The organism is Paraflavitalea sp., assembly GCF_059502485.1.
Map to the genome: position 1 here is coordinate 57,672 of NZ_JCACET010000009.1, position 115,343 is coordinate 173,014.

A 115,343-nucleotide genomic window follows, 5' to 3' on the forward strand; every position below is an offset into this window, starting at 1 on the left:
CAGCAACGCAACGGCCGCTTGTGGACATTCGGCCTGCCCTATGTAGCAGAATACGTGGGAGGGCCACATGCATTACAGGGCTTGCGCAATGAATACAAAGATGAACAAAGCCTCCATTTCGACGTAGCCCACTTCATGTATGAAGACAGGAGCGAAAACCTTTGGCTGTGCACCAGCAATGGCCTCTACCTTTTCAACCCGGACGCCCAGTTCTTTAACGCCTACTCACTCATCCGCCCGGATGGGGAAGGACCAATAGACGGGGAATCCAATGCCGTTCTTGAAGTAGACAGCAACCAGATATGGATAGGCGGGTGGGGCGTTGGTCTCTTCGCCTACGACAGGAACTTCAAACCCCTTCCCTTACCAGCTTCCTTGCAAAAATACAAAGCCCCATATGCCATCTGGTGCATGCAACGACAGCAACAAACCCGCGACATATGGATGGGCGTACAGGACGGCCCCCTCATCATTTACGAACAGGCAACAGGCAAATCAACCCTCGAATGGTTTGATGTATTCGAACACCGGACGATCCGGCAGATGGTACAGGACAAACAAGGCAACCTTTGGTTTGGCACACAGGGAGGCCTTGTTATAAAATGGACCTATAAACCCGGACAAGCCATTAAAGATGGATTTAAGCAGATAACCCGGACCGCACTTGTTAGCAAGTTGTTCGTCGACAAAGACGGATACATATGGGTGGGAAGCTTAGGAAAAGGATTATTGAAAATAGATCCGGCCAAAGACACCGTAATACAACATTATGGCTCCCAAACAGGCAAAGACCGACGGCTTTGGAACGATAGCCCTTCCGATATGGTACAACTCAACGACAGCACTTTGTTGATAGCCAACCAGGGGCTTTCACTCCTGAATGTACGGACCGGAAAGACAAAATTCATCAGCACAGATGAAGGTTTGCCGGCAAACAACGTGTTTTGCATGGCAATAGACAAGCGCAACATTGTCTGGCTGGGCATGGTCAGTGGCATTTGCCGCGTAAACCTGGAGACGATGGCCTTCGCCTACTATGACAGGCGCGATGGCATGCCGATAGATTACTTCGATGTCGACGATGCACACAACCTGTCCGACGGACGCATTTTATTTACCAGTGCACACCATTTCGTAGTGTTCGACCCGGAGAAAATGATCAAGAACCAGCCACCACCTGCGGCAACGATCACAGACATTGCACTCTCCGGCGTTTCCCAGTCCATTGATTCCCTGCTCAACACTTCCATCATACAGTTGCAACACGATAAAAGCGCTATCACCATTGAATTCGGCAGCTTTAACTTCATTCACCAGGATAAGACAGAGTATTACTATCAACTCACAGACGTAGACAAAGATTGGGTCCATGCCACAGACAGCCGGCAGGCCATCTACAATTACCTGCGGCCCGGCAGTTATGTGTTCAAGGTAAAGACTAAAAACGCCGACGGCGTAGAAAGCACTACCGTCACCACTTTACGCATCAATGTAAAGCCTCCTTTCTGGCAATCCTGGTGGTTCTACGGCTTCCTGGTTCTCCTGGTACTTGGTATTCTCTATTGGATCGACAGAGAGCGTATGCGCCGCATCCGGGAACTGCAGGACATGCGCACACAGATCGCCGGCAACCTACACAGCGATATCAACACCACGCTCAACAACATCAACATGTTGAGCGAAATGGCCAAGATCAAGGCCGACAAAGACCTTACCCGTTCCAAAGAATACATAGATCAGATCAGTGAAAAAAGCCACAACATGATCATTGCGATGGACGATATGTTGTGGAGCATCGACCCGCAAAACGATAGCATGGAGAAAACGCTACTGCGGATGCTGGAGTTTGTAGACGCACTCATCAATAGACATGGAGCCAATATCGACATCCTGGTAGATGAACATGTTCGTTCATTACAACTGGACATGAAGTCCCGTCATGAAATGTTCCTGATCTTTAAAGAAGTATTGCGCAGCCTGGTGCAGGAGTCCTCGGAGAACCATATACTGATTAATATCGACCTGATAAAATCAAAGCTGTCAGTAAAACTGCAGGATGATGGCGTGTATACCAGTGAAGGAGAAATATTCACACTACAAACACTCGATATGCTGAGCAAGCGCACCGGCACCATCCGTGCAGAGCTGGATATCCAGGCCGACAAGAATGGCGCCTCAGTGATCTTATTAGTACCGGTACATTAACATTATTTACCCATCCACTTCTTGAAGTCACTCACTTTCTCACGGCTCACGATAGCCTCCTTGTCAACAGCAGGCTTCAGGTGCAGCAACAAGCGGTTGCCAAAGTAATCGTGGATCTGGTCCACACTGTCCACGGCAATATAGAAAGCACGGCTGATACGGAAATAACGATCAGGATCGAGCATGTCTTCCAGTTCATCCATGGTATAATCTACTACAAACTTGCGGTTGTCATAAGTCTTGAAGAAGTTCAGGCGGCCATCACTGAAGAAATAGGCAATCTCTTCCACCTCGATAGAAACCAGCTTCTGCGCATGTTTCACCAGGAAACGCTTGCGGTATTCCTTCGGCTGCAACTTCTGACGCAGCTCTTTTACGAGGCTCTCCACGTTCAGATCGGTATGACTGTTGCCGGCGGCATACAGGTCTTTCATTTGGCGGTATTTGTTGAGCGCCGTTTCCAGGTCTTCCTTCTGAATAGGCTTCAGCAAATAGTCGATACTGTTTACTTTGAATGCCTTTAAAGCATACTCATCATACGAGGTAGTAAATACAACGGCACTCTTGACCGTAGTACGGCTGAATATTTCAAAACTCTGCCCATCACTTAGCTCGATATCCATCAGGATGAGATCAGGAGAAGGATTGTCCTGCAGCCAGTCAACCGTACTTTTGATACTGTCGGTCACACCAACCACCTGGGCCTGGGCGTCAACGCCGGCCAATGTTTTCTGCAGCTTCTTCACTGCCAGTTCTTCGTCTTCTACGATTAGAATTTTCATATATAAACCTTTTAAGAGTTGTTATTATTGAGGGTTGATTTGTTTTTGTACAACACTGATCTTCTTTTCATAACCACTATCCCATATCAGCGGCAGGATCACGGTAAAATTGCGGGTATCAGACAAAACCTGGAAGCCGGGTTGCTCCAGTAGTTCATACTTCAGGCGGATATTGGCAAGCCCTATCTTATTGGAAGGATCTTTCACCGTCTTACACTGCAGGTTGTTATTAACAGCCAGTTGATTCCCAGCCATAGTAAAAATGTCGATCACCAACGGCTGTTGCCGGGACACCACATTGTGCTTCACGGCGTTTTCCACCAGCAGCTGCAGAGAGAGCGACGGCAACAAATAATTATGATAACGCTTGTCCACCTCCATCTGAATCTGGATGGCATCACCATGCCGCGTCTTCAACAACTGATAATAAGACTGAATGAACCGCAATTCATTCTGCAGCGTAGAAAGTCCATCCTCATTATTGCGAAGCAGGTAGCGGTACACCTTACTCAGCTCATCGAGAAAGCTCTCGGCCTGCTTGGGATCTTCAGAGATCAGCGAAGAAAGCGTATTGAAACAATTGAACAGGAAATGCGGATTCACCTGGCTCTTCAGCGTCTCAAACTCATACTGGATAGCCATCTGCTTTACCTCTTCCCGTTCAGCAAGACTGGCCTTCCATTTAGTGATCACATATTCAGCTTCCCAGGAAGTAGTGGCAATCAGCGTCAGAGCAATGGCCAGCAACACAGAAGTTTTAAACTGCTCTACATCCAGTTGATAACCCAGGAAATGGAAATAATCATATCCATAGAACAGGCAGGCAAAAGTAAGGCTGGTCAGGAAAATATGCGTAACAGCCAGCGTCAGCAGGCGGGGCAGCGTCTGCTGCAGTTCAGGCAGCCGGATACGCAACCAATGCATACTCACGATATGCAGGTACCAGGAAAAGAAACCCTGCAAGCAAACGAATGTGAAAGAATACAACCAGATATCCCGCTCATGCCACAGGCGGTCGCCAAACAACAAGTGGTTCAGCAACGTTGCCAGGACCGGCATGAGCGTGAAAAAGGTGACCCATTCCAACCGCGAAGGTTTCATCCATGCTTTCATGAGACAATTGTTTCTTCTTGTTCGATCAACGGTATATGAATGATGCGTTGTTTCTCAGTTTGACGAATAGCTACCGTTTGCCGGCAAAGCAAACGATACTTGTTAATAATGTTATCCAGCCCGGCTGGCTCCGATTCCTGCATACCGATCCTGATCTTGGGCTGCAGGTTGTGCTGGATCTGCAACCATTGCTCACCCAAAGAACTAATAGTGATATTCAGCGGACTGTCCTTACTCATGGTATTGGCCGTAAACGTGTTTTCGACCAGCAGTTGCAGCGTAAGCGGCGGCATCAGCAGGTCGAACTGTTCCTCTTTGATCTGTAGCGACAGGTTAATACCATCGCCATAACGCACCTTGAGCAGGTAATAATAACTATGCAGGAACTGCAATTCAGTACCCAACGTTACCAGCCTGTCGTCACTGCGCAGCAGGTAGCGGTATACCTTACTCATCTCATCAAGAAACTTCTCAGCCGTGGCAGTATCCTCACTGATGAGGCTTGATAAAGAGTTGAGGCTATTGAACAGAAAGTGCGGGTTCATCTGGCTTTTGAGGCCCAGCAACCGGCTCTGCATATATTCCTTTTTCAGCTGCTGCGTTTCCAGCATCGTCTTTTTCCATTTATCGAAACTGTCCACCCCTTCGTGCAGGATGGTCACAAACACATTGAAAATAGCCGCCGACAGGAGCGTCCATTGATAACGCACCTGGTTCAGCTCATAATTCAGAAAGTGGAAGTAGTCGTAGCCCCAGAACAGGATGGTAACGATCAGGGCATTAATGATGATAAACAGGAAAATGGAGATCAGCATCCGCTTCATCAGGTCGCTGTCTTTGGGAAACCGGTTGCGCAGCGTAACGGCGATCCAGGTGAAAATAAACCAGAAACAGCCCAGGATGAGGAAGGTCGAAATACTGGCCCACAAGAATACTTTACCCTCCGTAAAGAAGCGGTTGCCAAAGATTAACGTATTGTATACCAATACGATAATTGGTACTACACCAGCAAAGATCCATAGGTCTTTACGGGTGTATCGTGGCAGTGTTAACCTTTTGAGGGGATTATGGGCGTCTACTGTCATTATTACAACAAATTACCATCTTTTGAGAAGGGCAAGTTAAGGGGTTTCTATAGAATGGGCATAACCCCGGATGAATTGAGGATTCCATTGCGTGAAATGGGGAGGAATTGACGATTTCCTCGCCTGAACGGGGCCAGACTATACCCCTTTAGCCGCTATTACCTGGTATCAACTGTCGAAACTGGGAGTGTACCCGCCAACTTGCTTACCCGCCAATTTTTCCATTTGATGCACAAAATTCAACAGGTCATACACACAAGACTTTTAACCCGCCATGCCGCCCACCATCTTTGCGAAACAATTCAATCACACATTAACTACATAAGTATAGCCATGAAAAAGCAACACACAAAAAAAGGATGGATGGCCGTGCAGGCATTGGTCCTCGCCGGTATAGCAGTATTCGCCTTCGTAGGATTATTATCATTTAAAGCAGTTACCCGCTACGCCGACTTCTGGGAGCAGATCGGTACCAACAAACAAAGCGGCACCTGGAGCATCAAAGAAAGCTTTTTAAATGCCCGCTTCTATTACAGGGGAAAGAACTTCCGCAACATCCTCTCAGGCGACCGCGCAGCCGTTGCCAAAGACCTGTTGACGTATACTAAGGAATATGTCAACACCGAAGAGTTTGCCAAAGAATACGAAACACACCGCCAACGCAACAAACCCACCCAACCCGAAAAAGGCAGAACACCAGAGGCCGTTCGCCAAAGGTTCATCGACGATACAAAGAAAGGCATAGAGAGCACCGAGAAGTTCATCAAAACTTCCAACGATGCCACCATGAAAAAGGCCATGCAGGAAAACCTGGTAATGCTGAAAGGCATGCTGAAAGATTATGAAGACCCCAATAGCGAAACCATCAACATGGCCATCATGGGCGAGAAACAGCAATACGAGCACCGCGTAAAAACCTACGAGGACGACATGAAAGCCTGGGAAGAAACATATCCTGCCACCGTAAAAGAAATGATCGAAGCAAGGTTGCAACAAGTACTGTCTGCTACCAGCAATGTAGACTACAATGCACAAGTCGTTCCCCGCGATGGCCTGAAACGTTTCACCAAACCAGACTACGAACGCAAACCCGCAGAATGGAAAATGGCTTATCGCGCCGGCAAAGAAACCACAGAAGCAGTACGTGCCTTTGCCAAACAATGGCTGCAGGAAATTCAATAGACCAAATTCGCTCGCCTTCCCTCCGCATGGAGGGATGAGCCTATTTGCAAGCCTCCGGCTTGCTTCCAAAAGCTCAACATAAAAACATAAAACGCTGTACATGAAAAACGCCTTAGCATTGATCCTCTTATTAAGCCCGGCCACTGTTTTTTGCCAGGGCTTTATGGACCGCCTGAAGAAAAAGGTGACCAACAAAGCAGAACAAAAAGTTGAACAGAAAGTAGAAAAAAGTGTTGATAAAGGTTTTGATAAAGCTGAACAAACTGCAAAATCCGGCAATAAAAAGACGGATACTGCTACTGCAACTCCGGCGCCAGTTACAACAGCACCGGCAACTACAACGGGGACGCCTGCCCCTGTGGCACTAAAAAGCAACTCCCGGTTCGACTTCGTTCCCGGAGAACAGATTGTATACACTGAGAGTTTCGATCAGGACCCCATCGGAGAGTTACCTACAGGCTGGAATACGACCGGCACAGGAGAGGTGGTTACCCTGAACAATTTTCCCGGCAAGTGGCTGCAGGTACACCAACGCAGCCTGTACCTCACCAACAATGAAAAATCATTCGGAGAGAACTATACCGTAGAGTTTGATGTGATCATGCAGCTGAAGTACAACGGACACTTCTTTCCCTACTTCGAGTTTGCCATCATCGGCACGAATGAAGAACCAACGACCAGCAATGAATTCCTGCGCAACTATCGCAAGAATGCCAGCATAGAAGGAGTTTTCTATCCGGCAGAAGGTGGCCGCTCTAAACTGATTACGGCTACTTATAAAGCTGGCCGGGAATATTACAGAGGCGACCAGCAAGAGGTAAGCATTCTGAGCGATTACTTTGGTAAGCCAATACACATAGCCATTCAGGTACAGAAAGAACGCATGCGTATATGGGCAGGACAAGACAAAATATTCGATGCCCCCAAAGCCATTGCCCCTGGCGTCCTGATGAATCAGCTGATGTTCGAAATACATACCTCCAGCTACAAAGAAGACCAGTACGGCATGTACATATCCAACCTGAAAGTGGCCAAAGGAATTCCCGATACCCGCCACAAGCTGGTAGAAGAAGGCAAATTCTCCACCACAGGCATCCTCTTCGATGTAAACTCAGATGTCATCAAACCGGAGTCGTACGGAGTATTGAAAGATGTAGCCAACGTGTTGAAAGAAAATGCCGACATCAAAGTAAAGATCATTGGCCACACCGACAGCGATGGAGACGATCAGAAGAACATGCAACTGTCACAAAAAAGAGCCGCAGCAGTAGCCAAAGCCCTGCAGGAAACATTCAGCATCGATGCAGCACGTTTCCAGACAGATGGCAAAGGAGAAACAGTACCGGTAGGAGATAATAAAACCAAAGAAGGCAAAGCCCTGAATAGGAGAGTAGAGTTTATCAAACAATAAGTACAACGGGACCGTCAACAGGATAAATCAATAAAACCCGCTCTATGTAGCGGGTTTTATCATTCGATCCATATACCATTACTTCCTGCCTTAAGATTTGATACCTTGCTTTATAAGAAAACGATGTATATAGTCCGCAATCTCGCGGTGATATTCTTCCAATGCAAAATGACCACCATTCAATAAATGCAACTCCGCTTGCGGCAGATCTTTCAGATAAGCCTCGGCACCAGCAGCCGTAAAAAAGAGATCGTTCTTGCCCCAGGTGATCAGCGCAGGCGGCTGGTGAACACGCAGGTATTCCTGCCACGCCGGATACAGAGGAGGATTGGTGCGATAATTATACAACAAAGCCAATTGTATGGCGTCATTACCCGGACGGTCCAGGAAATACTGATCATACGACCAGCCATCCGGTGATATTTTTGACAGATCGCCGGCACCTTCTGTGTATTGCCACTTTGTACCGGCAGGCGTCAAAGCACCCCGCATCACATTTTCAGTTTCTGTATTCCGGTTGGCCCAGAATTGTTTGCCCCCATCGATAGCAGGCCCTAGCCCTTCTTCATACGCATTACCATTTTGGATCAGCAACGCCTGTATCAATTCCGGTCTGCGCACGGCAATACGAAACCCTACAGGTGAACCATAATCCTGGATATACATACTGAACTTTTTCAGCGACAGCGCATCGATAAACTTTTCAATGGTCACCGACAACTGGTCAAATGTATAGCTATACTCATCCTGCGAAGGCATGGAGCTATGGCCAAAAGCAGGATAATCGGGAGCGATCAGATGATAATGATCACTCAAGTCATTGATGAGATCTCGGTACATGTGAGAAGAAGAGGGGAAGCCATGCAACAAAAGAATAACAGGATTTCCTGGCTTGCCCGCCTCGCGGTAAAAGATATCCAGACCATCGATAACTATTGTTTTGTACCGCACAGCAGTAACAGTGCTTTCCATGATTATACTTTTAGGTGAGAGATGAATTAATAAGCTACAGTAAATCTCTTTTGAATAAACTGCTTATTCTCCAGTTCATCCAGCAGAGCAATAGAAAGGTCTTCTACAGAAATAGTACTTACATGTTTATCATTGAATACGGGTTGATCGGTACCAATACGATACTTACCGGTGCGACCAGTCTTTACACCCGGGTGCATCACAATGGCTGGGCTCAGGAAGGTCCAATCGAGTTCTTTCTCCTGCTTCAGGATATTCAGGTATTCACGGGCAGCCAGCGCCCCGGGTTTATATTCAGCAGGGAAGTCAGGCGCATCTACCAATTGAAGACCGGGAGCAATTTCAAGACTACCGGCGCCACCAACTACGATGAGACGCTTTACGCCTGCCTTCTTCACACCACGCTGAATAGCCTGTGCACCTTCCAGAAACTCATCATGGATACGCGGATTGTGCCAACCGGGATTATAAGCACTGATCACAGCATCGTGACCAGCCACCAGCGAAGCAACTACACTATCCTGCATCACATCGCCCTGTACCACGGTCAGTAACGGGTTCTGCACAGTTATCTTTTCAGGATGCCGAACGATGGCGGTTACAGCATGTCCGCGAAGAAGCGCTTCAGTCAGCAAATGCGAACCTACAAATCCTGAGGCCCCAATCAATGCAATTTTCATGGTTTGTGTTTTATTAATTATAGATTTAATTGTAACAATTATTATTACAGTTATAGGTAAAAAAAAATTACTGAAACTGCTTATAGAAACTCGCCAGGGTTTTCTTCCCAAGCTTTTGAAGCAACGCATCCTCTACTTCCACATAAAGCTCTTCAAGTTGCTCATTGATCTGTCCACCTATTACACAATCAGGATTGGGATTGTTGCGCGAACGTCCCAATAAAACTTCCTGCCGCACGGCATTATATACTTCCGACAACAATATTTTAGAAGGGGATTTAGCCAGTGTGGTGCCACCATTTTTGCCTTCACGGCTTTCTACCAGTCCTGCTTCGCGCAGGTTACTGATCTCTTTGCGCACCAATACAGGATTAATGTTGATGCTGCCCGCAATGTATTCCGAAGACAACCATTCACTTTGCTTGTGCGCCAACAAGGTTAGGATGTGCAGAGAAACAGCGAAACGGCCATTATTCATACTGTAACATTTACTATTACAGTACGAAGGTAAGCAAACTTTCCGATCTGCCAACACGCACCTTGCAATTAACAGTACACTAACAGCACATCATGGCACTGATTGCATAGTAAACTTGAATTTATGTAATGTGTATATCGTCTGAAAAAAATTACCCCAACTGGGATAGACATTCCTGTGTGGTGTGACAAAAAATGACTATTTTTCGACATCATTGATTTTATATCAGATAAACTGACCCCCGGTTTTTCTGACACAGTAAGTCCAGTGTCCTCCCTGCTACGACCTTTTGTCCGGCCAAACCTCCGGGCGCTACCTGACCTCCTATGATACGCATTGCTGCCAATCAATTCGGCTAAACGAAACGCAACCAGTTAACACATTACCAATGTGCCTTTCTTTCCTGTTTTCATGACTCAACCAGTATAACCAACTGGCACTAAACCTACATGCACATGAGCAAACCATCTACAGAAAAGGAACTGATGAACCGTTTTCAGCAGGGCGACGCCCTTGCCTTTAACACCATTTACAACCGTTATTATTCTTCCCTGCGTTATTTTTCCCAACGGCTCACCTGCCAGAAGCGCGAAGCAGAAGGCATTGCCGTTGAAACCTTCGTAAAGCTTTACCACCTGTGTGGCAACTTTGAGAATGTAGCCAATATACGCGCCTTTCTGTACGTCACAGCCCGTAATGCCTGCTATGATTATCTTTCGTATACACACCGCAAACCAGCACACGACACCGAAAGCACTATGAACTACGTAGAACAGGAAAATGAACTGCTGAAAGAAGAAACCAGGGGCAATACGCTGTTAAAAGAGGTGGCTGAAGCAATAGAAGCACTGCCCGAAGAATGTGGCAGGGTATTTAAAATGGCCTATGTACAAGGACTCAAAACGATCGACATCTCCAGGCTACTGGCTGTGCCCGAACAAGCCGTACGCAACCATCGCCGCCGTTCCATCAAACTACTCCGTATAGCACTTTTTGAAAAACGTCTTCCCGAAGCTGCCCTGATCTGCCTCAACATGGCAAGAACAGGCGCTCTAACTCCCGTACGGGAAGTATCCGCCATATAATCTGCTAATTGAAAGAGTAGAGGAGGAAAGAAGCAATCCACCGCTACTGCCAGCCCCGCCTGGTAAGGCATTCCAGGGAGTATTATAAAACGGGGCCGGCGAGTTGTAGCTGATGGAATCATTGATTGTTTGGAATACAAACCAATCAGGCTTAACCAGAGATCCTATTCTTTTACCTGTAAAAAGACGTAATTAAACACTGTTATATATTTCAAAGGGTAGATGTACAAACCTGTAGAAGCCGTTACGTCCCGTTCCGTTGGGTCAGGGATAATAGGCTACAAGGAGGCAACGGCTATTCAGCAGGTTACCGATATGATGTTATTGGACAGTACTTCATAGGGATTGGGCGTCCAGCATCCTGAACGCAGCCGTAACCGGAAGAGCGCCGGACGGCATTAAAAAAAAGAAACCGGTTATTGAATCCCCCAAACCGGTTCCAGGTGTGTTACAACGAAGTTGATGACCCGGACTTATTTATCTTCTGCCGGATTCCGAAAGAAACTCCTTCGGAGCAGAAGGGTCAAGCATCAACAACATCCATAAACTACAGTTTACATTCAAACCTGCTTGCAAGATACTTTCACTTATTTGTCATATCTGCACAAAAAGTTTTCTTATCTGCACAAATTTTCTTCATATCTGCAAACGTTCATAACTGTTATAATCATCTTATACTCATTTAACTATAGCGTTTATGGATGATTGTATAAACAAAATAAATTATAAGAATTGAAAAACATAGGTCCCAAAACATTGTACTACTGATGCTTATTACGCCATTGGGAAGGCGATATATTAAATGCTTTTTTAAAGGCCGCACTAAAACTGCTGATCGTATTATATCCTGCAAGCGCGGCAATCTGCTTGATCGGTTTATCCGTATCTTCTAATAGTTTCCTGGCTTTTTCCATCCGCATCTGCACCTGGTAGGTATAGATGCTTACGCCAAATAGCTTTTTAAATCCATACTGGAGCTTAGTGCGGTTCATTCCTGCTTCATAGGCTAAGTGCTGAATCGTAGTGTGAGGCAATTGCTTATGGCTAAGGATATCCTTCACCGCTTTTATGCGTTGAATATCCACGTGCTTCAGCTTGATTTTTTTTGCGGTCATGTCCGTTATTTTAGGCAAAGACTATCCATAGCGTATCGCCGGAAATCCGTTGTTACGATGCATTTCACAGGTCAGAATCAATTTTTTTAAAGGCATGTAAACATTGCACCCTCGCGCAATAGATGTGAATATGCGCAGGTGCTCATTTTGCTGTAGAATACAGACTCAATAACGGTTAAGTCCGATTTGCTGAGGAATCAAAGCCAAAGCAGTAACATGGCCTCTTCCGTAGCATTCCATAATACAGGAACACACAGAAAGGTTGTCTTTGCAAGAAGTGTTCACCTACATGCAAAGCGGTTACACTTAACGATATTGAATACTCGTTGTAACTGTTTGGGGTAACGCAAATATAGCCGCTTTGATGAAAAGATAAAAGGTGTGGCTGCAGTTATAGCGCAGGGCTTAAAGTTTTATGCCAATTTAAAGGTAAACCCTTACGCTTATACTACAGGTTTACCATGTCCCATAATACGGCCGAAAAATGTGTAGTATAAATCCTCGGACCGCAGAACTCCATATTATTCAATGATTAACTTCCATTAACACACATCAGATAATCCCGATCTGGGCCATGAAACGTTCACGGTAAGTTTCACCTACAGGCAGGTATTGCCCATTGATTACCACCTTCCCCCTGTCGAGGAACTCGATTTTATTACGGTTGATAATGTAAGACTTATGAATGCGGATAAATGTGGCTGCCGGCAACACCGCCTCCATCTTCTTCATGCTTTCCAGCGATAGGATCTTACCGGACGGCGTATGGAAGGCAATATAATCACGCAGCGCCTCGATGTAGAAAATACTATCCAGGTCTATCTTCTGAATACGGTATTCAGCCCGCACGAAAATATGGTCCGGAACATCCTTCGCAGGAGCCGCCTGCTTTTGCTCCAGCCTTTCCTTTGCCTTCACCACAGCCATCATAAAGCGGTCGAATGAAAAAGGCTTCAGCAGGTAATCCACCACATCATGCTCATAGCCCTCCAGCGCATATTCCGTGTAGGCCGTTGTCAGGATCACTTTACAACGGTTGCCGATTATCTTCATGAACTGCATCCCACTCAACTCAGGCATATGAATGTCGAGAAACAACAGGTCGGCATTACCTTCTTCGATCACGTGCAGTGCTTCCAGCACATGCGTGGTTTTAAATACCACCGTAAGGCCAGGCACCTTCTCCACGTACTGCACCAGCAAGGTCACGGCCAGCGGCTCATCGTCCACGATCACACAACGTATAGCAGGCGTATTACTCATTGATCAGCTCCAGGTTTATAGTAAAATGATGGTCAGTATTGTCGATCCTCAAAGTATGCTTGCCGGGATACAACAGATCCAGCCTGCGTTGCACATTCTGTAAACCAATCCCCCCGGCGGCATCCTTCAATCCATGACCTTTCTTATTGATACAATGAAAATAGATATTTCTGGGTCCCGCATGAATGGTGATAGCCACCCCTTCAGCCTCCCCGGAAAAATCACCATGCTTAAAAGCATTCTCCACGAAAGGGATCAGCAACAAAGGGGGGAGCTGCAGCGCCGCCGTATCACCTGTAATGTGCATAGGGGCATGGATAGGATGATCGAACCGGATACGTTGCAACGCAATGTAGCGCGTAATATAGTCGATCTCTTTTTGCAAAGGCACTTTCTCGCTGGCATCATACAACATATACCGCAGCAGGTCCGATAAGCCAAGGATCGCATCCTGGGCACCCGCCGCATTCTGGTACATAAGCGAATAAATATTATGGAGACTGTTGAACAGGAAGTGAGGATTGATCTGCGAGCGCAGGAATGACAACTCAGACTGCCTGTTCTGGATCACCATATCCTTTTGCTCCAGCTCTTTGTGCTGCGCATAGCGGATAAAGAAGAACACAATACCATACACCGTGTAGAGGAACGCAAAGAAAATATTATTGAGGAAGTAGTTTTTAAGACGCAGGTCCTTGCCGCGCTTTATTTCTTCTATTATATAACAACAGTAAAAGATGATTGGTAAACACACAATGATCAGCACTACCGCCAGTGCCACCTGGTGCGGATAAAAGCGGTGCAGCAGCAGGTAAGGAACAAGAGCCACCAGGAAGTACATGGCAATATCTATAATAATGGCCGGAACACTATCCGGCAACAACATAAAACGGGCACGTCCATTCACCAGGTCGGGTAGGGAATACGCGATGTGCAGCAGAAAGTACAAAGCCACATAGAACACGAGAAACAAAAACAGCTTTTTTCGCATCGGTCAAAGGTATTATATATTGATCAACAGCGCATTTCAGACCACCGGCGTTTGCAGAGGCGCAGCCCTTGTTTGTCGATATTGATTGCAGAACGGCTGCTTTTTATTGAATATTGAACTTGAAAATAAACTATCGCCCAAATGTCACCCGCTGTCACACTGAGCCTGTCGAAGTGTTGTCGAAGGGTCGTCGAAGGGCTTGCATTTTAACCGGCTGCCGGGCATACTGGTGGGCAGGGTATTTACCAGGCCCAAAGGACGCTTTACTGATTTAAACGTCGCTAATCGGTAAGGTGCGTTACAATAGCAAATGAAGTGGAACGTGCCCGGCGTTCCGGTTATTCCCTAAAAACATGTTGTATGAACAATCCTGTCATCGGGGACCAACGGCCCGTGAGCACCGTTATGGACATACCTGTCCCCTCCAAAGGGCGGACAACCACTACGGCTAACAAACCCAATACTAAACAGCGCTCCGCCTCCCACCGTAAATGGACAAGATGGTGGCCCGCCTTCCTGGTACTCCTGGTTGGTGTTATCCTATACAATGTTCTCCTGATGCCCCGTGCCGGCTTTCGCGATCCGCTGTCAGGCGCCTTCCGCTTATCGGGCAATTTTGGTGAGCTGCGCAGCAACCATTTCCACATGGGGCTGGATGTGCGCACCAATGGAGAGGAAAACCTGCCCGTATATGCAGTGGCCGAAGGATATATCAGCCGCATCATTATTGAAGAAACCGGATTGGGTAAAGCGATATTTATTACACACCCCAGCGGCTATACCACTGTATATGCCCACTTGAACGAATTCTATGATCAATTGGAAGCAACGGTAGAAGCACAACAACGCACTTCCCGAAAACGGGAGCAGGATCTTACTTTTACCGCCGCCCGCTTCCCCGTCAGCAAAGGACAACTGATTGCCCGCAGCGGCAACACCGGTGGTTCCGAAGCACCCCACCTGCATTTTGAAGTGCGCGATACCCGTACTGGCAACAACCTGAATCCTTTGCTGCATGGCTTTGGCATGGACGATGACACACCTCCTGTTTTGGCAGGTCTATATTGGTACAACCGGCAGTACAGTACCTACCGCACCACCGCCAACAGCATTTCAATTACTGGAAAGGAAGGAACTTATACAGCAAGCCGCTCTGTAGTCAAAGTAAGATCACCGTTGATCAGCCTGGGCATCAGGGCAACCGACAAAAGCAATGACAATCGCTTCCGGTTTGGCATTTACCGGGCCGAACTTTACTTCGATGGCGCACTGGTACACGAAGCACTGCTGGACAACTTCTCTTATAAGGACAGCCGCTATATCAATGCCAGCGTAGATTACCCCCGGTGGATAAAGACAGGTATGTTTATACAACATCTGTCGGCCTTGCCCGGCAATCACCTGGCTGCACTGAAAGGCGATGGCATCATGGACCTGTCCGACAAAAAAGTCCACCGCCTAAGCATCCGCATGTATGACGTAAACAACAACGTAAGCAACTTTGAAAGCGAAGTTCAATACAGTGGCGCCACAGAAGACCCGCAACCAACAGAGCCCGGCGCCATAGCCATAACACCGGGGAAAGAAAAAACGATAACCGGTAAACAAAGCATAGTACGCTTCAGCAAAGCGGCATTTTATGATACCGTATTCTTCTCGCTGAAAGAGCAGCCCAATACCAATCCCGGTAAAGCCTCATCATTGGTAAGCCTGCACAATGGTTACACACCAGTGCACGACAGCTATACCGTATCACTCAAAGCCCTGCCTTTTATCAATGAGCGCCTCAAAAAGAAAGTCGTGATGCAATTGAACAACGGCAAAAACAAATACACGGCCAAAGGGACATGGAAAGACAACTGGCTCTCGGCATCGTTCAACACACTCGGTACTGTAGAGCTGTTGATAGACACCCTGCCGCCTGCTATACAAACAGTGAACTGGTCTGCCTTTTCAGAGGACCCGGAAGAATTGAAACTGATATGCAAAGATGCCATTGCTGGCGTAGGCAACTTCCAGGCCGAGCTGGACGGCGAATGGCTGGTATTCGACAGAAAGGGAAATGACTTCACCATACGCATCCCCACTAAATGCAAGAAAGGCAAACATGTATTAGCAGTTACAGCTACAGATATAACCGGCAACACCAAACGGGAAACCTGGTCTTTTGTAAAACGATGATCACTTGGAGAAAGGAAGTTTTTCACTCGCTCGCCTCCGGCGAGCGAGGCTATTTACAAGCCTCTGGCTTGTAATTTAACCGACAAAAACCAAGATGTAGTCTTTTTCGTGGTAGGCATTATTAAATATAGACTTGAGCTCTTTGAAGTCTTCAACAAGATGCCGTTCATTATATGCCAGGTCGGGGGAGTTGTCATTATGCCACACGTCAGGATAAATCCCGTTATCATTTAATTCCTGCGCATCGTACCTCTGCTTGATATCAGCTTCAGAGACATTGTTGAGTATATCATGAATGGCAGCAACTGATGCGGCATCCAAATAAGGCATTAAAGACCCGTCATTTTCCCAAAACTTCATTTGCTCTTCCGGAGACAAACCATCGTACCAGGCGCGTAGCAAAGATCGTTTGGGTTCAAAGATCTCGCTTACAAGCGCTGCTGTTGCAGCATTTTGCCCTTTGGACAATATGAACGCCAGGCCCATAAACGTGCCTGCAAATATTGAATAACCTTTAGCCATTGCGCTAATATCGAACGGTTGCTTATCAACTGAACTCGTTAGCTGCATTAAACTGTCTTGAGAAACTCTATATAGCGTGGCGGACTGACTCATGGTATTATTGTCTAACAGACTACATGCACTATAGCCGAAAGGCAATTTAAAGCATAAATTACTCCGTCCGCAAACTCTTTACAGGATTGGCAGTAGCAGCTTTAAACGCCTGGAAGCTTACGGTGATCAAAGTAATGATCAGCGCACCCAAACCAGCTGCTGCGAAAACCCACCACGAGATCGTTGTCCGGTATTCATATTGATCCAACCAGGCGCGCGTGAAGTAATGAGCGACTGGAACAGCTATTACAAATGCAATCAGCACAAGCAATACGAACTCCCGGGTAAGCAGCCCCCACAGGTTAATAACAGAAGCACCCAATACTTTGCGCACACCAATTTCACGGATGCGCTGCCGCACCACAAAAGAGGCAAGACCGAATATGCCAAGACAGGAAATGAAGATAGCCAGAACAGCAAAGAAACCCGACAGAATGCCGATCCGTTCTTCTGCGGCAAACTTGCGCCCATATTCTTCATCCACAAACTTATACTCAAAAGGCGAAGAAGGATTCATCCTGGTAAAGACAGGAGCTATTCTGCTGATAGCATCACTGACACTTAATGCAGGATTAAGACGTATCGTGATCACAGGGCCTATATTGGGCACCATGAAGAAAATACTTTGTTGCACTGGCTTATAAGGTGACTCCGTAACCATGTCTTTGATGACACCCGCAACAGTAAACGTGTTACCATTCCAAACGATCTTCTTGCCCACAGGGTCTTTTAAGCGCATGTAGTTCACCGCCGTTTCATTGAGAATAATCGCCGTATTATCAGTAGGGAAGTCGCGCGAAAAGTCACGCCCTTGCGTAAACTGCCAGCCTACCGTTTTACCAAAGTCATAAGTAACAGCCATCAGTGCAAAAGACTGTTGCGGCAGGTTGGCATCCTTGCCCTCCCAGCTAAAACGGTCATCAAAGTAATTGTTTTCGGTTGTGGTAGCCGAAGACTGGGCAAAACCTGTTGCGCCACCGGAAGCCAGCAGCTCCTTTTGCAGCACATCGTATTTACCATTCAGGTCGGGCGTATTCATCGCAATACGGATCAGCCCATTCCTGTCATACCCAATCGGCCTGTCCTGTGCAAACTGTATCTGGCGATACACTACAATCGTTCCAATGATCAAAACAATGGAAACGGTAAACTGTACGCCCGACAGCATACGCCTTGGCACAACACCTTTCCAGCTGCCACTGAACGTGCCTTTCAACACTTTTACCGGCCGGAAAGCAGAAAGATAAAGCGCCGGATAACTTCCTGCCAGCAGCGCCGTAATACCAATGAACAGCAACGATAAAGTCCAGAAACCGGGATGGGAAAAAGGAAAGCCGATCTCCTTGCCGGCTATTTTATTAAAGCTATCCAGGCACAACGACACCATAGCAATACTCACCCCGAAAGCAATGACCACAATAAGTAAGGATTCACCCAGGAATTGTTGTATCAGCTGACCCCTCGCAGAGCCAAACGTTTTACGAATACCTACTTCTTTCGCTCTTTTTTCTGATGAGGCAGTACTCAGGCTCATGAAGTTGATACAGGCCAGCAGCAATACAAATCCACCGATCAATCCAAATAGCCAAACAATCTGCAGCTGACCGCCCGCCTGCACACCATTCTTCCATACAGACCGTAAATGCCAGTCCTTCATCGGATGCAGGAATAGGGTAGTGCGCTCTGCTGCCGGCTTCGGCTGGGTAGTGGCAATCTTAGGCCAGTACACATCTTTGATGGTTTGAGTAATATTGGCCATGGAGATACCTGGCGCCGTCTGCACGAAAACATGGAAGGAACTATTACCCCAGTTATTCAAATCTTGTTTTACTGCAGGATTGGTAGCCACCAATAAGCTCCAGGGACATAAAAAGCCTATATCTGCAAAACGGCTATTGGAAGGCAGATTGGCAAAAACACCAGTCACCTTGATATCATATCGATTGTCCAGTTTCACCGTTTTCCCAATTACATCCGTGCTGCCAAACAATGAAACAGCCAGAGATTGGGATAATAAAATTGAACGGGGCGCTTCAAAACCGGCATTGCTGCCCGCTATCATAGGCAGGGTAAAAATGTTGGTAAAATCTGGTTCCACATAAAGACCCTGCCGGGTAAACAACCGGTTATCAACTTTCAGAACATGCTCACTACTTTCCGTAGCCAGCGCTACCTGCTTAAAAAGATTGTTGTAATTCGTTCTCAGTTCTCCCGCTAAAGGAATGGGAAAATGATTGCTGTTATCAGCAATAAACACTTCTCCATTGGTCACCTCCCTTCTCGCAATTTGACCAATGGCATCATAATTTTTATTGGAGCGGTTAAAAGACAACTCGTCCCATATCCACAAACCGATCAGCATGGCCACTGCCATGCCCAAAGCGAGCCCACCAATATTGATGAAAGAAACAGCTTTATTATTGCGGAGGTTCCGCCAGGCGATAAGGCAGTAGTTTTTAAACATGGCTGGTAGTTTATGGTTAAATAATACTACCAGAACCTATGCCGGAAAACAAATAGATTGATTGTCAACAAGTAAGCAAATTTACCAAACTCCTAATCCGTTCGTTTTCGATACAGGGATTGTATCATTTAGGGCTATTTAAGTAGTCGAACGCGACCGGTAAGTGACCCAGGCAATGGGCAGCCCCACACAAAACATCAGTATCAGCATATTGGTGATGACACCGGAGGTAGTGTGCTTCATCACGGGCGTACTGCTCAGGGGCACCACTACCAGGTTCATGGCCAGCCACACCAGCACGCCATATAAAAGCCCGGTAACGATCCAGCGCTGGCTGATCCGCCTGAACAAGGGCCACGCATAGTAAAAGATGGCGGCAAAAATGGTAGCAATTAGAAAGTGGAGCAGTAAACCCAGCACCCGCATGATGAGGGTATTGGTGGGATCGTAAGCTTCTTCCTTACCCACCACGCCGCTGGCAATGAAATTCAGTATAGGGAGAGGATCTTTGCCACTCTTAATGGCATAATTCACGAAAGCAGCAATGATGTCGAGCGTGCCGGCAAATAATCCAGCTTTAAGAATAACAGGCAATCCCTGTTTGCGCGGCAGCAGTCCCTGCGCAGGTGCGCTGAGGATCGTTTCAGTTGGTTTGGCCATGATGGTAAAGGACGGTTAAACATCCTGTTGCAATAAATTTACCCCTATTTGTGGCAGCCGGTCCGGGAGATATACGTACGACCGTCAACGACCTCCTGAAAGTGATTACCGGCTGACAACCAGTAAGTACGCAGATTCGTCGTTATTTTTACTGTGGAAGCCATACAGAACAACGAGTACGTACAGTCAGGCCGCTCAAAGCGGCCAGACTAAACCAATAATGACTAATCAATAATTAATAATCAGCTGATGATTGTTTGCATGAAAAAGATAGGGTGTCTGATCGTTTGCTTTGCCCTTGTTTACTCCCTCAAGGCCCAGACTTCCGATGAACAGTTCCGTATGCCGCTGAAAGAAGTGCTGGCCGATATTGAACACCAGTACGGCATCAAAATGCAGTTCACCGAAGACATGGTGAAAGACAAATGGGTCACCTATGCCAAATGGCGCTACCGCCCCGATGCAGAAGCCACCCTGGCCAGTGTACTGGCGCCGCTGGACATGGCAGTTAATAAAACCGGCGACAAACGTTACAAGCTCAAGTATTTCGAATACCACCGCCTCACGCCCGAAGATGGCAAAGCCCGGCTTGATCATCTTGCCTCTCTCTACAACAATGCCCAACAGTGGGAGCTGCGCAGGGATTCTCTAAAGAAATGTATGTGGGAAGCCTTACAGTTATCACCCTTACCACCAGCCCCCGCCAGCAAGCCCATCATCGTCAACAAAAGAACGATGAACGGGTACAGCATCGAGAACATCGCTTTCGAAGTATTGCCCGGCGTATACATTGCCAGCTCTCTATACCGTCCACTAAAAGCAAAAGGTAAAATTCCGGTGGTACTATGCCCCGATGGCCACTGGGCCAAACACCGTTACCGCGACGATTGTCAGTACCGCTGTGCCACGCTGGCCCGCATGGGCTGCATGGCCATCAGCTATGATCTTTTTGCCTGGGGCGAATCCTTACTACAATTTAAAACAGAAGACCATCGCCGTGCACTGGCCATGACGGTACAAGCGCTGGGCACTATTCGTATACTTGACTACCTGCTTACGCTGAAAGAAGCCGACAGCAGCCGCGTAGCTATTTCAGGCGGCTCGGGCGGCGGCAGCCATACCATGCTGATCACTGCGTTGGACAACCGTATTAAAATAAGCGCGCCCGTTGTCATGCTCTCATCCTATCATAGTGGCGGTTGCCCTTGCGAAAGCGGTATGCCCATTCACCTCTGTGGTGGCGGCACCGCCAACCCGGAGATCGCTGCCATGGCAGCGCCCCGTCCGCAACTGGTGATCTCCGATGGCAAGGACTGGACCGATCATGTGCCCCAGGTAGAATTTCCTTACCTGCAAAAAATGTATGGGTATTATGGCAAGACCAGCTTAGTAGAAAATGTACACCTGCCCGAAGAAGGCCATGACTTTGGTGTCAGCAAGCGGCAGCCGTTGTATCAGTTCATTGCAAAGCATTTTAACCTCGATATAAAAGCACTCCTGGACACTAACGGTAAAGTAGATGAAAGCAAAGTAACCATCGAGCCAGAGCCTGCCATGTATGTATTCGGTCCAAAAGGAGAAAACCTGCCGGCCAATGCGGTCAGGAGCTTTGATGAGTTCCAAAAAATGTTCAACACGCTAAAACGATAGCACAAAAGTGAGTTGTCACAAAATCGCCTGTATGTTTCGAGTCCTATTTATAGCAGCATTCATCTTTAGTTCAATTATCACTTCTGCCCAACCCTACGATCTCCGTTGTGAACATCGTGCAAATCCTATGGGCATCGACAAAGCATTGCCCGTCCTCAGCTGGAAAATAAAAAGCGCAACACCTGGTTGTATGCAGTCTGCCTACCAGGTAATCGTATCTACAGATGCTGCAGGGTTAACAAGCAATAAGAACATAACATGGAACAGCGGCAAGCAGCTTTCCGGCAATTCTATACAAGTCGTTTACAAGGGCAAAGCTTTACAGCCTGCCACCACTTATTATTGGAAAGTACAGGTATGGAACGAGGAGAAAAAAGCATTTGGATGGAGTGAAACAGGCAGCTTCACCACAGGCATGTTTGCGCAGGCTCACTGGCAGCAGGCACAGTGGATAGGGTATGAGGAAATGAACGACACCATGCGGGTGATTCCCGGCGTACATGGCAGCGGGAGCAAACTTGGAGACAAAGCCAAACAACGTCCTGTAACGCCTTTGTTCCGCAAATCATTCAACGTTAGTAAGAAAATACGCAGTGCTGTAGCCTTCATCAGTGGGCTGGGACAATATGAAATGAGCATCAATGGCTCCAAAACCGGAGAGAGCTTTTTAGCACCCGGCTGGACCTATTATGATAAAACCTGCCTGTACAACACATATGATGTAACTGCGCAACTACAATCAGGCAACAATGTCATCGGCGTAGTAGTAGGCAATGGCTTTCACAACATCAACCGCGAGCGGTACCGCAAACTGGTAACCGTCTTTGGCATGCCCAAAATGATCTGCCTGTTGAAGATCACTTATACTGATGGAACGGTGCAAACCATTGTATCCGATAAAAGCTGGAAAACGGCTCCTGCAGCCATTACGTACAACAGTATTTTTGGCGGCGAAGATTATGATGCACAACTGGAGCAGGCCGGCTGGAACAAGCCTGGCTTCAACGATGCCACCTGGAAGAATGTATTGCTGGCCACGCCTCCTAAAGGCAAATTGATAGCCGAGTTGGACTACCCGGTTAAAGTGATGCAATCCTTCACTGCAAAAAAAGTTACACAACCTGTAGCCGGGAGTTATATGTACGACTTCGGGCAAAATGCTTCCGGCATTGTAGAGTTGAAAGTACGTGGTAAAAAAGGGCAAACCGTTAAGCTGACGCCCGCCGAGCTGATCAACGAACAGCTACTATCGAATCAGAAAGCCACTGGCAGCCCATACTATTTCAGTTACACATTGAAAGGTGATGGAGAAGAAACCTGGCGGCCATCCTTTTCCTATTATGGTTTCCGCTATGTGCAGGTAGAAGGTGCAGTGCCAGACACAGCATCGGGCACAACAGACATACCCAAAATAACGGGGCTTACTTTACTACACACCCGCAACTCAGCACCAGCCAATGGGTCATTCGTTTGCTCCAACACCTTATTCAATCGCATCGACACCCTGATTCAATGGGGCATACGGGGCAATTTCCAAAGTGTGGTCACTGATTGTCCGCACCGCGAGAAGTTGAGCTGGCTGGAACAGGATTACCTCATGGGTGCCTCCATGAAATACAATTTCGAAACGTACAACCTCTACAACAAGCTCATCCAGGATATGATGGATGCGCAATTGCCCGACGGCATGGTGCCCGACATTGCACCGGAATATGTGCTCTTTGATGGCGGTTTCCGTGATTCGCCGGAATGGGGTAGTGCAGCTGTCATCCTTCCCTGGCTGCAATACAAATGGTATGGCGACACTTCCATCATCCGCAAAGCCTATCCCATGATGCAGCGCTATGTGACCTATCTCAAAAGCAAATCGAAGAACGATATCCTGTCCCACGGATTGGGCGACTGGTATGACCTTGGCCCCAACCGCCCCGGCTTTGCACAGCTTACACCCATGGGGCTTACTGCTACGGCCATTTACTATTACGACGTATCCCTGCTGAATAAGATGGCGCAGCTCTTAGGCAAGAAGACCGACGCTTCCAACTATGCAACACACGCCAAAGCTATCAAGCAAACATTCAACGACACCTTCTTCAACAAACAAACAAAAATATACGCCACCGGCAGTCAAACTTCCATGGCCATGCCATTGGTGGTTGGACTGGTGGAAGACCAATACAAAACAGCAGTATTCCAAAACATGGTAGACTCAATCACAGCTACCGGTAAAAAGTTAACGGCTGGCGATGTAGGTTTCCACTTCCTGGTACAGGCGCTTCACGAAGGCGGCGCTTCGCAATTGTTGTATGATATGAATTTCCGGGACGATGTGCCGGGTTATGGTTACCAGTTGAAGAAGGGCGCAACTGCCTTAACAGAATCCTGGCAGGCATTGGAAGTCGTGTCCAACAACCACCTGATGCTGGGACATATCATGGAATGGTTTTATGGCGGATTGGCCGGCATCAGGCAGTCGGATAGTTCCATAGCCTGGCGCGATATTGTGATACAGCCCGAAGTGGTAGGCGATATCACCTATGTGAAGGGAAGTTATGAAACATTGTATGGCACCATCACGAGCGAATGGAAAAAAGAAGGGAATACATTCATCCTGAACGTGACCATTCCTGCTAATACGAAAGCTACTATTTACGTTCCCGGTGCAGAAGGCAAAACGCTTACTGAGAACAACCTGCCCGTGCCCATAACAGGTTACCACAAAGGAGCGGCAATAACAGGCGTAGGTGCAGGGAGCTATCAATTTGTGGTGAAGTAAAATAACAGTAATATTGTCTTTCAGCTTGCTTGGTGCTATATGGTCTGCTTTTACATTCATTAAGACCTAATATATAGCGATGATGAAATTTGCCTATTGGATATGCTTGCCGGCAACGATTGTTTGCCTGTCATTACCCGCTCGTGCACAGCAACAGCCGCTCAAACTCTGGCATCAACAACCCGCTTCCAAATGGACAGACGCCCTTCCCATCGGCAATGGCCGCTTAGGCGCTATGATCTTTGGCGATGCATTGAACGAACACATTCAGTTCAACGAAGAAACCTTATGGTCGGGCGGACCACACGATTACCAGCGCAATGGCGCCTGGAAGTATTTACAACCCATCCGTCAACTACTGCAGGAAAGTAAACAAGCCGAAGCGGAAGCACTGGCAGAAAAGGAATTCATGGGCGTTAAATATCCCCAGCAAACAGATTACGATGCACGAAAAGCTACGTGGCTCAGCAAAGTAAAAAGTGATACACGCTATGCAGCAGCAGACTTCAACGATGCCAGCTGGAAAACCATGCAGGTGCCCAACAACAATGGATGGGAAGCCATGGGGCTGGGACTCGATGGGCTGGACGGCGCAGTGTGGCTGCGCACTGCATTTGAAATACCCGAAGAGTGGGCTGGCAAAAATATTTATATCGACCTCGGACGTGTTCGTGATGCAGACATTACATACGTAAATGGACAACGCATCGGTTCCACCGATACCATGACCATCAACAGGCATTACCTGATCCCTGCAGCGGTATTGAAGAAGGGACAGAACATCGTGGCCATGCAGGCACTAAACTTTTTTGATAAAGGAGGCTTCTCCGGCCCACGCGGCAATCAGAAAGCTTTTGTCATTTACCCCGAAGGCAGCACGCAAGAGCAAAGCAAGCCCATCTCTACCACCTGGAAGTATTGGGTGCAGGATGACAACCCACCGCTCTTTCCGCGTTACCAGGCCGACTATCAGCCTTTCGGTGATCTGTGGTTGCGCGCAATCAATCAAACCGCGCAACAGGAAGTAGCTGATTACCGCCGTGAGCTTGACATCACTACTGCTATTTCTACCGTATCATATAAACAGCAGGGCGTTATTTTTACCCGCGAGTATTTCGCCAGTGCTCCTCAACAGGCAATTGTTGTACGCTTAACAGCCAGCAAGCCCGGCAGTATCAATCTCGAAGCGCTCCTGAAAACATCTCATAAGATCTCCTCCACTAAGAAGATTGACAACCACACGCTGGCACTTAACCTGCAAGTGAAGAATGGCGTATTGAAAGGCGCCAGCTACCTGCATGTTGCCACCGTGAAAGGACGCGTGGAAGTAACAGATAGTTCTATTGTATTGAAGGATGCCGATGAAGTCACTTTTTATCTCGTAGCCGGCACCAGCTTTAAGAATTATCAGGATGTAAGTGGAGACCCAGATGCAGTCTGTAAACAGTCATTGCAAAAGCTGGCTGGCAAATCGTATGCAACCATTAAAGCAGCACACATCGGTGATTATAAAAAGTACTTTAATACTTTCTCTGTTGATCTTGGCACGAGTACCGCTGCTGCATTGCCCACCGATCAGCGTATCGATCAGTTCAGCGCCACGAAAGATCCGGCGTTGCTATCGCTGTACATGCAGTATGGCCGTTACCTGTTGATCTCTTCTTCACGCCCAGGCACGCAAGCGGCCAACCTGCAAGGCATCTGGAATGATCTGCTGACACCTCCCTGGGGCAGCAAGTATACTTCCAACATCAACCTCCAAATGAATTACTGGCCGGCCGAGTTGCTGAACCTAAGCACCTGTACAGACCCATTATTCCGTTTAATAAAAGAAGCCGCCACAACAGGCCAGCGTACCGCCAAAGAACATTACAATGCTCCGGGCTGGGTGCTGCACCACAATACCGACCTGTGGCGCGGCACAGCACCGATCAATGCTTCTAATCACGGTATTTGGGTCACAGGAGCTGCCTGGCTCTGCCTCCATTTGTGGGAGCATTACCAGTTTACGCAAGACAAAACATTCCTCCGCGAAGCTTATCCCCTGATGAGATCTGCTGCCAGCTTCTTTGTTGAGTTTCTCGTTAAAGACCCCAAAACAGGCTGGCTGATCAGCACACCTTCCAACTCGCCCGAACAAGGTGGTTTGGTAGCAGGCCCCACGATGGATCACCAGATCATCCGTGAGCTGTTTAAGAATACGATCCAGGCTGCGAAGCTGTTGCAAACCGATCTTCCGCAGCAACAGGTATGGAAAGAGAAATACCAGCAGATTGCCCCCAATCAGATCGGCAAGTATGGACAGCTGCAGGAATGGTTGCAGGACAAAGACGACACGGCCAACAAACACCGCCACGTATCGCACTTATGGGGTGTATATCCCGGTACGGATATTACCTGGGATAGCTCGGCCATTATGATGAAAGCAGCACAACAGTCATTGCTCTATCGGGGAGATGGCGGTACAGGTTGGAGCCTTGCCTGGAAAGTCAACCTCTGGGCGCGGTTCAAAGATGGAGATCACACTTTACGCATGGCCGAGCGCCTGCTGGCGCCGGCCGACAACAATACCGGCGAGGGTGGGGGCGTATACCGCAACCTGTTTGATGCACACCCTCCCTTCCAGATCGATGGCAACTTCGGTGGCGCAGCAGGCATTGCAGAGATGCTGGTGCAAAGCCATGCCGGGTATATCGAGCTCTTACCAGCTTTACCGGCAGCCTTGCCTAATGGTGCCGTAAAAGGCTTATGCGCCCGCGGCGGCTTTGAGATCGACCTGCAATGGAAAGACGGCAGCTTGCAACAAGCCACCATCTTATCCAAAGCCGGCGGCATTTGCCGGTTACAATACAAAGGGAAAACAATTACGATCAACACGCAAAAAGGCAAATCTTATCCAATAAGTCCAACCTCGATGCGGCCCTAATATCACCTCGTTGGCGCCTCATTGCTTCCCCGGATTCCGGGGAGGCAAAGAGGAAGCAAAGAGGAGAAATCGGGGAGAACCAGTCAATCATCACAGGTTTTACCTCTAATCGTCACAGCTTTTTGAGGAACTCGTGGCAGGTTTCCGGGAAGACGGTCACATTTTTGAACAAACAGCAAGGAAGGAACTATACTTTTGCTTTATCATCAACAAGCTCGTTAAGTATGGACACTTCCGGCAATAAACTTTCCCGCTTCTTTCAAAGCACCAACTACTTCTCAGCACAACAGGTGCAGGAGATCGTGCAGCTGTTTGAAGAAAAGGAAATCGAGAAGAATGAATTGTTGTTGCGCGAAGGCCAGGTGTCCAATGACTACTATTTCCTCGAAGAAGGATTTATGCGGGCGTTTGTGTATGACCTCGATGGCAAGGATGTGACCACCAGTTTTTATCCGCCTGGCACTGTCGTAGTAGAAGTATCCTCTTTCTTCAACCGCGTCCCTTCACGGGAAAGCCTGCAGGCGTTAGCTGATTGCAAAGGCTGGTTCATCACCTATGAACAACTCAATCATTTATTCCATGCCTATCCGGAGTTTCGCGAGTTTGGCAGGTCGATACTGGTAAGAATACTGACAGCACTAAAGAACAGAACATTATCGATGATCACGGAAACAGCCGAACAACGCTACGAGCATTTATTAAAGACCAACCCCGATATCTTTCAAAACGTTCCGCTCAAACACATCGCCTCCTTCCTCGGCATCACCGACACCTCCCTGAGTCGCATCCGGAAAGAATACGCCAAGAGGTAAGTTGAGCCTGTCGAAGCCATCAACGCCAGACTACTGTATTTACCCCTATCAACTTCTCAACTTATTAACCTGTCAACCCTTTCTTGCCATTTGGCAAGATATATCTCCACATTCTGTTCTTCCTTTGTGCTATCAATATTTTATAGCCATGGAACAATTACCCCTGTACATCCCGGTGGTATTCATTGCCACGTCCTTACTTACCTGGTTCTTCCTGTACAAAAGCAGCCGGTTATCCCAACGCTTTATGATCATCATTGCAATATGGTTGGCGTTGCAGGCCATGATCAGCTTATTGGATTTTTATAAGAACACCCATACCACGCCGCCGCGTTTTATCCTTGCCATCGGTATTCCTGTCCTGACCATCATTGGATTGTTTGCTACACGACAAGGCAGGACATGGATAGATAGCTGGGACGTGAAATGGCTTACCTGGCTACATGTAGTGCGGGTGCCAGTGGAGCTGACGTTATACTGGCTATTCCTCTATAAAAAGATACCGCAACTGATGACTTTTGAAGGCGTCAATTATGATATACTTTCCGGCATCACTGCTCCTGTTATATTTCTGTTGTGTTTGGCTACACCTCGAATTCGCCGGATGCCTTTACTCATCTGGAACTTCATTTGCCTGGCGTTGTTGTTCAATATCGTTATCCGCGCCATTTTAGCGGCACCCACGCCTTTTCAGCAACTGGCTTTTGACCAACCCAATGTGGCAGTATTGTATTTCCCCTATGTGTGGCTGCCGGCTTTCGTTGTACCGGCAGTACTGTTATCGCACCTCATCGCCATCAGGAGACTAATACGTAAAAACGGACAACGCCTGTAACAAAAGCGGACAGTATACCCTTTTCAGAAAGCCGCTAATCAGCTGATTCTCAGGCACACTATAAGATGGCATCCTTTTGGGTCTGTTAGTGCATCTTATATTATTATCATGAGCGGTAACTTTTTCACAACCACCCTGCGCAGTCTCTGGAGAAACAAAGCATACAGTTCATTGAATATTTTCGGCCTGGCTATCGGCGTTGCCTGCGCGGGCCTCATCTTCTTGTGGATGGAAGATGAAGTGAAGTATGACAGTGTGCATGTAAAGAAAGACGAATTATACCGTGTACTGGAACACCAGACCTATGAAGGTAAAATACGTACGTTCTGGTCAACACCCGTACCGCTGGCAGGAGCTGTCAAAGCAGAAATACCGGGTGTGGCCAATGTATGCCGGGTAAGTGGCAGCAAGCCTGTGCTCTTCACATTGGGCGATAAAGGCATTTATGAGCGGGGCGGTTATGCCGATCCTTCCATATTCAATATGTTTTCCTGGCAATTTGTACAGGGCAACCCAGCCAATGCCTTCAAAGAATTATATTCCATCGTGATCTCTGAAAAAATGGCGGGACAGTTCTTTGGGTCTTCCGCCAATGCGATGGGCAAATCCATTAAGCTGGATACCAAACAGGATTATGTGGTCTCGGGTGTGATAAAAGACCTGCCAACTAATTCCACATTACAAACGGAGTGGCTGGCCCCATTTGATGTTTACAGTAAACAGTTTCCAGATCGCCTTAATAACTGGGGCAGCAACAGCATCGCCACTTACATTGAATTAGCCCCCAATGCCAACAAGCCCAACGTGAACCAGCAATTGGGCGGCATGATCAAAAAAAGGAATCCGGAAACAACTACCACGCCTTTCCTGTTCAGCATGAACGATTGGCGCCTCCGCGACGAATTTGAGGACGGAAAGCAAGCTGGCGGACGGATCACCTATGTGCGTATGTTCACTGTTATTGCCTGGATCATTTTGCTGATCGCCTGTATCAACTTCATGAACCTCGCCACGGCACGCAGTGAAAAGCGGGCGCGGGAAGTGGGCGTACGTAAAGTACTGGGTGCCGGCAAGCAGCGATTGATCATCCGGTTTATTGGTGAATCCATCCTGATGGCTATCATCGCAGTGGCCATAGGTTTATTTATCATCGCGCTGGCCCTCCCGGCTTTCAATGTGCTCGTTGAAAAACAACTTACTCCCGGACTCAACAATCCGCTTCATATAACAGCTTTATTGGTCATCGCGTTACTTTGCGGATTGGTGGCCGGCAGCTACCCCGCGCTGTACCTGTCTTCCTTCAACCCTGTATATGTATTCAAAGGCATCAAGTTAAAGAGCGGCAGCGCTGCTTTTATCAGGAAAGGATTGGTAGTGGTACAGTTCACGGTTTCGATCATCCTCATCATTAGCACCATCATCATTTACCAGCAGATCCAGCATGTAAAGAACAGGGATATCGGTTACGACCGAAATAATCTCGTGGCAATGGATGTACGTGGTAACATGGCGAAAAACTTCGCTGTCATCAAAGACGACCTGCAAAAAACAGGAGCTGTTGAAAACGTAGCACTGAATAGTTACAACGTGATCGACATCGGCAACAACAGTTCTAATTTTACCTGGCCCGGCAAAGACCCTAATAAATCAATACTCATTTCTGCCAGAGGCGTTAGCCCTGAATTCATTGCCACGGCAGGTATGAAGGTGATGGAGGGAAGGGATTTTCAAAAGAATGCAATCGCCGATAGCTCCAATGTACTGATCACGGAAACATTTGCCGCCATGCTGGGAGAGGGTAGTGCTGTTGGCAAAACCATTTCATTTGAATCTGGCGATGGCACGTTTCATGTAGTTGGCGTGGTGAAGAACTTCATTTATGGTGATATGTATGCGCCGAGCGATCCGGTTATGTTCTTCCTCAATAATGACATAGCCCGGACAATGTACATACGCCTCAGCGATAGGGTGTCTGTAGAAGAAGCACTGGCCAAAATAGGTACAGTAATGCGTAAGAGCAACCCGGCTTATCCGTTCGAATACCATTTTGTCGATGACCAGTTCAACGACCGCTTCGCCAGCGAAGCGCTGATCGGAAAGCTATCCCGCGTATTTGCCTTGCTGGCTATTTTCATTTCCTGCCTGGGCCTGTTTGGACTGGCGGCTTATACGGCCGAGCGCCGCACACGCGAGATCGGCATCCGCAAAGTATTGGGTGCCAGTGTAACGAGCATTACCAATTTGTTATCAAAAGAGTTTTTACAATTGGTGTTGCTGTCTGCCCTCATTTCGTTCCCGCTTGCCTGGTGGGCCATGGATCAATGGCTGCAAAGCTATTCTTACCGCATTTCCATACAATGGTGGGTCTTTATCGTGGCAGGTGGTCTCGCCGTGCTGATCGCGTTGTTCACCATCAGCATTCAATCGGTGAAAGCTGCCCTCATGAACCCTATAAAAAGTTTGAGAAACGAATAAGTGAGACTGTTCGACTGCAAGTCCGCCCCCGCCTCAAGCGGGGGCTTTTTCTTTTATAGGCAGCTTTTAGTAAATTGAGTGCAACTTCTAACCCCAGCTCAATAGCAACCGAACGATGCGAAGCTATATTACGTACATAATATGCATGATCACAGCCAGCCTGATATCTTCATTGATCAATGCACAAAACATTCCTGTAACTAAGGGCATCGGCGTACCACTTGATACATTACGCGCTCTCGTTGAAACTTCCCCCGGCAGCAGGCTTACCTGGTATGGAGAGTACAATAAGCGAAGGTTAAGAAAAGACAAAGATGTAATCACCTTTTTTGGAACTGTATTCAATAACAACAAGCAATTACCCGAACTGTATGGAGAATTGCGCAAGTTAAAGGGAGTCCGTATACATACAGCGTTTGAACAAAACGGCTTGATAAGGAGTGATAAAATTACTTTCAATACTAAAAATGTTCACACAGAGTTGTTCCTGGAAAGCATAGACAGCCTCGTTTACCGGAAAAAACTGTTGCTGACCACCACTGTACATGCACAAAGCAATATCCTTCAACGCGTACAAGACTACCGATGGGTGAAGGATGCATGGGCACCTGTTATCCAGGCTCCTTTTTACAGTGACTACTATTACCTTGTTGCAGAGGTCAGGGCTCACAACAATATTACGCTGACTGCTGACCGGCACCCTGATTACGTATTAAAAACAGCTACCCCCGGTGATGCAGCCTGGATCGACTCTTTATATGCAGGTCAGTTCCGGCATGAAAATTCCTGTTGCTATACCTTTAACAAGGTAGGCAGCGTCCTGAAAAAACTGGTCAAAAACGAAAAATGGGACGTACTGAAGGACCTGCTGTATTCTCCCAATTACTTTTATGCTGTCAATGCCATGGAGGCGTTGCTATACGGTCAAAACCAGCAAAAAGTAACGTTGAACAACAACGACAATCAAAAGATACTGGCCCTCAAAAACGCCACCTGGCAGATCATATCCCAACCTTTTGATGTTGTCTATACTTATGAAGGTTATGGCAAACTGAAGCTGACCGACGAAAAAGTGATCAGCAAATACAAGGTAGCTATGGAATGGTAGCTTTTTTAGTATCTTGCTACCTCCTAAACCCCAAAACTGTGCGTAGACGCTCCATCCGTGTTATAGCCCTCGTTTTATCGTTATATATTACCCAGTCATTATCTGCTCAAAAAACACCTGCACCGGCTCCTACACCTGTACGTTGTGGCTCCGCCGAACAACTGGAAGCACTGCTAAAAGCCGACCCATCACTCAAAGCACGTATGCAGGCCGATGAAGAAAGACTTAACCAGGAAACGGTCAGAAGAATACAGGCACGCAACAGCAACAACGCAAAGCTCGATGCCATTGTAACCATCCCGGTGGTAGTACATATCTTGTTGTCCGATCCTTCCATTATCACAGATGCGGATGTCAACTGGCAGATCAATAAGCTCAATGAAGATTTCGGGGGCACCAATGCCGACAAGGTAAATGCCGGTGTGTTTGCCTCTTCGTTCGGTCAGTCGCAAATTCGTTTCTGCCTGGCCCAGCAGGATCAAAATGGCAACCCTACTAACGGTATCGAACGCATCAGCACAGCCGTTACCTGGAATCAAAATACATCAGACTTCCTGAAGAAGAAATCAAACTGTGGGGCCGACTCCTGGGACCCTAATCGTTATTTCAATATCTGGGTAGCAAGGGCCACCGATGGCACACTCGGTATAGCTACCTTTCCCAATACCAACCTGCCCGAAAACCAGGGCATCGTTCTTGCGTTGAGTGGGTTTGGAAATAACCCCGCCTACGTAAGCGCTTCTTTCAACCTCGGCAGAACGGCTGTTCACGAAGCTGGTCACTATTTTTACCTGCGCCATATCTGGGGTGACGGTGGTGGTTGTCAGTCTGATTTTCCTTCAGTGGCAGGGTTGACTGATTTTATAGATGATACCCCAGCACAAAGCAACTTTACATCCGGCTGTCCTACAGGAACACAAGCTACCGGCTGCACAGGTTTTCCCAATCCGCCCGGTAAAATGTACCAGAACTACATGGACTATACAGCAGATGCCTGTTATTGCATGTTCACCCTCAACCAGGTAGCACGCATGGAAGCGGCGCTCACCACCTTCAGGGCAAGCCTGCTGAACTCCAACGCCTGCACACCTCCTGCAGCTGTCGCAAACGATGCAGCATTGGCAGCCATCCTGTCGCCGGCCACAGGTACCTGTGGTGGCGGTTCCAGCTCTTTTTGCTCTCCGGTAGTAACGCCCGGCGTAATGATCAAAAATTATGGTTCAGCCAATCTTACCAGTTTACAGATCAAAGCACAGGTAGATAATGGTGCTGCAGTAACCTATAATTGGACTGGCAACCTGGCGCCACTGGCTACAGCTACCGTTAATATAACAGCTATCACGGCGGCAAGCGGTAATCATGATCTGAAGATCTATGTGTCCAGCCCCAATGGCGCTGCTGATGGCAGAAATACCAACGACACATTAACTACCAGCTTTGCCATTCTTTCTCCGGTTACAGGCCCTATTGTCGAAGGCTTTGAATCTACTGCCTTCCCTCCAACAGGCTGGACCTTACAAAATCTGAATACAAGCTCCATCACCTGGGAACGGACAACCACAGCCCGGAAATCGGGCAACGCAGCCGCACGCATACGCTTTTTTGATTACAGCGGTAGCAACGGACACCAGGACCTCCTGTTATCACCCGTACTGAATATAGCAGGTGCAGATTCCGTCATCTTCTCGTTCGAACGCGCCTATAGAGTATATGGCATTACACCTACCTATGCCGATTCACTGGCTGTTGTCATTTCGTTCAATTGCGGCGAAACTTTTACAGAGGTGTGGAAGCGGGGAGGGGTGGACCTGGCCACGACTGCCGGCACAATTACGTCAGCTTATATTCCTGTTGCTGCCGATTGGTTATCCACGCGCATCAACCTGAAACCATTCCTGGGCAATGCTACCAGCGCCATCGTTGGCTTCAGGACCGTTAACAGGTATGGCAACAACTTGTACATAGACGATGTCAACATCAATGTATATGCTTCTACCCGCGACCTCATGGTAAGCAGCATTGCCGAGCCCGGCAAAGTACTGTGTACACGCAATACGCTGCCGGTAGTACAAATCACTTCTGGTGGTACAGAAACCATCACCAGTGCAAAAGTGCTGTTCCGGGTGGATAATAATCAACTCGATTCGGTACAGTGGACAGGCTCACTTACCAAAGGGCAGTCGGCATCGGTGACGCTTAAGAACATCGCACTGACTACCACCGGCACACACGTTCTTACTGTGTACACCAAACAACCAAACGGCCTTGAGGATGCTGCCACCAGCAATGACACCAGCCGCATATCCTTTACAGTGAGCGATCAGCAGGACGCGCCGCTCAAAGAAGGATTCGAAGCCGCTGCTTTCCCACCAGCCAACTGGGCATTGAATAGCTCCGCAAGTGCTTACACCTGGGAGTCTACCAACCGCAGCGCCAGTGAAAAAACAAGGGCTGCCTGGATCAGGAACTTCCGCTTCGCCGGCAATGGCAAAACGGATGACCTGTTTACGGCCCCCGTACAGGTAAGTACCTTCGACTCGTTAGTAGTTCGGTTCGATGTGTCGTACAACCTGTCGCGCCCCGTTGGCAGTTCAGTAACGCCAACCGATACGCTGGAAGTGCTGCTGACCAAAGACTGCGGTAAAACGTTCCAATCTGTATACAGAAAAGGGGGAGCAACGCTGCAGTCTACCGGAACGCCGGGTCAGGCAGTTACCTATGCCGCATTCGATACGCTGGGACACGTACCCACTGCGCCGCCTCAATGGCGTTCTGAATACATCGACCTCAGCAAGCTCGTATCATCTGGCGCTCCCTTCCAGGTAGTATTCCGGAACATGGGCAAAGGAGGCAATAATATCTTACTGGATAATATCAGTATCAACCCCGTGATCCTGCCTGCCTTGCTGAAAGAAAAAGGCTACTTGTTATCGCCCAATCCTTTCGAGGGCACCTTTACCATCAGGCACCTCGAAGTGCCGGTGAAGCTGCAAAATATCCGCATCACCAATCAAATGGGCAAAGTGGTGTATACGCGCAACTTCAATGGCAATGCTGCTGCCAACATGAGCATTTTCATTGGCGGCGGCACCGGGGTTTATTATGTGACCATGCAATACAGCGACAAGAAGATCACGGAACGATTGATTAAGATCAGATAGTTGTAAATTGAGAGAAAAATAAATGGAACAAAAGCTTTTTGGGGCTGTAGACGATTATATCAGTCTCCTCTTCAACGGCCACGACGAAGTGCTTGCTGCTACAGAACAATCCATCATCGATTCAGGCATTCCCTCCATCAGCGTGTCGCCCAACCAGGGCAAACTGCTGAACCTGCTGGCGCAATTGAGCAAAGCAGAGAAGATACTGGAACTGGGCACACTGGCTGGCTACAGTACCATCTGGATGGCAAGAGCTTTACCCGCCACCGGCAAATTGATCTCGCTGGAGTATGATCCCAAACACGCCGCTGTTGCGCAAAAGAATATAGAGTTGGCAGGCCTCGACAAAGTAGTGGATATCCGCATTGGCAAAGGGCTCGATCTGTTGCCAAAGCTTGTAGCGGAAGGAGCTGGCCCTTTCGATATGATCTTCATTGATGCCGATAAACCGCCTTATGCAGAATACTTCGAATGGGCGCTCAAGCTTTCCCGCCCCGGCACGCTCATCATAGCCGATAACGTGATACGCTCAGGTAAGGTGCTCGATGAAAACCATACAGATGAAATGGTAACCGGTGTACAACGATTCAACAAAGCACTGGCTGCCAGCAAAGCTGTAACGGCTACTATCATTCAAACGATAGGCGCCAAAGAGCATGATGGCATTGCACTCGCGATCGTGAAATAGCATTGTTATTTCGCAGGCAGCGCCTCTAATATCTTACCGATCATATCGCCCATATTTCTGTTCTCTATCCAGCGCACAACAGCTACAAGATCGTGCTCGGGATCAACATAAATGAAGTTGGTGCCGTTACCGATGTGTATGAAGGAACTGACGGGAGCTTTAGCCGCCATCTTATGATCGGTATTCAGGAACCAGTTCATATAACCATACGTTGTATTGGCAGTAGTGGGGGTGAGCGCCTGTTTCACCCATTGTTCAGACAGCAGTTGTGTTCCATTCCAGTTGCCCTTGTGGAGTGTCAGCAACCCAAAACGCCCCATGTCGTATGCATTGATATACATGCCGCCTCCCCAATGGCCGCCACCGCTTACAGATTGCACAATGGCGCCATCCAGTATGATCCAGGAATTATCATAACCCATCCAGCGCCAGGTATTCGAAGCGCCTATCGGGTCCATGATCAGGTTTTTGAGCACCTGTGGCAATGGCTGTCGCCACACACTGGTGGTCGCAAGTGCCAGGGCATTTACACGTACGTCGTTATACTTATACACCGTACCGGGTTGGTGGCGCTTGCGCGTTTGCCAGGTCCTGAAGTTGCTGTCTGGTCTGTCGGCCCAATCAGGCTTACCCCACAAGGTTCCTTCCCAATCACTGGTTTGCCGCAGCATAACGTCCCAGGTCAGTGTACGGTTATGTGCAGAAGCAAAAGGAGTGATCACTTCCGTAGCCGCGCCAGCATGATATACTTCAACCGGTGGCACATACTGCGCCACGGTATCGTTCACACTTTTTATCATGCCACGATCTACCGCCAGGCCCACTACCGATGAAAGGAAGCTCTTCGTTACACTGTTGGTAATATCCACGCGGGTAGTGGGTCCCCACTCAGCCACCACATAACCTTTATATATAATAAGACCGCTGGGGCCTTCACGGTCTACCAAGGTGCCCACCGGATTGCTGTAAGGCTCTCTGCCAAAGGATTGCTGCTGTGCAGTAACCATGTCACGGGATTGCCTGGACTCATAGCGCTGAGCATAAGCAATAGCAGAGTCGATCTTTGCAGGGATCAGTCCCAGCGAAGCAGGCGTCTTGTGTTCCCAAACGCCTTTGGCGGGAAAATAGGGCTTGGTGTTTTTGGCGGTTTGTGCAAAGCCTGCATACGCTACCAGCAGCAGGCCGGCAAAAAGGAGTTGTCTCATGGTATTCCAAATATATTGCAAATAATCGCTGATAACCATATCTTTAATAAGGTTAAAAAACATACCCCATGCCATCACCCGACCGGGAAGATATTCACATCATTAGCCGCAACAGCAACTGGTCTGCGCCCGGCGTACACAAAGCGCTGAAAGAACAGGTATACAACAACCAGTCTGCCTGGCAGCGATTCCTGAAATTATTGTTCATCAGCCTCGGCATTGGCTTCACCACAGCCGGCATTGTTTTCTTCTTTGCCTATAATTGGGACAACCTCCACAAGTTTGTGAAAATAGGATTGATCGAAGGACTTGTCATCGTGAGCACGCTGCTCATTGTTTTCTCGCGGCTGAGTACACTTCTCAAAAACATATTACTCACCGGTGCGGCCGTATTGGTGGGCGTGTTAATGGCAGTCTTCGGACAAGTATACCAAACCGGCGCCAATGCCTACGACCTGTTCCTGAGCTGGACGCTGGCCATCACCATCTGGGTAGTCGTTGCCAATTTCCCGCCCCTGTGGCTGGTGTATGCGCTGCTGATCAACACCACACTCAACCTGTATGCAGAACAGGTGGCTAACCACTGGCCGGATGAACTGGTTTATTTCCTGCAGTTCCTGGTCAATACCGCTTTGCTCTTAGGCGTTTTATTCATGGCGAAGAAGAACACAGCTGCATCTCCGTCCTGGTTCCGGATCATACTGGCGCTTGCAGCCGCTACTACAGGCACCATTGCTATGATGGCTGGCATATATGGACATAAGGGGGTAACATTCCTCGTAATGTTCCCAACCGTAGCTATTTTGTATACGTTAGGTTTCTTTTACGGATTACGGCAGAAAAGCCTGTTCTATATTTCCGTGATCTCTTTTAGTGCTATCGTGATCATAGCCGCCTGGTTTATTGACCTGTCACATGATGCAGGCATGTACCTATTTGCTTCCTTATTTATAATTGCCAGCATCACCTTCCTCATCAAAAAATTAATTGACCTTCAAAAGCAATGGGCCCATGAAAAAGGAGCATGAAATAAACGCTTTACTGGAACAACTGCAGGCCCAGGAAGGCGCTGAGCTTGCTATAGACAACGAGGCCGTGTTGGCTGAATACCAAAAGATAGAAGCCGGCAGAAGTGGCATTGCCATCAAAGTGCTTACTATATTTGGCGGACTGTTGGCCACGCTGGCATTCCTCGCTTTTTTAATGATTGCGGGCCTGTACAATTCCAACGCCGGCATGACCATCATTGGGATCATCTTCATTGCGGGGGCTATTTTTATTAGTAAGCAGTTTGATATCCTGATCTTTGATTCGATAGCCGTCACGGCTTTTGCTTCCGGATTATTCCTGTTGGCGATGGGCATAGAAGGAGGGATCAACAATGAAGACCTCGTATGCTTTCTTTTTATTGGTATTGGCATTGCCACCTTAGCCATCGTCCAAAACTATATCCTTGCCTTCCTGGCTGTGCTTACTATCAATGGCGCATTGATCTGCTGGATATTGTTGAATAATAATTATAACCTGTTGCACATCTATATTGCCATCGCAACGATCGGGCTCACCACATTCATGCTGCAGGAGGCCAATATCATCACTGCCGGTAAAAAGCTGTCCCGGTTGTACAACCCTATCCAGTTAGGATTATTATTTTCTGTGTTGGCAGCTTATGCATTCGTAAGCACCGCGGGAATATTGAAGTTTTCTCTTCATTTCAATCTTGTATCCTCCATTGTAGCCATCGGCGCTATTCTGTACCTGCTGCCACGCCTGTTGCAAATGTTCAATATACAGCGACCCGACACCAAAGTGCTCATATACCTCGCCGTTACGCTGGTGTTGATGCCTACACTATATGCACCTGCCATTGCAGGCGCTTTACTGATCACACTATTGTGTTTTTGGGTCAACTATAAAACGGGGCTTGTCATTGGCATTGTAGCATTGGTGTATTTCATCTGCCGGTATTATTACGACCTGCAGCTTACCTTACTGGTGAAATCCATCCTGCTGTTTGCCTCCGGCGTGCTCTTTCTGCTTTTTTACCTGTTAACCCATAAGAAACTCGAATCCCATGAAAAAATATAAAGTCGTCATCATTGCAGTGAACCTGGTGTTGGTGCTGGCCTTCTTTCATTACTCCATCAACAGGAAAGAAACCATAGTAAAGGAAGGAAAACTCATCCTGCTGGAGTTGGCACCGTATGATCCACGCTCTTACCTGCAAGGCGATTACATGGACCTGCGTTACGCAATCGCCAATCAGAACGGCTCAGAAGATATTCCCAAACGTGGCTATTGTGTAGTGCAGCTTGATTCGGGGTTAATTGCCCAAAGGGTAAGGCTGCAATCCAACAGAACACCGTTGAACCCCGGCGAATACCTCATTGAATATACAGCTCCCCGCTATTGGCAACTCAACATTGGCGCCGAATCCTTCTTTTTCCAGGAAGGACAGGCCGGCAAATATGCCCGCGCAAAATATGGCGGTATTAAAGTCGACGCCAAAGGCAACAGCGTGCTGATAGGCTTATATGATGAACAGAAAAAGCTGATCCGGTAAACACCTGAGCTTTCCAACAAACCATTTTGAGCTTTCCAACAAAACAGCCCGGCTGTTAAGTGACCGACCTTTGTCTAAACAAATTCAAATAACAATGACAAAAGTTTGGTTTATAACAGGCAGCTCCCGCGGATTGGGCAGAAGCCTCACAGAATCAGTACTGGCCAAAGGCCATCAGGTAGCCGCCACAGCGCGCAGGCCGGAACAGTTAAATGATCTCGCCGCAAAATATCCCGGTCAGTTATTACCCTTGCAGCTCGATGTTACCAACAACGAACAGATCAGGTCAGCAGTAGCAAAGACCATTGAACATTTCGGCCGCATCGATGTACTGGTAAACAATGCAGGTTTTGGCATTACGGGCGCTGCTGAAGCGTTTACCGATGAACAGGTACGCAGCCAGCTCGACACCAATTTATATGGCCCCATTGAGATCACCCGCGCTGTCATTCCTCATATGCGCCAGCAACACTCCGGCCGCATTTTACAGATCAGCTCTATCGGTGGAAGAGTTGGCTCTATGGGGCTTACCATGTACCAGGCTGCCAAGTTTGGCCTGAGCGGTTTTGCGGAATCACTGTCCCGCGAATTGACGCCATTGGGTATTTATGTCACTTCAGTGGAACCGGGCGGTTTCCGCACGGATTGGGCTGGCGACTCCATGAGCTATGCACCCAGGGTAGAAGGGTATGAGAATACGATAGATGTGGTCAGCAAAGTACTCAGCTCCGGCACTTTTGTACCAATGGGCGATCCTGCCAAAGCAGCCAACGTAATGATCGACCTCGTGGAGCACCCTGCGCCGCCCACTCACCTCGTATTGGGCAGCGAGGCCGTTGCCATCCTGCAAAAGGCCGACGCCAGCCGCAAAGCCGATCTCGAGAAATGGTTGCCCGTAAGCATATCCACCGACCATGATGATGCCCTTAACTTCTTTGAAACAGAAGCCGGAAAACAACTATCTAAGCTGAAAGGTGTTTAATATAAAGACAGCGTATTACCTGAACAAAAAACCGCTCAACGCCACCAGTCAGGCCGCTCAAAGCGGCCAGACTACAGCGCCACAGAACACAATTCACTTCAAACAGGTGACTGCTTCACCAAAAGCTGTAACCTGTTTGAAGGTGTTTATACTCTAAATTTGAACCATGTCCATTAAAGACGATAAGCAACCCTCCATAGTCTATTCCTGCTATGCCAACCGCAGCAGGGAAGGAGAGCAGTTTGTACTGGACCATGCCTTCAGCTACCAGGAAGCGGGCACACTCATCCTCGATGACGGCACTAAGAAACACACCTTCAAAGAAGGCGATTTCAAACTCGTAAGAAGGAACCACCTGGTAAAATTCAATAAGCTGCCGCCTGCCCACGGCGAGTTCAAATCACTCTCGGTATACCTCGACCAGGAAACCCTGCGCAACTTCAGCATGGAATATGGCTATAAAAACGAAAAACATGAAGAAGGGAAAGCCATTATAGCGCTAAAGAACAATCCACTGTACAAAGGCTATATCGATTCGCTCATTCCTTACCTGCAAATGGACATAACGGGCAATAGCAAGCTCACTGACCTGAAATTGAAAGAAGCGATCTTGCTGCTGTTGCAGATAAACCCGGAATTGAAAAACGTCCTGTTCGACTTCAGCGAGCCCGGCAAGATAGACCTCGAAGCATTTATGAACAAGAACTATCATTTCAATGTCGAGATGAAAAGGTTTGCCTACCTCACCGGCCGAAGCCTGGCCACCTTCAAGCGCGACTTTGAAAAGATATTCAACGCGTCGCCCAGCCGCTGGCTGCTGCAGAAAAGATTGCAGGAAGCCTATCACCTTATCCGCAACAAAGGCGCCGCTGCATCAGACATCTACCTCGAACTGGGCTTCGAAGACCTCTCACACTTCTCGTTTGCCTTTAAGAAAATGTATGGAGTGTCGCCATCGAAAGTATAAAACATAACACATCAAACGCCACCACGTCCGCAAACTGAAAAAATAAATCAGTGCTGTATTAAAAGCATCCCTTTCAACCCATCAACCTTTCAACTTATCAACTTCCTGAAGTACCTTCAGGAAGTATGATCATCGTTATTCAATGCATCGATCGGGTAGGATTGGTGGCCGCTATCACAGGCGTGCTGGCAGCGCAGCAGTTGAACATCATTTCGCTGCGGGAACATGTGGACAAGGCAGAGAACCGCTTCTTCCTGCGTGTACAGGTAGAGCAGGACGTTATACCGGAACCTGTTGCCAGTCAGCTCCGCGCTGTGCTGCCATCCGATGCTGTTATCGTGGTAAATCCTTTACCTGAAAAAAGGGTAGTGGTGATGGTCACCAAAGAATACCATTGCCTGGCCGATATGCTCATCAGGCATTATTTCAAAACACTGCAGGCTTCTATACAGGCTGTTATAGGTAATTACAATACGTTGCAGGATATCTGCAACCGCTTCGAAGTTCCTTTCTTTCACATTTCGCATGAAGGCATTTCCAAAGAAGCATTCGAGCAACAGATCAGTGAACGGGTTGGTCAATTCGCACCCGATTATATAGTGCTGGCCAAGTTCATGCGCATCTTATCACCTGCATTCGTAGCTAAGTTCCCGGGCCGCATCATCAATATACACCATTCTTTCCTGCCTGCCTTTGCGGGTGCCAACCCGTATAGGCAGGCTTTTGAACGCGGCGTGAAGCTCATAGGCGCCACCGCGCATTTTGTGACCAACGACCTCGATGAAGGGCCTATTATCGCCCAGCAGATCATTCCGGTAAGCCACTCGCTTACGGCAGCAGACATGATGCGGGCTGGTAAGGAAATAGAAACGGCAGTACTGGCCAAAGCACTTCGCCTGGTGGTCGATGACCGGGTGTTTGTATACAACAATAAGACAGTTGTATTCGAATAGGGACTGTAAACTTCGATTAGAATTTATGTACAAACCCAATACCTACTGCGCCATCCTGGTAGGTGGGCATAAACACGGTGTTGGGATTCTTTTTCTTGAATATGCCACGTTGTATCATGGGATACAACCAATAGGTCAGTCTGGTTGAAGCAATACCGATACCTGCTCCGGTCACCACATCACTAAACCAATGCTTGTTGTTGTACATGCGCAGATAGCCGGTAGTAGCAGCCACGGCATAACCCGCCACACCATACCAGGGAGAAACATCTTTGTACTCCTGCCGCATAAACTCAGCCGCCACAAACGCATTGGCAGTATGACCGGAAGGAAACGACATGGCATCCGATCCGTCAGGACGTCTTTCTTTACTCAGATTCTTGAGCGTAAATACGGTGCTATTGGAAATCAACATGGACATGGTATACAGAATAGTCCTGTCTTTAAAATTATGCTTACCCTTAATGCCCGCGGCATTCAAACCATATACAGCTATTGCCGGCGCATATTGCAGGTAATTATCGATGTGGATAGCATGATGCGGATGCTCGATGGCCACTTCATTACGGATATTCTTGTTGACACCCCTTAACCCATCGCTGCCCAATGAGGTGAACCCATAGGAGATCATCGCCGCGGGAATGATAAACGACTTTAAAGGGAATGCATTGGATTGTACCGGGACACTCCAGTTCACAGCCCTTCGTATCGTATCCGTAGCCGGAATGGCCACGCCCGTCGAATCAGTGTATTGCGCAGTAACAGGGGTCAGGGCGGTGCAGGTGATGGCTGCAAACGCCAGTGATTTTAACCAGTAATGCATTTATTTAATCAGGGGGATTTTATTATTGCAAACTAAACGTAAATTTTAAAGAAAAATTGAAGAGCTATACCCTCCCGGAGCTGGGTAACCGGAGGAAATAAGCGTTTTTACGTATGCATGAATCACAACAAATCAGTCTTTTATCACTTTAAATTTCCATGTATCCCTATGACAGTCAGGAGGTTGCTTACATTCTCGTAACACAACCCATGCATAACAAGCAGCTACGCCAGCAGGCTGAAAGTATCCAGTTAAAAAAATCCTAATGTTATTTTGGGCATGTCGTAAATTACCCGATACAGCTATTAGTCGTGCCCGATTTGTTTTTTTTCCTTACTTTTAACGCAATACTTCTTTCGTAAAGTGGAAAGGTAAAAAAAAACGGGTTTTACTCGCACAGCAACGGAAAAAGTTGAAGGCAAGGCTTCCGATACACCTGGTTAAGGCCTCCGGTGGTAGTCGGCTGTCTGTATCATCTTTTTTTCACTGGTAACGTAATAACCTGTTCATGAAATCGGCGGGAGAGCTCTTAATTCATTCATTTCAACAAGGCGGGGAAAGTGCTTTTGCAGAGATCTATAACCTGCATTACAATAGCATTTACTACTATGCACGGCACTTTGTAACCGATGCCCAGGAAGCAAGGGACATTACCGCCGAGACTTTCGTGAAGCTGTGGAAGCTGCGCGCCAACTTCGACAACATCCACAAGATCAAAACCTTCTTACACATCACTACCCGTAACGCTTGCATCGATGCATTACGCCACCAAAAGTGGAAAGCTGGCAAGCTACAGCAATTGGTACAACTGCTGACGGAAGATAACGAGTCCATGGTCACGCGCAACAATTCACCCATGGCGGCCGCTACCAAATTTGTGAATGGCCTGGTGGAAGGAGAGTTACTGCGTCGGATATACGAGGAGATCGAAAACCTGCCTCCACAACGCAGGACCATCTTCAAACTGGCTTACCTCGAAGGCATGAAAAACCCTGCCATCGCAGCCCAGCTCAGCATCAGCGTACAAACGGTACAAAACCAAAAAACCATCGCGCTCAAATTCCTTCGTCTTAATGTCCTCAGCCAAAAGCCTGTACACTAATGGGCCATTTCGCTTTTTTTATTAGCCTGATGGTACATACCTTCTTTTCGTTCGTTATATACTACGATCCCCCAAGAACTGTATAAAGTGCAGTTTATCAGTCCAAGGTGATTTAAGCATTCATTTGTTATACTGCTCCGGTACAGCAATGTGCCGGCAGTACCTTATCAGATCTTTCCAGGTCTGACCCCCGCTTCCCGGCCTCCCCCGTTTAGGCCGGGATTTTTTATGGGGTAGCCGGCACGGGCGGTATTAGTATCTGACTTTTTCGTTATAAGTAATAGCACACTTGATTCTCTAAACCTGTTCCCATGAACGATATCGTAAAACGGATGACCCACCTCATCACCGGGTACCTGAGAGGTTCATTGGATCCCTCGGAGCAGCGGGAGTTGGAACAATGGATCAGGGAGTCGGAAGACAACCGCCAGTTGTTCGAATCCCTGACAGACCCCGCCAACCTGCGTGCGGCGCTGAACCGGTTTGGCGAAAAAAGACAGCTAATGCTGGACAGGATCAGGGACTCAATAGCGATCAACAGGATACACCGGTCAGCATGGTGGCATATATGGGGGCGCTGCATAGCAGTGGCCGCAGTGGTATCGCTGCTCTTCATAGTGGCCTGGTATCTCATGAATAAAAACACCCTCCGGTATACAACCAGCAATATGCCCGATCCCTACGGGGACGATGTACAGTTTGGCAGCGATCAGTCGAGGCTCACACTGTCCGATGGCTCAGTCATTATACTCATCGATTCTATCAATGGCGTATTGGCCACCGATGCCAGCAGCAAAGCACAGGTCATTAAAGAGCATGGCTGGCTTTCATATCGCAACAGCGCTCCCGGCGACAGCTTATACTTTAATATGCTACAGGTGCCCCGCAAAGGCCAGCGCCGCGTACTGCTGCCCGATGGGAGCCGCGCATGGCTCAATACAGGATCAAGCCTCCGGTATCCAATTGCATTCAGCACCCGCGAGCGCCGGGTAGAACTGCAGGGAGAAGCTTATTTTGAAGTAACGAGCATGCCATCCCAGCCTACTGCCGATAACACTCCTTTTATCGTTGACCTGCCTGGTGCTACCAGCTCTACGCAACTGGTCATGTCAGGCGCCCGCTTTAATGCGAAGGCCTACCCCGACGAACCTATCACGTACATTACCCTGGTGGAAGGCGATCTCAAATTGAACAGGGGACACCAGATCCTGACTTTGCAACCCCGCCAGCAGGCGCGGCTCGAACACAATGGGCAGATAGCCATATTCAACCAGGCAAACCCCGAAGAGGCCATTGCCTGGAAAGAAGTTAATCAATAACGCAGTTATGCTGAACGAAACGATTGAAAGAAAAGCCGAACTCATCCTCAAATACCTACGAGGCGAGCTTTCCTGGGAAGAACAGCAGGAACTTGATCGATGGCTGGCTGTAGATACTGAGAACAAAGCTTTACTGGAAAGCATCACAGGGTTCGGCGACCTTACCCAGGCCCTCGCAGATTACGCCATTAACAAATCGAAGATCTGGGATCAGATAGGAGCCTCCATTCCTTTAAAACAATGAGATCGTACTATTACAAAACCAGATCATACTATCAGGCATACACAACAGCATCTCGTTATTTTTTTGATCTAACGCAAATAAACACCTTCAATAGGCCCTGATTGCATATATTGTAAGTACTTACACTTATAGCCGTTTAATCATTTGTGACTACAATGGTAAAAAACAATAAAATACCGTAGGAATACTTTTTTGTAAGAACGATTATACTGTTAGATTTGATGACTCTCCAATTATAACGGTGATGGTCGCTGGACCAGCCAAGCAGCAACTCTCCTCAACCTGTTGACCGACCCTTTGGATAGCACACCTGGCTAATGCCTGGTAATGGTGCTTGATATACTGTAGATACACAGTCCAATTTTGCTACCATGGATAACACCAGATTACTGATGCTTACACATGACGGCTTACACCGGCTTGTTGAGTTATACTTACACCGTACGGTGAACCTTATTGCTATGCGTCCATTTACTGAGAAACAATTATGTAGTCCGCTTGACCCTGGTATCCGTTACACCCCTTTCTTTTATGGATTGTTACCGGGTGACCGCCGGGTATTTTCTTTACGGCCTTTTTGTATTCCGCTCGACCTGCCTATTATTTATAATTGGTTGCAGGAATATTGCAGCGTACCAGGCAAAAATCCTTTTGCGCCTGTACAACAATTACTGGAAGCCTACCATGATCTGTTGACTTCCGATTATAGCCAATCGTTAGTAGCCGAGATCGATGGCATGCCCATCCTGCAAATAGATATTATTCGTGCCGACCAGGATGAGATCAGTTTGAAAGAGAACATTCAGGCAGGCGATTATTGCATCCACTTCCTGTTCTCGCCACACTTCGACGAACCCATGGAATATTTTGCAAGTGCATTAAATAGTTGCTTGTATAGTTTCTTTTCTTTCCCGGGCATCAGGCGTGTGTTCTGCAAAGCAGCTGTCTCCGATAAACGGTCCAACAGGCTTTTGCAGGGAGCAGGGTTTGTATTGAATAAAACAGTGAAAGATTATCCCGGTACCTCGGTGAATATTTACCGGCACGACTATGTGCCTACTGTAACCGGCTAAAATATTTGATATAAGTTTCCATTGAGCCTTATCCTATCCTTTCAGCGTCCCTTCCCGTTTATGCGGGAAGGGCTTTTTTTATGCCGTAATGGTTAGCTTATAACCCTTGCCATGCACATTGATGATACTGATGCCGGGATCTTGCTGCAATTTCTTGCGCAGCTTCGACACAAACATATCAAGACTGCGGCCAACAATAACCCCTTCATCTTCCCACACTTCTTTCAGCAACCTGTTGCGGTCGATCATCTCATTGGGTGCCGTGGTAAACACCTGCAACAGCTTTGACTCTTTAGCAGTAAGCGGCACGGCCAGCTCACCCAAAACAAGTAATTGCTTGACCGGGTAAAACCTGTATTGTCCTATGGAGATTGCCTCAGTAGTTTCTTCTACGGTTGGCACTGGTGCAGACGCTGCCGTTTCGCTTATCCCTTCTTCGGGAAGGTTTTCCTTGCGACGCCTGTTGTACAGTATGCGTGTCAGCAACGATAACCCAATAGCCACCAGACTTCCCCCCAACAGATACCAGGAAGCAGTGCCTTCTTCTTTAACAGGAGTGGGAAACATCAATTTGATCTTATAGCAGGCTTTTTCCTGGACCCTGCCCCTACACGGAACGATATTTTGCGTACTGTCCCGGTTGATGGCATAACCAAAGATCACCTCATTGTCCCTGCAGGTGATCACCTCTACCACGTATTCAGTGGGCAGGAGGCGTGCCTTCACTACCTGGTTGATGACCTTTACCAGCGAATCAGGCACAAAAGTGAAAGGACTTTCAAATTGCAACAGGTATTCGTGTTCGGCTACCTTCTTGACCGGCAACACGCGCGAGGAAAAATCCCCGGACTGCAGCAACACCTGGTGACCGATATCCCGCATCATGATCATTTCTTTCTCCTGGTCATAAACCGGGATAATGACAGTCTCCTTCCTGGTGGCAGTCCAGGACACGATGAGGATGAGCGCAACGGCGGCAGGCAATAACAACTTCCACTTCATACATGTAAAAATAGCACTTTAACACCCGCAGCAGCAGCCGTTTGCACAGTTTTTACAATCGTTTACATAGATTTTACTACCCATTTACCACTACCGGGAGCACCCACTGTAGGTTTGTGCAACAACCCAGACACTATGTGTAAACAACTATTGCTGACAACTATCTTGATCATCACAGTTGCTTATTTCACTGCCTGCCGGGACACGCCAGCGCCGCCAGAAGCGACAACCACAGCCCCCATCGCCGACCAGGATACTACCGGCCACGCTATCGGATATCAGCTCCTGTTGCCTCAAAGCATCATCAAATGGAAAACCAGCCATGTGGTAGGTGGTGGGCACGAAGGCACCCTGAGCCTTGAATCGGGCAACCTTGCCGCAGACGCTACAGGCAAGTGGGTGGGCGGATATTTCACGATCGACATGAACACCATCCGCGTTACCGACCTTAAAGAAGAGGAGAGAGAGGGCGTAGAAAAACACCTGAAAGATGACGATTTCTTTGCCGTACAAAAACACCCCAGAGCTCACTTTTTGTTTACCCAGGCCATCCCATCAGGCAACAACACCTTTGCCATCACCGGCAACTTATCGATCAAAGGCGTAACCCAGACCATTACCTTTTCCGCAACCCTTGAGCCAGAAGGCGATCTGGTGAAGAGCCGCGCTTCGTTTCAGATCGACCGCACCAAATGGGGCGTCAACCACCAGTCAGGCAGCGTTTTCTCCGGCCTTAAAGATGACATCATAGAAGATATGATACCCATCACGCTGGAATTGGTATTCAAAAAGAAGTAAACCATTCATCGGTCAATTCCCGGCAAGTACAACTTCCGGGAAGTTGATTGACCAGATGGCAGGGAAGCCCCTTTAAATACCGAGCAACTTCGTGATGATTGGATAATTGCCGGCAATGTAAACGAAGAAAAGAACAATGAAAAAAATCCCCAACAGCCATTCGAAAATAATGAGACGTACAAATCCCCTTGAAAAAGAAAAGTAAGAAGAAGGAAACTTAGGCGAAAAGAATACAATGAAACTAAAATAAAAAGATTTGAACAGGTCGAGACTAACAACCTTTGAAAATACCCGCACGAATCGGCTCCTTTTAGGCTTCTCATTACTGGTAAAGTAATTATCCGCCTGCTCCGTTTTCCTTGGCTTACTGAGGTGATCATTGATCTCGCGCTGATAAAACACCCTGAAAAGGATACAAAAAATACCAATCAGTAGCAGACAGGTACCGAAAAAATTCATTTCACCCTCATACCCAAAATTGACCACGGTTTCCAGAAAACAAAGCCAGAAATACTTCACCCGGGAATGCCTTTTATAATACTCCTGCTCATATTGTTTCGCCTGGTAGAAAAACCAGTTGCTGACCTTTTGCTGATTAGAACCTAACAGATCGTCGCTTTTATAATTCGACTTCAGGTATTCATTAAGCTGCTGGTATTTCAACCTTACTGTTTCAAGATCCTGCTCTGAAAAATCATCGAACGGATTGATTACACTATCTTCAGTATCAAAAAAAGGAGCAAACACCCTTGTTTTAAAAGCCCCCTGTTCATTGTCCCAGTATACATACAGATCGCTATTAGACCACCCCCAATCGACAATAAAAAAGATCTTTTCAAATGAAGGGAAGTCCAGCGACAGCTTATTGATTGCATCATCTTTGGAAAGCAGCACATTGCAATACTTTTTAAAAAAACTACCCTTTAAGGAAGTGCCTCTTTCGAAAGAAACATTTCTTAGATCGATTAATCGTTGAAACTTACAACCTTGAAACTGACAGGTGTCAAGGATTTTATCCTTCAGGAAGAAAGGACCATTGAATTCGCAGTTTTTAAAAATTATCCCTTTAAAAGATTTAGTCTGAAAGATGGCGTCAGCATTAAAAATGATATCCGTAAAAGCCATGTTCGTAAATGAATAAGGCACCCTTGCTTCAGAAGAAATTCTTTTTACATCGGAGGTATCATATTCCGGCCAATAGGCGCTATACGGATTGAAATCATCAATGAAACTATCATCATGATCCACCACAAAGCTGGAATCAAAAACAAGGTTTTCAAACCTGATTTTAGGGAAAACCAGGTTCCGCCGAGAAAGACTGAAATAGGTTGTATTATCATTAAAGCTGAGGGATACCGAATCCTTAAAAACGGCATTACACAAGGAAAACCATAGATAATTATTTCTAATAAGCGAGAAGGAACAATGAAAGATCAATTTATTGACCTTCAAGCCATACATCTTTTTCCCCTTCTCAACGGGAAGCAATCTGTTAACATTATCATGCCCAATATTCAAATGAACCATACTGTTGAACACAGAAATCGGCGCCGTCACATTCACATCGGCGTAGTACTCGTTGTAAGTATTAAGCAATCTGTCGGCTTGCTCATCCTCCGATAACTCTCTTCGTATTGGCTTAAGCACTACGTTCCCCCCTTGATTGTTTACACACGAATGCAGAATACTCTTAAAAAGATCGCCGGCAAAAACAGAATCTAAATTAAATCCATCATTGATAAACGGTAGAGGCTTCTGACCTGGTAGATATTTCAAATAGTAATTATCAGACCTTTCCTTTTCCTTGTTAGCACCATACAACCGTACAATAGAATCCTTGGGCATCCTGTAAGGTTGCCTGAGTATATTTGAATCGGCTATATACAAATAGTGATACTCATCGCTGATACTGTCTACAAGCTTGCTTTGAGCAAAGCCAACGACATGAAACAATAATCCAAGGATAAAGAAGTAATAACGAGTCATACATGAAATTGCTCGTTTTTATATTACTAAAAACAGGTGTTTTTCACGTATCTGCATTGACCTTATAAGTAAAATCCGCCAGTAAACAGTAAATTTTATTGAACACCAATAACGGTTCCACAACACCCAGACGTCCTTACTACAAGCTGGTGATCACCCCGCTTTTCTTCCTCCTTGCCCTTTACCTACCTGCGAAAACAATTTATTACTAACTAAATAATCAACGATGCGCAAGCCATTATTAACCATATCCAGGTTATTCGCTATTGCTATGCCCATAGCGATCACGGCAACCATGTCCGGCTGTCATAAACCAAACTTCAAAGAAGATAAGCCGGCAACACCTTCCGATAATGAAACACAATTGCTGGCAGTAATTGCCAATCCCTTAGGTGATCAATCTTTTGCAGCTTTGAACAACGCCTTCCTCGTCACCTCCGGTTCAACCCAATATTATAAAGAAGCACTCAACAACAACCAGGACGATTACTTCTGGCGGCAGGCCCTTTCCATCCAGATGGTAGAAGATGTATACCTGCGCACCAAGAACCCCGCTCACAGAACATTGATCACCAACCTGCTCAATACCTTCCTGCAAAATGAACAAGGCTCCGGCGGCTTGTACGACTGGAACTGGAATGAATACAATGACGATCTGTTGTGGGCAGGCATAGCCTTTGCACGTGGCTACCAGATCACAGGCAATACCGTTTTCCTCAACCAGGCAAAGTATGCTTTCAACCGTGTGTATGACCGTGGGTGGGACAATGCGCTCGGTGGCGGCATCTGGTGGGATATCCGCAAAAATGAGAAGTCGGGCCTGAGCAACAACCCCGCCATCATCCTTGCTTTATACATCTATGAATCCACACAAGAATCGATCTACCTCACCAAAGCCAGCGCTATTTACGATTGGGTATGGGCCACACTTTATAACACCAGCACCGGTGCTGTATATGAGCACATCAAAGCCAATGGTACCAAAGCCACAGACGCCAATGCTTACAACGTAGGTGCTTTCGTAAGCGCTGCCAGTGCCCTGCACAGGATCACGGGTCGCGAATCAGTGTTTGACGATGCAAAAAGATCAGTCGACTACATCGTACTGATCCAAACCAGTAATGGCATCATGACGAGCGGCCAGCGAGACGGTACCTGGCAATCTGAATTTGCTCGTGGCATCGGAGAGTTTGTACGCGACAACAACCTCTGGAGCACTTACTGGACATGGATGCGCAACAATGCCAATGCCGCCTGGAACAGGCGCCGCACCGACCTGAATATTTCCTGGAACAACTGGACTACCAACATGCCGGTCGACAATGTGGCCCGCAGCCTCGAATGCATCGGCACGGTGGTGATGCTGAATGTAACGCCCGTGGCCCAACCTGGGTTTACCAGCGGCGCCACCTTCCGCATCACGCCTAAGATCAATGAAGCCAATGCCCTCGATGTTATTGCCGCAGGTACTGCCAACCTCACCAAGACAGACATTTGGTCTTATTATGGTGGCGCCCATCAAAGGTGGACATTGACCTCACAAGGCCGCGGGTATTACAGGATAACGCCCACACATGCTACCAGCATAGCGCTCGATGTGAACGGCGGTAGCAGCGCCAACAATGCCGACGCACAGCTCTATACCTGGAACAATGGCGGACCCTCGCAAATATGGAAACTGGTATACGACTACGACGGCTACTATAAACTAAAACCTAAATGCGCACCGCTCAATTGTCTGAACGTAGCAGGCAATAACCCCGCCAATGGCACACGCTGCCTGATGTGGAAAGAAAGCTATGGAGATAATGAACGTTGGTTGTTGCAAAACTAAAAATCCTATCGCCCCCGTGCCAGTATTGACAATTCAGTCCGCAGTTATCTGCGGACTTTTTCAAAAAATAGGAGTGTGGTTGATATGGTAAGAAGTAAGCCCCTAACTTTACACACTTACCACATTCATGTCAACATCACTACAATTACATCACCTCGAAAGACCAGGCTACGCCATAGACCTCTTTGTCCCCGACGCGCAGGAAGTGCAGGAAAGCTATTTCCGCCAAAAGCAGCAACAGGAAGAAACACCTTTCCCGCACTGGACCAAACTATGGCCCGCAGCACTCGCCATGAGCGACTTTATACACCAGCATCCGGAGTTGGTACAAAACAAGAACGTGCTGGAATTGGCTGCCGGATTGGGATTACCTTCTTTCATGGCCGCCCGCTATGCCACAACGGTTTGCTGCAGCGATTACCTCGAAGAAGCCATTGCCACAATGGCAAGATCTGCACAACACCTACAACTGTCAAACGTCACCAGCCGTTTGTTGGACTGGCACCACCTGCCCGGCGATCTTTCAGCCGATGTGTTGCTGCTCAGCGACATCAATTACGACCCGGATCAGTTTACACAACTCTACCAGGTGCTGCAACAATTTCTTCAGCAAGGCACCCTGATTTCGCTCACCACGCCACAACGCCTGATGGCCAAGCCATTTATTGAAAAGCTGTTACCCTTCTGCAAACAGCAACACGAAATAGTTGTTGAGTATCAACAGCAACATACCCCCATTAGTTTACTGCTGTTACAGGGATAGACCGCACTCCCTACAACATTTCAACGATCTGGATATTATTCCCGCAAGTATCATTGAATACAGCAATCTTCACCGTTCCCATGGCTGTGGGCTTTACACTGAAGATGACGCCCAACTTCAAAAGCCGGTCATATTCCTTTTGAACATCATCCACATTGAATTGCGTATAGGGGATCCCCGCATCGAACAGCGCCTTTTGATACGTTTTGGCGGGCTCGAAGTTATCAGGTGATGGCTCCAACAATATTTCTGTCCCTTCCTGCTCTTCTTTGTCTACCACCGTCAGCCACCGGTTCTTTTCACTCAAAGGCACATCGTGCTTTTTTACAAAACCCAGTTTATTGGTATAGAAATCCAATGCCTTGTCCTGATCCAGAACAGGAATACTGACAATTTTAACTTTCATGGTAAAAGAGTTGATTTAATGCAGGCAAGTTCTCCAATGGGCGCCTGATTCACTTTGCGAAAGTTGCTCTTTTTTGAAACTCGATAGGAGATACCCCAATCTTGCTCTTGAAAAGCGTACTAAATGAGCTCGGCGTATCGAATCCGGCACGATAACAGGCATCGGAGATCGGCATCCCTTCCCGCAAACATTTCTTGGCTTCCTCCAGCCGTTTAATGGTCAGGTATTGCTTGGGAGTGAGGCCATAATACTTTTTGAAGAGCCGGAGCAAATGAAACTTGGAAGTAAAACGCATATGAGACAGCAGGTCCAGATTCAGCTCCCCATCGAAGTTCTGATCAATAAAGTTCCGTATGGCAATAACAGTTGCAAGCTGCTGGTCATTTGAATAACAAATGCCCTTGATCCTGTTTATTTCTGTCTGGTAAAAGTTCATGACGTTTTCCATACCCGGCAACGTTGGCTGCCGGCCTGCGCTAATATACAAATTCCTTACAAAACAAAGAGGCTGCCTCACAGGAGACAGCCTCATATTGAACCTAACTGCTAACAGACTTACTTAATAAACACCATCATACGGATTCTGGTCCGCAGGAGTCATGGCGGTGTTGCTGGTGAACTCTGCAGTCGGCAACTGGAATATCATCCTCCATGAACGCGCAGGGAGATTGATGATACGTGGATGGTCGCCGGTGCGGGTCAGGCCCTGAACAGTACGCAAAATGTCAAACCAGGCAAAACCTTCACCATACAATTCCTTTCTGCGTTCCACAAGAATATCATTGATAAGAGCAGCGCCAGTTGAAGCGCTTCTTGTAGCACCCCGCTTGTCCTGAAGCTCCCACAACACAGCCTGCGCTGCCGCATCCTGTCCACCTTGTCTGGCAATCGCCTCAGCCTCTATCAGCAACATTTCAGAAGCACGCATCATGATCACATCACCGGTACCGGTAGACTTATCACGGAACTTATCTGAAGTCCAGAGGTTATAATCTACCCTTTTCCAAAACTGGTTACGTGCATCAGTAGCAGAGAACAGGTCTTTGAACTGGTCATTCACACAATAAGTGTCAAAGCTCCAGCGTGTACCCCTTGTCTTATTAGCCCACAAAGTGAAAGAAGTGATGTCACCAAACATCGCATCGGTGGTTTGGCGTTGTCCCCACATCCACTCGGTATTGTCCCATTCGTTGAAGCCGGTCTTGTATTGGTCACCGGTCATGATGGGGAAGCCAGTGCGCGCCAGTTTGGCCGTAGCAGCAGCATTAGGCCAGTCTTCCATAGTCAGGTACACCTCAGCAAGGATACCTTGAGCCACCTGCTGGTTGATCATATTTTTGTACCTGCGGCTAAAACCTGCCAAACCAGGAATAGCAGCCTTCAGGTCATCCACGATATACTTATAGATGGTAGCCACAGTTTCACGGGGCTTACCGATTGTACCCGGCTTGTCGTAGAAAGGCACACAAGGCTTATCCTTTCCGATAGAGTAAGTAGGTGCAAACAGTCTGGCCAGGTAAAAATAAGACCAGGCCCTGAGCGCTAAAGCCTGCGCTTTGATCTGCGTTCTACGCGTAGCGTCACCTTCTATCCCGTCGATGTTAGCCAATATGTTGTTGGCATTGCCCGACAGCGTATAAAAATATTGCCACATGTTGATAGGCAACGTTTGATCCGCCCGGGTAGAAGCGAGGATGAAGTGGTTGTAATAAGCCTGCATATAACCTTGCGCCTCGAAAACGATGATATCCTTGGAAGCAGCATCCAGGCCATTCTGCCAGCTGATGATACCACTGGATTCCACAACAGTGCTTTTTGAACGCTGATAACGATAAGTACCATTCAGTACCGTTTGAGCACCATCCAGCGAGGTGAAAAGATTCTGATCAGAAACCTGAGTAGTAGGATTGGTCTCCAGGAAATTCTTTTCACAACTGGTCGAAAGCGTAGCCACTGCTAACGCTATATAGAGAAACTTTTTGTTGTTTGTCATGATTGTACGTTTTACAGTGGTTTACTAAAGGCTTAACTGTAAGCCAAGGGAATAACTTTTGTAAGTAGGAGCAGCACCTGAACCGCCCGCGCCATCACCCACAGCACCATTGATCGTTGTTTCAGGATCAGTGCCTCTTTTCTTCGCAGCACCCCACGTAAGCAGGTTAGTACCTTGTGCAATCACACGGAAAGTACCAATATGTAAACGCTTCATTACGCTCGCAGGGATCGTATAGCCCAACGTCACGTTACGCAAACGCACAAAAGAGTTATTGAACAAATACTGGTTGGAGTATACTGAAACGGTTGTCTGCGTAAACTCTGATATCCGTGGGATGTTGGTATTCTTGTTCTCAGGAGTCCAGCGGTCAAGGATCTGTGCGCTCAGGTTGAAACCTCTTCTCCACCTTACACCCTCGATATAGTCGGCATCATACATTTTGCCACCAATGCTGTAGTAGAACATGAAACTAAGGTCGATGCCTTTGTAGTTGAAAGAGTTGGTAATACCGCCAAACCAGTCGGGGATAGAACTTCCCAGGTAATACTGTTGGTCAAGCCCACCCACTTCTGTAGATACTTCAGTTCTCACCAGCTTGCCATCAGCTCCTTTTTTCCACCAGCCGTTGTTACCTGTTTCAGGATTCACACCAGCCCACAGCGGACCAAAGAACTCGTAACGGGATACACCCTCAGTCCATTTGTAACGGCCACTGTAAATTTCTTTCTGAGGCAGACGAACGATCTTGTTCTTGTAAGTAGAAGCGTTCATGTCGAAGTTCCACCTGAAATTCTTATTACTGATGATATTGGCATTGATATTAAACTCCCAGCCATAGTTCTTAACGTCGCCGATATTTTCATCGATACCGCTATTGCCGGTAGAAGGAGGCAGCGGCCTGTTGAAGATCAGGTCTTTCGACAAACGGTTGAACCAGTCTACGTTGATGTTGACTTTATTGAACAGAGTGAAGTCGAGACCGATATCAGTCTGAGCATTGCTTTCCCATTGCAGATCGGGTGTTGGGAGCCTGGAGAGGATAGCACCTGCCAGGTCCATGAAGTTGTAACCGGTAGCATACAAGCCTTGGTAAGCATAGTAACCTACGTTGTCATTACCCGTTGTACCATAGCTGGCGCGGAGTTTGGCATTTTGGAGCCAGTTGATACCCTTCATGAATTCTTCATCACTGAATTTCCAGGAAGCGCTCGCCGACCAGAATTTACCCCACCTGTTATCAGGGTGAAAACGGGAAGAACCATCCGTCCGGAAACTACCCGTTACGAAATAACGGTTCATGAAACTATACTCTACTTTAGACAGATAACTGTTCAAACGATAGTTGTCTTCACCAGAGCCGGAGCTCACCTGCGTAGAAGCAGCACTCATTTCATAAATACCAGGCAAAGGGAAACCTCTTCTGCTGGCGTTAGCAGAAATAACGCGCAGCTTGTAGCTTTCCTGACCAGCCAGCACATTCAGGTGATGCTCGCCAAAAGATTTATCGTAAGTCAACAAGTTATTAATGGTGTAAGAGAAACGCCTGTTGAAGCTACGGTTGGCACTACCGCCGTTACCCACTGCGCCACCAATAGTGGAAGAGGAGTAACCTTGGCCGGCTGTATTACCAAGATCAGTACTGATAGAAGTACGGAAAACCAGTTCCGGTAAGAACTTGATCTCTGCAAAGCTGCGGGTAGTCAGCAGGTCATATTGGCTGCCGGAGAAATCCCAGTTGTCTTCATTTTTGAAATCACCGATGAAGCGCGTATTCCAGCCTCTCCACTCAGTACGTGTAGTATCACCAAAATCAGGGATCAGTTTACCATTAGGATCTTTTTTGTATTCACCCTTTGCATAATCCCACACGTATACAGGATAAACCTCAGGCATTACACGGATAAAACGAGTACCAACAAAAGGATTTTGCGTAAAGGAACTGGTATAAGCGATACTGGTTCCTACTTTCAGCCAGCTTTTTACATCAGAAGTCACATTCGCGCGGGCAGAGATACGGTTGAATTTCTGTACCAGCATGTTACCATTATCCTTCAGGTAAGAAGCAGACAGGAAATATTGCGTCTTTTGGCCCTGACCAGTGCTGCCACTGAAGTCGAGGCTGTATTCCTGGCGCAGCGATTGGCGGAACATTTCACCAAACCAGTCGCCGGAAAATATTTGTGTTAACCCTGGTTTCATTTTACCATCCAAGCCAACAGGCTTGGGATCAACGAACGGGTTCTGACGTGCTTGCTGGAAAAAACGCGACGCGAGGTTATCAGTAGCGAATTGAGCAGCAGCAGCGGCAGACATGCCCTCATCCAGCTTACCGTTCCGCAGCGCTTCCCAACCCAGTTCGAACAATTGAGTAGAAGTTACTTTATCAGGGAAGTTTACCGCAAAATCGGAGTAGCCCCAGTTTGAACGGAAATTGACCTGCGCTACGTTGCCACCCTTTTTGGTAGTGATAACAACCACGCCATTAGCAGCCCGTGAACCATACAGTGAAGTGGCCGCCGCATCCTTCAATACAGTAAAAGTTGCGATATCTGAAGGGTTGATCGCACTGAGGGCGCCCGAATAAGGCATACCGTCCAGGATGAACAACGGATCAGTATTGTTTTGCATAGAGCTCAAACCACGAATCAGGATAGTACCATCCGAACCGGGCTGACCATTTGTATTTAATACCTGTACACCTGGGCTCATACCCTGCAGTGCCTGGCCTACGTTAGAAGCTTGGATCTTTTGGATTTTTTCACCGGATATGACCGTTGCAGCACCGGAATAAGCACTCTTCTTGGCAGTACCATAAGCAGCCACGATCACTTCATCCAGCTCACTGCTGCTCTTTTTCATCGTCACGGTAATAGAAGTTTGATTGGAAATGGCAATCTCTGAATTGCCATAACCCACCGCACTCACGATGAGCGTTGCATTGCTGCCGCTGTAAGTTAAAGTAAAGTTACCGTCATCAGTGGTCCTCGTACCTTGTGTAGAACCTTTGATCATAACAGAAGCGCCGGCTACAGGCTCGCCACTTTCGTTAACGACACGTCCCTTGATCTCGGCCCGGAGATAAGGCAATTCATTGTTGGGAGATGGAGTGAAAGCATACGCATTCACTTGATAGGAAGCTATAAGCAAAAATACACCGGTTATTTTCATCAGCAGTTGCGCAGACAAAAACCCTTTACCTGTCTTGCAGGGGATGTTTTGGTTCATACAGTTGTAATGTTTAAGCGTTTACACAGCAGTTTGTCAGTTCATTTTGCTGCTATTACCAGGCTGCACATCGATCATTTTACAAGTGGCAGTGAAGCGTCTGACCCGCTTGACTCTTCTGGTTGACAGCTTTTGTTTTGTATTACATCATGAGTTTTGTTTTAGTGAATAAAAAGAGTTGCGGTGATAGATGGATATGTTGGAGGTGAAAGAAATTTGCGTGACTGTTGCTATGTATTTTCAATAATGGCGGCAACACTTGAGCAAGGAGGATAGGTTCATTGCACGCAAAAGCGTAGTTATCGTCCGATGTTATTTGGCAAAGGACGATCTGTTCTGTATGTGAAGCAGAATAGAACAATAGTAATCGTTGAATAACCAAATTTATCCAATGATACCACGCAAGCATACTTGTATATTAACCCATGATTTATCAAAAATGATTTCTTTGTTAATGATGGAAGCACAGATCATTAATTGATAATTCAGTGTTAAGAGCGGTAAAGAAAATTGTCAATAAGGATCAAGATAAATTCACGCCACTAATAAAAAATGCCTCCGGAACTCCGGAGGCATCAATTATTGTACTGCATTGCTCTACGAGGCTTGCAGCTTGCTCTACGAGGCTTGTAGCCTCGCAGTTCTATTCCCGGGCCTTCGGCCCGCACCAAAACATGTCATTCATACCCCAGCGCCTCCCGCGTCGTGATCCTGTTTGCACGCCGTGCAGGATAAAACGACGCAGCATACGAACCAACAATAATGATCAACATCCATATACCGATCCCTTTCAGCGAAAGCGTAAGCGACAACGGTGTGCGGAAAGACAGGTTACCAATAAACCGGCCCAGGAAAAAAGAAAGCACCAACGACAAAGCAAAAGCAATGATCAGACTCGCAATCCCGGTCAACAGCCCTTCCCACGTGATCAGTTGATAGATCTTGCGCGGCGTGGCGCCGATGGCCCGCATCACGCCGATCTCCCGTGTTCGTTCCAGCACATTCATGCTCATGGTCGACAACAAACCAAGCATACCGACAAGCCCCATCAACACAGCAAGCGACAACAACGAGTTGACCAACACCTTCATATGACCGGCAATGGCATTGCGCAACATCCACACGGGCATACTGAGACTCACTGAGAATTGCCCGCTTTCCAGCACCTGCTCCACAACCCGGTTCTTTTGTAGCACCTGCTCCCTCGACCGGTCATTATAACCAATACGCAACATATTGATACTACCCGGCATATTCAACAGATTATTAAATGCATCCAGCGACACATAAGCAATGGCCGGACTACCCACATCCCTTGTAAAACCGATCACCGTCCACTCAGTAGGTTTACCATCGATCAGCAGCGACACCACATCACCGGTCTGCACGGCGGGCAATAAACCACGTGCCCCTTGATTTAAGACCACTTCACGCGCTTGCGGATTGTGCAGCCATTGACCACCTACAACCGATGGATGTAATAATTGAGTAGGTACAGGCAAAGCCTGCAACGAAAAACTCCCATGCCCCTTATCAGGATAAGTGTTCGTCACCTGATAGCTACTGCTCATTTTAGCAATAGAGGTAGCGCAATAACGCCAGCCTTCTACCTTGCGTACGCCCGGTATAGCAGCAACGGAACCCACAATGCTGTCGCGCTTAACCACATTGTTGAGCCTGATCTCCATATCATACAACCGTTGCACATGGATCTGCTGCAGATTCTGGTCCCAGGCCTCCGACACATTTAGTGCCGACATGAACATAGCGCCACCAACAGCCAGCAGGCCAAGCGTCATATTGAGTCGTGCACGCTGCCGGAAAACATTCCGCACAGCAAGCAACAACGTTTCATTCATTCGCCGCAGCCGCGATAACCGTAAAAAGAATGGACTATAAACAGTTGTCTGCTGAGACACACCATAATTATCCAAAGCAGTACGCACCTTTATCCGGCTACCACGCACAATAGGAAAAGCAGCCGCAATACAGGGAATTACAATGCCGGCAGCTACCTGTATCAGCGGCACAGTAAAAGGTATGGTATCATCATGGATTTCCAGGTTCAGCAAGCCCGCCAGCTGATCGGAAAAAGCATCAGCAGCCAGCTTGCTAAGCGGAATAGCCAATACCAGGGCCACCATACAAATAATAAGCACCAGCAACAAATAGATCCGGAAAACCTGGAAAGGCGTAGCCCCAATCGTTTTCATGATCCCGATCTGCCGCACCTGCTTCACCATCAGTGTCGATAAAGAAGTAGCTACCAGTATAGAGCCCAATATCAACACCATAAAACAGAATATAACAAACAACGTCATCACTGCATTCATCTGCCCCTGATGTGGATGCTTGCCGGGAGAGGGCACCTGTATCTCATGAACAGCATGACCATTGCTGCGAAGCCAATCTGTAACCATCTTCGCCCTGTCCGTGATAGATTGCTTGGTAGCGTTTGATTCAGCAACAATGATCCTGAGCTGATTGAATCCCTGCGTTTCTCCAAGCTTTTGCAGCGAAGCAAGCGTAGTATAGCCATACCCCGCCTGTTCCTGCCAGGCAGGCGCCAGCCCGGCATCATGCACAGTACCACTTAATTTCATCCTGTACGGCACACCATGCGGTGTTTTCACCAGCAAAGAATCCCCTTCACGGGCATGCATCACGGAGTAGGCAGAACGCTCCACCAGCATACTTTGCACAGCAGGAACAGCAGCACCCGAAACAGGCCGGAAGACATTAGTACGCTTACCCGCAAAATCATCCACCACAAATAACAACAACGGGTACCAGCGATCTTCTACCCGCATGCGCGCCACGACTGTGGCATGCCGCTCAGCCACCTTGATCCCTGGCAGCTGACGCACACTGTCCAGTAAGCCCGTCGAAATACTGTCCTCCAGTTCAATAGTAGCCGACGCAGGTTGCGTACCGAGATAATTAACAGCCATCTCTCGTTTGATCACATTGTAAGAGCCCAGGATAGTACCAATGCCCCATACGCCCAAAGCAACGGCCAGCACCAGCATAAAATATTTGATAGAGTCAGATTGAAGGTCACGAATGACTTTCCAATACCTTGTTTTCATAATAAAAAATGAAAAGTGATTAGGAATAAACAACAGAGCCATCAAGGAGAGAGATAGTGCTTTCAAAGTAAGAAGCGAAGTCCCGCTCATGCGTCACAACGATCACTGTTTTGCCCGCCCGTGCAAGACGGGAAAACAATTCCATGATCGAAGAAGCAGTCTGAGAATCGAGGTTGCCCGTAGGCTCATCAGCAATGATTACCGGTGGGTCATTGGCCAGCGCACGCGCAATGGCTGCCCGTTGCTGTTGCCCGCCCGATAAAGCCGAAGGCAGTTTGTCAGCCTGCTCTTTGATGTCAACCAGAGATAATAATGACAGCGCCCGGCCACGGCGTTCCTTCTTGGGATAACTGTTGCAAAAATCCATCGGCAGCATCACGTTTTCTGCAATAGTCAGCGTGGGCAGCAGTTGGAAGAACTGAAATACTACCCCGATATTCTTGCCCCGCCAGGAAGCAAGCTCACCTTCAGGCAGCTTGTCCACCCGGATACCATTGATCGATACATCACCAGCTGAAGGTTTGTCGATACCCGAAATAACATGTAGCAACGTCGACTTGCCACTGCCGGATTTCCCCGTAATAGCCACCAGTTGGCCTTTGCCAATATCCAGGTCGATACCCTTCAAAGCCTCGAAAGTCCCCGAAACTACCGGGAAAGATTTACGCACGGCACGCAGCCGGATAAGAGAAGCGTTGGATTGGTCCATACAATAGATTTATGGAACAATAGTACACCACACCATGGCGGAGCAGGTCCAACAGTATCTGTCCGGACGTCCTACGCGGAAAGGTTTTTCCTGTACTCGGTAGGCGTAAGCCCGGTAAAACGCTTGAAGATGAGATTGAAAGTCGATTTGGATTTGAAACCAGCCTCAAAAGCTATACCCAGTAAGTTATAATGCGCCATCTCAGGGTCGGCCATTAGCCGCTTCACTTCCTCTACACGATATTTATTAATGAAGTCGTAAAAGTTCTCGCCCAGGCCATCATTGATCAGTTGCGACAATTGGCTCCGGCTGATATTCACCTGCTGCGCCAATGCGTTCAGCGACAACTCAGGATCGAGGTAAGGCTTTTGCCGCGCCATAAAAGAGACCAGCTTATCGAGCAATGCCTGGTCGGGAGCAACGGGCGTACTGGCAACAACGGCAACCGGCTCCATTGGTTCTTCCGCCCGTTCAGGAATAATAAGATCGAAAACATGCCTTTGCAGAATACCTTTAAAACTGAGCGCATACACCGAAAGCGCAAACACTACCGCTGTAGCCCTTGGCACCAATTGCCGTTGCTTCCAGTGAATAGCAGAAAACAATAGACTGAGCAGGAAAAACACATTGATCAGCAGGAATACCATTAAAAAGAACTTCACCCAGGCAATACTCACATCTTCCGTATTCGACACCTCCTGCCGCAGCAATTGCTGGTGCGCCTGCCATTTCCGGTGCATGGCAATCTGGTATCCCAGGAACTGCGCCACCACCATTAGCCAGAAAAAGACATATAGACTCCGTTTATGATCATTAATAAATGCAACCAACCCCGGCTGTCGCCCATTATAGGTCAATGACAAAAAAACGATCAGCAAAAACGGAACAAAGTGGAGCAGGAGGGCAGGAGAGAACCGCACCCGCTGCCCGGTAAGTGCCACTGCATAAAACCACGACAACGGCGCGATCAGCAAAAAAGTGGGATCACCCGGCGAATAACTGCCCGATGAAAAATGACTGATAATACGTCCGAAATACAAACTGTGAAAAATACTGAAGGCCAGCGCCACCAGCAAAACCGACAGAAAAACATTGGCGCGGTTACGCCGCACCCCTTTATTGTTCAGCAACAGGATCACGAACACAGCCGTGGCAATACTCCCGTCGCACAGGATCGTGAAAAACTGGTTCCAGAATGTGCCCAATTGACAACAGATTAAAATATAGAAAGGCCCTAAAAATAGACCAAAACCATTTACCCCCCGTCCAGCTGGATGCTGTTGGACGTACAATAAGTTGGTTGCCAGCCCCAGATACTTTAATTTGCCGGAAATTAATACACGAGGAGCAGCACATCAGGCTGCCTTTGACGACCCTTGAAAAAAGTTAAACACATACTGCTTAGAACAATACTTTACCTCACAGCTTTCCAGGTACTCAACCTGAGCATCGATTCCGACTACATTATTACCCAGGGCTTCAGCATCGTTTCAAGCGATTTTGACGATATAGATTCATTCGGCGAATACGTATTGGAAAAAGTGCTGGGAGATAACCAATACACGTCCGAGGACAACGATGACACAGGCAGCCCTTTCAACAAAGCACTGGACGAATTCGGCAGCGGCCTGTTATATTATGAATCCCATATTATACCTAAGCCGTTACCCAACAGCACCGGTAGCTCATCCTGGTTTGCAGGTTTAGACCTCGCCAACAGGACCTGCGGAGGCTATCGGGATATAATCACACCGCCGCCCGATAAGGCATCAACCAGCTGCTGACCACTAAGGTCAGTTCCTCCTTTAATTATATACAACAATTTTTTGCCTCAATAACAAGGCATGGCAACACGGCCATACCCTTTCAACATTCGAAAATGGAAATACTGATCATCATGCTGTTGATCCTGCTCAATGGCATTTTCTCTATGAGCGAGATAGCCCTCGTATCATCCCGCAAATTCAAGCTCGAAACAGCCGCCAAAAAAGGAAATACCAATGCAAAAAAAGCCCTCGAGCTGGCCAACAACCCGAATACATTCCTCTCCACGGTACAGATTGGCATCACACTCATCGGTATCTTGACAGGTATCTTCAGTGGCGATGCCATCACGGCCAACCTCAAAGCAGCCATCGAAAAAATAGACCTCTTACGCCCTTATGCCAACACATTGGCAGTCGCCTCCATTGTGATCATCGTCACCTTTCTCTCCATTGTCTTTGGAGAGCTGCTGCCCAAGCGTATTGGACTGATGTTCCCTGAAGCCATTGCCACCCTTGTAGCCCGGCCCATGACCATTATATCTATTATTACGAGGCCATTTATCTGGCTGCTCACGAAAACGAATGACCTGTTCCTGTCGATCTTTGGACTGAAAGGACAAAAAGAAGGAATAGTAAGCGAAGAAGAAATAAAAGCCATCATACAGGAAAGTACCGAAGGAGGCGAGATCCAGCAAATTGAACAGAACATTGTACACCGCGTATTCGCGTTGGGCGATAGGAGAGTAAGCGAATTGATGACACACCGCGCCGACCTCGTATGGTTCAACATTAACGACGACCTGCAAACAGTAAAAAAGAAAGCCGGGAAAGAAAAACATTCAGTATACATTGTTTGCAACGGCAACAACCTCGATAAACTGGCAGGCATTGTTTCCGTTAAAGACATCTTCCCCGACGATATACAAGAAGGAACATTTCAACTATCCGGCTATCTGAAACAACCTGTATTGGTACACGAAAATACACCGGCATATAAAGTACTCGAAACATTCAAAACGAGGAAGATCCACTACGCCATAGTAGTAGATGAGTATGGCAGTGTACAGGGCATGGTAGCCATGGATGATGTACTGGATGCCTTGCTGGGCGATGCCACAGAATACAACCAGGAAGAATACAGTATTGTCGCACGCGATGATAAAAGCTGGCTGGCAGATGGACAATATCCCTTCTTCGAATTCCTGCATTACTTCGACATAGCGGCAGAAGCACCCGGCGACTATAACACCCTTGGCGGCTTGATCCTCGATCTCCTCAACCACATCCCCGAACCCGGCGAAAAAGTAACCTGGCAAAACTTCCAATTCGAAGTAATGGATATGGATGGCCCGCGGATCGATAAACTATTGATCAGTACTAAATAACAGACCAAATAAAGAAAGTGACAATCCCCCTCAATAATTTATAGTACTTTCGCTCCGCATTGGTTTTTAGCATGCACCATGCATGTTAGAATTAATAGGGAATCAGGTGCAAATCCTGAACAGACCCGCTACTGTAAGTTCTGCAACAACACTTTGGCATCTACATGCCACTGTCCCCATAAAACAGGGATGGGAAGGCCCGCCAAAGTGAGAACAAGTCAGGAGACCTGCCAACGCAGATAATCTTTAAAGCTTTCGAGGATAAGGCTTTGAACACAGTTTGAGCTGAAGCTATTTCAGTATCTATGTTGTTTTCATGTCTTCCGGTAAGCGATTCTTTTGAATCAATTATTGATGTATATGTCAAATACATTAAAAACGTTACTAATAACGTTTTTGATAGTTGCTGGCCATGATCTGTATAGCCAGCAAAACAACCAGGACACTGCACGCGTAGATACGGGCCGTATAAAACTATTGCCATACGTCACGGTGTCTACTGCTGCCTATAAAGAAATCATCCCTGCACAAAAGCTCTCCGGAGCACAATTGAAAAGCCTCAACAGTTTTTCTGTAGCAGATGCCATACGATACTTTGCAGGAGTCCAGGTAAAAGACTACGGTGGAATAGGAGGGCTCAAGACCGTGGATATGCGCAGCATGGGCACCAACCACATGGGCGTTTTTTATGATGGCATTCAATTAGGCAATGCCCAGAACGGACAGATAGACCTCGGCAAATTCTCCATGGACAACATTGAGTCCATCTCCGTGTACAACGGCCAGAAAAGTGACATCTTCCAACCCGCCAAAGACTACGGATCATCTGGCACCATTTACCTCCGTAGCCGCAAGCCCGTCTTCGATTCAACCAAAAGAACAAACCTCAAAGGCGTTTTCAAAACAGGCTCGTTCGACTTGATCAACCCCTCTATATTACTGGAGCAGAAGTTGACGGAAAACATACACGCAGCCTTCAGCGGCGAATACACAAACTCATCCGGCCGTTATCCATTTCGTTACAAAAGAGTATTTCATGAGTCGGGCAACACAGCCTGGGATACGACAGCCGTCCGTGAAAATGGAGATATCGAAGCCATCAGGCTGGAAACAGGATTATATGGAAACATAGACCGAGGGGTATGGAATGCCAAAGCCTACTTCTACAATTCAGAAAGAGGCATACCGGGAGCTATCGTCAACAACGTTTGGAAACGCGCCCAACGACAGTGGGACAGGAACTTCTTTCTGCAAGGCTCTTTTAGAAAAAACATCCTCCGTGGCTACGACATCCAGGTCAATGCAAAATATGCCAACGACTACATGCGCTACCTGAATCCCGATACAACCCTATTATACATCGACAACAATTTTCACCAGCAGGAGTGGTATGCATCCGTCGCCAACAAGTATAGCCTTACAAAAAAGATCGACATCGACCTGTCAACAGATTTCCAGTACAATATACTCAACTCCAACCTCGACGGATTTGTATTTCCAAAAAGATTTACGTCCCTCGTAGCCCTGGCCGGAGCAGCAGACCTCGGAAAAGTGAAAATGCAGGCCAGCCTGTTAGGCACGTTTATAAACGAACGCATTACGAGAGGAAACACATCAACGGGAGATTCTGCTATCGCCGCCCCCTCCAAACAGGAACTTACCCCCGCATTCTTTGTGTCCTGGAAGCCATTTCCTAAAACAGACTTCAACGTAAGAGCCTTTTACAAGAACATTTTCCGGATGCCGACCTTCAACGATCTCTACTACACAGACATCGGTAACATTAGCCTGCAACCGGAATACACCCACCAATACAACCTTGGTTTTGCTTACCGTAAAACCTGGCCCGGAAAAGTATTGAGCGAATGGCAGCTGCAAGCCGATGGCTATTTCAATAAGGTCACCAACAAAATAGTAGCCGTTCCCAAGGGCAGCGGCATGTACCGTTGGATGATGATGAACATTGGAGATGTGAAGATAAAAGGAGTAGATGTAGTCACCGATCAGGCGTTTGCTTTACCAGTTGGCGTTGTACTCAACCTGAGACTGGCGTATACCTACCAGCGTGCACAGGACTTTACAACACGAAAAAATCCCGAGCTGCAAAAGATCACCTACGGCGGGCAAATACCTTACATACCCTGGCACAGCGGCTCACTTATTTCAAGTATACAATACAGAGGCTATCGGCTCAACTACAGCTTCATTTATGTAGGAGAGCGCTACCACAACTCAGCCAACATACCAGAGAACTATGAACAACCATGGTACACCCACGACCTCTCAGCCTCGAAAGAGATTAGACTGAAACAATACCGCTGCAAGATATCCGGAGAACTGAACAATGTTTTTAGCCAGGACTATGAAGTAGTAGTAAACTATCCGATGCCTAAACGAAATTTCAAGATCATTTTATCTGTTGAGCTATGAGAAAGTATCCATTACACTACATAGTGCTGCTGTCACTCACTATCGCAGCCACCGCATGCAGGAAAGATGTAGCCATCTTCGAAAATGAAGACATTCCACTGGACACGGGGGCACAAAACGGGTTTGCCGGCTTCTACCTGCTCAATGAAGGCAACATGGGTAGCAACAAAAGCACACTGGACTATTATGACTACACGGCCGGTCAATTCCAAAGAAATATTTACGCAGCCATTAACCCTACGGTACCGAAAGAGTTGGGAGATGTCGGCAATGACATCGCCATCTATGGCACTAAGCTCTACGCAGTCATCAATGCTTCCAACAAAGTAGAAGTAATGAATGCAAGAACAGCCAAAAGGATGGGGCAGATCAATATCCCCAATTGCCGCTACATAAAATTCGACAAAGGATTTGCCTACATCACTTCCTATGCAGGCCCCATCGAGATCAATCCAAACTATTCCCAGAAAGGATATGTAGCCAAAGTTGATACAGCTACCCTTACAGTAATAGACAAATGCATAGTAGGCTTCCAGCCCGACAACCTGGAGATCACCAATGGCAAAATATACGTAGCCAACTCAGGAGGCTATATGGGTGCCGGAAACACGGAGAAATACGAGCGAACAGTTTCCGTGATCGATCTGGGAACCTTTAAAGAAGAGAAACGCATCGATGTAGCATACAACCTCCACCACATCAAAGCCGATAAGCGCGGCGACCTCTGGGTCACATCGAGAGGCGATTATAAACAACTGCCCTCCAGGCTCTACTTTATCGACAAAGACCAGCAAAAAGTAACAGACACATTGCCCATTGCGGTCAGCAACTATTACCTCGATGGCGACTCACTGTATGTATACAGCACAGAGTGGAGTTACGTCACCTATTCCAATGTGATCTCTTACGGCATCGTCAATACCCGTACCCGCGAGATAGTCAGCCGTTCATTTATTACCGATGGCACCGACAAAGAAATAGAAATACCCTATGGTATTATGGTACACCCGGTCACCAAAGACATCTACGTCACAGATGCCGGCAACTATGTCTCACCCGGCATATTATACTGCTTTTCAAAAGAGGGGAAAAAGAAATGGAGCGTTCGCACCGGCGATATACCGGCCCACTTTGCCCTATTACCCAAACAATAGCATAACTCGAAAATAAAACACATGAACAGGAACATTTTTCTAACACTACTGGCAGTAGCTGTTTTCTTTGCCTTCTCTTGCAAAAAAGAGCAGTATATCGCCCCAACCATTTCCGGGATCGGAACAGACACGATCACACTCAACATTGGCGACGAAATGGAATTGGCTCCCAACATTACCAACCTGAAAGGAAACATATACGCATGGTTGGTGAATGGAAAGGAAGTAGCAGCTGACCAGGTCAGCTATACCTTCAAAGCTACCGAGCCGGGCAACTTCAATGTTACCTTCAAGGCAAACAACAAAGCAGGCACTGCTGAGCAATCTTTTAAAATATTTGTTGAAAAACCAATTACCGTATCAGTTCCCGGCGAACTGTCGGTTTCCCTGTCTACAGTTATAGACATCACACCTGAGGTCAGCGGTCCTGAGCGGAATGATTACACCTATGTATGGTCCATCGGCGATTCTGTGATCAGCAAAAAAAGCAGCCTCACCTTTATCTCTCCCGAGGCAGGTACCTTCCCCCTCACATTGAAAGTAACCGCCGGCAAACAATCAGCCAGCTCCACCCGCAATATCGAGGTGAAGACAGCCCAATACGTAAAAAATGCCTATACCGTATTGGAATACGCACCCGCACCCGGCAAATTGCACAACTGGGCCATCATCGGCGCCAGAGACCTATGGGATCTGGGACTCGAGCATCCGCTTCCTTACAATGATTTTTTAGCCAAAGCATCCGAAATAAGAAAGACCGATCCTTTTGCTGCTCTTTTTGTAGGCGCCTGGGGCGGATATGCCACCTTTAAATTTGACCACACCGTAGCCAATGTGCCAGGCAAAACAGACCTCGAGCTGACAGCTTTTTATTCCAACAAAGATCTGCCAGCTGTATACGTAGCCTATGATCGCAACAAAAATGGCAAGCCGGACGAAGAAGAGTGGTATGAGATCAAAACGGCAGACTATGGGTTGGAAGATAGCGGGAACTATGCGATGACCTTTACATTGGATAGCTTCAAAACAGATGACAGAAGAGCATATTCTTACCATAGTTACAAAGACAACCAGGATGTGCCAGTCAAGGGACAGATCGCTTACAATAAGACCTTCACCAGTGCCATGACCTATGCAGGAACATTCTCTGTAAGAGGGTTCTTTCCCGGCTTGAACATGACCGATCTTCCTGCGAAAAAAATGGGCATGCTGAGCGGTTGGCCAACCTCCTTCACGCGCTCAGGAAAGCGCCTTACCAAAAACGTTACCGGCGCAGCGCCGTTTTTCCAGAACATGAACATCGATATCGACTTCGCAGTAAACAGTAAAGGAGAAAACGTTGAGTTGCCGGGAATCGATTTTGTAAAAGTGCGTAAGGTTGTCTACCCCGTTCAACAGGTAGCGGGCCTCACCGGTTTGCAGGACTATAACCTCGAAGAAGGACGCATGCTGCAAGTAAGGTCTATCCTCGACAAGCACCTCAAATAAGTGTCACCTTCTGTCAACCTGAGTAGCTGCTGTCACACTGAGCCTGTCGAAGTGCTGTCGAAGGGTTGTCGAAGGGATAGATCATCACAAAATTGCAAACAAAACAGTACGATCAATAAACCAGACAAAATGAACAAGCAAAATAAATTCCTCGTATACATCTCCTTCGCTTTACTGGCAATAGCCAGCTGCGGAGAAAAAGATGCTCAGCTCCCGGAAACAGCGCCGGTTATTAACGGCATTGAATCCGAATATTATGTAGTGGTAAAACAATCCTTACAGATAAATCCAACCATTGAAAACAACGTAGATTCGTTGGTATGGCTTGTCAACGGACAAAGAGTAGCCAATGCAAAACAATACACCTTTCAGGCGCCCGCCGATCCCGGAACATATAACCTGATCGTCAGAGCTTACAACCTGGGCAACATTGTCCAGAAAGCAGTGAAGATCACCACGGGTCGCTATATCAATTGGATCACCACAACCAATAAGATACTCACCCTGGAAGCCTCACAGAAATTTGCAGGCAAGACAGATGTAAAATGGGCAGTACTATCGTCCCCGGCCGATCGCTACAGGCTATCTGCAGCCAATACAACAGCGCTGTTTAGCGCCGTAGACAAAGGCGCCTATCAGGTAAAAGTATCCTCAGGCGATGTGATAGATACATTACTGATCACGGTACAGCAGGCTGATAAAGCGCAAACAGCTTATATAACGAAAGTATTCGATTACCTGCCGGCCCCCGGTCAGTTTGTAAACGAATTACCCAAATACAACCCAGGTGATAGCCGGGAAACGATGATCACCAAAGCAGGCAATGAACTGATTGGAGAAGACGCCAACATGATCACCCTCGGAGGATGGGGAGGTTATGTAGTAGTTGGCTTCGACCATACCATTGTAAACGTAGTCGACAGGCGCGATTTCAGGATTTATGGAAATGCGTTTGGCGCCCTTGCCAACCCACGCCCCAATGCCCCCTTTGGAGGAAGCTGTGAACCGGGAATCGTGATGGTAGCATACGATAAAAACAAGAATGGCAAACCCGACGAAGACGAGTGGTACGAGATAAAAGGCAGCGGCAACTTCTCTGCCGACAAAGAACCCTGGTACGCCACGGCTGTCAGCAAAAACCTTGACGTACGCACGTTCCGTACTTACGAAATGACCTACAACAAGCCAACAACAGAAACGCCAGATGCCAATCCACCCAGCAATACCAGTATCAGCAATTATATCCGGTGGACAGACAATCAGGGACAGGAAGGATACAAAATAAAAAATACCTTCCACGCACAGAGCTATTATCCCGGCTGGGTCACAGATAATAAGATCACTTACAAAGGCATACGCCTCGCGCGCAATGGCATGGACGAGAGTGGGGGAGGAACTTACTTTGTATTGTATGCTTTCAATTATGGATATGTAGACAACTATCCCAACCTCCATGACAATGCCGGCATCGATATCGACTGGGCAATCGACAAAGACGGCAACAAAGTCAACCTGCCAGGTATCGACTTTGTAAAAATTTACAACGGAATAGACCAGGAAAACGGTTGGCTGGGAGAAGCATCCACCGAGATCAGCCGTGGAGAAGACCTCCACCTGTTAGGCGCAAAGATCCCTACGATAAACCCATAGACGGAACTACCGGTAAACGAAAAACAGGCTGTATGTGATCATACAGCCTGTTTTCATATATATTACAGTCTATCAGGCTTTCACAACAACCTGCTCCCGCAACTCACGCGCAGCATCCACCATGGCCTCCAAAGCAGCCTTGGTTTCCGGCCAGCCGCGTGTCTTCAGGCCACAGTCAGGATTCACCCACAGTTGATCAGAAGGGATCACCGCCTTCGCTTTCTCCATCAGCTCCACCATCTCCTTTTTAGAAGGCACACGGGGCGAGTGAATATCATACACACCAGGCCCGATCTCATTGGGATATTTAAACTCCGCAAACGCATCCAGCAACTCCATTTGCGAACGGCTGCACTCGATGGTGATCACATCTGCATCCATATCCGCAATATTCCCGATGATATCGTTAAACTCGGAATAACACATATGCGTATGGATTTGCGTGGCATCCTTTACACCACTGGCCGAAATACGGAAAGCACGTACAGCCCAGTGCAGGTATTCCTGCCAGTTCTCTTTGCGTAGCGGTAGACCTTCACGGATAGCCGGCTCGTCGATCTGGATCACGTTGATACCAGCCCTTTCAAGGTCCACCACTTCATCCCGGATGGCCAGCGCGATCTGTGTACAGGTTTCGCTCCGTGGCTGGTCATTGCGCACAAAGCTCCATTGCAAAATAGTTACCGGGCCGGTAAGCATTCCCTTTACAGGTTTATCAGTGAGCGATTGTGCAAAAGAAGTCCAGCGCACGGTCATAGGAGCGGGGCGGCTTATATCACCATAGATGATAGGAGGCTTCACACAACGGCTGCCATAACTCTGTACCCAGCCATTCTTGGAAAACACAAAACCACTCAGCTGCTCACCAAAGTATTCCACCATGTCATTACGCTCAAACTCACCATGCACCAGCACATCGATGCCGATCGCTTCCTGCCAGCGGATAGACTCCTCCGTTTCTTTGGCGATCAGATCATCATACTGTTCCTGCGTCAGATCACCCTTCTTCCAGTTGGCCCGCCAGCTGCGCACTTCCGCAGTCTGCGGAAAAGAACCGATAGTCGTGGTCGGGAACTGTGGCAGCTTCAACAGATCATGCTGCTTATGCTTCCGGATAGAGAACACACTGTTGCGCGCAGCATCCTTATCAGTGATGCCCGCCACCCTTTCCTTCACCACCTTACTGTGGATCAGCGCAGAAGTCTGACGGTTCCTGTTAGCCTGTATATTGGCTTGCAGCTTCGCCGCAGCGATCACGTTGTTGTCACCACTGGCCAGCTGCTTAAGTGTGATCACCTCGTCGATTTTCTGTTTGGCATAAGCCATCCATTGCTTGATCTCTGGCGTCAACACCTTTTCATTCGTTTCCAGTTCCAGGTCGCAAGGCACATGCAGCAAAGAACAGGAAGGAGCGATCCACACCCTTTCCTTGCCCAGTTTTTCAACAGCCTTATTGATAAGACTGAGAGACTTCTCAAAATTGTTCTTCCAGATATTCCGGCCATCCACCACACCAAGTGAAAGCACCGTTCTTGAACGGGCAATATCCGTAGCAAGAATATCATCCAGCTGCGATGGACAACGAACGAGGTCAAGGTGCAGCACCTGCACAGGCAGGCTCAATGCCATAGAAAGATTTTCACCATAACACTCGAAATAACTCGCCAGAATGATCTGCAGCTGCGGAAACCTGTTCTTGATCTCGAGGTAAGCCTTGGCAAATACTTGCCGCTCGGCTACCGAAAGATTCAGCGATAAACAAGGCTCATCCAGTTGCACATAATAAGCACCTGCCTCTTCCAGCTTCGCCAGTACTTCTACATACACAGGCAACAGCTTTTTCAGCAACTCAAGACGGTGAAAGCCACTTTCCTTTTCCTTGCCCAGCAGCAGGAACGATACAGGCCCCAGCAACACAGGCTTGGCGGCGATACCATGACGTTTCGCTTCATTGAATTCATTCAGCACCTTGTTGTGATACAAAGTGAATTGCTGGTTCGCAGTAAACTCAGGAACGATGTAATGATAGTTCGTATCGAACCATTTCGTCATCTCCATAGCGGTGATGTCGTAACCACCCTTTTGATAACCACGCGCCATGGCAAACAGCAGGTCGATATGCGGCAGCTGCTTGTCGTGCATCAGGTCGTGGTAACGGGCAGGGATAGCCCCCACCAGCAGGCTGGTGTCCAGCACCTGGTCATAAAAAGAGAAATCATTACAGGGAACCAGATCGATACCGGCATCCTTTTGAAGTTGCCAGTTTTGCAAACGGATTGTACTGCCCGTCTGCATCAATTGTTGTGCGGTTAGCTTTCCGGCCCAGTACTGCTCGGAAGCCTTCTTCAGTTCACGCTGGCTGCCTATCCGCGGGTAGCCGAGATTGTGTGTCTGCATGATGAATGCTTTTAAAATGAATAATCAGTTAAAAGCCCTTCGTTAAAACCCGCAATGTTTGGTGAAAAGAAGTAGAAGTGAAACAAAGGCATACGCATAAATAGCCAGTCCCGCATAGTATAAAATATACATACACGGCCGGTCATTATACAATAAGCCTATCAGATCAACAACAGCTTCATTCCACGAAAGCATTGTCAAATACAGTAAGGCAGGTCTCCTGGCTTGTAACGTTTCTACCGTCCTTCCCATCCCAACCATAGTCGGGACAGTGGACAACAAGGGTAAAAACTCAGGTATGTTACATACAGTTGCGGGACAGCTTGTGATTTTCACACAATTCCCTATTAATCCCGGGTTAGCGGGAACCTTTGCTGCTTGATAAGATGATAAGAAAGAACTTGCGAGGGCAAAATTAATCTATTTGCACATCAAAATGAAACAATACCCTTATCCTATGCTTCGCAGCTCTTGCAGCTTACGAGGTTAGTCACCATTTCTTTAGAAACACTCTGGCTACGTTGATAATACAACGTTTTAATACCCAGCTTCCAGGCTTCGATCAACAACTTGTTAACCTCTTTCACGGGCAGGTCAGCCGGTATATTGAGGTTGAGACTTTGGGATTGATCAACAAACTGCTGACGTATAGAAGCCTGCTGGATGATCTCCAGCTGACTGATCTCTTTGAAAGTCTTGAACACATCCTTCTCCTCTTGAGTCAGTGCAGAGAGATGCTGCACGCTACCGTGGTTCAACATGATATCGCGCCACGTATCTTCATTATCGATGCCCTTCTTGATCAGCAGTTCCTTCAGGTACTTATTCTTACGCATGAAGTTACCCTTGGAAAGACCCGCTTTATAATAGTTGCTGCTGAAAGGCTCGATACCGGGAGACGTTTGGCCCAGGATAGCACTGGAAGAAGTCGTAGGCGCAATAGCCAATACAGTCGTATTCCGCTTGCCATAACCCTTCAACAGTTCAGGCTCTCCATAGATCCATGCCAGATCTTTACTGGCCTTCTGAGCCTTATCATGAATATCCTTAAAGATCATAGCAGTCAGTTGCTTGGCGCGTAAACCTTCAAAAGAGATCATATTCTTTTGCAGATACGAGTGCCAGCCCAACACGCCCAATCCCAATGCACGGTGCCTCTTGGCAAATCGGTTGGCAGCCTCCAGGTAATGATTACCCTCAGTTTTGGCAATGAACTCCTGCAGCACGGCATCGAGGAAGAATACAGCCAGCTTCACAGCATTGGTATCTTTCCATTCATCATACAGCTCCAGGTTCATAGAAGATAAGCAACAGATGAAAGACTCTTCCCACGTAGAAGGCAGCATGATCTCCGAACAAAGATTGCTGGCATGAATAGTAAGATTGTGGTCTTTATATACCTGCGGTTTGTTCCTGTTTACATTATCGGAGAAGAAGATATAAGGCAAACCCTTTTGCTGACGGCTTTCCAGCACCTTGGCCCACACCTGCCTTTTCTTCATATCACCGTCGATCATCTCCTGCATCCAGTAGTCGGGCACACACACTCCATAAAAAAGATTCTGGATAGGGTGACCGATATCCTTGATAGAAAGAAACTCCTCGATATCCCCGTGATCGATGTCCATGTAAGCGGCAAAAGCGCCACGGCGCACACCGCCCTGAGAGATCGTATCCATCGCCGTATCGAACAGGCGCATGAAACTCACAGCGCCACTACTTTTACCATTGTCAGTTACAGCACTGCCCCTTTCACGCAATGAGCCAAAATAAGCAGAAGTACCACCGCCCAGCTTGGTCTGCATGATCACCTCACCCAGCTTATGCGTAATACCCTCGATATTGTCAGGCACATGCACATTGAAGCAGGAGATAGGCAATCCCCTTTCAGTACCCATATTGGCCCAGATAGGAGAACTTAAACTCATCCAGCCCCTTTCCACCATTTCTTTAAAAGCATCCTTCAGCTCAGGCTTGTACAAACGCTGTGCAGCAGCAGAACAAATCCGCTCGATAGCGCCTTCCACCGTTTCGCCCTTCAATAAATAACCCCTGTTCAACACTTGTTCACTCTCTTCATTCTTCCACCAAAGCTTCTCCTGTTCATATTTTCCATTCAGATCAGGCAATTGCTCGGTAACCGGTACAGCAGTATCGAATAATGTTGTCATCGCATTTCGTTTTATAGGTCAGGTAAGTAATGTAAAAACTAAAACAGGTCGTGCGCTGAGATACTCTTGTCAAACTTGGTGTATTCCACCGGGCGCTTGGCAAAGAAATCGTCCAGGCTATTCGAGAAAACCTCTTCCTCAAACCACAACATAGCCGCACTCTCTTTTGAACTAATATTGAAGATAGCAGGCATACCGATCTGTAACAGACTATCATCCGCACGCTTCTTCATGAAGTTGCTGAGGTTATGCTTGCTGATGATATCGATCTCACCTGCACCGAAGATCCAGTCGAGCATGCGCTCTTCCGTTTCGATCGATTGCTTTACGATCTCCTGTACCCGCGCGATCATTTCGGCAGAGAAAATCTCCGGATATTCCTCCTTGATCTTGTTGATCAGGAAAATACCGGCATTCGCATGGATCTGTTCATCCACAGAGGTCCAGGCAATAATATTACTCACATTCTTCATCAGGCCCTTGAAGCGGGTGAAGGCAAGAATGATGGCAAACTGACTGAACAGGCTCACATTCTCGATCAGCAGGCTAAACAGGATCAGCGAAGAAGTATATTCCTTTTTATCGGTCGATTTGGTATGCGCCAGCGCAGCCGACAAATAATTAATACGCTCTTGAACTACAGGCACTTGCAGCAGGTTTTCAAACTGATTATTGTACCCCAGCACCTCCAGCAGCCTCGAATACGCCTCGGAATGCCTGAACTCGCATTCTGCAAACGTCGACCCTAAGCCATTCAGCTCAGGCTTGGGAAAATGCTGGTACAGATTACCCCAAAAAGACTTCACAGCCACTTCTACCTGCGCAATCGACAGCAAACTGTTCCTGACGGCATTTTGCTCGGCAGGAGTGAGGTGAGCATGAAAATCCTGAATATCGGCCGTGAAATCCACCTCCGAATGAACCCAGAATGACTTGTTGATCGCTTCCGTATACTTTAATACCTCAGGGTACTCAAATGGCTTATACTGAACCCTCTTATCAAATAATCCCATAATCAGTGACTTTTATCGTGAAACAGGCCCCGGACCATACCTTATAATATGATCTGCGGCGTTGACCAATATTTAGTTTGAAATCTGCTTTCCCGTAGAGCGGTTTTATAAAGTTCTTGATTAATTTGATAAAAGGGGGGTATAAGAAATCAACAGCCTGTGAATAATCCGTTTGGCATTTTTGCCAAAAAATGATCTCAGAAGAGAAACCCCTATGCCTGCTGCATTTGAACGGCCAGGTTCACCCAAAGGACCATATCAGGATGTCAGGCGATGTGGCGGTGAGGGTGGGGGGAGTGGGTAGCCAAGCCCTGCATTTTTATGGGGGCATGTTAGTTTTGAGTATCTTAAGGAAATATTGAATAAAATCTCACAAAATGAAATACCTGCTTTTTCTTTTGATAGCATTGATTGCGCTTAGTTGCAGCAACGTATCAAACACAGCTGCTTCGACAACCCAGGCAGACGTAGATTCTTTGACGTCAGTATTTGTTGTAGGATGGAACAACAAAGATTCGGCTGCTGTCATGAAAGTAATCGCGGAGGATGCTATTGTCATGAATGACACATTGATTTACAAAGGCCAGTCATCGATAGCAGAAAAATGGGTTAGTGGCGGACTAAAAATTCTTGGCAATATTACTGTTTCATCTATCGCAAAGAATAGCGACGACAAAATCGCGTATACTGCTGGAACGTATACTGGTGATTTGACACCACCTGGAGGACACGTTCTTAAAGAGAAAGGGAACTATAGTTTTGGATGGACGAAGCAAGCCAGTGGCGAATGGAAGTTAACACTCATCCATATTGAAGATGTAAGCAGAATACCAGTCATACAGTAATCTTTATTGTTTACTTATCCCATAATTGTACGTCGTTGAACTGGCGCTTCTCTTTTTTCGATGTATTGCTCCTGATCGGCATCACACAGGGCTTCTTCATTACCATGCAGATCTGGCGCCACTGGTCCAATAGCCAAAGCAAGTTGCTGTTATCCTTTATGCTCACCGTTTTCAACCTGCTTTGCATCAAGATCCTCATTCATACTACCGGACTTTGGCAAACCACCTTCTTCAGATATTTCCCGTTGCCATTCGACCTGGCCATCCAGCCCCTTATTTGGTTGTACATCGCTTCCCTCACAAAGCCACACTTCAGGTTTACCCGCGATCAACTATGGCATTTTGTACCCTTTGCCTTATCCCTGGCTTATTCCGTTTTTATTTACCTCAGCGTATGGCGGGTGCCAGACCTTTTAGCCAAAGACATGGTAGCTAACCATTATCAGTTTAACGCCATCAAAGAAGGGGAGGACTTGCTGTCCGTCTTGTCTGGCTGCTTATATTGGTGGCTGGGTCTGCGGCTCGTACTACAGTACCGGCACTGGCTCAACCAGAACATCGCAGCAACCAATTACCCCACCTACGCCTGGCTCCGGAATGTAGCTGTCTGGCTGGGCATATTGATACTCGGGCTGGCCGTAGCAGTTGCGTTGGAATATTTTGTTTATACAGGCTTCCGCCCTTTCTATTACTGGCAGGTATTCTTCGTGTACCTCGCAGTACTCATTTACTACATCGGTTTCAGGGGCTACCAGTTGCCGGAACAACAAATGGCTGGTGCAGCACAGCAAATCATTGAATCACCGCCGGACATAGTACCGGTGAAGGAAACAAAGTTGTCGCCAGAAGCAGAACAATCCCTCAAAGCCGCTATCCTCACTGCCCTGGAAAAAGACAAATGTTACCTCGATCCGGAACTGAGCCTGCAAAAGCTCGCCCAACATATAGCTGCCAATCCGGCACTTGTCTCCACTGTCATCAATACCCACTGGCAAAAAAGCTTCCGCACACTGATCAATGACTACCGGCTGGAAGAAGCAAAGCAGCGGCTGAAAGATCCCCGCTTCAGCCAGCTATCCATACTCGGCATCGCCTATGAATGCGGCTTTAATTCTGAAGCCAGCTTTTACAGGATCTTCAAGGCCGGCACAGGCATCTCTCCCAAAGAATACATCCGCCGGCAATCGTCCCCGGAATAGCACCTTTCCTTCTGAATAAGAACTCTCAAAACCGGTTTTGAGAAGAACCGCATGCCCGCCGACGGTTACTTTGAGTGAAAAGAAACTCATGAAAAAATGGATGAAGACCACCGCGATAGTATGCGCACTGCTACTGGCCCTGTATGCCACGATCTGTACAGCTTTTCCCTTTTTCCCGGATAAGACCAGGTGCACCCAAAACAGCAAAGGCCTCACAACGACAAACTGGCAGCAGATGGGTGGCTTTGAGCAATGTACCCCCGACAGCCTGCGGCTGGGCTGCTGGAGCACAGCCCTCGCACAGATCATGTACTACCACCGGTTAAAACCCTACGGCCGGGTACAATACACTTCCCGGAAGGGCTATCGGATAGACGAAGTATTGGACAGTACCCAATTCGACTTTCGGCAATTCGCCCCAACGATCGATAGCAACAGTTCCCCTGCTACGGCTGCACAACTGGCGAAGTACAATTACTACGCTGCACTTGCCATACAAAAGGATTTTGGTACCGACCGGTACATGAATAAGCTGGCGCCCGCCAGTTTACTCGAACAGCACTACCAGGTAAAAGTGAAGCGCTATATTGCCTGGCACAACTTCGCCCCCTATACATTGGGCAAACTGGAAAAGATCATTTATCGTGAACTGAACGAACAGCGACCCGTCTTCCTGCATTTTGCCAACCTCAAAGATTTTGGGCACTCGGTAGTAATAGATGCCTATTGTTATGAAAATGGAAAATTTAAGGTCCACCTCAACCAGGGACAAGGCGGCCCTACCGATGGTTGGTATGACTTCTACAAAGGCATCCTGCGGCCGGATGATACAGTCTTGCGGGTCATCTATACATTCAATCCAGATTCACACAAGAGAAGTCATTAGGTAGAATTTGTTTAACAAAGAGTCTTGCGTATATTGGAGTCAGTAACAACTTTACTGATACAGCGCAATGAAATGACTGCAGTTGAACAACTATACCAAACTTTAAAAGAACGAAGACGACCGGAAGACGTTGCGGAAATGATTCTTGAATTGACAAAAGGCAATTTGACAACCAGTGAAAGACAGTTTTTGGAAAAGGCAGCCCAGGGTTCATTGGCAAGAAATATGTTAGGTTATACTTCAATGCTACAAACCTTTGCAGAAGCAAAAGGTGCCGGAAAACAAATTGCCAAAGCAATAGAAATTTTCAAACTCGACAACAAAAACAACACAGATTACAATAACCAGAAGAACATTGAGGAGTTTATCAACCTCGTTTCACCCATTATTCATAAAACCGCAGGGAATAACGATTTTAAAGCCGACAGACTTAACAAAACACAGAGAAAGGAAAGCGGGCTTGATTTATCGAAGCGGAACTACAATAAAAAGTGGCGGCTGCTTACCCGGATAGAAGACAAACTGCTGAAATTTATTCGGGAAAGCAAAAAGATAAAATTTCAAAAAATTGCAAAACACGGCTTAGCCCATACAATAGATTTCACAAACTTTTCGTCAGACATAAACACAGCTTGTTTTATCGCCTATTACAATGCTCGTTGCAATCTCAGAAGTGTTTTTACAAATCAAAGTCAGGACCGTCCTTTCGACGAAATAAGCGAAATGCTATTGGCCAGATGCAAAGCCCCCAACAATACAAATTGGTGGGCTATAGCACATATCTATGCCAGCCAGGAAGTACTATCAAACTTGACGGACGAACAAAAAGGAATACTGTTGGGCAAGTGGACAACCACTTTACAGGATATTGCAGCATTATTAGACGAGGTTTGGACGGCCAGCGACATCAACAGACAAACCATGGTTGTTAAAAGAGGCAATGACTCTACAACCTGGAACAATACAGCAGGAGCGTGGAATAAGGCGAGAGACAACTGGATGAACTTAATTTATGCAGTAGGATTGGATTACATCCTCGAAGAAATTTGTTTTGGCAAAGTATTGCGATTGATGGCTGCCGATGTTGTCGCCTGGCATTTTGCATCCGGTGGAAAACTCGACCCAAACACAGACGTATGGAATAAAATACCTTTACCATGGGAAGTGTTCCAGAACAAAGCTGACTGCAACAAAGAATTGGTAGTTAAATATTGTAAAGAAGCAGGGCTTGACCCGGAAAAATCAGGTTGGATAGCGCCACGGGTTCACGGAGTAGCAGAGTTCAAACCTACACCAGAACTTGTTCATGGAGTGACAGTATCCAATCCTTTTTTGGCGACAGTGCTGAAACGACATAGATATTTTTCAGGTAAAAATGTAAAAACATTATAGGTTCGGGTCCTACACCTATCTCGGTTTCTGATATAGCTCAGTGGTAGAGCGTCCGGCTCTTGGACCGGATGGACACAGGTTCGAGCCCTGTTATCAGAACAAACGGTAACGAATAAAATGTCAGAAGAGGTCCACAACTTTTACCTAAGCAAAGAAGAGCCAAACAAGAGCTGCCTGCTTGCATTGCGCAGCATCATTCTTGAACAAGACACAAACATTTCTGAAACACAGAAGTACGGAATGCCCTGCTTCTGCTACAAGAAAAAAATGTTTTGCTATTTGTGGACAGACAAAAAGACGAACCAGCCCTATCTCCTTATGGTAGAAGGAAAACACCTTGACCATCCCAAACTGGAAGAAGGCGACCGTTCCCGGATGAAGGTATTAAGGGTTGATCCAAACAAAGACTTACCCATAAAGACGATAAAAAGCATTCTGCAAAAAGCGCTGGACTTATACAGAAAAGGAACAATAAAGATCAAAGAATGAACTCGAACCATTTTAGTTATCCCGGGGCGAATTGCCTAAATTCCTTTACGCCCGTCAGTTTTATATAAACATCACTATAAAACGTTTATGAAAAAAATTGTTTTTATTTTTTGTATTTTCTATGGACACTTTACGTTGGCTCAGACAAATTCAAATATTGATACAAGCAACTATTACGAGTATTTCTCACCCCGAAATTTGAAGGGCAAAAAATTAACAACTAATTGGTTGAGACTTGATGATGTTGTGCCAATTATGCTTGAGGAATTGAAAAATGCTGGTTACGACTGGCTTTACGACCGGACAATCTACAAATTACAAAACGGACAGTATATAAATATATCTGCTTACAGCAGAAAGAACAACATTGGATTTCTATATATTGAAGGGCACGAATTGTTTCCAGACAAAAGTCACAGAAATATTATGTTTCAAAAGGATAACCGAAATGTAAACTATGTGGAGTGCGAGGAGACATTCAACGGACATGCTAATTTTGTAAAAATCAAAGAACTGCCTTCTAATATTTTTGTCCTCAAAGAAGATTGTTATTTTTATCAGTATACGGGCAATGTGGAAGACAACAAGGCCTTAGTGACAAAAGAAACTGCTATATATATTCTAAGGCAAGATTTACGAAAATACTTATCTATGGCACCTAAGCCGAGGCAGTAAAAGTAAAAAGGATGAATAGTAATTTTTATGAGCGATCGTTACAACATATACAAATGGCTGCGTATAGCATTTTCTGAACAAGTAGACAGCATAAATGAGAGCTTTTATTTTGACAGACGAGACAACGAATTTTTTTCTGTTTTTGTCACTGACTATTTTCTGACAGACCCATTATCAACAGAAACGTATCCTGGCAATCCTTATTCTGCAGAAGAATTGGACATATTGGCTAAACGTATACAAAGAATTGAAGACAATGACGCAGTTATTATATCTATTCCCAGATTGACAATTGATGAAAGAAGGCAAATGATGCAAGCGTTTGTTGGTAACCGCCCAGATCTAAGTAATAAAGACGATTTACAGAAAATAATAGAGGCAGAAAATGGGAGAACAAGTTTGAACTTCAATAATCTGCTTCAGGATAATATCCAAAAAGAATGGAAACAGTTTGTAAGTGATTTTATAGAGCAGAAGGCCGATACGTTCTGTAATCTACTGAATATAAATTTGGACACAGCTTCTTTGTGGACAGACAAAAAGATGCTTTCTATGAGCTTCGATCTTGGCAATAATGGGAATGAACAAAAATCAGAACCCAAAAAACCTTGGTGGAAACTATGGTGACTAAAACTGTAGCTTACATTGGGATCGCCCCCTTACCTGGCGCAAGTATGCAGCTTAGCCTTGTGCGTTAGCGTACTTGTGCCTAAATGCATCACAACCTTTCCTGCTCTTCGATACTGCTTGCCCTTTTGGAAGTAAGCTTGCCGCCTATATGATACCGTACACTCAGACTAATGCGGTGCGCTTCAGGCCGGTCATTATAACGGTAGTCCGTGGTATTGATCAGCGAAGACCCGCGCAGGCGGTAAGTACGCAGCACATCCAGGAAATTGAACTGCACCACCAGGTTCTCTTTCAGCATAGATTTACGAACCCCCGCATCCACAAAGTAGAGCGGCTCCTTCAAATAAATACCCCACAGCTCATCAGTATAATAGAACGCAGCCACCTCCAGCCGGAACCCGGCCGGCAGCTTCAGTTGCTGCTGCGCTTGTATATTGAACGCCCAGCGCGAAGCTGTGGCCTCATCACCGTTCTGTGGCAATGGATAACGCGAATAGTTGGCGCCCGCCGACACCTGCATGCTCCACACACCGGCACTGAAAGGTGCCGAGAACAAGAGATCGAACCGCTGCATATTGCGAAAGTTAGCCGTCACACTCTTGATAGCATTAGCGGCAGAGTCGATGAGCAACCTTTTGGTCATATAATTATCCCGCAGTGCATAGGTGGCCGTGAAGATGTACTTCCGGTGAATGGTCCAGGCACCGGAAAACAACCACGCCATTTCCGGCACCAGCGACGGATTGCCAGAATAATAGAAGTACTGGTCGGTATACCAGCGCACAGGGTTGAGGTCGGAGTAAGTGGGCCGGTTGATCCGCCTGCTCACAGACAGGTTGAGCTTGTGCTCCTTCATGTCATGATCGATCGATAGGCTGGGGAAGAAGCTGGTATATGCCCACCGGTTCGTAAAGCCATCCTTCACAGTATACCCCTTCGCATCGGTATGCTCCACCCGCAACCCGGCCAGCACACTGGTACGTTTCATCCTTTTGGAAACAGAGAGATACACAGCCGATACGCGCTCATCATACAGGAAGTGATTCGACATGGTTGTAGCTTCCTTGTAAGAACCGCCGATCAATGAGTCGAAACGATAATTGTTGTCATTCGTCACATAGGCATACTTAAGCCCGGCTTTAAACAACATTCCTGCATAAGGCCATTCGAGGTCCGTTTTAGCAGAGCGGATTTTGATATACCCCGGCTGGTGAGAGCGCAGCACATTCTTTTCGATGAGCGAACCATCCACGCCGCTGCTCATGATGCTGGTCATAAGCGCATCCGAGAGATTCCGGTAACTGATATAATGCCCTTCCGTAGTCAACCGCTTTCCGGTGCTGTCGATGCGCCACGTCCACGCAACATTGCCGGCATCATAATGATAAGGCTCGATGATATTGTTGGAAGTTTGAACAACAGAATGGAGTTGTCCATTAGCTGCATAACGATACGCCAGCGCATCTTTGGGCGCCGCAAAATCATCGAAGTACCCATGATAATGAGCGCTAAGCTGATGGCGGTTATTAAGCTGCCATTCGGCCCCCACGCGCCAGGTGTAAAACTTGATGAGGTAGCGACTATCACTCACCCGTTTAAGCTGTAGCGGTGTGCCATTCTCCTGCAACGAATTACTGCTGACACCTTTCACCTTGCGGTTGGGTGTATTATAATCGAAAGAGCCATAGAGGCTAAGCTTTTGAGTATTAAGCGTGGCACTGATGTTTTCGTTGAACATCCAGGTGCTGCCCCGCGTCACAGTCGAGCGCAGGTCGATGGCATAGCCACGGATCGTGCGCCGGCGCGTCACGATATTGATGATGCCGGCATTGCCCGCAGCATCAAACTCCGCCGTAGGCGCCGTGATCACTTCGATCTTCGCCACATTGTCACCACTCAGTCCTTTCAGAAAGTCAGCCAGCTGTTTACCGGAGAGATAATTCATCTTCCCATCGATCAGCACGTTCACACCTGCCGTTCCGCGCAGGATGATATCGTCGTCCTGACTCACAGTTACGCCCGGCATTCTCTTCAACAATTCGAATACCGAAGTACCACTGGTTAGCGCACTGTTACTAAGGTTCATTACGATACGGCCATTTTCTACCTGCAGCGCGTTTTTGGTAGCAGTCACGGTCACCTGTCGCATCGAATCCGTACGTGGAAATACAGTGCTGTCTTTGGTCACAGGCAGCTTCTTGCTGCCAGTCGTATCTGTAGACGCTTTTTGCACCTGTCCGGTAGCAGGCATAGCTGTCACAAACAGCAACAGCAGGATAAGAGAGTAAGGTATTTTCATAAACACATTCAAATGGTCTCGAGATAAAGCTGTTGCAACTGTTGAGCATCGATACCTTTAGCACTGAGCACATGCACAAGCTGCCCCTGCCGCATGATGCCGATAGTAGTAGCCACATTCACTGCATTGAAAATGTCATGCGTGGCCATCAGCACAGCCTTCCCTTGTTTGCCCAGTTGCTGCACAATGCCGGTGAACTCATTGGTGGCTTTGGGATCGAGACCACTGGTAGGCTCGTCCATGAAGATCACATCCGCGTCCTTGGCAATAGCGATAGCAATGCCCACTTTCTGGCGCATCCCCTTGCTGTAAGTGCCAACACGCTTGGCGAAAGCTTCCGGCTGCAGCCCCGCCTTCTGCAGAAACTCCTGCAACTGTTCCTTTTTATATTTGTAACCGGCAAGACGGCTGAAGAAGTCCAGATTTTCCAGCCCGGTCAGCTGACCATACAACATCACCACCTCGGGTATGTAAGCAATGAATTGCTTCGTATCGTTGTTGGTGGGCGACACGGTAACACCGTTGATGGCAGCACTGCCACTGCTGCAGGAAATAAACCCCAGGAATATATTGAGGGTGGTGGTTTTGCCTGCCCCGTTTTGGCCGAGCAGACAAAAAACTTCGCCTTTACTTACCGTAAGGTTAAGATTGTTGAGCGCCATATGCCCCTTGTATTGTTTCGACAACCCCGTTGCCTGTAATGCGTACATATAAAAGAGATTTCTTTACGTGATAAATAAAAACATTTTATACCCTGAAGCGCAGCCGGTAATAAGCAATGCCGAAGGCAATAACAGCCAGCAGCCAAAGCCATCCCAGCCCACGGAGTAAATTACCGGCAACAGCCACCGTGGCAGTTGGTTTGAATACAGGTATATGCCTGAAATCATCTTTGATCATCATCCTGCCCGCAAAGAGCGGCACATAACTGAAATCACACAACTCCTGGTGAAAAGCCTCGATAGACTTTCGGAAGGCAAAAGCATCTTCCAGCCCGCTATGCGCCAGCACATTCAGCAGACTTTGAGTATTCACCGCAGGATTCACGAGATGAAAGGCCGCTATCTTTTGCTGGCGGTTCCACACCTGTTGATAGTAAGCATCGATAGCAGGCTTGGCCGCCACATCAGTCAGGGTCACATAAGCCGAATAAGCCTGGAAGTCGAGAAAGCGCGTGGCCGCAACAGTATCTTCATTCTTATACTGCGGATAAAGCTGGTAAAAACGTTGCAGTACGGCTACCTTTTCTTCCCGTGATTCGCCCAGCCCCTGTTGACGGCGGATATAGTCCGTGAGCTTCGTAGGGTCAGCCTCACGCTCATCCGTGAAAGAAAGATTCAGCAGCGCAGGTATCACAACAAGAAACAATAGCCAGGCGCCAAGGCTGCACAGCGCATTGAAAGCGCTGCTCCGCCGGAAAGCATTCACAAGCAGCAGCAATGAAAACCAGCAGGCAGTATACGATGCCGTTACCAGCAGCCACCAACCCATCGAAGCCACAGCCTTGCCGGGAATGCCACTCCACACAAACGCGATCACCGACACGATGGCAAGCAGCCCAACCGTGATGCCAAACCAGAACAACCCCTTGGCAATAACCACCCGGTACAACGGCACTGGCTGTATGCGCAGCAACGGCAGTGTACCCTTTTCCTGTTCGTCCGACAGCAAGTTGTAGCTGAAACTAATGATCAGCAGCGGCAACAGGTAGATCACGACAAATGATAGATCGAAATTACCGGCCAGCAGTTTCCGCGGATTCGCGATCTCCGACTTGAACAATTGCAGATATAGGTTCTGCGCATTGAGCGGCAGGTAGAAAGCATGCACATCACGTTGACCGATCGAGAGTCTTGCAAACGGCGACGGCGCATCGATGGCATAATAAGTGAGAAAGAAGCGCACCCGCGAAGGATATGAAGCATTGATCCACGCAGCCATCCCTGCCGGTTTGGTCGTGTCCGCATCGAGCCCTTTTACCAGGTCCTGTTGCTCCGCGGCATTGCGTTCCAGGATGTATTGAATAGTCCGCTCTTGTTGATCGATAAAAGCATTCCCATAATGGATCGAATACAGCGCGGCGCCAAGGAACAAAGCAATGATGAACAACTGACCATAATTACGCGTCAGCAGCTTCCATTCACGACCGCATACCAACAAGATTGTTTTCATAATTGAGAGATGACGGGGATTCGTTTAAGTATCAGGTTGAACAGCAGAAAAGCCACCACAAGAGTAGCGGAGAGAGAAAGCAGCTCCATCCGGTACGATCGCAACACCTGCTTCAGGGGCAACGATTGATATTGGAAATCGGATACCGAAGCATACAACGCCTGCGAAGCCTTATACTTCCAGTCACCCAACTTCGAATGATGCATCATGTCCTCATTCATCTTCTGCACGAAATACCGGCGGTAAGTCTCCGTCTTCTGCTGAAAGTCGATATGCGTATAGAGGTCGGTGGAGGTCAACCCCATCGAAAGCCCCTGCACGGCGAGGTAGGGATCGGCAATACCGGCCAGGCGGCAGAAACGGTCTTGATTCAGCAACGTTTGCTGCAACTGGTGAAAATGCTTGTCATACACCATACTGCTGTATTCTTCACCCGCCTGCATCACATACCCTTCGAAGTTGAAAGGCAGCTCGCTCACCGTTTTTACGCCATACTGTTGCAGCAGTTTTGCTTCCAGTTCCTTCGCCCGTTCATCTTTGGTATTATGTCCATTGATGCCCTGCGCAATATCTTGCTGCACGGCCTGCCGGAAAGCATATTGCGAAAGAAGCGGATACCGGTCACTGCCCATATTGGCCGCCGTTTTGGGTACGATAATGCAGCCAATGATCCAGATAGTAAGCAATGTAAGCAGCGCATTACCGCTCGTTTTGCTGATGGCCGATACGAATACGGTGATACCGGTGAAAAGCAAAAAATAAGCACTATACACGGCAAGCAGCACCAGGCTCCGGCCCAGCCAGTCACTACCCGTGGTGGGCGTCACTGTAGCAAAGAAAATACTGGTAAGCAACAGCGCCGGTACAACGAGCGCCAGCAGCGCCAGGAACTGACCCACTACTTTGCCAGCCGCAATAGTCGACAAGCGCACGCCACTGCTGAGCAAAAGCTTGAGCGTACCCTGATCTCTTTCACCGGTAATGGACCCAAAACCCATGAAGATGATGAGCAGCGGCACGAGCAGTTGCAGCACGAGCGCTACCGACAGTTGGCCAAACCGGATGCTGGCCCCATGACCCTCGGCCGGCTTGAACACGAAATCATTTTGCCGGTGAGGCTCCAGGTAAGCATACGCACCGGCATAGTTGTCGAGGCCGGCGTCGAGCATGCTGAACCAGGTCTTGGGCTTGTAAGCGAAAGTGCCGAAATGCGCGGCGATATGCGGATGCTTCGGGTCCTGGTGTAGCCACTGTTCCCGCTTTTCATGCCGCGCAGCATCACGTATGCGCTTCGCTGTAATATAATTGCGATAGCCGCCCCAGGCTGCCACCCCCAGCAGCAGCAAAATGATGCCTGCCATCAGCAGGATCACCTTGCTGCGATACACCGTGGTCAGCTCTTTCATGGCTATCCTTAACAGGTTACCGGTCATCATCACTTATTGAAGTTTATTGAAACCGCTGCAGCGGCCTCCGGTGAGCATTACCTTTTTAGTCACGTTGCCGGAAGAAAGCTGGTAGCTGTAAATGCTGTTCTCTGTTTTGCCGGCAAATGCAAAAAGTATTTCTCCTCCGTTATTGAAACGGCGCATGGTGGCGCCACTGGAGCCAAAAGCATCAGGCAGGTTCGGCAGCTTACCACCACTGGTCTTCTGCGCCACATCGATCTTGTAATATTGATGCGAAGGACCATTGATCTCATAAGAGTCGGTAGGCTTCACGAGCGCAAGCGTAAAAGCAAGTCCGTTGTCAAACAACGATACACCACGGCATTTGTAACCCGTAGCCGCATCGAGGTCGAAGAAGTAAGACGCATCGAAATCAGTCTGTCCCTTTTTGATCCGCAGAATACCACTGGGCCGGTTGGTATAGCCCAGACCAGCCACATAAATATCTCCGTTACTGTCCATGGCGAAGGAATTGTTACCGTCGAATACACTACCCGTGCGGTAGTCCTTGATCAGTTTATCCAGCTTGGAAGTGGCCAGGTCGATCACGGCCACGTAAGCAGTATCGTTGTACTTCTCCACAAAACCGGCCCCTTCATAAAATACCCCCATGAAAAGCTTGCCATCGCGTGCCTTCATACCGAGGTAATACATCACGGGCGCTTCAGCCCGCAGGATAGAAGACAGATCGATCTCTCCGGTACGCTCCATCGTAGTGGGGTTGAACTTGATCACCTTGGCCACACCGCCTGTTACAGAAGCATAAGCCTCCGTAGCACTGATAAATTCTACTGAAGAATAAGTCCTGGCGCCGGGTATCACCAGCTCGCCCGCTTTGGTAGCCTTACCGGTTTTATCGATCGTATACCTGGTCATCGTAGCCGGTGAATTGAATACACAGGCATAGGCGGCGCTGTTGTAAGTAAACAAACGGCCATTACCCGTCAGCTCGGTAGCATTGCTGTTACTGATCGTGGTGCTGTCGAAATTGGCCAGCCCCTGAATGTAGGTAGTCTGCGCACTGCCAGTGCCAGCTACCAGTGCAATAGCATACTGGTTGGCATCCTTGTTCACGGAGTTGTTGTCATCGTTCTTATTGCAACCACCCATTACTGCAAGGGCGATCATACCACCCATGCAAAGCGTTGCTGCCAAAGTCTTGTTACGTTTCATTTTTTAGAGTTGCTTTTATTGGTCAATGAATATTCTTCCTTTAACCGTCCACGCCCTTCCCGGCAATTGCACATTAAAGTTGTCATACACTTTCGCATTACCCACATTGTGCACTTCAAAACTGAGCGCTGCCTTGTTCCGCGCAAGCGCATAACTCACACCCGCCTGCTGCACAAACTGCGTAGGGATCACCGCCTTCGTATCCCGCCGTCCGTCTTTAGACCAGTACAGGTAAAACCAGTTCACGTAATTGATGCCATACCAGCATTGCAACGTATGCTCCCGGCGAAGCACATTGCGCTTTGTCCATTGCAGTTCGCCATTAGCAAACAGGAAAGGCTTGTTGGGCAGCCGCTCGTTATAATAGCGGTCATCCACATTGCCGGTATTTTCTTTCTTCGATTTGTTGATGATGTGCTGGAAAGTACCATTCGCCCACAGCGACAGCGAAGGCGTAAACTGGTAGCTGGCCTCCGCCTCGATGCCTGCCGACAGCGCCTTCAGCAGGTTGCGGTACTGCGAGCTGCGTGGCGATACCTGCAGGATGATAATGTTATCCGTAAGCCGGAAGAAACCGTTGAGGCCCACCGTTAAAGCGGAGCGGCTATACCGCGCCATCAGGTTGAGGTTGTGACTGTTTTCCGGTTGGAGGGAGGGTGTGGCTTTCACCAGACTGAAATCCCCAAACACCTCCATCTCATCCGGTAGCCGTGTGGCATATTCGTAGGATAGTTTAACAAGCCAGTTTTTAGTTACATCATATTTCAGCGCTTCGCTCACGCCCCATTGGCTTTGCGAGCGGGAGGCAGGGTTGAACACCATGTTGTCGACGGTAAACCCCTTGGCATGGTACCAGTAATATTTTAAAGACGTGGTGCTGGTAATGCGTGACACAAACTGATGCTGCCACGCAAGACCGGCAGTATTCTTCTGCATCGTCATGGCCTGACCGTAATAATCCTGTCCGAAGTATTTTTCGGCAATCGTATCCTTCCCTTTGCGGGTGAAATAAGTACTGGTGAGCGAGAAGCTGATCTTATCATTCGAATCGGGGGCATAGTCCAGCTGCAGCCTGCCTACAAGGTTGTAAGTAGTAAACAGCAGATCGGTGCGAGAGCTGGATATCTCACCATAAGAGATCCTTCTTTCATACACTTTGCCATCCCATGTATACGCATTATAAGAAGTATCGAGAAAGTTTTCTTTCACCTGCCCCGCGTTGCCATAAAACGACAGGTTGAGCCGTGGCAGCACACGCTGCTTCACATAACGCACCCCCGCATTCCATGTACGCTCATCACGGGTGATCGCGCCATAGGGCTCCGTCATCACGAGGTTGTGCTGCACATCTTTATCCATCCCATAGTAAGAAGCGTTGATACTGAACAGGTCAGCCCATGGCTTTTTCAGAACGCCCGCTTCCGCATGGAACTGATAATCACGGTAGCGGTCATGAAAACGCTTTACCCGTTGCGGTTTGGGATTGCCCAGTTGATCAGGTACATCGGCAGAGATCTTATAATCGTTATCACTGTAATTGTAAAAAGCACCCGCCTGCACAAAAAGATCATTACCGATGTTTTGATAAGTATTCACCGTTGCTTTATGCGTATTGAAAGAACCAATGCTGTACGAAGCATCGGAATAGTTGCTAAGCTGTTGGCGCGTCACGATATTCACGGCGCCGCCGAGTGCATCACTGCCCAGTTCGATAGGCACCACGCCCTTATACACCTCGATGCGGTCGATGGCGTTCACAGGAAAAATATTGAGACGGTTGCCCGCGCCAAGGAAGTCGGCGGGAATGCCATTGATGAAGAACTTAACCTGCCGACCGCTGATGCCGTTGATGGAGAAGTCGGCCTTGCTGCCAAGACCGCCATCCTGCCGCACCCGCACGCCAGGGCTTTGGTTGATAAGCGCAAGAGTAGTGGCCGGGCGGTTATAATATTTTTTGGCATCGATCACGGTAACCGCGCGGTTCGATTGCTGCAGGCTGCCGGCAGAAGTGGCACTCACCTGAACACTTTGCAATTCCCTGGCAGGCTTTTTAGCAGTGTCTTGCTGAGCAGTAATAACAGCCGGTGGGGTAGCCGGTGATTGCGCATACACCTTGTGCAATAACAATACGCCGGCGATCAGGGTTAATAGAGGATATAACTTATTCATAGTATTTCAGTAATTAGCCGGAGATTGATCATTTCATCATAAGCAACACAGTCTTTTGCGCGTAAAGCTGCTACGGAGCATAACGTATCGGCACTTTCCCAGATTTCCCGTTGCACACCCGTAAGCCGCCACGCATTGTCCCCTTCACGGGGCAGCACGTAGGTTACAGCTTCTCCCTTTTCCTCTTTTCGAAGCGATAGATACTGCTGATTGCGCACAGCACGCGGTTGTTGAAAAGCATGCAGGGGAATAGTAATTCGCTCTTCATTGTACACGAGAAATACACTTTTGCCGGAAGTATCGACAGAACGGCTTTCTCCCGGTGCGATATAAAACACATCCAGCCCTTCAGGTCGTTGATACTGGCCGGAGATATAAGAGATGAGTTTGGCCGGAACAGGCTCCGGACCCGGATTATGAATAATGACATCCCCGCCCGCATGAGCAACAACATCCAGCTGCTCTACATAGAAAAAGTCTTCTGCAGCAGTACCCGAATGCTTAAGCACTCCATCGATATACATTTCCGATAACAGCGTGTATTTACCCGGCGCCGCATCAGCAGTTGCGTGCCAGGAAAAATAATAATGCCGGCCATTCTGAATATTCGTCAGTATCTCCGCAAGCCTTTCCCGCGACTGCTTGCCCGATAAGTAAGAAGCCACTACCAACAGCGGCGTATGCTTGTTCAGATATTGATACCCATCGGCTTGTTGTAGCGCTGTTGGTGCAGGAGCAGCCGTGGATGGCAGCAACAACACATGCTCTTCGAAAAGTAAGTGCGTTTTCCCATCAGGCGTGTTGATGCCAATACGCACAAAAGGACATACGGCCGATTCCAAGCCTGCAGGAAGCATCAGGTTCCAGTGAATAGTAACAGTGCTGTTGCGCATGGCCCGTTTGGGAAAGATGCTCATATCAGAACTTTCGAATGTTTTTAATGACCAGCTTACTGTATTGCACCGGGTATTGCTGAAACCATTTCACCACCGTATCATGACCAAACCGGTCATAGACGATAGACATGAACCCCGCCAGCTTCCCGTTAAAAACTTTTCTGGCCGCAGCCACATCGATAGCTACCAGCGCGCGGTGCTGTATTTTTTCAGCCTTGGAAGCAGGGTGGTGGTGGAGATAACCACCAAAATATTGATCACAAAAAGCCTGATAGGTAGCAGTAAACAAAATGAAGTTGTGCCACATCTCATCCACGATCAGCAATTCATCAGGAATGAACACACCCGGTTCCCGGCAGATGAAAAGGAACTTCTTCGTTTCAGTAAAGATGTCTTCCGCTTCAGCTTCCGTCACATCATATTGATCCATGAAGCGGGAGAGCACATCCTCGTTCCGGTATTGCAGCAAGACTGTAAGAGCAGCGTCTTCAGCTATAACATGCATGGTAGTAATGTTTAAAAGTGTAAGAACAGCGGAGGGCTCACCCCTCCGCTGCTTTGTTCAAACAGACTAACAGACTAATCCTGGGAGCCACAGCAATGGCTGCCGCCGCAGCAATGCGTACCAATGTCACCCCATGCGTTTTCCCTTTCTTCGATGATGGAAGCGATAAGAGCTTCTCTGTTGATGATTTCCATAGTAAATGTTTAATTGATAATGCCTACTTTTTTTGAAAGAGGTGTTCGGCATAAGCCTCTATGCCATTACAGCACGGGTACCGCGTGCCTCCATGGCAATACAGTATGTGATGAGACGTATAGTCCCCTCAGGTTACAGACTTGTGTAAAGAGAATGTGGTAGTTGGACGCAACGATGGCGTACGCATGCTATACAGCATATTGGGTAATACTATGCAGGAATTAAGCGCAGGGAGGTCCCCGGCCTTCAGTAACAAATAAACGATCGGGATTGATAGAAGTCAGCAGCCTGCTGTAAGTAGGAGCAATGTTTACAGGCGCTATCACCAATTGTATCTCGCCGGTGAAGGGCGCATCTTTAGCAAGTTGGAAATCGCAGATGTCACAGGCACTATGAATAGCGCCCGCCTGGGCGATCATGTTTTCCTGGTGACAGGCATGATCCGTATTATACGCAGTATGCGTGTGCAACGCTTTCACGGCATGAACCAGCATCATTACCGACAGAAGCAGTAATGCGATCAGTTGTCTGGTATGTATATGCTGGAAGCGATACATGTAAACAAAGATAGGGGAATTTGTATTGAATGCAACTCTGTTGTATTTTTATTTTACAGGAGCGGTTGACACACTGTAATAATTATATGCATGCATTCGATGTTGAAGTAGCCGTCATAGGCGGCAGCCATGCCGGCCTGGCAGCAGCCCACACACTTGGCAGAAGTAAACGTAGCACGATCATATTCGATACCAATAATCCGCGCAATAAAACAGCACGCCGATCACACAACTTCTCGGCACACGATGGAGTTTCTCCGGAAGCATTGCGCAATATGGCCCGGCAACAGCTACAACAGTTTCCACAGGTGCAAAGCATCCAACAACAGGTAACCAGTGCCGTTGCATCGAACGGGGGCTACCTGCTCACCACAGCCGGTACACAAACAGTCACCGCACGCAAGCTCATCCTCGCTACAGGAGCTACTGACCATTTACTGCCCATTGAAGGGCTCGCACAACTATGGGGCAGCAAAGCATTGCATTGCACCTATTGCCATGGATGGGAAGCAAGAGATCAGCCGGCACTGGTATTGGTGAAAGGTATTATTGCCTGGGATGTAGCGATGACACTGTGCCAATGGAATCCATCACTGACATTCTTATTGCATGGTACAACCATTGAAGATGCAGCAAAGCGAGAACACCTCATACAAAGAGGTTGGCCGCTGATCGAAACGCCGGTTGCGCTTGTAGCAGAGCAGGAGAGGGAAGTAACAGTGTGGCTCGCCGATGGACAAACGATGATGGCGCCAATCCTATACACCAAACCAATACGCGTACAGTTTAATAATGAGCTGGCAGGGATGCTCGGATGTCAGGTAAGCAAAAGCGGCTCAGTACTCACAGATGCCGCGATGCAAACCTCCGTGCCAGGCGTATTCGCGGCTGGCGATCTGGCTCACCCCGGTTATCACCAGGTGTCCGAAGCCATCAGCACCGGCCACAAAGCCGCCGCCTTTTGCAACACACAACTGAGTAAAGAAGATTTTATATAACAGACTAAATACACAATAACAACGCCTTCAGGAATCGCCGCTCTGCGAGGCTTGCAGCCTCGCAGCTCTATTCCCGGGCCTTTGGCCCGAATGTAGTGAAAGATTATTTCCTCCTAACCGTATTGGAAATCTTTTCAAATTCAGCAATGTATTGCTCAAAGTTATCCTCGGCAATACCCTGCATAACAACGGCGCTTTGGTCAATTAAAACAATATGTTGAAACAACAGCACAAGTTTGCCTTTAAGTTTTCCGTACACCTCCCGCTTCAAAGATGGGAAACCGTTCGTTTTGTCTTCAGAAACATTCTTGACATTGCTCTCTGTAACCATCTTAGACATATTATCAGCAACAGCTGCTAAAGTCGAGCCCTCAGTGGGTATGGAGACTGCCATAAAATAAGGTTCATGCTCGAAAGCGTTCTTCTTAACACCACCTACTGAATACAAATATACTTGAGCGGTGAATGATGCAAATTTGAATAAGGATTTGGAGTCGTCAAGCCTGAAAAGTGCGCTTGCAAAGGGATCAATCGTCTTTTTCTTATCGTAATAAATGGAAAGAATTGCTTGCTTTACCTGACTGCCTGCTTTGGCGTCATTGGCAGCAAATGCACCAATAACCATCGTTGAGAAAGTCGAGTCACCAAATACCAGGTTATAAACCTTTGTTTGCGGATCCCCTTGAATGAGTGCCATCTTAGCGGGAAAGCCGTTTATTTTTAATTCTTTGTATTCAAAAACTTTTACGCCCTTTTGCTCAAATCTTTCTTTGGAGAATGTTGCTGCATTGGTATAAAAGCTACCACCAACCAGGTCCATAGCCTGCACAAGCCCTGCATCGCTTTTCTCTATGGCAGGTAAGGTACTGGAGAGCTTAAACCCATCTGGCGGAACAATAAACACCCGCGTTCCGGGAATATTGACCTGGGTCGCCAATTTGGTAGTCTTTATTTCGTTGGGAAAACTTTCATTGATAGTCTGGCCAAAGGAAACAAGCGTCAAACAGGAGAGGAGTACGGTCAAAAATTTTGTCATAGCGCAAATATACACAACTCCCTCCTGTCATGATTTAAAGCCTGTATATACATACTTACGCTCGCTTTTATTCATTTTTAATCTTAGTCCACTCCGCAATTAATTTTTTGCGTTCATCTTTTGTTCCGAAAGTAAATAATGCAATAAATACTAATAAAAATATTACCAGAAATACAACAAAAGCAATTGTCTCCCATGTTAATAAAGTCTTGGGGTACTTCGAAATAAACACAAGCGTTGAGGAAACAGCAATAGATAAAAATACAATTGCCATGGATCTGTTATATCCTATTCTTCGTTTTGAGAAAGACATTTTTCCGATCTCATTTTCCCATACACTATCATGATAAACAGCCAAAAATGCCGCAGCCCGCAACTGAAATAATTCAAATATCTTATTGACATGCATGGTGATAGATAAAATTAACAATGGAAATATTGACACGATCTGCCAGGATAATTCCAGAATTTCATCTTTTTTGAGACTAAGCATATATCCCGTATAACCGATAACAACGGTAATCGTGATTTGAGAGAATGTTATTCTTTTGTCTTGCCATTTCAGGATCTCATCCCGCAAGGACGAATATTCCTTTTCCATTAGATTTTTTTCCATTTTTATTTAAAGGTTTAAGGTTTAGTCCATCAAACTTAGCTACAATTTACCCATACCTCGCATGATGTCAAAAAATAAAAAAAGCCCCGCATAAAAATGCAGGGCTTCACCAATCAAAAAAATTAACCATTAAACCTTATCCTATGCAGTGATATGGGTAAAGAGTTTTAGAATGGGTAAAAAAGTGGCTCATTCCCGTGTAATTTCAGGTAAACCCACTATTTGAGAAAGTCGGCATTCGTCCTTTTTATTCTGAGCCATACCACTGTCACCGTTTCACCTACCAGCTACAAACGACCGCAGCAACTTTTACCTTGCGCATCATACACCTACCTGGGTCGTATCTATCATTTAATCAGCACAAGCGTTCCGGCAATGATCAGGATCGCTCCTGTAATAGTCTTCCAGTCTACAGACTCTTTAAGCACGATCACAGATAGACCGATAGCAATGGCCACACTCAATTTGTCGATAGGAGCAACTTTCGACACCGGGCCGGTTTCAAGCGCCTTGAAATAAAAGATCCACGAAAGCCCGGTAGCAATACCTGATAGCACCAGGAAAATAAGATGGTGGCGGGTAATTATTTTTACATCCTTCCATTGTCCCAGAGCCAGCACAATACCCCAGGCTATAAACAATACGACAGTAGTACGGATGGCAGTAGCTATGTTACCGTTGATGCCTTTAAGGCCCAATTTAGCAAGTATGGCCGTAATGCCGGCAAATAGCGCCGAAAGTAACGCATAATACTTCCACATAGGGAGAACGATTAAATATTTTACTTAGACTTCCCATTTATAACCAGAACCATACAGCGTTTTTAAATAGTTGTCGCAACCGGCTTCCTGCAACTTCTTCTTTAGGTTTTTGATATGCACATACACGAAATCATAACTGTCCATCATCGTAGCCATTTCGCCGGAAAGATGTTCTGCCAGGGCGCTCTTTGAGATAACTTTATTTTTGTTACTGATAAAATATAAAAGCAGGTTAAATTCTTTGCGTGTAAAAATAGCAGGGTGATCATTAATGTGGACGGTCTGCGCCTGTAGGTTTATTTTTAGCTCATTCAACTCAATGATATTGGTACTTCCTGATTGCTTTCGCCGGATAACAGAATAGATGCGGGCTGCTAATTCCGACAGGTGAAAAGGTTTGATAAGATAATCATCGGCGCCCAGCTGGAGACCTTTGATCTTATCTTCCAGCGAGTCTTTGGCAGAAATGATAATAACACCATCCTGCTTATGCAATTGCTTCAGTTCTTCCAGGATCCTCATGCCGTCACCTCCCGGCAGCATGAGGTCCAGCAATATACAGTCATACTCATGCATGGCAACTTTATCCATCGCTTCTTTAAAAGATGTCACAAACGAACATATATAATGCTCATCAGAAAGATAGGCTCCAATACTGCGTGCCAGCGTTTCCTCGTCCTCGATGATCAGGATATTCATTTGCAAACATTATAAATCAATTTTAAATAAAATCTGAAGCCCTGTGCATTTCGTATTTTCTTGTTAATGACAGGTTAATGCATTGGCTTGTAAACGATACGGGTATAAAGGCAGTCCTCAAAATCCAGTTTTTCAACAGAATTAGGCTGCACATTCGATGTTTGACTAAACATAATTCGATAATGAAGGGTTTCTCCCGGAACAGATTTTCACTCGTTTGGTTTTTGCTGTTATCTTTCCTTGTTATATCATTTGCTACCCGCCTTGCTTTATTGTTGAGTACGCCCGCTGCAGGAATCACAATGGACCGGGGTGGGGGAGCTTTTTTGATTGGCTTTCTATATGACCTCACAGTGGCGTTTTTCATTGTAGTGCCATTCATACTGCAGATCTGGCTGCGCAATGATTTTATTTACCGGAAACGTGCCATGCCTTTTGTAATTATTTTATTCGCTGCTATTATTTTGTTATTGTTGTTTACAGATATCGTCCCCAAAGATTTTAGCCGTGAACTTCATACTGCATTGATTATATATATAGCATTTCGATTGGTCATTTACATAGTACTCTTCTTTCTTCCCTATCACTTTCGTACTCGATGGAGACAAGGCATATTGTACGTAGCCTTTTTTCTATCCATTTTTATACTCCTGTTCAATGCCCTGAGCGAATGGTTTTTCTGGCAGGAGTTTTCGACACGTTACAACTTTATTGCAGTCGACTACCTCGTATACACAACAGAAGTATTGGGCAATATTGCTGAATCTTATCCCCTTAAGTCGATCATTGTAGCCGTATTATTAGTAACCTTGATAGTCGTATACCTGGGCAGACAGAGTGTACAAAACAGCGTTGTAAAGCCGATGCCTGTCTTCAGGCGGTCTGCTGTCGCCATCGGATTATTGTTACTTCCGGTACTTGCCTGGTACTCCGTAAAGGAGAAATGGCGTCATTTCAGTTATAATGAATATGCGAATTCTTTGGCCGGCAACGGCCTTTTTGAGTTTGCAATTGCCTTTAGTCAGAATGAGTTGGACTTTTATAAATTCTATCGCACCATCGATGATGCCGCCAGCTTCCGGATCGTAAGGCAGCAGTTACAAGCTCCTCACAGTCGGTTTATGAACAACGACCCTTACAGCGTTGAAAGACTGATTGCTTATGACCAGCCGGAACAAAAATTAAACGTGGTGATGATCAGTGTTGAAAGCCTGAGCGCAAGTTTCATGCAGGCTTTCGGAGGCACTGAAAACATAACGCCTTATCTCGATTCCCTGGCCTCGCACAGCATCTTCTTTACAAACCTGTATTCATCAGGCACAAGAACTGTTCGGGGGTTGGAAGCACTGACCCTTTCTATACCCCCAACACCAGGACAGAGCATAGTCAAAAGACCGGATAACAGCCACCTCTTTTCGTTGGGAACTGTATTTCGTTCCAAAGGATATACAACCCAATACCTGTACGGTGGGTACAGCTATTTCGACAACATGAAAACCTTTTTTGGCAATAATGGATATGATGTTATAGACAGATCGGCAATACCTGCCGATAAAGTACACTACCAGAATATTTGGGGAGTAGCCGATGAAGACCTGTTTATGTTGGCCTTACATGTCCTGGATTCCAATTATCAGATGCGCAAGCCTTTCTTTTCACATATCATGACTGTTAGCAATCACAGGCCCTATACGTATCCCGAAGGTAGGATTGATATACCACCTTCCAGGCAGATAAGGCAGGGAGCAGTAAAATATACTGATTATGCCATCAACAAATTTTTAAAAGAAGCACACGCTAAACCTTGGTTCGATAGTACCCTTTTTGTGATTGTGGCCGACCATTGTGCAGGTAGTGCAGGAAGTGTGGAGCTACCCGTAACGGGATATCATATTCCCATGCTTATTTATGCACCTCGGATCATAACACCAAAAAAAGTAACCAAGCTGATGGCCCAGATCGATGTGGCGCCTACTATTCTTGGATTACTGAACTTTGATTATAAGTCTAAATTCTTCGGACAAGACATATTTGCGATCACAGAAGAAAAGCAAAGAGCTTTTATCAGCACTTACCAGGGATTGGGGTATTTGCGCAACGGTCGCTTAGTCATTCAATCTCCGGTAAAAAGAGTAAATGCCTATACCCCTGATTTTTCAACCGGAAATGCAGTGCCCGTTACACTGGATGATACCTTGGCAAATGAAGCAATTGCCTGGTACCAAAGCATTAGCTGGCTGTTGAAACATAAAAAGCAATCAGAATAATCCTATGCTCATGGAAACGTTTAAAATATTGAAAGCGGTAGAAACTACAGTGGAAGAGCTGTTCATAAAAAATGAAAGACCTTATTTGCTATATCATAATAGCAAACACACGCATACTGTGGTAAGACGTGCAAAGGGAATTGCTGATTTTTATTCCTTGGATAAGGAGCGCTCATTCATTTTATTGGTGGCAGCCTGGTACCACGATACAGGCCATTTGTTGGGTAATATGCAGCAGCATGAAGAACTGGGCGCCCGGCTTATGCGTATGTTTTTGGGAGATAAGATAGAGGATCAAATGCTCAATGATATCCATAAATGCATTATGGCTACAAAGATGGATACACAACCGGTTTCCCTCGTAGAACAGATACTCTGTGATGCGGATACTTACCACCTTGGAACACCCGAATTCAGGGAAACAGACCCGCTCGTATGGAAAGAACTGGAACTAAGGACCGGAAAAACGATTGATAAACAGTCAGAACGGTCACTGCACTTTTTAGAAAGCCATTCTTTCTTTACCCCTTATTGTCAGGGCCTGCTCAATGCCGGTAAAATGGATAACATCCAATGGCTGAAAGCAAAAATTGATTAAGGAGTAATATTGTTCAGGTCATTGCTGCCCTCTTTTTCCTTTTTGAATTCCAGCAAGCCGAATTTCCAGGTAAAATTGATCCCCACCGACCGGAAAGGTATCTTACGAACACTCGTAGTGGTAAAATTAGGGCCATAGATCTCCAGCCGTTGCTGCACATATTCGTTAAATGGATTGATGGCCGTGAGCGCCAGACTTGCCTTCTTGTTCCAAAACTGTTTCCGAACGGCAAAACTATAAGTAGTGAAAGAAGGATATTTACCCTGCACTTCGTTTCTGGCAGAATTGAAATTGCCAAAAAACTCAGCAGCCAGCAGACTGGTAAATTGATAAGTGGCATTCAGGTTTACCCGGCAATTGAAGCTGGTGCGGCTGTTGCCGGCATCGATGGCATTGATGATCTTCCGGTGAAACATAGAAATATTAGTTCTGAAGCTGAGTTTAGAGCCCGCGTGCAGGTCCGAAAAAATATTAAGCCCCGTATTATTTTCGGTGCCGATATTTTCACGCGTACTCACCGATACGTTGTTATAAACAGAGTCCCCCACCTGCAGAGAAGAATAGTATTTCACATACGGTTGGATATCCTGACTGTTGTGACGGTAAAACGTCGTCACCATAAACGAACCGAGATGATGCAGGTCCTTACTGTAACTCAGTTCAACACGTTGCCCCAGTTCCGGCAACAGATAAGGATTACCCGCCGTGATATTCTTGGGGTCACTGGTATTGATAAAAGGATTTAAGTCCCCATAGTCGGGCCGTTCGATCCTTTTGGAATAACTCAGCTTCACCACATCATCTTCTCCCAACTTCCTGGATAGGAAAATGGAAGGCACCAGTGTGTTATAGCCAGGCGTTTTTGCCTGCTGTTGAGCATTCGAGTAATAAGAAGAAATGACTGTACGCTCATACCGGCTGCCCAGCTTTACATCAAAAAGACTCCCCACAGGAAAAGTTACCTCTGCATAGGCCGCATACACTTTCAGGTGGTAAGTCAGGCTATTCGATAAGGAGCTGTCATAAAGGTATATTTTGTCCTGTGGCCTGTAGCCTTGAACAGACGCGTCACTGCTGATGTCCAGAAAAGTCGTTTTAAGGCCGGTGCCCACGATCACTTTTTCCGATAGGGGATGCGTGTAGTCGAGCGCCACCTGCGTCTCATTTTCTTTGCCGGGATTGGAATTGCGTACACCATAATAAAGAGAACCCGCTGGTAGCAACGCCTGCTCATTGCTGGAGTGTAAGTTCGAACGGCCCATGCTGGTGTTTACTGAAAATTCCAGCTCCTGGTCTTCCCGGTTGAAGGTCCTTTTATAATTGAAAGCCGCATCCACGTTGTGCGAACGATTGGTGCTGTTGGTATTATTGAGACTCAATACCTTCGATAACGTATTACCTGCATAGTCTGTGGTGGATTGCGATTGGTTGATGAAACCATAGTTATCATTACCAAAAACATTATAGTTGAGAGAGGCGGTAAAATTGTTATGCTTTTTATACGTCCAGTCCAGGCCAATCCCGGATTCTATACCATGCCTTTTTACCCGGGTGGTGCCGTCCTGTGCCAATACCCCGGTAGTCTTACTAAAAGTATCGGCAGAGTTGCGTTCATTCGTGTAAGGAGTACTCACTGCCAGCCGCGCATTGCCACTTACAAAAGCATTGAACCCAAAATTCTTATTACGTGCATTGAAATTGAAAGAACCATTCTCGATCCGTGTGCCGGCAGTCAGCGAAAGATTGCCATTGATACCCTTTGCTGTATTCTGCTTCAAAATGATATTGATGATTCCCCCAAGACCCTGGGCATCATATTTGGCGCCTGGGTTGGTGATTACCTCGATACTTTTGATCTGGCTGGCTGGTATCGATTGCAATACATCCGCAATACTACTCCCAAATGCAGTAGAAGGTTTACCATTAATAAGGAACCGGATGCTCGAATTGCCGGCCAGTTGTACATTCCCATCCACATCTACTGAAACCTGCGGCACTTTTTTCAATATATCCGTTGCCACGCCCCCCTGTGAAGTAAGGTCCCTTTCGGCATTAAATACCATTTTATCGATCTTGTTGTCGATCAGCTTTGCCTGAGCCGTCACAGTTACAGATTGGAGGCTCTTTTGGTCGGTGGAAAGCCTGATGATGGTAAGATCGGTAATTTCGTTTTTGGCAATGCGCAGACGGGGAACTTCAAAAGATTTATACCCGATAAACTCGATGAGTAATTTATAACTGCCGGTATCGAGACCGGTTACACTAAACTGTCCATTCCTATCCGTTGTTGTTCCGGTTAAGGTCTTTCCGGTAGTGATATCAAATACGGTGATGGTTGCATATTCCAGTGGAGTAGAACTGGCCGATTCTATCACCTTTCCAACGATCTTTCCATTTCCTTTCCCGGCAGTCTCCTGTTGTGCATATAGGGTAGTGCACAACAACAGTAGAAAGGCAACAACTGATTTTCTCATTCGGTTGAATTTATTTGCAACAAACCTATAAGGCGAATCTGAAAACTTCCTGGATTCCGGCGCTATTCGTTTGAATCAGTTGCAGGATTTATGGGACAAAAGAAATGGTAAATACATGACGTTGAGCAATAAAGGCATAGTTGATTTGCATCTTTTCCCGTTCGCATATTTCCTTTACTATAGATAAGCCAAGCCCATTACTGCTATTATACTGTTCTTCTTTATAAAATCGCCTGAAAAGCCGCTTGTCGTCCAGCGGTTTGAGTTGCCCGGTATTTTCAATAGAAAGGCAATTCTCCTTCAGTACTATCCGGATACTGCCACCCTTTAGATTGTGTTTACCGGCATTACTCAATAAGTTATTCAAGAGAATATCTACCAGAGCAGGGTTAGAGTGAAGAATAGTGTCCTCCAGGGTAGTATCGAGAGAAATATCGATGCCAGACCATAATTCCTGCAATTGGCCGATCTTTTCTTCCAGCTTCTCGCGGAGGTTGATGGATTCCACTTCTGGAAATTGATTATTTTCTATTTTGGTAAGTAAAAGAAGCGATTGGTTCAAACGGCTCAGTTTTGTAATAGCGCCATAGGTATTCGTAAGCAATTCCGTTTGCCGGGCCGATAAACTTTCATCCTGTATCAACAGATCGAGCCTGGACCGGATGATTGCCAACGGCGTTTGAAATTCGTGCGACGCGTTTTCCGTAAACTCTTTGAGTAGATGATATTCCTGTTGCGCATTTTTTATAGTGTGGCTAAGATTGTCCTTTAAAAAAGCAAATTCATCGATATCCGTAACGGGCAAAGCCAGATTATTGCTGTGACTTATCTTGAATGACCGTAGCGCTGCTATCATTTCGTAAAAAGGACGCCAAAGCTTTTTTAAGAGCAGGCGGTTCAGTAAGATCGAAATAAGTATGATCAGCAGGAGCGTAAGAACAGTAATGGCCACAATAGCACGTAAAAGCACGCGCGTCCCTTCTACGGCAATCGCAATATGCAAGATATAGGTTTGGCTGCCTATAGGCTGACTGTAAGTAAGCTGCCTGAAATCCCGCAGGTGCTTTTCTTCGGGATCGATCATACTTACCTGCCTGATGTAACTTTTGGTGCTGCCAGCTCCGGCAGTGTAGGAAATAACGAATTCATCCAGGTCCCGGAAAGAAGGGAGCTTTCCATTGATCTTCACAAAACGTTCGATTTTCTCTTTCTTGTCATACAACACTTCGTCAAGCTCATGAATAAGTACAAACCTGAGTAAAAAATAATAAGCAACGCTCGACAACAGAAAAATCACCACCATAAAAGATAAATTGATCCTGTTGTACCGGGAAAAAAGTTTCATGAGCAGCTTATTATGAGTTGACGATGAACTTGTACCCCATGCCATACACTGCTTTGATATGTTCCTGGGTACCGTGGGCGGTCAGTTTTTTGCGTAGGTTTTTTATATGCGAATAAAGAAAATCATATTGACCGGTAGTATCATAATCGTCACCCCACAGATGCTCCACGATCGCCTCTTTGGTAACGACCCTGTTCTTGTTGCTGATGAAATACAGAAGCAGTTCATATTCCTTGCGGGTTAGCACAACAGGTTCTCCTGCTACTTCCAATGTTCTCGATTCCAGGTTAAGCGTTATATTTTCGAACCGGAGGATGTTGTTACCGCCAAACGATTTTCGACGGATGATGGCCGCTACCCGTGCCCCAAGTTCCGATAAATGGAATGGCTTGGCAAGGTAATCGTCTGCACCCGTTTGTAATCCTTTTACTTTGTCGTCTACAGAAGATTTAGCGCTGATAATAAGCACACCTTCATCACTTTTATTTTTTTTCAATTGTTCAAGCAATTGCAAACCACTGCCATTGGGAAGCGTAATATCCAGAATGATACAAGAGTACTCATACGATTCTGTTTTTTCCAATGCAGTATAAAAGTTATACGCAGCTTCACAGGTATAGTGCCTGTCTTCCAGGTAGGTGCAGATGCTTTTAGATAGCTCCCTTTCGTCCTCTATTACCAGTATCTTCATTAGTTTAAGAATATAAAATAACCCTGTGATTCTAAAGAAAAACTGAAGCTGTAGCAATAGAAACCCCGCGCCCATTGAAGACGCGGGGTAGAGGGTCATAAGAGAATGGATTAATCCTTATCCTTTTCTTTGGCTTTTTCCTTTTCCACCTTCACAAATTTTCCATCTTTGTCAAAGATTACATCCGATTCATTTACTTCAGCTTCGTAAGTCACTTCACCGGTTGCTTTTGTAATCTTCGCTGCTTCCTTGATCTTCGCGCCTTTGAAATGCTCTTTAATGTAAGTGCTGGCAGCCGCAGGTAGCATTGCTGCTTCAATTTCTTCCTCCGATTCTTTCAATGTACCGGTTGCGCTGTATACGGCAGACATTTCCTTCTTTGCGTGCACAAAGTTCACTTCAAAATCGCCTTCCTCTTTTTCCCACTTCACTTTGATTGCACCAGGATATGCTTTTTGGAAGGCTGCCAGGGCAGCTGCAGGCGGCTTATCATTCTTTTCTTTTTTCTCCTGAGCAAACGTCGTTGCGGCCAGTAATAATACTGTAGCTGATAAAAGATAGTGTTTCATATAGAATCATTTATTGAGCATAAAACTAAAAACCGATTCTGGAGAATTTTTGGAGAGAGGCAGCTCAATCACTGGTAGCTCCTTTTGGATTCGGTTTCTTATTAAGTAGTAAACAGTTACAAAGAAATCCAGAATTCCTACAGAATCTGGTTTTTAATTCGCAGCCGCAACCTTGTTCTGCGTACAAAGAATTACATGCAAGGATGTCACTGCGTAGTGGCGTCCAATTTTCGTTTATATATACTATTAAAATAAAAAAATAACACTTCCAAATTATTGGTTTGAATTTCCGGATATCGATACATGTTTTACTGATATCGAAAATCAAGTACATGGCTCTCATACTTCCTTTGCAGGAAAATAAACAACAAATGATGAAGAGAAGATTATTAAGTTTCACGTCGATCATTATGTGCGCTATTGCTATTACTTCTTGCAAGAAAGATAATGATACGCCCGGTTATACAGTCCCCACTACCTACACTTTCGATAATGTAGAATACGCAGAAGCGTCCGGACGGGTAAGCATGTGGCTTGGATTCACAGCGTGGCTTGGCCGGTCAACAGGCCGCGAGTTGAGCCAGGACTCTGCCAACTATTTATGGAATAATACAAACAATGCTTTTACTGCAGAGAATGCATCCAACCTGCCGTTTTCGGTAAGTGCGATCAACGCCCTTGGTTTCAATCTTTCTTCTAAAACGGCTGATGCGGTTAACTTCAAACAGTGGATCGATTCAATGGTAAAAGTGAGCAAGTCATACCAGGCTTCAGCTTCCAATGGTGTAGCTGGTAAAGTAGGTTCACGTCTTGTAAACTATACAGGCGTTGAGTTCAATCAGTTGGTTGCCAAAGGCATGATGGGCGCTTTGCAATTGAGCCAGGTCATCACTTACCTCGATAAAACTAAAACAGACGACAATAATACTGTTGTGACCGGTAAGGGCACCGCCATGCAGCATGATTGGGATCTCGCATTCGGCTATGTGGGTATCCCTGTCGATTACGATTCCTCAAAGGTTTATGCCAGCACAGAATCAAACAGGCCATTAGCTATTGGAGGTTATTTCCGTGAGCGTGGCCGTTACATCCAGTCCGGGGGTAAGGTTTATGAAGCATTCCGCAAAGGCCGTGCTGCTATTAATGCCAAAGATTATAAGGGCCGCGATGAGGCTATTGCTATCATCAAATCTAATCTGGAAAAAACGATTGCGGCTTCTGCCTGGGAGTATGCAGCTCTGCCACAAGGGTCTCCTGACCTCGCTGTGAAATTCCACGCGCTTTCCGAGTGCTATGGCTTTCTGCTGGCGCTGAAATACCGCTCTGCCGACAGTCCATTATCTGCGGCCAACTATCAGACAATGGTGGATATTTTGAAATCAAATTACTATGAACTGTCGGCTGATGCTACCAACGCCAAACTGAAACAGGTACAATCTATCCTGACGGCAGCATACGGAAAGCTACAGCCGTAATAAAAATAAGGGATCAACAAGTTCACATAGTCAGTTATTTTTAGCAAAGCAAGTGACCGGATCTACATTCGGCACTTGCTTTCAATATTTTACGACGACATTAGAATCGTATTAGAACAAACAACTTTTTACTTCCAAAAGAAAACAGAATCGGATCAGAGTTTTGGTACATGAGCAATAAAATAGTAGCAACTTTTCTTTTGGGATGCTTGTTGATGTCTGGCAATATTGTCCATGCCCAGGTAACGGATAGCTTGCACTTGACGCAAGTCAAAAAAGAATTCCAGGTAAGACAATTATATATACCACTGGCGCTCATCTCCAGTGGTATTTTATTAAATGGAAATGGTGAGGAGTCCTTAAAAATGGAAATCAAGGAAGAAAGGAATGAACATTTACTTTCCTTCAAAACCCGGTTGGACAACTACCTGCAATTCTCCCCGATAGCAATAGCCTACGCATTAGATGCTGCAGGCATACGTTCGAAGACAGATTTGCTGAACCGGTCAGTGATCCTCCTGAAAGGCGAAGCCTTTATGTTGGCAGCTACGTATGCGGGTAAAACATTATCCCATCAGCTACGGCCGGATGGTTCCAGCTTCTCTTCCTTCCCCTCAGGCCACACAGCCCAGGCCTTCGCTGCTGCTACCTTTTTAAGTGAAGAATACAAACACCGGTTTAAATGGATGCCTTATGCCGCTTACACACTGGCAAGTGCAGTAGGAGGGATGAGGATCGCCAACAATAAACATTATATAAGCGATGTACTGGCCGGAGCCGGATTAGGGTTCCTTTCTATGAAACTCTCTTATTGGACACACCAGTATAAATGGGGACACCACCAAAGCAAACCAACAACAATACTATTTTAAAATACAAGCCCCAATGGCTGAAGAGAGAGACCCTTGGGAGATAGGATGGCATAAATAAAGTTGAAATGAAAATATTGCGCTCACAACGATTGAAAATGGTTGCCTGCTGCCTGGCAGGATGCTGGCTCGCAGCTTGTTCCGGCGCCCGGTATGTCGATAGGAAATCCGTTTCCGAGAAAGTAGCAGCCAATACAGGACATACCCTTGCCGAACAAAAGACCACAGGGAAATTCGATCTCCCGCCCGATGTAAACCTGCAGGATGGTATCGGTGAGTCGGAAGCAGTGAGCCTCGCCTTATGGAATAATGCCCAGTTTCAGGCAGACCTCGTAGATCTTCAACTGGCCAGTGCCGACATTACCACCGCAAAAATTATACAGAATCCGCTGCTAAGGTACCTTGCGCCCAACGGAAGTATTCTTCCCTCAGGCTATATCAATTTCGCCATCGATTTTATCTGGCAGCGACCCGCGCGGATAGCCACGGCCAAACTAAATGCAGAACGTGTACGCGATAGCATGGTGCAGAAAGGATTTACCCTTATTCGCGATGCCCAGCTGGCCTATACCGACCTATTGCTGGCGCAGCAGCGGTTGGCCATCACAAAAGACAATACAGGCACCCGGGCAGAGATCAATCGGTTGGCCAATGCCCGATTACGCAATGGTGATATCAGCGAACTGGAAGCTGCTACTTCAAAAGCCGACTCTGCCAGCGCAGCTGATGATCTGATACGCGCCCAATTAGCACTGTTATCTTCAAGAGTTCAACTCAACTACCTCTTAGGCATAATGCCTGCTGATACAGTCATTACCCTGCAACCTCTTGACGCAGATACATTGGGAGCTAAAATGAATAAGGCAGCATATATTGAATTAGCGTTGGCCTACCGGCCCGATATCCAGGCCGCCAAAACAAGTATAGCCGCAGCAGGAAAAAATTTGGGATGGGAACAGTCAAAGATCATTTCATTTACCGCCACATTGAACTTTCAATACCTCTCCAATACAGGTGGCGATGGTAGCAAAGAATGGATACCCAATGCCGGCAACCCCGGCTTTCAGGCAGAGATCCCAATCTTCAATCGCAACCAGGGCAATATCCAAAAAGCAAAAGCGGCCCTGGAGAAATCATCGTTACAATACTATGCAGTACTGCAAAAAGCATTGGCCGAAGTAGTACAAGCCTGGAACCAATATGAACAAACTTATCAAAGCTACCAGCTTTGGAGTAGCAATGCATTACCTCCCCTCGCAACGGCTGTCGATCTGGCTAAGCGTACCTACGAGCGGGGCGATATATCCTACCTGCCTGTATTGGAAGCCATTCGTCAATTACAAAATGGACAACTACGCAAAGCAGAGATCACAGCCCAGCTACGCAGGTCCATCAGCTCACTTAACTATTCAATAGGCCAAAAAATAAAGTAATGAATATGTACACCTATATTTATTTGCATGCATTGGCGATCGCATGCCTCGGCATGACGGCATGCGGTTCAAAAGCGGCTCCTCCGAAGCCGGTAGCGCCGGTTGCGCAAACCAAACCGGTAAAAGAAACCACCCTCAATACCCTTACCCTCACAGCTGATGCCTACAAGCGGTTGGGCATTGTAGTGATCAACGTGGGTGAAGGAAATACAGCATCGGGCCGCGTATACAGCGGTGAGCTAATGACCATCCCCGGCGGCACGGTCACCATCACTGCCCCGGTAGCAGGCACTTTACTGAGCGCTGCCGGAAGTACAGCACTGCAAGCCGGTCAGGTGGTTTCAAAAGGCAAACAGATATACCGCTTATTGATCCTGCCCTCGGAAAAAGACCTGCTGAGCGCCCGGGAAGATGTTGCACAAAAACAAGTACAATATGAAGTGGTGACCCAAAAGGTAGACCGCGCAAAAAAATTACTGGAAGAGAAAGCAGGAAGCTTACGCGCTGTACAGGAAGCCGAAGCTGAGCTGGCAGGCATACAGGCCACGCTGAATGTGGCCAGGGCAAGATTAGAATTACTCAAAGGCAATGCATCAGCCAGCCTTGCCAATAGCTTGTCTACGTTGGATATCGAAGCCCCCGTTACAGGGCGCATACAGCGCGTGTTTAGCACACCTTCACAGGTGGTCGCAGCAGCGGCACCCATTGCGGAGATCGCTGCCACCAATGCATTGTGGGTGCGGGTGCCTGTTTATGCAGGCGATGTGGACCGCGTTGAAAAAGGCAAACCCGCCACCGTTCAATTAGTTAATGATTTCGGAGGAGCTAAAGAAACATTTACAGCCAACCAGGTACAAGGCCCGCAAACGGCAGACCCCCTCAATACCTCGGTAGACCTATATTATGGAATTTCCAATACAGACAATCGCTTCAGGCCCGGCGAGCGCGTGAGCGTTGATATTCCCTTCAAAGGCAAATCCACAGGTCTTGTTATTCCCTTTTCTGCTATCGCATATGATATACATGGCAATTCCTGGGTATACCAGCAAACCGATTCACTGTCCTTTGAACGCAAGCGGGTAGAAATAGAACGCGTAGAAGATAAAATGGCGGTCATTAAACGTGGATTGAAAGGAGGAGAAAAGATTGTAACGATAGGCACTGCCGAATTGTTCGGAACCGAATTTGGAGGAGGTAAATAATGAAAAAACTATTATCCCTTTCCTTGCAACTGCGGCTGGTAGTGGTAGTTGTAATGGGCCTGTTACTCGTAGTAGGTAGCCGCGTTATACAAAATGCCTCATATGATGTATTTCCCGAGTTTGCCCCGCCATACGTGGAAATACAGGTAGAAGCGCCAGGTCTGTCTACGGCTGAAACGGAGGCGCTGATCGCCGTGCCCATCGAAAATGCCTTAAACGGCATCCCCTGGTCCATACACCTGAAGTCGAAATCAGTATTGGGACTTGCTTCAATACGTGTAGAATTTGAGAACGGAACAGATATAATCAAGGCACGGCAATTGGTGCAGGAACGCATCGGGCGCGTCGCAGCCCAGCTTCCTGCCGTTGCCCGTCCGCCTGTAATGTTGCAACCGCTTTCCACCACAAGCCGCGTGTTGAAAATTGGGGTCAGTTCTGATAAGCTGTCACAAATGGACATGACAACACAGGTACGGTGGACTTTACGACCGCGTCTGATGGCAGTGCCGGGCGTTGCCAACGTAGCCATCTGGGGGCAAAGAGATCGGCAGCTACAGGTAAGAGTAATTCCTGAAAAATTGTTCGCGCACAACCTCACATTGAATCAGGTAATAGCAGCAGTTACCGATGCAGCCCGTCAATTCGGTGGAGGGTTCATTGATATGCCCAATCAACGCATCGCGATCTCTAATATCCCACACATCTACGCCGCAGAAGACCTGGCAAAGATTACTTTGCCTTCCAAGAACGGTACCCCCATTCCGCTTGGTGAGGTTGCCGAAGTATTGGAAGGATTTCCCGCACCGATAGGCGATGCGGTGATCAATGATAAAGAAGGATTGTTGCTCATCGTTGAAAAGCAGCCACAGGCAAATACCTTGGAAGTAACCCACAACGTAGAGAAAGTATTGGAAGAAATGAAGCCGGGATTCGCTGATATGCAATTCGATTCCACGATCTTCCGTCCGGCTACGTTCATTGAAATGTCTTTACACAACCTCAATAAAGCATTGTTGATCGGATGCGTGTTGGTGATCATTGTATTATTCTTCTTTTTGAACGATTGGCGCACAGCCTTGATCAGCGTACTGGCAATTCCCCTGTCTTTGCTCATCGCAATGATGATATTACACTACCAGGGGGGCACTATCAACACCATGGTATTGGCAGGATTGGTAATTGCCCTGGGAGAAGTAGTGGACGATGCCATCATCGACGTGGAGAACATAGTCCGGCGGTTGCGGTTGAATAGTATGCTGGAAAATCCCTTGCCGGCATATCAGGTAGTATTGCATGCTTCCCTCGAAGTACGCAGTGCGGTAGTGTACGGCAGTATAATAGTAGCCCTGGTATTGATGCCGGTATTTTTTCTGCCCGGTATTTCTGGTGCCTTTTTTCAGCCACTCGCTTTATCTTACATCCTGACTATTTTGGCTTCCCTGTTTGTTGCCCTTACGCTCACACCTGCATTATCATTGTTGCTATTGCCTAAAAAATATGGCGCGCATGCGACATCCCGTACCGGTAAGCCTGTCAAAGAACCTAAGTTGGTCTTGTGGCTCAAGCCCCGTTAT

General features: G+C 47.1%; 91 protein-coding genes, 1 tRNA gene, 1 pseudogene and 2 riboswitches (2 of these 95 cut by a window edge). Of the genes and pseudogenes, 50 read left to right on the forward strand and 43 right to left on the reverse strand.

Annotated features, from left to right (window positions below):
- A protein-coding gene (locus tag AC5JBY_RS16100) for a ligand-binding sensor domain-containing protein (protein ID WP_495905645.1) crosses the window boundary here: on the forward strand, positions 1-2,205 show its 3' portion. The gene continues 951 nt to the left of window position 1, outside the view; the window shows 2,205 of its 3,156 coding nt (coding positions 952-3,156); its start codon lies off the left edge, out of view; it ends in the stop codon at positions 2,203-2,205.
- Between the two features lie 2 nt (positions 2,206-2,207).
- Here the strand turns inward: AC5JBY_RS16100 and AC5JBY_RS16105 are convergent, their stop codons facing one another.
- Genes AC5JBY_RS16105 through AC5JBY_RS16115 form a run of 3 tightly spaced genes read right to left on the reverse strand, consistent with a single transcriptional unit; the run spans position 2,208 to position 5,185 of the window.
- The gene (locus tag AC5JBY_RS16105) at positions 2,208-2,987 is read right to left on the reverse strand and encodes a LytR/AlgR family response regulator transcription factor (RefSeq protein WP_495905646.1); all 780 of its coding nucleotides are present in this window, start codon (positions 2,985-2,987) and stop codon (positions 2,208-2,210) included.
- Positions 2,988-3,011: 24 nt separating this feature from the next.
- Positions 3,012-4,100 (reverse strand): sensor histidine kinase, encoded by a 1,089-nt coding sequence (locus tag AC5JBY_RS16110; RefSeq protein WP_495905647.1) that lies wholly within the window; start codon positions 4,098-4,100, stop codon positions 3,012-3,014.
- On the reverse strand, positions 4,097-5,185 hold the full coding sequence (locus AC5JBY_RS16115; protein WP_495905648.1) for a sensor histidine kinase: 1,089 nt from the start codon (positions 5,183-5,185) through the stop codon (positions 4,097-4,099). Before AC5JBY_RS16115 ends, AC5JBY_RS16110 begins: the two co-directional genes overlap by 4 nt.
- A gap of 333 nt (positions 5,186-5,518) precedes the next feature.
- Between AC5JBY_RS16115 and AC5JBY_RS16120 the strand changes: the two genes are divergently transcribed.
- Positions 5,519-6,367, forward strand: coding sequence for a hypothetical protein (locus AC5JBY_RS16120; RefSeq protein WP_495905649.1), 849 nt, complete (start codon positions 5,519-5,521; stop codon positions 6,365-6,367).
- Between the two features lie 100 nt (positions 6,368-6,467).
- On the forward strand, positions 6,468-7,778 hold the full coding sequence (locus AC5JBY_RS16125) for an OmpA family protein (RefSeq protein WP_495905650.1): 1,311 nt from the start codon (positions 6,468-6,470) through the stop codon (positions 7,776-7,778).
- A 90-nt stretch (positions 7,779-7,868) separates the two neighbouring features.
- Here AC5JBY_RS16125 and AC5JBY_RS16130 read toward each other — a convergent pair whose 3' ends face one another.
- The 3 genes from AC5JBY_RS16130 to AC5JBY_RS16140 form a co-directional block, all read right to left on the reverse strand.
- Positions 7,869-8,750, reverse strand: a complete 882-nt coding sequence (locus AC5JBY_RS16130) for an alpha/beta fold hydrolase (protein ID WP_495905651.1) — start codon at positions 8,748-8,750, stop codon at positions 7,869-7,871.
- 26 nt (positions 8,751-8,776) lie between these two features.
- Entirely contained in the window at positions 8,777-9,430 is a 654-nt protein-coding gene (locus AC5JBY_RS16135; protein WP_495905652.1) for an NAD(P)-dependent oxidoreductase, read from the reverse strand.
- 67 nt (positions 9,431-9,497) lie between these two features.
- On the reverse strand, positions 9,498-9,908 hold the full coding sequence (locus tag AC5JBY_RS16140; RefSeq protein ID WP_495905653.1) for an Rrf2 family transcriptional regulator: 411 nt from the start codon (positions 9,906-9,908) through the stop codon (positions 9,498-9,500).
- Between the two features lie 455 nt (positions 9,909-10,363).
- On the opposite strand from AC5JBY_RS16140, the gene AC5JBY_RS16145 reads away from it, so the two are divergent.
- Entirely contained in the window at positions 10,364-10,993 is a 630-nt protein-coding gene (locus AC5JBY_RS16145) for an RNA polymerase sigma factor (protein WP_495905654.1), read from the forward strand.
- 761 nt (positions 10,994-11,754) lie between these two features.
- Here the strand turns inward: AC5JBY_RS16145 and AC5JBY_RS16150 are convergent.
- The 3 genes from AC5JBY_RS16150 to AC5JBY_RS16160 form a co-directional block, all read right to left on the reverse strand.
- Positions 11,755-12,108, reverse strand: coding sequence for a helix-turn-helix domain-containing protein (locus AC5JBY_RS16150; RefSeq protein ID WP_495905655.1), 354 nt, complete (start codon positions 12,106-12,108; stop codon positions 11,755-11,757).
- A gap of 552 nt (positions 12,109-12,660) precedes the next feature.
- Positions 12,661-13,371: a LytR/AlgR family response regulator transcription factor gene (locus tag AC5JBY_RS16155; RefSeq protein ID WP_495905656.1), complete on the reverse strand. Its 711-nt coding sequence runs from the start codon at positions 13,369-13,371 to the stop codon at positions 12,661-12,663.
- The gene (locus tag AC5JBY_RS16160; RefSeq protein WP_495905657.1) at positions 13,364-14,362 is read right to left on the reverse strand and encodes a sensor histidine kinase; all 999 of its coding nucleotides are present in this window, start codon (positions 14,360-14,362) and stop codon (positions 13,364-13,366) included. The genes AC5JBY_RS16155 and AC5JBY_RS16160 overlap by 8 nt, the downstream gene beginning before the upstream one ends.
- A 360-nt stretch (positions 14,363-14,722) precedes the next feature.
- On the opposite strand from AC5JBY_RS16160, the gene AC5JBY_RS16165 reads away from it, so the two are divergent.
- Positions 14,723-16,543 (forward strand): M23 family metallopeptidase, encoded by a 1,821-nt coding sequence (locus tag AC5JBY_RS16165; protein WP_495905658.1) that lies wholly within the window; start codon positions 14,723-14,725, stop codon positions 16,541-16,543.
- Positions 16,544-16,618: 75 nt separating this feature from the next.
- On the opposite strand, the gene AC5JBY_RS16170 is transcribed toward AC5JBY_RS16165, so the two are convergent.
- The 3 genes from AC5JBY_RS16170 to AC5JBY_RS16180 form a co-directional block, all read right to left on the reverse strand.
- On the reverse strand, positions 16,619-17,158 hold the full coding sequence (locus tag AC5JBY_RS16170) for a DUF1877 family protein (RefSeq protein WP_495905659.1): 540 nt from the start codon (positions 17,156-17,158) through the stop codon (positions 16,619-16,621).
- Between the two features lie 58 nt (positions 17,159-17,216).
- The gene (locus AC5JBY_RS16175; protein ID WP_495905660.1) at positions 17,217-19,622 is read right to left on the reverse strand and encodes an ABC transporter permease; all 2,406 of its coding nucleotides are present in this window, start codon (positions 19,620-19,622) and stop codon (positions 17,217-17,219) included.
- Between the two features lie 138 nt (positions 19,623-19,760).
- Entirely contained in the window at positions 19,761-20,282 is a 522-nt protein-coding gene (locus AC5JBY_RS16180; protein ID WP_495905661.1) for a hypothetical protein, read from the reverse strand.
- A gap of 261 nt (positions 20,283-20,543) precedes the next feature.
- Here AC5JBY_RS16180 and AC5JBY_RS16185 point away from each other — a divergent pair, with 261 nt between their 5' ends.
- The 10 genes and pseudogenes from AC5JBY_RS16185 to AC5JBY_RS16230 all read left to right on the forward strand — a co-directional run bounded on the left by AC5JBY_RS16185 (position 20,544) and on the right by AC5JBY_RS16230 (position 36,713).
- Complete coding sequence (locus AC5JBY_RS16185) at positions 20,544-21,932, forward strand: alpha/beta hydrolase family protein (RefSeq protein ID WP_495905662.1); 1,389 nt, start codon at positions 20,544-20,546, stop codon at positions 21,930-21,932.
- A 154-nt stretch (positions 21,933-22,086) separates the two neighbouring features.
- Positions 22,087-24,369 (forward strand): annotated as a pseudogene (locus AC5JBY_RS16190) (family 78 glycoside hydrolase catalytic domain); the annotation flags it as partial.
- Positions 24,367-24,708 (forward strand): alpha-L-rhamnosidase C-terminal domain-containing protein, encoded by a 342-nt coding sequence (locus tag AC5JBY_RS16195; protein WP_495905878.1) that lies wholly within the window; start codon positions 24,367-24,369, stop codon positions 24,706-24,708. The pseudogene AC5JBY_RS16190 and the gene AC5JBY_RS16195, both read left to right, overlap by 3 nt.
- Positions 24,709-24,787: 79 nt before the next feature.
- Complete coding sequence (locus AC5JBY_RS16200; protein WP_495905663.1) at positions 24,788-27,634, forward strand: glycoside hydrolase family 95 protein; 2,847 nt, start codon at positions 24,788-24,790, stop codon at positions 27,632-27,634.
- A gap of 224 nt (positions 27,635-27,858) precedes the next feature.
- The gene (locus AC5JBY_RS16205) at positions 27,859-28,446 is read left to right on the forward strand and encodes a Crp/Fnr family transcriptional regulator (protein WP_495905664.1); all 588 of its coding nucleotides are present in this window, start codon (positions 27,859-27,861) and stop codon (positions 28,444-28,446) included.
- A gap of 148 nt (positions 28,447-28,594) precedes the next feature.
- Complete coding sequence (locus AC5JBY_RS16210) at positions 28,595-29,281, forward strand: DUF8737 domain-containing protein (RefSeq protein ID WP_495905665.1); 687 nt, start codon at positions 28,595-28,597, stop codon at positions 29,279-29,281.
- 108 nt (positions 29,282-29,389) lie between these two features.
- Complete coding sequence (locus AC5JBY_RS16215) at positions 29,390-31,756, forward strand: ABC transporter permease (RefSeq protein ID WP_495905666.1); 2,367 nt, start codon at positions 29,390-29,392, stop codon at positions 31,754-31,756.
- 145 nt (positions 31,757-31,901) lie between these two features.
- A complete protein-coding gene (locus AC5JBY_RS16220) occupies positions 31,902-32,864 on the forward strand; it encodes a hypothetical protein (protein WP_495905667.1) in 963 nt (320 codons plus the stop codon).
- A gap of 38 nt (positions 32,865-32,902) precedes the next feature.
- On the forward strand, positions 32,903-36,025 hold the full coding sequence (locus AC5JBY_RS16225; RefSeq protein ID WP_495905668.1) for a choice-of-anchor J domain-containing protein: 3,123 nt from the start codon (positions 32,903-32,905) through the stop codon (positions 36,023-36,025).
- Between the two features lie 22 nt (positions 36,026-36,047).
- Positions 36,048-36,713 carry an O-methyltransferase gene (locus AC5JBY_RS16230; RefSeq protein WP_495905669.1) on the forward strand — a complete coding sequence of 222 codons (666 nt, stop codon included), beginning with the start codon at positions 36,048-36,050 and terminating at the stop codon, positions 36,711-36,713.
- Positions 36,714-36,718: 5 nt separating this feature from the next.
- Here the strand turns inward: AC5JBY_RS16230 and AC5JBY_RS16235 are convergent, their stop codons facing one another.
- Entirely contained in the window at positions 36,719-37,918 is a 1,200-nt protein-coding gene (locus AC5JBY_RS16235) for a serine hydrolase domain-containing protein (RefSeq protein ID WP_495905670.1), read from the reverse strand.
- 68 nt (positions 37,919-37,986) lie between these two features.
- Between AC5JBY_RS16235 and AC5JBY_RS16240 the strand changes: the two genes are divergently transcribed.
- From AC5JBY_RS16240 to purU, 6 genes are all read left to right on the forward strand, one after another.
- Entirely contained in the window at positions 37,987-38,946 is a 960-nt protein-coding gene (locus AC5JBY_RS16240; RefSeq protein ID WP_495905671.1) for a DUF2157 domain-containing protein, read from the forward strand.
- Positions 38,930-40,006: a DUF4401 domain-containing protein gene (locus tag AC5JBY_RS16245; RefSeq protein ID WP_495905672.1), complete on the forward strand. Its 1,077-nt coding sequence runs from the start codon at positions 38,930-38,932 to the stop codon at positions 40,004-40,006. The genes AC5JBY_RS16240 and AC5JBY_RS16245 overlap by 17 nt, the downstream gene beginning before the upstream one ends.
- Entirely contained in the window at positions 39,993-40,481 is a 489-nt protein-coding gene (locus tag AC5JBY_RS16250; protein WP_495905673.1) for a GDYXXLXY domain-containing protein, read from the forward strand. Before AC5JBY_RS16245 ends, AC5JBY_RS16250 begins: the two co-directional genes overlap by 14 nt.
- A gap of 94 nt (positions 40,482-40,575) precedes the next feature.
- Positions 40,576-41,463, forward strand: coding sequence for an oxidoreductase (locus AC5JBY_RS16255; RefSeq protein ID WP_495905674.1), 888 nt, complete (start codon positions 40,576-40,578; stop codon positions 41,461-41,463).
- A 166-nt stretch (positions 41,464-41,629) separates the two neighbouring features.
- The gene (locus AC5JBY_RS16260) at positions 41,630-42,430 is read left to right on the forward strand and encodes a helix-turn-helix domain-containing protein (protein WP_495905675.1); all 801 of its coding nucleotides are present in this window, start codon (positions 41,630-41,632) and stop codon (positions 42,428-42,430) included.
- Between the two features lie 125 nt (positions 42,431-42,555).
- Positions 42,556-43,383: a formyltetrahydrofolate deformylase gene (gene purU / locus AC5JBY_RS16265; RefSeq protein ID WP_495905676.1), complete on the forward strand. Its 828-nt coding sequence runs from the start codon at positions 42,556-42,558 to the stop codon at positions 43,381-43,383.
- Positions 43,384-43,399: 16 nt separating this feature from the next.
- Here the strand turns inward: purU and AC5JBY_RS16270 are convergent, their stop codons facing one another.
- Positions 43,400-44,206: a phosphatase PAP2 family protein gene (locus AC5JBY_RS16270; protein WP_495905677.1), complete on the reverse strand. Its 807-nt coding sequence runs from the start codon at positions 44,204-44,206 to the stop codon at positions 43,400-43,402.
- A gap of 508 nt (positions 44,207-44,714) precedes the next feature.
- On the opposite strand from AC5JBY_RS16270, the gene AC5JBY_RS16275 reads away from it, so the two are divergent.
- From AC5JBY_RS16275 to AC5JBY_RS16290, 4 genes are all read left to right on the forward strand, one after another.
- On the forward strand, positions 44,715-45,308 hold the full coding sequence (locus AC5JBY_RS16275; protein ID WP_495905678.1) for an RNA polymerase sigma factor: 594 nt from the start codon (positions 44,715-44,717) through the stop codon (positions 45,306-45,308).
- 311 nt (positions 45,309-45,619) lie between these two features.
- Complete coding sequence (locus AC5JBY_RS16280; protein WP_495905679.1) at positions 45,620-46,627, forward strand: FecR domain-containing protein; 1,008 nt, start codon at positions 45,620-45,622, stop codon at positions 46,625-46,627.
- 7 nt (positions 46,628-46,634) lie between these two features.
- Positions 46,635-46,871 carry a hypothetical protein gene (locus AC5JBY_RS16285; protein ID WP_495905680.1) on the forward strand — a complete coding sequence of 79 codons (237 nt, stop codon included), beginning with the start codon at positions 46,635-46,637 and terminating at the stop codon, positions 46,869-46,871.
- A 371-nt stretch (positions 46,872-47,242) separates the two neighbouring features.
- Positions 47,243-47,944 carry a GNAT family N-acetyltransferase gene (locus AC5JBY_RS16290; RefSeq protein ID WP_495905681.1) on the forward strand — a complete coding sequence of 234 codons (702 nt, stop codon included), beginning with the start codon at positions 47,243-47,245 and terminating at the stop codon, positions 47,942-47,944.
- Positions 47,945-48,022: 78 nt separating this feature from the next.
- Here AC5JBY_RS16290 and AC5JBY_RS16295 read toward each other — a convergent pair whose 3' ends face one another.
- Positions 48,023-48,946, reverse strand: a complete 924-nt coding sequence (locus AC5JBY_RS16295) for a winged helix-turn-helix domain-containing protein (RefSeq protein WP_495905682.1) — start codon at positions 48,944-48,946, stop codon at positions 48,023-48,025.
- Positions 48,947-49,081: 135 nt separating this feature from the next.
- Between AC5JBY_RS16295 and AC5JBY_RS16300 the strand changes: the two genes are divergently transcribed.
- Entirely contained in the window at positions 49,082-49,744 is a 663-nt protein-coding gene (locus AC5JBY_RS16300; RefSeq protein WP_495905683.1) for a YceI family protein, read from the forward strand.
- Between the two features lie 72 nt (positions 49,745-49,816).
- Here AC5JBY_RS16300 and AC5JBY_RS16305 read toward each other — a convergent pair whose 3' ends face one another.
- Complete coding sequence (locus AC5JBY_RS16305; protein WP_495905684.1) at positions 49,817-51,730, reverse strand: hypothetical protein; 1,914 nt, start codon at positions 51,728-51,730, stop codon at positions 49,817-49,819.
- A gap of 226 nt (positions 51,731-51,956) precedes the next feature.
- Here AC5JBY_RS16305 and AC5JBY_RS16310 point away from each other — a divergent pair, with 226 nt between their 5' ends.
- Both AC5JBY_RS16310 and AC5JBY_RS16315 read left to right on the forward strand, forming a co-directional pair.
- Positions 51,957-53,564: a glycoside hydrolase family 76 protein gene (locus AC5JBY_RS16310; protein ID WP_495905685.1), complete on the forward strand. Its 1,608-nt coding sequence runs from the start codon at positions 51,957-51,959 to the stop codon at positions 53,562-53,564.
- Between the two features lie 127 nt (positions 53,565-53,691).
- The gene (locus tag AC5JBY_RS16315; RefSeq protein WP_495905686.1) at positions 53,692-54,327 is read left to right on the forward strand and encodes a class I SAM-dependent methyltransferase; all 636 of its coding nucleotides are present in this window, start codon (positions 53,692-53,694) and stop codon (positions 54,325-54,327) included.
- A gap of 10 nt (positions 54,328-54,337) precedes the next feature.
- Here the strand turns inward: AC5JBY_RS16315 and AC5JBY_RS16320 are convergent, their stop codons facing one another.
- From AC5JBY_RS16320 to AC5JBY_RS16350, 7 genes are all read right to left on the reverse strand, one after another.
- On the reverse strand, positions 54,338-54,733 hold the full coding sequence (locus AC5JBY_RS16320; RefSeq protein WP_495905687.1) for a VOC family protein: 396 nt from the start codon (positions 54,731-54,733) through the stop codon (positions 54,338-54,340).
- Between the two features lie 49 nt (positions 54,734-54,782).
- On the reverse strand, positions 54,783-55,181 hold the full coding sequence (locus AC5JBY_RS16325; protein ID WP_495905688.1) for a helix-turn-helix domain-containing protein: 399 nt from the start codon (positions 55,179-55,181) through the stop codon (positions 54,783-54,785).
- A gap of 111 nt (positions 55,182-55,292) precedes the next feature.
- Positions 55,293-56,726: a RagB/SusD family nutrient uptake outer membrane protein gene (locus tag AC5JBY_RS16330; protein ID WP_495905689.1), complete on the reverse strand. Its 1,434-nt coding sequence runs from the start codon at positions 56,724-56,726 to the stop codon at positions 55,293-55,295.
- Between the two features lie 24 nt (positions 56,727-56,750).
- Positions 56,751-59,954, reverse strand: a complete 3,204-nt coding sequence (locus AC5JBY_RS16335) for a SusC/RagA family TonB-linked outer membrane protein (RefSeq protein WP_495905690.1) — start codon at positions 59,952-59,954, stop codon at positions 56,751-56,753.
- A gap of 677 nt (positions 59,955-60,631) precedes the next feature.
- Positions 60,632-63,043 carry an FtsX-like permease family protein gene (locus AC5JBY_RS16340; RefSeq protein ID WP_495905691.1) on the reverse strand — a complete coding sequence of 804 codons (2,412 nt, stop codon included), beginning with the start codon at positions 63,041-63,043 and terminating at the stop codon, positions 60,632-60,634.
- Between the two features lie 19 nt (positions 63,044-63,062).
- Positions 63,063-63,752 (reverse strand): ABC transporter ATP-binding protein, encoded by a 690-nt coding sequence (locus tag AC5JBY_RS16345; RefSeq protein WP_495905692.1) that lies wholly within the window; start codon positions 63,750-63,752, stop codon positions 63,063-63,065.
- Between the two features lie 71 nt (positions 63,753-63,823).
- Complete coding sequence (locus AC5JBY_RS16350; protein WP_495905693.1) at positions 63,824-64,957, reverse strand: helix-turn-helix domain-containing protein; 1,134 nt, start codon at positions 64,955-64,957, stop codon at positions 63,824-63,826.
- 171 nt (positions 64,958-65,128) lie between these two features.
- Here AC5JBY_RS16350 and AC5JBY_RS16355 point away from each other — a divergent pair, with 171 nt between their 5' ends.
- The 6 genes from AC5JBY_RS16355 (at position 65,129) to AC5JBY_RS16380 (ending at position 73,625) form a co-directional block, all read left to right on the forward strand.
- A complete protein-coding gene (locus AC5JBY_RS16355) occupies positions 65,129-65,536 on the forward strand; it encodes a hypothetical protein (RefSeq protein ID WP_495905694.1) in 408 nt (135 codons plus the stop codon).
- A 95-nt stretch (positions 65,537-65,631) separates the two neighbouring features.
- A complete protein-coding gene (locus AC5JBY_RS16360) occupies positions 65,632-66,903 on the forward strand; it encodes a hemolysin family protein (RefSeq protein WP_495905695.1) in 1,272 nt (423 codons plus the stop codon).
- A 43-nt stretch (positions 66,904-66,946) separates the two neighbouring features.
- A riboswitch (cobalamin riboswitch) is annotated at positions 66,947-67,152 on the forward strand.
- A 111-nt stretch (positions 67,153-67,263) separates the two neighbouring features.
- Complete coding sequence (locus AC5JBY_RS16365) at positions 67,264-69,333, forward strand: TonB-dependent receptor (protein WP_495905696.1); 2,070 nt, start codon at positions 67,264-67,266, stop codon at positions 69,331-69,333.
- On the forward strand, positions 69,330-70,487 hold the full coding sequence (locus AC5JBY_RS16370) for a YncE family protein (RefSeq protein WP_495905697.1): 1,158 nt from the start codon (positions 69,330-69,332) through the stop codon (positions 70,485-70,487). Before AC5JBY_RS16365 ends, AC5JBY_RS16370 begins: the two co-directional genes overlap by 4 nt.
- 21 nt (positions 70,488-70,508) lie before the next feature.
- A complete protein-coding gene (locus AC5JBY_RS16375; protein ID WP_495905698.1) occupies positions 70,509-71,975 on the forward strand; it encodes a PKD-like domain-containing protein in 1,467 nt (488 codons plus the stop codon).
- Between the two features lie 129 nt (positions 71,976-72,104).
- Entirely contained in the window at positions 72,105-73,625 is a 1,521-nt protein-coding gene (locus AC5JBY_RS16380) for a hypothetical protein (protein ID WP_495905699.1), read from the forward strand.
- A gap of 72 nt (positions 73,626-73,697) precedes the next feature.
- On the opposite strand, the gene metE is transcribed toward AC5JBY_RS16380, so the two are convergent.
- From metE to AC5JBY_RS16395, 3 genes are all read right to left on the reverse strand, one after another.
- The gene (metE, locus tag AC5JBY_RS16385; RefSeq protein WP_495905700.1) at positions 73,698-76,022 is read right to left on the reverse strand and encodes a 5-methyltetrahydropteroyltriglutamate--homocysteine S-methyltransferase; all 2,325 of its coding nucleotides are present in this window, start codon (positions 76,020-76,022) and stop codon (positions 73,698-73,700) included.
- A gap of 193 nt (positions 76,023-76,215) precedes the next feature.
- A riboswitch (cobalamin riboswitch) is annotated at positions 76,216-76,410 on the reverse strand.
- 67 nt (positions 76,411-76,477) lie between these two features.
- Entirely contained in the window at positions 76,478-78,193 is a 1,716-nt protein-coding gene (locus AC5JBY_RS16390; protein ID WP_495905701.1) for a ribonucleoside-diphosphate reductase subunit alpha, read from the reverse strand.
- A gap of 38 nt (positions 78,194-78,231) precedes the next feature.
- Positions 78,232-79,206, reverse strand: a complete 975-nt coding sequence (locus AC5JBY_RS16395; protein WP_495905702.1) for a ribonucleotide-diphosphate reductase subunit beta — start codon at positions 79,204-79,206, stop codon at positions 78,232-78,234.
- Positions 79,207-79,583: 377 nt separating this feature from the next.
- Between AC5JBY_RS16395 and AC5JBY_RS16400 the strand changes: the two genes are divergently transcribed.
- From AC5JBY_RS16400 to AC5JBY_RS16435, 8 genes are all read left to right on the forward strand, one after another.
- Positions 79,584-80,051 (forward strand): YybH family protein, encoded by a 468-nt coding sequence (locus tag AC5JBY_RS16400; protein ID WP_495905703.1) that lies wholly within the window; start codon positions 79,584-79,586, stop codon positions 80,049-80,051.
- A gap of 35 nt (positions 80,052-80,086) precedes the next feature.
- On the forward strand, positions 80,087-81,250 hold the full coding sequence (locus AC5JBY_RS16405) for a helix-turn-helix domain-containing protein (RefSeq protein ID WP_495905704.1): 1,164 nt from the start codon (positions 80,087-80,089) through the stop codon (positions 81,248-81,250).
- A gap of 88 nt (positions 81,251-81,338) precedes the next feature.
- Complete coding sequence (locus tag AC5JBY_RS16410; protein WP_495905705.1) at positions 81,339-82,136, forward strand: C10 family peptidase; 798 nt, start codon at positions 81,339-81,341, stop codon at positions 82,134-82,136.
- Positions 82,137-82,208: 72 nt separating this feature from the next.
- Positions 82,209-83,528 (forward strand): hypothetical protein, encoded by a 1,320-nt coding sequence (locus AC5JBY_RS16415; RefSeq protein WP_495905706.1) that lies wholly within the window; start codon positions 82,209-82,211, stop codon positions 83,526-83,528.
- Between the two features lie 26 nt (positions 83,529-83,554).
- Positions 83,555-83,627: transfer RNA gene (locus AC5JBY_RS16420), tRNA-Lys, on the forward strand.
- 18 nt (positions 83,628-83,645) lie between these two features.
- A complete protein-coding gene (locus AC5JBY_RS16425) occupies positions 83,646-84,017 on the forward strand; it encodes a DUF1801 domain-containing protein (protein WP_495905707.1) in 372 nt (123 codons plus the stop codon).
- A gap of 87 nt (positions 84,018-84,104) precedes the next feature.
- On the forward strand, positions 84,105-84,692 hold the full coding sequence (locus tag AC5JBY_RS16430) for a hypothetical protein (protein ID WP_495905708.1): 588 nt from the start codon (positions 84,105-84,107) through the stop codon (positions 84,690-84,692).
- Between the two features lie 27 nt (positions 84,693-84,719).
- The gene (locus tag AC5JBY_RS16435; protein WP_495905709.1) at positions 84,720-85,319 is read left to right on the forward strand and encodes a UPF0158 family protein; all 600 of its coding nucleotides are present in this window, start codon (positions 84,720-84,722) and stop codon (positions 85,317-85,319) included.
- Between the two features lie 91 nt (positions 85,320-85,410).
- Here the strand turns inward: AC5JBY_RS16435 and AC5JBY_RS16440 are convergent, their stop codons facing one another.
- The 9 genes from AC5JBY_RS16440 to AC5JBY_RS16480 all read right to left on the reverse strand — a co-directional run bounded on the left by AC5JBY_RS16440 (position 85,411) and on the right by AC5JBY_RS16480 (position 96,736).
- Positions 85,411-87,621, reverse strand: a complete 2,211-nt coding sequence (locus AC5JBY_RS16440) for an outer membrane beta-barrel protein (RefSeq protein WP_495905710.1) — start codon at positions 87,619-87,621, stop codon at positions 85,411-85,413.
- 8 nt (positions 87,622-87,629) lie between these two features.
- Complete coding sequence (locus AC5JBY_RS16445; protein ID WP_495905711.1) at positions 87,630-88,331, reverse strand: ABC transporter ATP-binding protein; 702 nt, start codon at positions 88,329-88,331, stop codon at positions 87,630-87,632.
- A 37-nt stretch (positions 88,332-88,368) separates the two neighbouring features.
- A complete protein-coding gene (locus AC5JBY_RS16450) occupies positions 88,369-89,793 on the reverse strand; it encodes a DUF3526 domain-containing protein (RefSeq protein WP_495905712.1) in 1,425 nt (474 codons plus the stop codon).
- Entirely contained in the window at positions 89,790-91,229 is a 1,440-nt protein-coding gene (locus tag AC5JBY_RS16455) for an ABC transporter permease (RefSeq protein ID WP_495905713.1), read from the reverse strand. The genes AC5JBY_RS16450 and AC5JBY_RS16455 overlap by 4 nt, the downstream gene beginning before the upstream one ends.
- Before the next feature lie 3 nt (positions 91,230-91,232).
- Positions 91,233-92,414 carry a DUF4374 domain-containing protein gene (locus AC5JBY_RS16460; protein WP_495905714.1) on the reverse strand — a complete coding sequence of 394 codons (1,182 nt, stop codon included), beginning with the start codon at positions 92,412-92,414 and terminating at the stop codon, positions 91,233-91,235.
- 15 nt (positions 92,415-92,429) lie between these two features.
- Positions 92,430-94,583: a TonB-dependent receptor plug domain-containing protein gene (locus AC5JBY_RS16465; RefSeq protein ID WP_495905715.1), complete on the reverse strand. Its 2,154-nt coding sequence runs from the start codon at positions 94,581-94,583 to the stop codon at positions 92,430-92,432.
- The gene (locus AC5JBY_RS16470; protein ID WP_495905716.1) at positions 94,580-95,500 is read right to left on the reverse strand and encodes a hypothetical protein; all 921 of its coding nucleotides are present in this window, start codon (positions 95,498-95,500) and stop codon (positions 94,580-94,582) included. The genes AC5JBY_RS16465 and AC5JBY_RS16470 overlap by 4 nt, the downstream gene beginning before the upstream one ends.
- 1 nt (position 95,501) lies before the next feature.
- Positions 95,502-95,984 (reverse strand): glycine-rich domain-containing protein, encoded by a 483-nt coding sequence (locus AC5JBY_RS16475; protein WP_495905717.1) that lies wholly within the window; start codon positions 95,982-95,984, stop codon positions 95,502-95,504.
- A gap of 416 nt (positions 95,985-96,400) precedes the next feature.
- On the reverse strand, positions 96,401-96,736 hold the full coding sequence (locus AC5JBY_RS16480; protein WP_495905718.1) for a hypothetical protein: 336 nt from the start codon (positions 96,734-96,736) through the stop codon (positions 96,401-96,403).
- Positions 96,737-96,822: 86 nt separating this feature from the next.
- On the opposite strand from AC5JBY_RS16480, the gene AC5JBY_RS16485 reads away from it, so the two are divergent.
- Positions 96,823-97,734: an NAD(P)/FAD-dependent oxidoreductase gene (locus AC5JBY_RS16485; protein ID WP_495905719.1), complete on the forward strand. Its 912-nt coding sequence runs from the start codon at positions 96,823-96,825 to the stop codon at positions 97,732-97,734.
- Between the two features lie 103 nt (positions 97,735-97,837).
- Here AC5JBY_RS16485 and AC5JBY_RS16490 read toward each other — a convergent pair whose 3' ends face one another.
- From AC5JBY_RS16490 to AC5JBY_RS16505, 4 genes are all read right to left on the reverse strand, one after another.
- Positions 97,838-98,770, reverse strand: a complete 933-nt coding sequence (locus AC5JBY_RS16490) for a hypothetical protein (RefSeq protein WP_495905720.1) — start codon at positions 98,768-98,770, stop codon at positions 97,838-97,840.
- A gap of 67 nt (positions 98,771-98,837) precedes the next feature.
- Positions 98,838-99,386 (reverse strand): hypothetical protein, encoded by a 549-nt coding sequence (locus tag AC5JBY_RS16495; protein WP_495905721.1) that lies wholly within the window; start codon positions 99,384-99,386, stop codon positions 98,838-98,840.
- A gap of 347 nt (positions 99,387-99,733) precedes the next feature.
- A complete protein-coding gene (locus tag AC5JBY_RS16500; protein ID WP_495905722.1) occupies positions 99,734-100,147 on the reverse strand; it encodes an EamA family transporter in 414 nt (137 codons plus the stop codon).
- Positions 100,148-100,171: 24 nt separating this feature from the next.
- Positions 100,172-100,846 (reverse strand): response regulator transcription factor, encoded by a 675-nt coding sequence (locus AC5JBY_RS16505; RefSeq protein ID WP_495905723.1) that lies wholly within the window; start codon positions 100,844-100,846, stop codon positions 100,172-100,174.
- A gap of 182 nt (positions 100,847-101,028) precedes the next feature.
- Between AC5JBY_RS16505 and AC5JBY_RS16510 the strand changes: the two genes are divergently transcribed.
- Together AC5JBY_RS16510 and AC5JBY_RS16515 are read left to right on the forward strand one after the other, a co-directional pair.
- Positions 101,029-103,113, forward strand: coding sequence for an LTA synthase family protein (locus AC5JBY_RS16510; RefSeq protein WP_495905724.1), 2,085 nt, complete (start codon positions 101,029-101,031; stop codon positions 103,111-103,113).
- Between the two features lie 10 nt (positions 103,114-103,123).
- Positions 103,124-103,711, forward strand: a complete 588-nt coding sequence (locus AC5JBY_RS16515; RefSeq protein WP_495905725.1) for an HD domain-containing protein — start codon at positions 103,124-103,126, stop codon at positions 103,709-103,711.
- On the opposite strand, the gene AC5JBY_RS16520 is transcribed toward AC5JBY_RS16515, so the two are convergent.
- The 4 genes from AC5JBY_RS16520 to AC5JBY_RS16535 form a co-directional block, all read right to left on the reverse strand.
- Positions 103,708-106,185 (reverse strand): TonB-dependent receptor domain-containing protein, encoded by a 2,478-nt coding sequence (locus AC5JBY_RS16520; protein WP_495905726.1) that lies wholly within the window; start codon positions 106,183-106,185, stop codon positions 103,708-103,710. The two genes, AC5JBY_RS16515 and AC5JBY_RS16520, sit on opposite strands and share 4 nt — an antisense overlap.
- A gap of 88 nt (positions 106,186-106,273) precedes the next feature.
- Entirely contained in the window at positions 106,274-107,530 is a 1,257-nt protein-coding gene (locus AC5JBY_RS16525) for a sensor histidine kinase (protein ID WP_495905727.1), read from the reverse strand.
- Positions 107,531-107,540: 10 nt separating this feature from the next.
- Positions 107,541-108,221 carry a response regulator transcription factor gene (locus tag AC5JBY_RS16530; protein ID WP_495905728.1) on the reverse strand — a complete coding sequence of 227 codons (681 nt, stop codon included), beginning with the start codon at positions 108,219-108,221 and terminating at the stop codon, positions 107,541-107,543.
- A gap of 110 nt (positions 108,222-108,331) precedes the next feature.
- Entirely contained in the window at positions 108,332-108,790 is a 459-nt protein-coding gene (locus tag AC5JBY_RS16535) for a PepSY-like domain-containing protein (RefSeq protein WP_495905729.1), read from the reverse strand.
- A 332-nt stretch (positions 108,791-109,122) separates the two neighbouring features.
- Here AC5JBY_RS16535 and AC5JBY_RS16540 point away from each other — a divergent pair, with 332 nt between their 5' ends.
- The 5 genes from AC5JBY_RS16540 to AC5JBY_RS16560 all read left to right on the forward strand — a co-directional run.
- The gene (locus tag AC5JBY_RS16540) at positions 109,123-110,265 is read left to right on the forward strand and encodes a DUF4856 domain-containing protein (RefSeq protein WP_495905730.1); all 1,143 of its coding nucleotides are present in this window, start codon (positions 109,123-109,125) and stop codon (positions 110,263-110,265) included.
- Between the two features lie 260 nt (positions 110,266-110,525).
- Positions 110,526-111,137, forward strand: a complete 612-nt coding sequence (locus AC5JBY_RS16545) for a phosphatase PAP2 family protein (RefSeq protein WP_495905731.1) — start codon at positions 110,526-110,528, stop codon at positions 111,135-111,137.
- 65 nt (positions 111,138-111,202) lie between these two features.
- Positions 111,203-112,567 (forward strand): TolC family protein, encoded by a 1,365-nt coding sequence (locus AC5JBY_RS16550; protein ID WP_495905732.1) that lies wholly within the window; start codon positions 111,203-111,205, stop codon positions 112,565-112,567.
- 5 nt (positions 112,568-112,572) lie between these two features.
- Entirely contained in the window at positions 112,573-113,769 is a 1,197-nt protein-coding gene (locus AC5JBY_RS16555) for an efflux RND transporter periplasmic adaptor subunit (protein ID WP_495905733.1), read from the forward strand.
- A protein-coding gene (locus AC5JBY_RS16560; RefSeq protein WP_495905734.1) for an efflux RND transporter permease subunit crosses the window boundary here: on the forward strand, positions 113,769-115,343 show its 5' portion. Its footprint extends 1,521 nt past the window's final position; 1,575 of the gene's 3,096 nt are visible here — the first part of the coding sequence; it begins with the start codon at positions 113,769-113,771; the stop codon falls past the right edge of the window. The genes AC5JBY_RS16555 and AC5JBY_RS16560 overlap by 1 nt, the downstream gene beginning before the upstream one ends.

What these genes read in the sequence shown, in the direction of transcription:
- AC5JBY_RS16105 (WP_495905646.1), bottom strand. Translation starts at nt 2,987, where the DNA reads ATGAAAATTCTAATCGTAGAAGACGAAGAACTGGCAGTGAAGAAGCTG.
- AC5JBY_RS16110 (WP_495905647.1), bottom strand. Translation starts at nt 4,100, where the DNA reads ATGAAAGCATGGATGAAACCTTCGCGGTTGGAATGGGTCACCTTTTTC.
- AC5JBY_RS16115 (WP_495905648.1), bottom strand. Translation starts at nt 5,185, where the DNA reads ATGACAGTAGACGCCCATAATCCCCTCAAAAGGTTAACACTGCCACGA.
- AC5JBY_RS16120 (WP_495905649.1), top strand. Translation starts at nt 5,519, where the DNA reads ATGAAAAAGCAACACACAAAAAAAGGATGGATGGCCGTGCAGGCATTG.
- AC5JBY_RS16125 (WP_495905650.1), top strand. Translation starts at nt 6,468, where the DNA reads ATGAAAAACGCCTTAGCATTGATCCTCTTATTAAGCCCGGCCACTGTT.
- AC5JBY_RS16130 (WP_495905651.1), bottom strand. Translation starts at nt 8,750, where the DNA reads ATGGAAAGCACTGTTACTGCTGTGCGGTACAAAACAATAGTTATCGAT.
- AC5JBY_RS16135 (WP_495905652.1), bottom strand. Translation starts at nt 9,430, where the DNA reads ATGAAAATTGCATTGATTGGGGCCTCAGGATTTGTAGGTTCGCATTTG.
- AC5JBY_RS16140 (WP_495905653.1), bottom strand. Translation starts at nt 9,908, where the DNA reads ATGAATAATGGCCGTTTCGCTGTTTCTCTGCACATCCTAACCTTGTTG.
- AC5JBY_RS16145 (WP_495905654.1), top strand. Translation starts at nt 10,364, where the DNA reads ATGAGCAAACCATCTACAGAAAAGGAACTGATGAACCGTTTTCAGCAG.
- AC5JBY_RS16150 (WP_495905655.1), bottom strand. Translation starts at nt 12,108, where the DNA reads ATGACCGCAAAAAAAATCAAGCTGAAGCACGTGGATATTCAACGCATA.
- AC5JBY_RS16155 (WP_495905656.1), bottom strand. Translation starts at nt 13,371, where the DNA reads ATGAGTAATACGCCTGCTATACGTTGTGTGATCGTGGACGATGAGCCG.
- AC5JBY_RS16160 (WP_495905657.1), bottom strand. Translation starts at nt 14,362, where the DNA reads ATGCGAAAAAAGCTGTTTTTGTTTCTCGTGTTCTATGTGGCTTTGTAC.
- AC5JBY_RS16165 (WP_495905658.1), top strand. Translation starts at nt 14,723, where the DNA reads ATGAACAATCCTGTCATCGGGGACCAACGGCCCGTGAGCACCGTTATG.
- AC5JBY_RS16170 (WP_495905659.1), bottom strand. Translation starts at nt 17,158, where the DNA reads ATGAGTCAGTCCGCCACGCTATATAGAGTTTCTCAAGACAGTTTAATG.
- AC5JBY_RS16175 (WP_495905660.1), bottom strand. Translation starts at nt 19,622, where the DNA reads ATGTTTAAAAACTACTGCCTTATCGCCTGGCGGAACCTCCGCAATAAT.
- AC5JBY_RS16180 (WP_495905661.1), bottom strand. Translation starts at nt 20,282, where the DNA reads ATGGCCAAACCAACTGAAACGATCCTCAGCGCACCTGCGCAGGGACTG.
- AC5JBY_RS16185 (WP_495905662.1), top strand. Translation starts at nt 20,544, where the DNA reads ATGAAAAAGATAGGGTGTCTGATCGTTTGCTTTGCCCTTGTTTACTCC.
- AC5JBY_RS16195 (WP_495905878.1), top strand. Translation starts at nt 24,367, where the DNA reads ATGGAATGGTTTTATGGCGGATTGGCCGGCATCAGGCAGTCGGATAGT.
- AC5JBY_RS16200 (WP_495905663.1), top strand. Translation starts at nt 24,788, where the DNA reads ATGATGAAATTTGCCTATTGGATATGCTTGCCGGCAACGATTGTTTGC.
- AC5JBY_RS16205 (WP_495905664.1), top strand. Translation starts at nt 27,859, where the DNA reads ATGGACACTTCCGGCAATAAACTTTCCCGCTTCTTTCAAAGCACCAAC.
- AC5JBY_RS16210 (WP_495905665.1), top strand. Translation starts at nt 28,595, where the DNA reads ATGGAACAATTACCCCTGTACATCCCGGTGGTATTCATTGCCACGTCC.
- AC5JBY_RS16215 (WP_495905666.1), top strand. Translation starts at nt 29,390, where the DNA reads ATGAGCGGTAACTTTTTCACAACCACCCTGCGCAGTCTCTGGAGAAAC.
- AC5JBY_RS16220 (WP_495905667.1), top strand. Translation starts at nt 31,902, where the DNA reads ATGATCACAGCCAGCCTGATATCTTCATTGATCAATGCACAAAACATT.
- AC5JBY_RS16230 (WP_495905669.1), top strand. Translation starts at nt 36,048, where the DNA reads ATGGAACAAAAGCTTTTTGGGGCTGTAGACGATTATATCAGTCTCCTC.
- AC5JBY_RS16235 (WP_495905670.1), bottom strand. Translation starts at nt 37,918, where the DNA reads ATGAGACAACTCCTTTTTGCCGGCCTGCTGCTGGTAGCGTATGCAGGC.
- AC5JBY_RS16240 (WP_495905671.1), top strand. Translation starts at nt 37,987, where the DNA reads ATGCCATCACCCGACCGGGAAGATATTCACATCATTAGCCGCAACAGC.
- AC5JBY_RS16245 (WP_495905672.1), top strand. Translation starts at nt 38,930, where the DNA reads ATGAAAAAGGAGCATGAAATAAACGCTTTACTGGAACAACTGCAGGCC.
- AC5JBY_RS16250 (WP_495905673.1), top strand. Translation starts at nt 39,993, where the DNA reads ATGAAAAAATATAAAGTCGTCATCATTGCAGTGAACCTGGTGTTGGTG.
- AC5JBY_RS16255 (WP_495905674.1), top strand. Translation starts at nt 40,576, where the DNA reads ATGACAAAAGTTTGGTTTATAACAGGCAGCTCCCGCGGATTGGGCAGA.
- AC5JBY_RS16260 (WP_495905675.1), top strand. Translation starts at nt 41,630, where the DNA reads ATGTCCATTAAAGACGATAAGCAACCCTCCATAGTCTATTCCTGCTAT.
- purU (WP_495905676.1), top strand. Translation starts at nt 42,556, where the DNA reads ATGATCATCGTTATTCAATGCATCGATCGGGTAGGATTGGTGGCCGCT.
- AC5JBY_RS16270 (WP_495905677.1), bottom strand. Translation starts at nt 44,206, where the DNA reads ATGCATTACTGGTTAAAATCACTGGCGTTTGCAGCCATCACCTGCACC.
- AC5JBY_RS16275 (WP_495905678.1), top strand. Translation starts at nt 44,715, where the DNA reads ATGAAATCGGCGGGAGAGCTCTTAATTCATTCATTTCAACAAGGCGGG.
- AC5JBY_RS16280 (WP_495905679.1), top strand. Translation starts at nt 45,620, where the DNA reads ATGAACGATATCGTAAAACGGATGACCCACCTCATCACCGGGTACCTG.
- AC5JBY_RS16285 (WP_495905680.1), top strand. Translation starts at nt 46,635, where the DNA reads ATGCTGAACGAAACGATTGAAAGAAAAGCCGAACTCATCCTCAAATAC.
- AC5JBY_RS16290 (WP_495905681.1), top strand. Translation starts at nt 47,243, where the DNA reads ATGGATAACACCAGATTACTGATGCTTACACATGACGGCTTACACCGG.
- AC5JBY_RS16295 (WP_495905682.1), bottom strand. Translation starts at nt 48,946, where the DNA reads ATGAAGTGGAAGTTGTTATTGCCTGCCGCCGTTGCGCTCATCCTCATC.
- AC5JBY_RS16300 (WP_495905683.1), top strand. Translation starts at nt 49,082, where the DNA reads ATGTGTAAACAACTATTGCTGACAACTATCTTGATCATCACAGTTGCT.
- AC5JBY_RS16305 (WP_495905684.1), bottom strand. Translation starts at nt 51,730, where the DNA reads ATGACTCGTTATTACTTCTTTATCCTTGGATTATTGTTTCATGTCGTT.
- AC5JBY_RS16310 (WP_495905685.1), top strand. Translation starts at nt 51,957, where the DNA reads ATGCGCAAGCCATTATTAACCATATCCAGGTTATTCGCTATTGCTATG.
- AC5JBY_RS16315 (WP_495905686.1), top strand. Translation starts at nt 53,692, where the DNA reads ATGTCAACATCACTACAATTACATCACCTCGAAAGACCAGGCTACGCC.
- AC5JBY_RS16320 (WP_495905687.1), bottom strand. Translation starts at nt 54,733, where the DNA reads ATGAAAGTTAAAATTGTCAGTATTCCTGTTCTGGATCAGGACAAGGCA.
- AC5JBY_RS16325 (WP_495905688.1), bottom strand. Translation starts at nt 55,181, where the DNA reads ATGGAAAACGTCATGAACTTTTACCAGACAGAAATAAACAGGATCAAG.
- AC5JBY_RS16330 (WP_495905689.1), bottom strand. Translation starts at nt 56,726, where the DNA reads ATGACAAACAACAAAAAGTTTCTCTATATAGCGTTAGCAGTGGCTACG.
- AC5JBY_RS16335 (WP_495905690.1), bottom strand. Translation starts at nt 59,954, where the DNA reads ATGAACCAAAACATCCCCTGCAAGACAGGTAAAGGGTTTTTGTCTGCG.
- AC5JBY_RS16340 (WP_495905691.1), bottom strand. Translation starts at nt 63,043, where the DNA reads ATGAAAACAAGGTATTGGAAAGTCATTCGTGACCTTCAATCTGACTCT.
- AC5JBY_RS16345 (WP_495905692.1), bottom strand. Translation starts at nt 63,752, where the DNA reads ATGGACCAATCCAACGCTTCTCTTATCCGGCTGCGTGCCGTGCGTAAA.
- AC5JBY_RS16360 (WP_495905695.1), top strand. Translation starts at nt 65,632, where the DNA reads ATGGAAATACTGATCATCATGCTGTTGATCCTGCTCAATGGCATTTTC.
- AC5JBY_RS16365 (WP_495905696.1), top strand. Translation starts at nt 67,264, where the DNA reads ATGTCAAATACATTAAAAACGTTACTAATAACGTTTTTGATAGTTGCT.
- AC5JBY_RS16370 (WP_495905697.1), top strand. Translation starts at nt 69,330, where the DNA reads ATGAGAAAGTATCCATTACACTACATAGTGCTGCTGTCACTCACTATC.
- AC5JBY_RS16375 (WP_495905698.1), top strand. Translation starts at nt 70,509, where the DNA reads ATGAACAGGAACATTTTTCTAACACTACTGGCAGTAGCTGTTTTCTTT.
- AC5JBY_RS16380 (WP_495905699.1), top strand. Translation starts at nt 72,105, where the DNA reads ATGAACAAGCAAAATAAATTCCTCGTATACATCTCCTTCGCTTTACTG.
- metE (WP_495905700.1), bottom strand. Translation starts at nt 76,022, where the DNA reads ATGCAGACACACAATCTCGGCTACCCGCGGATAGGCAGCCAGCGTGAA.
- AC5JBY_RS16390 (WP_495905701.1), bottom strand. Translation starts at nt 78,193, where the DNA reads ATGACAACATTATTCGATACTGCTGTACCGGTTACCGAGCAATTGCCT.
- AC5JBY_RS16395 (WP_495905702.1), bottom strand. Translation starts at nt 79,206, where the DNA reads ATGGGATTATTTGATAAGAGGGTTCAGTATAAGCCATTTGAGTACCCT.
- AC5JBY_RS16400 (WP_495905703.1), top strand. Translation starts at nt 79,584, where the DNA reads ATGAAATACCTGCTTTTTCTTTTGATAGCATTGATTGCGCTTAGTTGC.
- AC5JBY_RS16410 (WP_495905705.1), top strand. Translation starts at nt 81,339, where the DNA reads ATGAAAAAATGGATGAAGACCACCGCGATAGTATGCGCACTGCTACTG.
- AC5JBY_RS16415 (WP_495905706.1), top strand. Translation starts at nt 82,209, where the DNA reads ATGACTGCAGTTGAACAACTATACCAAACTTTAAAAGAACGAAGACGA.
- AC5JBY_RS16425 (WP_495905707.1), top strand. Translation starts at nt 83,646, where the DNA reads ATGTCAGAAGAGGTCCACAACTTTTACCTAAGCAAAGAAGAGCCAAAC.
- AC5JBY_RS16430 (WP_495905708.1), top strand. Translation starts at nt 84,105, where the DNA reads ATGAAAAAAATTGTTTTTATTTTTTGTATTTTCTATGGACACTTTACG.
- AC5JBY_RS16435 (WP_495905709.1), top strand. Translation starts at nt 84,720, where the DNA reads ATGAGCGATCGTTACAACATATACAAATGGCTGCGTATAGCATTTTCT.
- AC5JBY_RS16440 (WP_495905710.1), bottom strand. Translation starts at nt 87,621, where the DNA reads ATGAAAATACCTTACTCTCTTATCCTGCTGTTGCTGTTTGTGACAGCT.
- AC5JBY_RS16445 (WP_495905711.1), bottom strand. Translation starts at nt 88,331, where the DNA reads ATGTACGCATTACAGGCAACGGGGTTGTCGAAACAATACAAGGGGCAT.
- AC5JBY_RS16450 (WP_495905712.1), bottom strand. Translation starts at nt 89,793, where the DNA reads ATGAAAACAATCTTGTTGGTATGCGGTCGTGAATGGAAGCTGCTGACG.
- AC5JBY_RS16455 (WP_495905713.1), bottom strand. Translation starts at nt 91,229, where the DNA reads ATGATGACCGGTAACCTGTTAAGGATAGCCATGAAAGAGCTGACCACG.
- AC5JBY_RS16460 (WP_495905714.1), bottom strand. Translation starts at nt 92,414, where the DNA reads ATGAAACGTAACAAGACTTTGGCAGCAACGCTTTGCATGGGTGGTATG.
- AC5JBY_RS16465 (WP_495905715.1), bottom strand. Translation starts at nt 94,583, where the DNA reads ATGAATAAGTTATATCCTCTATTAACCCTGATCGCCGGCGTATTGTTA.
- AC5JBY_RS16470 (WP_495905716.1), bottom strand. Translation starts at nt 95,500, where the DNA reads ATGAGCATCTTTCCCAAACGGGCCATGCGCAACAGCACTGTTACTATT.
- AC5JBY_RS16475 (WP_495905717.1), bottom strand. Translation starts at nt 95,984, where the DNA reads ATGCATGTTATAGCTGAAGACGCTGCTCTTACAGTCTTGCTGCAATAC.
- AC5JBY_RS16480 (WP_495905718.1), bottom strand. Translation starts at nt 96,736, where the DNA reads ATGTATCGCTTCCAGCATATACATACCAGACAACTGATCGCATTACTG.
- AC5JBY_RS16485 (WP_495905719.1), top strand. Translation starts at nt 96,823, where the DNA reads ATGCATGCATTCGATGTTGAAGTAGCCGTCATAGGCGGCAGCCATGCC.
- AC5JBY_RS16490 (WP_495905720.1), bottom strand. Translation starts at nt 98,770, where the DNA reads ATGACAAAATTTTTGACCGTACTCCTCTCCTGTTTGACGCTTGTTTCC.
- AC5JBY_RS16495 (WP_495905721.1), bottom strand. Translation starts at nt 99,386, where the DNA reads ATGGAAAAAAATCTAATGGAAAAGGAATATTCGTCCTTGCGGGATGAG.
- AC5JBY_RS16500 (WP_495905722.1), bottom strand. Translation starts at nt 100,147, where the DNA reads ATGTGGAAGTATTATGCGTTACTTTCGGCGCTATTTGCCGGCATTACG.
- AC5JBY_RS16505 (WP_495905723.1), bottom strand. Translation starts at nt 100,846, where the DNA reads ATGAATATCCTGATCATCGAGGACGAGGAAACGCTGGCACGCAGTATT.
- AC5JBY_RS16510 (WP_495905724.1), top strand. Translation starts at nt 101,029, where the DNA reads ATGAAGGGTTTCTCCCGGAACAGATTTTCACTCGTTTGGTTTTTGCTG.
- AC5JBY_RS16515 (WP_495905725.1), top strand. Translation starts at nt 103,124, where the DNA reads ATGGAAACGTTTAAAATATTGAAAGCGGTAGAAACTACAGTGGAAGAG.
- AC5JBY_RS16520 (WP_495905726.1), bottom strand. Translation starts at nt 106,185, where the DNA reads ATGAGAAAATCAGTTGTTGCCTTTCTACTGTTGTTGTGCACTACCCTA.
- AC5JBY_RS16525 (WP_495905727.1), bottom strand. Translation starts at nt 107,530, where the DNA reads ATGAAACTTTTTTCCCGGTACAACAGGATCAATTTATCTTTTATGGTG.
- AC5JBY_RS16530 (WP_495905728.1), bottom strand. Translation starts at nt 108,221, where the DNA reads ATGAAGATACTGGTAATAGAGGACGAAAGGGAGCTATCTAAAAGCATC.
- AC5JBY_RS16535 (WP_495905729.1), bottom strand. Translation starts at nt 108,790, where the DNA reads ATGAAACACTATCTTTTATCAGCTACAGTATTATTACTGGCCGCAACG.
- AC5JBY_RS16540 (WP_495905730.1), top strand. Translation starts at nt 109,123, where the DNA reads ATGGCTCTCATACTTCCTTTGCAGGAAAATAAACAACAAATGATGAAG.
- AC5JBY_RS16550 (WP_495905732.1), top strand. Translation starts at nt 111,203, where the DNA reads ATGAAAATATTGCGCTCACAACGATTGAAAATGGTTGCCTGCTGCCTG.
- AC5JBY_RS16555 (WP_495905733.1), top strand. Translation starts at nt 112,573, where the DNA reads ATGTACACCTATATTTATTTGCATGCATTGGCGATCGCATGCCTCGGC.